Source organism: Pseudomonas sp. TMW22080 (genome assembly GCF_022496745.1).
Lineage (GTDB): Bacteria > Pseudomonadota > Gammaproteobacteria > Pseudomonadales > Pseudomonadaceae > Aquipseudomonas > Aquipseudomonas bubulae.
In genome coordinates this window covers 1,203,584-1,317,490 of record NZ_SCFF01000001.1, presented here as the reverse complement: position 1 = coordinate 1,317,490, position 113,907 = coordinate 1,203,584, and the positions used below count along the sequence as shown (strand labels likewise).

Genomic DNA, 113,907 nt, shown 5'->3' with positions numbered 1-113,907 from the left:
TTGATTTTCCGCGCCGGTTAAGTGCCGGAGCGGTTTGCAAGGAGTGTGTATGCCGCTGCGTTATCGATTGCCCCTGGGTTTGCTGCTGTTGCTGGCGGCGGGCCCGCTGTGGGCTGGGCAAAAAGTGGCGCTCGATTACCACGTACAGTTGTTGCCCAAAAGCGATCAGGCCGAGGTGCGGATCACCCTGGCCGAGGGTTCTGCTGTGCGCAGCCTGGATTTCGACCTGGGCGCGCCGGGCAGTTACAGCGACTTCAAGGCCGACGGGCAATGGCAACTGAGCCCCGACCCGGTCCATAGCCGGGGCCTGTGGCATCCGCCAGCGGGCAGTGCCAGCCTGAGTTACCGCGTCCGCCTGAACCAGCCGCGCAAGAACGGCACGTTCGACACCCGGATCACGCCTGACTGGGCGTTGTTTCGCGGTGAGCAACTGATCCCGCCTGCCAGCCTCGATCAGCAGGATGGGGTCGAGCTGGTGTCGCGGCTTGAATTCGAACTGCCCAAAGGCTGGAAAAGCGTTGAAACCGCCTGGCCGCGTATCGGTAAAAACCGCTTTCGTATCGATGATGTGTCGCGTCTGTTTGATCGCCCCACCGGCTGGATGCTCGCGGGTAACCTGGGCAGCCGCCGCACCACCCTGGGCGAAACCGAGGTCACGGTGAGCGCACCCAAGGGGCAGGGCATGCACCGCATGGATGTGCTGACCCTGTTGACCTTTGTGTGGCCGCAGGTGCAAGCGGTGTTCCCGCGCAACCCGCCCAAGCTGCTGATCGTCGGCGCGGGCAGCCCTATGTGGAAAGGCAGTGCAGCGGGGCGCAACTCGATCTACCTTTATAGCGGTTTGCCGCTGGTCAGCGAGAGCGGTTCAAGTCCGTTGTTGCGCGAAGTGGTGCAGTTGTTCAGCGGCATCAACGATGAGCCGGGGCATGACTGGATCGGCGAGGGCCTTGGCGAGTACTACGCCATCGAACTGCTGCGCCGCGCCGGCGGCATGAGTGATGAGCGTTACCAGACCCTGCAGCACAAGCTCAACGCTGCCGGTAAAAACGTGACCCGCCTGCGCGGTGAACAGGCAAACGCGGCCATGGTTGCGCGGGCAGTCACGCTGTTGCAGGCACTGGACCGTGAAATCCGTTTGCAGACCCACAGCAAGCGTTCGCTGGATGATGTCAGCCAGGCGCTGATGCGCATGGACAAGGTCAATACCGCGAGCTTTATCCAGCTGAGCGAAAGCGTGCTGGGCGGCGCCTCCGAGGTACTGGACAGCCCGCTGTTGCGCTGATCCTAACCCACGTGTAGCAGCTGCCGAGGGGCGAAGGCTGCGTCCGGCGGCGTAGCCGTCGTCAATTTGGCCAATGCGGTTTGTCAGTTACACCGCATCCAGATGATTTACGACCGCTTCGCGCTCGAACGCAGCCGCGTTCCTTCGCCAGCTGCTACGGCAGGCATCGCTGCTTTTTTACACCTTCTTTACGCCCCCGCATCCCTCTCGATCTCGATCCTTTACGCCCTGATTCCCCACACTCTCTTCCTACGCGGCAGGTGCCGCCTGGGGAGAGTTGTCATGGGCATTCTGGATGGGGTGTCGCTGCTGCTGGCAGTGGCGCTGTTCGTTTATCTGCTGGTTGCGCTGTTGCGCGCAGACCGGAACTAGGAGCGGGTATGCACAGTTATGACTATGGGCTGATGCTTGCCTTTTTTGCCCTGGTGCTGTTGCCCGCACCCTGGCTGGGGCGTTTTTACTACAAGGTGATGGAGGGCCGGCGGACCTGGCTGAGCCCGGTATTGGGGCCCGTCGAAAAGGTCTGCTACCGCATCGCCGGGGTTGACCCGGGCAGTGAGCAAAGCTGGCAGAAGTACACCCTGGCCCTGCTGGTTTTCAACCTGACAGGCTTTGTGTTGTTGTTCGCCATTTTGCTGTTTCAGTCGTACTTGCCACTCAACCCCCAGCAGTTGCCGGGGCAGGAGTGGACGCAAGCGTTCAATACCGCGGTGAGTTTTGTCACCAACACCAACTGGCAGAGCTACAGCGGTGAAGCCAGCCTGAGCTACTTCAGCCAGATGGCCGGGCTGACCGTGCAGAATTTTGTCAGCGCCGCCACCGGCCTGGCCGTGCTGGTCGCCTTGTGCCGTGGTATCAGCCGCCGCTCGGCGCACACGCTGGGCAACTTCTGGGTCGACATGACCCGGGCCACGCTCTATGGCCTGCTGCCGTTGTGCCTGGTGCTGGCGTTGCTGCTGGTGTGGCAGGGCGTGCCGCAAACCTTTGCCCATTACGTCAATGCCGTAACCCTGCAAGGTGCCGATCAAGTAATCCCGCTGGGTCCGGCTGCCAGCCAGATTGCGATCAAGCAACTGGGCACCAACGGCGGCGGCTTTTTCGGCGTGAACTCGGCGCACCCGTTCGAAAACCCGAGCGCCTGGAGCAACTTGTTCGAAATGGCCTCGATTATTCTGATCCCGGTGGCGTTGGTGTTCACCTTCGGCCATTACGTCAAGGACCTGCGTCAGAGCCGCGCAATCATCGCCTGCATGCTGGCCTTGTTCCTGATCGGCGGCGGCACGGCGCTGTATGCCGAGTACCAGCCGAACCCGGCGCTCAACAGCCCGCTGGTCGAGCAGAGCGCACCGCTGGAAGGCAAGGAAACCCGCTTTGGCACCACCGGCAGTGTGCTGTGGACCGAAACCACGACCTCGGCCTCCAACGGCTCGGTCAATGCCATGCACGACAGCCTCAACCCGCTGACCGGGATGGTGGCGCTGCTCAACATGATGGTCGGCGAAGTGATCTTCGGTGGCGTCGGTGCCGGGCTCTACGGGATGTTGCTCAACGTGTTGATCGCGGTGTTCCTCGCCGGCCTGATGATCGGCCGCACCCCTGAATACCTCGGTAAAAAACTCCAGGCCAGGGAAGTCCAGCTGCTGGTGGTGACCTTGCTGGTGATGCCGGTGGGGGTGCTGGTGCTGGGCGCGATTGCCGCCGTACTGCCCAGTGCTGTGGCCTCGGTCAGCAACCCCGGGCCCCATGGTTTCAGCCAGATCCTGTATGCCTTCACCTCGGCCAGTGCCAACAACGGCTCAGCTTTTGCCGGGCTTAACGCCAACACGCCGTTCTACAACCTGATGCTGGGCCTGGGCATGTTGATCGGACGCTTCGGTTACATCCTGCCGGTGCTGGCATTGGCCGGCAGCCTCGCGATCAAGAAAAGCGCGCCGATTGGCCAGGACAGTTTTCCGACCCACGGTCCGCTGTTTGTCGCGCTGCTGACCGTGACCATCTTGCTGGTGGGCGGCCTGACCTTCCTGCCGACCTTGGCCCTTGGCCCCATCGCTGAACAACTGACCCAGGGCTTCTGAGGAGACGAAGATGACTATGCCTGCTCCTGTTTCAAAGTTGACGCCAACGCCTGAAGCCAGGGCCCCCGAGTCGCCGAAGACTTCGTTCGCCGATATCTGGCGTCCGGCGCTGTTGCAAGCATTCGTCAAACTCGACCCGCGCCAGCTGAAACGCTCGCCGGTGATGCTGGTGGTCGAGCTGACCGCGATTTTTACCACGGTGCTGTGTGTTATCCCCGAGCCTGCAGTGCCCACCGGGGTGGCGGTGCAAATCGCTCTGTGGCTGTGGTTTACCGTGCTGTTCGCCAACTTTGCCGAAGCCCTGGCCGAGGGGCGCGGCAAGGCTCGGGCCGATAGTCTCAAAGCTGGCAGTGTGGGCTTGAGTGCGCGTCGACGCACTGCCACGGGCGGCTTTGAAATCGTCCCGGCCACCCGCCTGCGCAAAGGGGATGTGGTGCGCGTCGAAGCGGGGGAGATGATTCCCGGCGACGGCGAGGTGATTGAAGGGATTGCCGCGGTCAACGAAGCGGCGATTACTGGCGAATCGGCGCCGGTGATCCGTGAGTCGGGCGGTGATCGCTCGGCGGTGACCGGCAATACGCGGCTGGTCAGTGACTGGTTGCTGGTGCAAATCAGCGCCAACCCCGGCGAGTCCACTCTGGACCGTATGATCGCACTGGTCGAAGGGGCAAAGCGGCAGAAAACCCCTAACGAGATTGCCCTGGATATTCTGCTGATCGGCCTGACCCTGATCTTTCTGATCGTGGTCGTGACCTTGCAGCCGTTCGCTTACTTTGCCGGTGGCAGCTTGCCCCTGGTGTTTCTGGTGGCCCTGCTGGTGACGCTGATTCCGACCACCATCGGCGGCTTGTTGTCGGCCATCGGTATTGCCGGCATGGACCGTCTGGTGCGCCTCAACGTGATTGCCAAGTCGGGGCGGGCGGTTGAAGCCGCGGGCGACGTGCATGTGCTGATGCTCGACAAAACCGGCACCATCACCTTCGGCAACCGCCGCTGCACGGCGCTGTATGCCTGCCCCGGCGTGACCGCCAAAGAGCTGGCAGAGGGCGCGTTGCGCGCTTCGCTGGCGGACGAGACGGCGGAGGGCAAGTCCATCGTCGAGTTTGTTCGGGGCCAGCACAGCCTGCCCGAGTTACCCGTGTCGGACTTCACGGCCGTACCCTTTACCGCTGAAACCCGCCTGTCGGGTATCGACCACAACGGTCGGGTGTACCGCAAAGGGGCCGTGGATTCAGTGCTGGCGTTTGTCGGCCTCAAACGCGGCGAGCTGTTGCCGGCCCTGTCCCGGGAAATCGACAAGATCGCCCAGAGCGGCGGTACCCCTTTGCTGGTCTGTGCCCAGGGCAAGCTGCTGGGCGCCATCCACCTCAAGGACGTGGTCAAGCCGGGTATTCGCGAGCGTTTTGCCGAGTTGCGCAAGTTGGGCATCCGCACCGTGATGGTGACGGGCGACAACCCGCTGACCGCCGCGGCCATTGCCGCTGAAGCCGGGGTGGATGACGTGCTGGCCGAGGCCACACCGGAGAAAAAACTGGCGCGCATTCGCCATGAGCAAAATGACGGCCGCCTTGTGGCGATGTGCGGTGATGGTGCCAATGACGCTCCGGCCCTGGCCCAGGCCGATGTGGGCATGGCGATGAACGACGGCACCCAGGCGGCCCGTGAAGCCGCGAACATGGTGGATCTGGACAGCGACCCCACCAAGCTGCTGGATGTAGTGCAGATCGGCAAGGAGTTACTGGTGACCCGTGGCGCATTGACCACGTTCTCGATCGCCAACGACGTGGCCAAGTACTTCGCGATTTTGCCGGCGCTGTTTGCTTCGATCTACCCGCAACTGGGCGTGCTCAACGTGATGGGCCTGCAGAGCCCGCAAAGCGCGATTGTGTCAGCCATCGTATTCAACGCGCTGATCATCGTGGTGCTGATCCCGCTGGCATTGCGCGGTGTGCGGGTGCAGGCGGCCAGTGCGGCGCACCTGTTACGCCGCAACCTGCTGATCTATGGCGTGGGCGGGCTGGTGGTGCCGTTTGTGGGCATCAAGCTGATCGACATGCTGCTCACCGCGTTGCATCTGGTTTAAGCATTGGAGGGTTACACCATGAGCACTTTTTTACGTCCGGCCCTGAGCCTGATGCTGTTGATGACCGCCATTACCGGCGTGATCTACCCGCTGACCGTCACCGGCATTGCCCAGCTGGCGTTCCCCGAACAGGCCAATGGCAGCCTGGTCCGTGACAGTGCCGGCAAGGTGCTGGGGTCGGCATTGATTGCGCAGGATTTCAGCGGTGACAGCTGGTTTCACCCACGGCCATCGGCGGGAGCGTTTGCCACCGTGGCCAGTTCGGCCAGCAACCTGGCACCGAGCAATCCGGCGCTGGCGACACGGGTCAAGGACAGTGCCGCCCAGCTTGCCGTGCCGGGCCAGGGGCCGGTGCCCCTGGCGCTGCTGACCACCTCGGGCAGCGGGCTGGACCCGCACTTGCCACCAGAGGCAATACGCTATCAACTAGCCCGTGTCGCTGCTGCTCGCAGCTTGCCGGTACAGGCTGTTGAACAGCTGGTGGCGGAGCATATCGAGCGGCCGCTGGTGGGGCCGCCGGTGGTTAACGTGCTGCTGTTGAACAGGGCATTGGCGCAGTTGAAGAGCCCCTCTCCCGGAGGGAGAGGGGACTGACCGCACGCGGCTTCAAGAAAACCGCATATCAGCTCCCTCTCCCTCCGGGAGAGGGCTGGGGTGAGGGTAAAGCTTTCAGTCACACAATTTATCAGGAACCCCCCATGACTCATTCCGCCCGCGCCGATGCGTTGCTAGCCGATCTACCGCGCGCAGGCCGTGGCCGGCTTAAAGTGTTTCTCGGCGCGGCACCGGGCGTGGGCAAAACCTACGCCATGCTGCAAGCGGCTCACACGCAACTGCGCCAGGGTGTCGAAGTACTGGCCGGGGTGGTCGAAACCCATGGCCGCGCCGAGACCGAGGCCTTGCTCAATGGCTTGCCCCAGCAGCCCATGCTGCGCTCGGATTATCGCGGCGTGCAGCTTGAGGAAATGGACCTCGACGGCCTGCTTGCCGCCAGACCCAAGCTGGTACTGGTCGATGAGCTGGCCCACAGCAATGCCCCCGGCAGCCGTCACGCCAAGCGCTGGCAGGATGTGCAGGAATTGCTCGCGGCCGGGATCGATGTGTACACCACGGTCAACGTCCAGCATCTGGAAAGTCTCAACGATCAGGTGCGCGGCATCACCGGGGTCCAGGTGCGTGAGACCCTGCCGGACTGGGTTGTGCAGGAAGCCTACGAACTGCTGCTGATCGACCTGCCGCCCCGGGAACTGCTGGAGCGGCTGCGCGAGGGCAAGGTGTATGTACCTGAGCAGGCACGGGCAGCGATTGATGCGTTTTTCAGCCAGACCAATCTCAATGCTTTGCGCGAACTGGCAATGCAGACCGCTGCGGTGTATGTCGACGATGAACTGGACAAGGGCTATCGCCAGCAGGGGCAATCGGCCCCGGCGCTGCGCGGGCGTTTGCTGGTGGGGATCGACGGCGATACCCATGCCGAGCGCCTGGTGCGGCATGCCAGCCGGGTCGCGGAGCGTCGGCATCTGCCCTGGAGCCTGGTGCATGTGGACAACGGCCGGGCAGGCGACGAGCAATCACGCCTGCGCCTGCAAAGCGCCCAGCAACTGGCTGAGCGCCTGGGTGGCGAGGTGGTGTTGCTGCGTGCCGGTGAAGTGGCTAAAACCCTGATCCAGCATGCCGGCGAACGCCGTGCCAGCTTGCTGCTGGTGGGTCAGTCGCGGTTGACCTGGCGCCGTCGCCTGTTTGGCGGCGGACTGGCGGCGCGCTTGTTGCGTGACGCCCACGGCCTGGAAATCAACGTGCTCGACAATGAGCAGTCCCCTGTACCTGTCACCAACCGCCCGGAACACTCACTGGTGTGGTTCGACTACGGCCTGGCGCTGCTTGCCACGCTACTGGCCAGTGCCCTGGCCTGGGGAGTATCCAGCGTACTGGCGCTGCCCAATATCTCCCTGGTGTTTCTGGCTGCCGTGCTGCTGGTGGCCGTGCGCAGCAGCCTGGGGCCAGCATTGGCCTGTGCGGCGCTGTCATTTCTGGCCTATGACTTCCTCTTTATTCCGCCCAATTTCTCGTTCAGCATCCAGCGCGAAGAAGATGTGCTGACGTTGTTGTTTTTTCTGTTGATGGCGGCGCTCACTGGCAAACTGGCGGCTCGCCAGCGCCGGCAGTTGCAGGCCTTGCGCGACACTCAGCACGAAACCACCGAGCTTCTCGACCTGTCACGCAAGCTTACCGCCGCGACCGACCGCAAGGCTGTGGTCAATGCTGCCGGGCAGCATTTGAGCGGCTGGAAAGAGCTGGACATATGCCTGCTCAATCGCGATGGCAATGGCGGCTGGGACGTTGAAAGCGGCGGGCCGTTACAGTTCTGCGAAGCGGAGCGCGCCGCTGCTGACTGGGCCTGGGCCCACGACCAGCCTGCGGGGAAGGGTACGGGCACTTTGCCGATGGGCCGTTGGTGGTGGTGGCCGATCAGCGCCGAGGAGGGGCCATTGGCCTTGCTCGGAGTGTGCACGAGGCAGGGCCATTCACTAAGTGGCCAGCGTCGTCGGCTACTGATGGCTTTGAGCCAACCCCTGGCCCAGGCACTGGCGCGCGCGCGCTTGGCCCAGGATCTGGAAGCGGCCCGCCTGCACGGCGAAACCGAGCAGTTGCGCAGCGCACTGCTGGCATCGGTGTCCCATGATCTGCGCACACCGCTGACCAGCATGCGCGGCAGTATCGACACCTTGCTGGCCCTGGGCGAGGCGATCCCGTTGAGCGATCGCCGCGAGTTGCTCGAAGGCACCCGCGATGAGGCCGAGCGTCTGGACCGCTACATCCAGAACCTGCTGGACATGACCCGCCTGGGCCACGGTGCGCTCAAGCTGGCGCGCGACTGGGTTTCACCTGCCGACATTGCCGGCAGCGCCTTGAACCGCTTGCGTGCGGTGCTGGCGCCCTTGCAGGTGCAGGTGGATGTTGCGGCGCAATTGCCGCTGTTGCACGTGCATGGCGCCCTGATCGAGCAGGCGCTGGTCAATGTGCTGGAAAACGCTGCGCGCTTTTCACCTCCCCATGGCCAGTTGCAATTAACGGCGGGAGCCGATGAAAGCGAATTGTGGTTTGCCGTCAGTGACCAGGGCCCGGGGATCCCCGAGGAGGACAGGGTGAAGATTTTCGATATGTTTTATACCGCCGCACGGGGCGATCGCGGCGGGCAAGGCACGGGCCTGGGGCTCGCCATCTGCCAGGGCATGGTGGGGGCCCACGGCGGGCGGGTCAGCGTCGGCGAAGGCATCGGCGGGCAGGGTACGTGCATTACCCTGTATTTGCCGTTAAGCCTTCAACCGTGCCCCGAGAATGAAGGTCTGGAAAGTGAAGACTGATATTCTTTGGCTATCCCTCTATTGCGATAACAAGTCATGAGCCAGAGCGCGACCATTTTGGTCATCGACGATGAACCGCAGATTCGCAAATTCCTGCGTATCAGCCTGGTGTCCCAGGGATACACCGTGCTGGAGGCCGCGACCGGGGCCGATGGCTTGAGCCAGGCAGCGCTCGGACGGCCCGATGTGCTGGTGCTCGACCTGGGCTTGCCGGACATGGATGGCCAACAGGTACTGCGCGAGTTTCGCGAGTGGTCAAATGCGCCGGTACTGGTGCTCTCGGTGCGCGCCAGCGAAGCGCAAAAAGTCCAGGCACTGGACGGTGGGGCCAACGATTACGTGACCAAACCCTTCGGCATCCAGGAGTTTCTGGCACGAATCAGGGCCTTGTTGCGCCAGGCGCCTGTGGGCGAAACCCGGGAGTCGGCGCTTGAACTCGGCCCCTTGACCGTCGACCTGGCGTTCCGCCGTGTGCTGCTCGATGGCGTCGAAGTGGCGCTGACCCGCAAGGAATACGCGGTGCTGGCGCTCTTGGCGCGTCATCCGGGGCGGGTCATTACCCAGCAGCAATTGCTCAAGGATATCTGGGGCCCGAGCCATGTCGAAAACAGCCATTACCTGAGAATTGTCGTTGGCCATTTGCGCCAGAAACTGGCGGATGATCCGACCCGGCCACGGTATATCGTGACCGAAGCCGGGGTTGGCTACCGGTTGTTGGACGCCTCGTCCTTTTCGTAACGGTCCAGGGTGTCTTTTGCAATCAGGCGACCCAGGGCGATCAGCTCCTGGGCTTTGTAGAACTCGAAAAACCGGCACACCCGCTTGGGCACGTTGATCAGGATATCGGGCGGGTAACCGGCGATCTTGTATTGCGCCAGTGAAGTCTGCATGACCTCGAAGCTCTGGTTGATCAAGTCCAGCAGCGAGGCCGGGCCGACGTTGTCGATGATCACCGAGCCGGTGGCTGACTTGGGCGAGCCCTCTTCAGCGGCAGGGGAGGCGGTTTGCGGTGTGTCGAGCCAGGGATTGGGCTTTGCCTGGGCCAGCGGCTCGGCCTGGGGGTTGAGCAGTTCCTGTTCGAGGTTGAGCAAGTGCTCGGCCTGTTTGTTGCGAAACGGCATGCGCGAGCCCAGCGAACTCATCAGGTTGTCAAAGCGCCCCTTGAAAGCCGCCGGGCGCTGGATCACCGGCAACTGGTAGTGGCTCTGGTGGGTGGAGTTGAGGTTGACGGCGACGATCAGGTCGCAGTGGCTGGACACCACCGGCACGATGGGCAGCGGGTTGAGCAGGCTGCCGTCCACCAGCATGCGGTTGCCCTGCATCACCGGGGTAAACAGGCTGGGGATCGCTGCCGAGGCGCGCATGGCCTGGTGCAGGCAGCCCTCCTGAAACCAGATTTCCTGCTGGTGGGTGAGGTCGGTGGCGACGGCGGTGTAGGGGATGCGCAGGTCCTCGATATTGATTTCACCGACCATATTGCGGATCTGGCCGAAGACCTTTTCACCGCGAATCGCTCCAAGCCGGAAGCTGACATCCACCAGGCGCAGCACATCGAGGTAGTCCAGGCTTTGAATCCAGTCCCGGTACATGTCCAGTTTGCCGGCGGCGTAAATCCCGCCCACCACCGCGCCCATCGAGCAACCGGCGATACAGGCGATTTCATAGCCGCGGCTTTCCAGCTCTTCAATCACGCCGATATGGGCATAGCCCCGGGCACCGCCGGAGCCCAATACCAATGCAATACGTTTTTTCATGAACCCCACCTTCGCCTGACAGTCACTCACAATGCCTTTTTGTGACCCTGAGTGACAGCTTTTGGCATGAACGCGTATCTACCAGCTAGGCTAGTGCCTTGTAGCAATGACGGGTAGGTGTTGCCGGTTTTTTTGATTTTTACGTTGTGGCACTTTTATGCAGGTTGTTCGTCTGAGATTGCACTGAACTTTAATTTCTGAGGAAAACAACATGAAAGCATGGATTTGTGTACCGCTGATCGCGCTGGCGCTGGCGTTGGCAGGTTGTGCGGGGACCAAGGCGTATCGCGACAGCTGTGCGACGAACCTGGATTCGGCCTGGCATGAACTGGACCTGGCCAAGGCGGAAGGCTTCGCCGGGACTGTCAGCTACTCCAAGGCCTTGTCCTTGTTGACGGCGGCCAAGACCCAGCAGCAATTTGAAGCCTTTGAGGGTTGCACCAAAAAAGCCGAGAAGGCGCGTTTCTATATTCGTGAATCCCGCGCCGGGCGTTGAAGCGCAGCGGTAAAGGGGGAGGGTGAGGATGTCTGAGCTGGTTGACCGGATAGTGGCAAACATCGTGCGTCTGGAGGTCAGGTTACTGGCCTGTCAGGCGCGTCTGGAAGCCGATACGGACCCGGAGGCCCTGCACGACCTGCGCACCACTGTGCGCCGCTTGCGCAGCCTGTTGCGGCCTTTGCGCGGGTTGCCGGGGGTTGTGCAACTTGAAATGTCTGCATCCCAGGTTGGCGTGTTGACCACCCCCCTGCGCGATCTTGAAGTGCTGGCGGCACATTTGCAGGCGCACGGCTACACGGCGCAGGCGCAACGCCGCACGCAACAGTTGGCCGGCAGTTATGCCCGGGTGGCCGACAGTGAGCAGTTGGCTCAACTGTTGATGATCCTCGAGGTGTTTCCGCGCTTTTTGCGTGCTGCCGAGCGAGAAGGCCTGCTGCGTGGTTTGCGCCAGCGGATCGCAAAGGTCCTGGAAAAACAGTGGCAAACCCTGGAAAACGCTCTCAATGACCCGGGCCATGACCGCCATCGCGTAAGGTTGCTGATCAAGCGCGTACGCTATGCCGCTGAAGCCTACCCGGAGTTGAACCAGCTGCCGCCCTTGGTGCTGGCGCGCCTCAAGGGGGCACAGCAGGCGCTGGGCGAATGGCACGATGCCTGGCAATGGTTGCTGCAGGCCGGGCAACACGCCGACTTGCAACCCTGTGTGGCGCAATGGCAGGCCACCCTTGAGCACGGCGAAAAACGCGCTGACAAGGCGTTGGTCAAATTGAGTGCGGCTTGCTTTCACTCCTGATCTTTGGCCGATACAGCACTGTGCAGAGTCAGATGGATGGGTAGTATCCCGTCATATTTATCTGTTTCGAGGTGCTTATGCAGTTTTGCGAATTGGTTGCGGCGGTGCGCAACACGCCTTTGGACGTGACCATCCCGGCCGATTGGGGCCAGGGCCGCGCCAGCTTTGGCGGCCTGTTGGTGGCTTTGCAGTACGAAGCCATGCGCGCCCATGTGCCTGTCGAGCGGGCGTTGCGCTCATTGGCAGTGAGTTTTGTCGGGCCGGTGGCCGCCGATGTACCGGTGCGTTTCGAGGTTGAGGTGCTGCGCGAAGGCAAGGCGGTCAGCCAGGTGCTGGGGCGGGTGGTGCAGGACGGTCAGGTCATGACCCTGGTACAAGGCAGCTTTGGCGCTGCGCGGGAATCAGTGGCGAACGTGGACGGCTTGCCTGCGCCTGAGATGAAGGCGCCCGAAGATTGCCCGCTGTTGCCCTATATCAAAGGCGTTACCCCGGAGTTTATGCGTCATTTGTCCATGGCCTGGGCCGTGGGCGCACTGCCGTTCACCGGTCGTGGAACGCGGGAAATGGGCGGCTGGGTACGTTTTGATGGCGGTGTTGAGGACGAACCTCTGACAGAAACCCATTTGCTGGCGCTGGTCGATACCTGGCCGCCTGCACTGCTGCCGTTGCTGAACAAGCCGACAGCAGGCAGCACGCTGACCTGGACCATCGAGTTCGTCCAGCCACTGCCTAAGGTCAGCACGTTGCAGTGGTGCAAGTACCTGGCCGTCATCGAACATGCGCGGGATGGCTACGGCCATGTGGCGGCCAACCTGTGGGGCCCAGGCGGCGAGCTGATTGCGCTCAGCCGCCAGACCGTAGCCGTGTTCGGTTGATCAGAAGGTCTGGCTGTTATCCGTTGCGCTGGTGGCCTTGTGGCCCTGGCGTTGCAGGATCAGGGCCGCAAACAGGGCAACCAGACCGATCACCGCGCTGGTGGCGTTTTCACTGAAGACGCCCGACACCAGCAACAGAAAAGCCACCACCATCATCGGCACTGCGATCAGGTTGATTGCCTGATACGCGGTGTTTTGCTGGCCGTGCGGGTTGGAGCGCCATTGCCAGGCCGGTAGATTTGGATGACGTTTGCCCATGATTGCTCTCCTTGTTCGAGGGTTCAGCCTGGGCTGAACCGGATAAACAAATCATAGATTTATGATCACCCTGCGGCGAATCAACAATGGCTATTGGCCTTATAGCTTTAGTTGACCAATCGCCCGATTCAACTCGCCTGCCAGGGTTGCCAGTTCATTGCTGGTAGTGGCCGAGTCGACGGTCTGTTGCACGGTGTTTTCGGTGACATCGCGGATGCTCACCACTGCCCGGTTCATCTCTTCCGCGACCTGGCTTTGCTGCTCGGCGGCCACGGCAATCTGGGTGTTGCTTTCGCGCATTTGCGCCACGGCGTGAGTGATCTCGGCCAATGCCGCGCCCGCTTCCTGGGCCTGCTGCACGCAGTCGTCGGCCTTGAACGAGCTTTCCTGCATAAAATCCACGGCGTCGCGGGTGCCCGCCTGCAAGGCCGAAACCATGGCGGTGATTTCGTCCGTGGATGTCTGCACGCGTTTGGCCAGGTGCCTCACTTCATCGGCGACCACGGCAAAGCCACGACCCATTTCACCTGCGCGAGCCGCTTCGATGGCCGCGTTCAACGCCAGCAGGTTGGTCTGTTCGGCGATGCTGTGAATCACACTGACCACGCCGTTGATCTTCTGGCTGTCCTGGGCCAGTTGCTGGATCATTTCTGCAGTGGTTTGCACCCCGGTGGACAGGCTGGCGATTGACTGTTGCACGCGGCTGACCACCTGCTGGCCACTCCCCGCCAGGTTGTCTGCGGTTTGCGACAGGTCGCGGGTAGCCCCAGCGTGTTGCGCAATATGGTAGACCGTGGCCGACATTTCATTGATTGCGGTGGCGGCCTGGTCGGTCTCGCTTTGCTGGCCGAGCATGCCGTGGCGCACCTCGTCCATGCTGCTGGCCAGGCGCGCGGCTCCGGCATCCAGTTGCGCGGCGGTTTGGGCCACGGTGTTCACCACCCGCTGGTAACCGGCCTGCATGGCATTGAAGGCGCTGGCCATCTGCCCGACCTCATCGGTACACGCCAGGGGCACCCGGGCGGACAGGTCACCGGTTTTCTCCACATGCAGCATCACGTCCTTGAGGGTGTTGAGCTGGCTCAGCAGGAAGCGGATCAGCAACTGCGAAGCGCAGAGCATGGCCAGCATCAGGATCAGCACGGCGGCGGCATAGTTGGGCAGCCGCTCGACAAACACCTGGGCCAGGCTAGGTGTATGGGCCAGCACGGCGATTTTTTGTCCGTCGTCGCGGGTCAGTACCTCGGCGCCCAGCAGCAGATTGTGGCCGAACAACGGCATGGGATTGATTGAGACCCAGCCGTTGGCGTTGCCCAGTTGCGGCAGGGCTTGATCGTTGACGCTGGCGATCTGGTCGGGCACCAGGGGCAGCAATTGGCTGGCCTCGGGCAAGGGCTGCCCGGCAGGCCAGGCACTGAGCAATTGCGCCTGGGCCCGGGCGTTGGCCTGGGCGGCGTTGCTGCGCGATTGCTGTTCCAGCTGCACGGCGTAGAGCACCAGCAGCAGTGTGGTGACAAAAGCCACCGCGTTGACAGCCCAGAATTTGTATTTGAGCGAGATGTTGCTAAGCCAGGTGCCCATGGGAGGTCTTCTCTGAATTGGCGCAAACAATATTGGCAAGGTGCCATCATTGTGCCGCTATTCAGTGACAATCTTGTTGATGTGGGTCAAAAGAGGCACTGCGTGGGAGCGGGCGTCAGTCTGTCAGTACCGGCAACCCGTAAAACGCCCGCGCACACGCGGTGGTGTGTTCGGCCAGGTCCTGCTCGCTTTCGCCACGGTGCACGGCTACTTCACGCAATACGTCGGTCAGGTAGGCCGGTTCGTTGCGACCATTTTTTGGTTTGGGCCGCAGGGTGCGGGGCAACAGGTACGGCGCATCACTTTCGAGCATCAGGCGACCGCGCGGGATATCACGTACCAGCGGGTGCAGGTGGGTACCGCGGCGTTCGTCGCAGATCCAGCCGGTAATGCCGATATGCAGGTCCAGGTCGAGGTAGCTGAACAGCGCCTTTTTCTCCCCGGTAAAGCAATGCACCACAGCAGCCGGCAAGCGGTCGCGAAAGTCGCGCAGGATTTCCAGCAAACGCTGGTTGGCATCACGCTCATGCAGAAAAACCGGCAGTTGCAGGTCAACAGCCAGCGCCAGATGTTCTTCCAGGACTTTCTCCTGCTGGGCGCGGGGCGAAAAGTCGCGGTTGAAGTCCAGCCCGCATTCACCCACCGCACACACGCCCGGTTCCTTGAGCAGGGCAAGCAACTGGCGGGCGCTGTCGCCGTTCCAGTCACTGGCCGAGTGCGGGTGAATGCCGGCCGTAGAGAACAGCCGCTGGCCGCTTTCGTCCAGCTCGCGGCACAGTTGCAAGGCCTGTTCGCTGCCTTCGACGCTGGTGCCGGTCAATACCAATTGGCACACCCCGGCCGCGTAGGCACGGTCCAGCACGGCCTGGTGTTTGCCGTCAAAGCTTGGGTTGGTCAGGTTGACGCCGATATCAATGAGTTGCATGGTTTTACCTCAGGCCACAGGCCTCGCAGCATATCAGAGCTGTAGATTTACAAGAAAAACCAAGAACTACAGACAGTTATGGTTGTCTTTGAATGCCGCAACAACGCAATGCCCGGTTGTTTAAAGGACGCATTGACTGTTTTGCGCGCTGATTCCAGCGCTTGAAAGCCTCACTTGAGGCAACCGGTTGTCGGGAAACCGACCGGGTGCTGGGCTGTATTCTTTCCGGAGAACGGATGACAAGACCGACGCTATTGATTGCGCTGTGCCTGCTGCTGTTGCCGCTACCGGCACTGGCGCGCCTGACCGGACCTTTACAGGTCGGGCAGCCAAGTCAGGTCCGCGATCTGGCGCAAATCCGCAGCAGTCAGGTGTTGCGGGTGCTGGTCAATCAAAGCCGCAACAGCTCGGGCGAGGTGCAGGGGCAGGCGATTGGCGTTGAATACCATCGTCTGCGTGCGTTTGAACGCTACCTCAACAGCCATGCCCGCGATGGCCAGGAAATAACCCTCAAGATCATCCCTAAAGCCAAGGATCAACTGCTGGGCGCATTGTCCCGGGGTGAAGGCGATGTAGTTGCCCCGGGTGAGTTGATCGATTTCAAGCCCAGTCGCGCCATCAGCGCCAGTGATCCGATCGTCGACGATGTGCCCTTGCTGTTGGTGGGGGTCAAGGGCGAGCGGCGCTTTACCCGCCTAGAGCAACTGTCGGGCCGCACCGTGGCGTTGACCACCGGCAGTGCGGCGGGAGCCTCGGTCAATTTGATCAATCAAAAACTGGCCCTGCGCAAACTGCCCCCGGTGAAGATTGAGTGGGTAGATCCGACCCTGGCGGTGGAGGATGTGCTGGAGATGGTGCAGGCCGGGATTTTTCATTTGACCATCGTGGAGCGCCCGATTGCCGAGCGCTGGGCCACGCTGATGCCCAAGCTGCGTTTTGACCGCAAGGTGCTGGTCAGCGAGCCCGAGGCCATGCACTGGTATGTACGCCGTGATGCGTCGATGTTGCGGGCCAGCATCGACCGGTTTCTCGATGGCTACAAGGCCCCGGCCGATCAGGATGTGGCCTTTGAGCGGGTATACCGACGTTTGTACCGGGTGCATTACCCGTTGGCCCGGGCCGATCGCCAGCAGCTTGAAAAACTGCGCCCGGTGTTGCAAAAACATGCCCGGCAACAGGGCATGGACTGGTTGAACCTGGCAGCGCTGGCATTCAAGGAGTCTACCCTCAACCCTGAAGCCAAAGGCAGCGGCGGGGCGACAGGGCTACTCCAGATTACCCCCTCGGCCGCCCGGCGGGTGGGGGTCAACAATATTCAAAATGTCGATAGCAATGTGCAGGCCGGTGCCCGGTATCTGTCGCTGATCCGCCGCAAGTTCTTTGCCAGCCCCAAGCTCAACGAGCGTGAGCGCATGGCGTTTGTGCTGGCGGCTTACAACATGGGGCCGGAGCGGGTGCAGGGCATGCGGGCTGAAGCCAGGCGACGCGGCCTGAACCCCAATCAATGGTTCTTTCAGGTGGAACGTATTGCCATGGAGCAGGTGGGAATGGGGGCTGTCAGCTATGTTAATAGCGTGAATAAATACTATTTGGCCTTTGACCGGGAGCGGGATTCCCTGGAACCGGCAAAAGCTGAACTGGTCACACGCAAATAATCGAATAATTTGATTGTTTTGTCAGGTTTATTCGACTTTTAACATTATAAAAACTGATTAGTATGGCGAGCATTCCCCAACTGATGACCTAAAGGATTCCATCATGAGCAAATTGATCCATACCGTACTGGGCAGCCGCGCAGGTTATGGTTTGACGGTCTTGCGTATTTTCGTCGGTATTATCTTTGCCGCCCACGGTTCGCAAAAACTGTTCGGCTGGTTTGGCGGCGGGGGCCTGGCGGGCACGGCGCAATGGATGGAGAGCATTGGCCTGGCGCCGGGCATGTTGATGGCAGCGCTGGCGGGCGGTACCGAGTTTCTGGGCGGTCTGGCGCTGATTATTGGCTTGCTGGCGCGCCCTGCAGCCCTGGGCCTGTCGTTTACGTTGCTGGTGGCGATCTTCTCGGTGCATATCAGCAATGGCCTGTTTATGGCCAACAACGGCTATGAATTCGCCCTGGCCTTGCTGGGTGGTACCGTGGCAGTGCTGATCGAAGGTGCAGGCAAGTTGTCGATCGATCGTGCACTAGCTGACTGAAAACCCGATGCCAGTGAAAAGGCCCGCCCAGAGCGGGCCTTTTTCGTTCCAGATGATTGTTGACAGTAGTAAGCAGGTTTATCTAGGATGTTTTCTTGCGCCGATTTAAACAGCTACTTGCGGGGCGCCAGAGGGTCACAGACCGTCTAAGAGGCTTGAAACAGGCCTTGAAATACCGCTAAAGCGCTGGTTCGGTGTTGCCTCTCACCTGCCACGCAGAATCTTGAGGCGGAGAACCGATACATGAGTCACCCACGTCCCCTTGTACGTCTTGCGCCGATCTCGGCCAGCCCAACCTTGCGCAACCCAAAAATCCTCCTGGGCGGTAAGCATCAGCCTACGTTGCTGCGCTATCTCGATGGCTGGCCACGCCGCAAAGGGCGGCCTACGGCGTTTCTGATCCAGTTTGTGGAAGAGGGCGATCAACTGGCGCGATTTGCCGCTGACAGTTTTGACCTGGCGGTGATCCAGTCCCCCGATGCTGAAAATGCCGAGCGGGTGATTCACAACCTCACCCGTGTTTGTCGGCAGGGGTTGATAACCCTGCGCTGAGGCTCCAACCCCGTAGCAGCCTCGTTCCTACGGCAGCTGCTACGGATGGGATCAGAAACGCTCCAGCCGGTAAGGGTGCAACTCAGGCAGCGCGTGGGCACTGGTTGCCCCCGCCAACTGCGCGATCAGTTCAGCCGTTACCGCTGCCTGGGTCAGGCCCAAATGCTGATGGCCGAAGGCAAGCAGTACCTTGCCGTCGCACACCCGGTCGATGATCGGCAGTGAGTCCGGCAACGACGGGCGAAAGCCCATCCATGGCGTCGCGTCTTCAGCGCTAAGGTCATGGCGCAACAACCCTTTGCTCAGGCGATGCAGCTGCCAGGCGCGCTCCATGCTCGGCGGCGCTTCCAGGCCGGCAAATTCAACTGTACCCGCCAGCCTCAAGCCATCGCTCATCGGGGTCATGATGAATTTGCGTTCCAGTGAGGTGACGGCAAACGGCAGCCGGTCATGCTCGTGGGGCAGCATCAAGTGGTAACCGCGTTCGGTATCCAGCGGAACGTGCTTGCCGGTCAGGGTTGCGGTGAGTTTGGCCGAGTGGGCGCCGCAGGCGATCACGACCCGGCGGGCGGACACCTGGCCCTGGGCTGTCATCAGAGAAACTCCGGCCTCACTCAGTTGCCCGCCTGTGACCTGTTGCTTGAGAAACTGCACACCGCACTTCCTGGCAGCCTCTACCAGTTCGCAGACCACGCGATAGGGGTCGATAAAGTGCCCCGTGGCCGGAAAAAACAACCCGCCCTGAATCTGCTCGCTCAGTTGCGGCGCTGCCTTGTGTATGGCCCTGGCCTCCCAGAACTCGACCGGTACCTGCTGCTGGCGCATGCGTGCCTGCAGTGCCAGAAGTGGCTGCCGGGACTCGGAACGTTCGTACACCAGCAACGAACCGTCTTCGCGCATCAGGCCCGGGCAGTCAATGCCCTCCAGCAGCCTGTGCCAGGCACCCAGGCTGCTTTCGTTAAGGGCCCGAATACCGGCTACAGTGCGCTGAAAGGGCGCCTTGCGCAGGTTCAGCAGCAGACGCGTGAACCACGGCAGGGCCCGGGGCATATATTTCCAGTCCAGGCGCAGGGGGCCCATCGGGTCCATCAGCATGGCCGGCAAGCGCTTGAGAATCGACAGGTCGGCAATCGGGAACACCTGTTCGGTGGCCAGGTGCCCGGCATTGCCGAATGAGGCGCCATGGCCCGGTTCCTGCGGGTCGATGACCACCACCCGCTGGCCCTGGCGCGCCAGTTGCAGGGCACAGGCGACGCCGATGATTCCGGCGCCGACCACGGCAATGTCAGCTGTGTTTCCAGCGAAGTGATCAGGCATTTTCCAGTACTTCTCTGTGGCCATCGAGCAGGCGGCGCAAGTGCAGCGGGTTGGCGTGCTTGAGCGCGGTGGGCAGCAAGCTGTCAGGGAAGTCCTGATAGCAGACAGGACGCAGGAAGCGCTGGATGGCCGCAGTGCCAACCGAGGTGGTGCGGGTGTCCGAAGTCGCCGGGAAAGGCCCGCCGTGGACCATCGCGTCGCACACCTCAACCCCCGTTGGCCAGCCATTGACCAGCAAGCGACCAGCCTTGCGTTCCAGGGTCGCAAGCATGGCCCTGGCACTGTCGAGGTCGGCTTCATCCAGTTGCAGGGTGATGGTCAATTGGCCTTCAAGGTGCTCGAGCACCTGGCGGATCTCCTCGTCATCGGCGCATTGCACCACCAGCGCCGCAGCACCAAAGACTTCGGCCTGCAATGCAGGGTCGGCGAGGAAGTCCCCGGCCCGGGTCACAAACAGATGGGCCTGGCACTGGTTGGGTGTCTCCCCCCTCAAGCCGGCAGCGGCCTCTTGAGCACTGTTCAGTTCCTGCAAAGAGCCAATACCGGCTTCATAGGCCTGGAAAATCCCAGGAGTGAGCATCGTCTGGGCCGGGCTTTGCTGGACCAGCCGGGCAGCTGTGCTGATAAATCTATCCAGTGCCGGCCCTTGATGGCCGATAACCAGACCCGGGTTGGTGCAAAACTGGCCTGCCCCCTGGGTCAAAGATGCAACAAAGCCCTGCGCCAGTGATTCGCCGCGAGCCTGCAGCGCAGCGGGGAACAGCAGTACCGGGTTGATCGAGCTCATCTCCGCATACACCGGTATGGGTTCGGGGCGTGCTGCTGCCACTTTGCACAAAGCCATGCCGCCACTGCGCGAGCCGGTAAAGCCGACTGCCTTGATGCGTGGATCGCTGACCAGGGCAACACCGACTTCACGGCCGGAACCGAACAACAGGGAAAAGACCCCTTCAGGCAGGTCCGATTCTTTCACCGCACGGGCAATCGCATGGCCAACCAGTTCGCTGGTGCCAGGGTGGGCGCTGTGGGCCTTGACTACTACCGGACAGCCGGCCGCCAGTGCCGAGGCAGTGTCGCCACCGGCCACGGAGAAGGCCAGCGGGAAGTTGCTGGCGCCGAATACGGCCACCGGGCCCAGTGGCACCTGGCGTTGGCGCAAATCTGCACGGGGCAGTGGTTGGCGCTCGGGCAGCGCGTTGTCGACCCGCACATCCAGCCATTCTCCAGCGCGTACGGTACGGGCAAAGGTACGCAGTTGCTGGCAGGTACGTGCGCGTTCACCGACGATGCGCGGGCGTGGCAGGCCTGATTCGCTGACGGCGCGGTCAATCAATTCATCGCCAAGGGCTTCGATTTCAGCGGCGATGGCTTCCAGAAAAGTGGCGCGAGTTTCCAGTGAGGTCTCGCGAAAGCTGTCAAAAGCCTCCTGGGCCAGGGTGCACGCCTGCTCGACATGTTCGCTGCCGCCGCCAAGGTAGGCCGGTTCGAGCACAGTGCCGGTGGCGGGATTGATCGCCCGGATCGCTTCGCGGTTACCGGTGATGGCTTGCTGACCGATCAGCATGTTGCCTGTCAGAGTCATGGCGTGTTCCTAAAAATGGGTTGGCTGGAACAAGGCGGCGCACATGATGTGCGCCGCTGTTCAGGGATGCAGGGCTGCGCTGCGGGTCAGGCGACGTTCTGTTCGGCGGACCAGGTTTTGTACCACTGGCGGAACAGGCTGTACTGGTTCTCGGCGTAGTGGCGTTGGGCATCGCTCAGCGCATCGGTGTCGTTGAAGTGCAGGCTGTATTCTGTGTCGCCATTGAGCACCATCAGGTGCTTGTAGTAGAGCACCAGGTCAGTGCCTTCATCGAACGACGAGAGCACCGCCAGGGCGGCTTCCAGCTCGCGGGCCAGGCGACGGGCTTTAGGGTCGCCCTTGGCCGCTTGCTTGCTCAGTGCCACCAGGTGCAGCACTTCGCGAGGCAGGGCGTTGCCGATGCCGGTAATGGCGCCGGTGGCGTTGCAGTTGACGAAGCCATGCACAACCTGGGTGTCGACGCCGACCATCAGGGTCACATCATCGTCTTTGGAAGTGATGTGTTCGGCGGCGTAACGCATGTCGGCAGCACCGCCGAACTCTTTGAAGCCGATCAGGTTCGGGTATTGGCTACGCAGTTCGAAGAACAGGTCGGCGCGGGTGGCGAAGCCGTAGTACGGGCTGTTGTAGATAACCGCCGGTAGCTGTGGAGCGGCTTGCAGGATGGCGGCGAAGTGAGCTTTTTGCGCAGCAGGCGAGGCTGCACGGGACAGCAGGCGTGGAATCACCATCAGGCCCTGGGCGCCAACTTTGGCAGCGTGTGCCGCATGGGACACCGCTTCGCGGCTGTTTACGGCGCCGGTGCCGACGATGGTTGGGATGCCCGCAGCTACCAGGCGTGCCACACCTTCCTGGCGCTCGGCTTCGGTCAGCAATGGCCAGTCACCCATGGAGCCGCAGTACACCACGGCACTCATGCCGATATCGATCAGTTCGCGGCCCTTGGCCACCAGCGCGTCGAAGTCCGGCTTGCGCTCGGCGGTGCAAGGGGTCATCAGGGCAGGCATGCAACCGGTGAAAATGTTATCGCTCATTGTTCTAACTCCTCGAGTCGTTTATTCGGATGTGTTTACGGCGAAGGGATTAAATGCCCCACGCGAAAGGATCTTTTTCGTCAATCAGCAGCATGCTGTCGGCAGTCATAAAGGCTTGGCCGGTAATGAACGGGCGAATGCGCTCGCCGTCCCATTGATAACTGCCGACAAACTGGCTGGCGGTGATGCTGGCCTGCACCCAGGGCTGGCCTGGAGCCAGCTTGCCGTCGGCGGCCAGGCACGCCAGCTTGGCGCTGGTGCCGGTGCCACAGGGCGAGCGGTCATAGGCCTTGCCCGGGCACATGACAAAGTTGCGGCTGTCGGCCTTGTCGTCGTCGGCAAACAGTTCGATATGGTCGATCAGGGCACCGTCTTCGCCGTGGATACCCTGTGCCTCAAGGGCCTTGAGCATGGTCCAGGTGTACTCGGTCAGGGCTTCGACATTGTCCAGTTGCAGTGTCTTGCCGTGATCGGAGACCAGGAAGAACCAGTTGCCGCCCCAGGCAATATCGCCCTGCACACGGCCATGCCCCGGCACCTCAACGGCGACCTGCTGGCGGTAGCGGTAGGAGGGCACATTGCCTACGGTGACCTTGCCATCTGGATGCAGGGTGGCGGTGACCGGGCCGACCGGGGTGTCGATCTTGTGCTCGCCGATCTCGATCTGGCCCAGGTGATGCAGGGAGGCGATCAGGCCGATGGTGCCGTGGCCGCACATGCCCAGATAACCGGCATTGTTGAAGAAGATCACCCCGCACGTGGCATCCGCCGACACGGGCTCGCAGTACAGTGCACCGACCAGTACATCGTTGCCTCGGGGCTCCAGCAGGCAGGCCCGGCGCCATTGGTCATGCTGGTCGCGCAGGGTGTCACGCTGCTCGGCAATGCTGCGCCCGGCTAGTTGCGGGAAGCCTTTGATCACCACGCGGGTAGGTTCGCCGCCGGTATGTGAATCAATGATATGGACTTGCTTCATGAACGTATCCCTTGGAAGAGAACAACGGCTCGGAGGACTACTGTGGTTAACGGTGTCTCAGGATGAAGTCTGGATAAACGCCCCCGTGGCGTGGCTGGCCGGGGTGTTACTGGCAAGTTCCGGGGCTTCTTCGCTGTCCTCGTCGTCTTCCAGCCGGACCAGATGAGCCGGCACGCCGGTGGCCGCGCCCCAGTAATAGATGCCTGTCGCGCAAGCTGCGACGACCAGGGTGTCAAACGGGTGGGCAAGTACGCCCAGGCCACCGAAAGTGCCGAGTTTGGACAGCACCATGGTTACGACGTAGAAGCCGATCAGCCACAAGGATGAGCGTACTTGCTGGCCCAGGCTCAGGTGGTTGGTCGGTACGAATCGCGAACACAGCAGGTACACCACGAACATCACGATTTGCAGGCCGAGCAGCCAGGACACGGTGTTCCAGCCTGACCAGTAAACAATCAGCGCAGCGACGATAAATGACAGCGGCCCCATCACCCCCATCCACTTGACCCGGAACGGGCGCGGCATGTCTGGGGCATTGCGGCGCAATGCGGCCACGGACACCGGTGCCACTGCGTAGCTCAGTACCAGGGCGGCAGATACCACGCTGATCAGGGCTTCCCAGGACGGGAAAGGCAGGGTCCAGAACACCGACAGGCCAAAGGTCAGCCACAGCGCCGGGCGCGGGATGCCGGACTTTTCATCGATGCGGGTGAAAATCTTGAAAAACGTGCCGGTTTGCGCCCAGCCATAAATCACCCGCGGCGTGGCATTCATGTAAATGTTGCCGCAGCCGCTTGGCGAGATCACCGCGTCGGCCACCACCAGATAAGCCAGCCAGCCCACACCCAGAGCCAGGGCGATGTCGCGATAGGGCAATGCCAGTTCCTTGGTCACGCCGGCCCAGCCGTTGGCCAGCATTTCAGAGGGTACGCCGCCGAGGAAGGCCACTTGCAGCAGCACATAAATCACGGTCGACAACAGGACCGACAGGATCAGGGCAATCGGGATGGTGCGTTGCGGGTTCTTCACTTCACTGGCCACCGAAATGATCGGTGTCAGGCCCAGATAGGCGAAGATAATGCCGCCTGCAGAAACGGCCATCTGCACACCCGACAGGCCGAACGGGGCGAAGCCCTGGGCGTAGAGATTTTCCGGTTTGAAGAAGGTGAACAGCACGCCGATGACCAGCAGCGGCACGATAAATTTGAATACGCTGACCAGGTTATTGGCCATGGCGAATGTCTTCACGCTTCGGTAGTTGAGCATGAAAAACAGGCACAGCAGGCCGAACTGCAGGAGCCAGCCCAGGATCGAAGGGTCACTGGAGCCGGCCTTGGTCAGCTCGGGGAACCATGCCGCGGCGTATTGGCGGGCGGCGACCACTTCAATTGCCACCAGGCTGGAGAAGGCGATCAGGGTGATAAAGCCCATCAAGTAACCGAGCAACGGGCCATGGGAGTAAACCGGGTAACGAATGACGCCACCGGCGCGCGGCAGGGCAGCGCCCAGCTCGCAGTAAACGATGCCTAGCAACAGCACGGAAAAACCGCCCAGCAGCCAGGAAAAAATCCCAGCCGGGCCAGCGATCGCTGACACATGACTGGCTGCAAACAACCAGCCGGAACCGAAGATGGCACCCAGACCGATAAAGGTCAGGTCCATCAGTGAGAGCTGTTTCTTGAATTTGCCTTTACCTGACATAGCGTCGCCTTTTTGTGAGTTATTGGTTAGGCAGGTGTGATGTCATTTGCCATTGCGCCAATACGGTTGGCGGGTGTGCAATGGCGCTAGATTGAACGTCGGGGAAAGTTTGCGATTGATCTTTTCCATTGAAGCCGATGACGAAATCAGCACAATGCACCCAGGCGGCCGATACCTGGCCAGTGGTGGGAGAGTGAGTTTGATGACGCAGAATGCTTTTGCAATCCTGAGCCAGGGCAGCGAGTTGAGCCGCCCCGAGAGTCTTGAGCAGTTGCTCTCGGGGGTAGCCCTGTTGCTACCGATGCTCGATGCCATCCCCAATGCCGCGATCTTCATCAAGGACAATGCCGCGCGCTATGTACTGGCCAACCGCACCCTGGTCCAGCGCTGCGGCCTCAAGCAGTTGCAACCCCTGCTCGGCAAAACCAGCGCCGAGGTATTCCCCGCGCAGTTGGGGCCGGGCTATACCGAGCAGGATCGCCAGGTGCTGGAGCAGGGGCTGGTGCTAGAGGACCAGCTGGAACTGCATCTGTACGGGACCCGGGAGCCTGGCTGGTGCCTGACCCACAAGCGCCCGCTGTACAATCTCCAGGGCGAGATCATCGGCCTGGCTGGGATCTCCGTGGACTTGCAATCAGCCAGTGATACCCACCCGGCGTACCAGCGGCTGGCGGCAGTGGATGAGCACATTCGCACGCATTTCAACCGCCGCGTTACCCTGGGTGAGTTGACCCGTATTGCCGGAATCTCCGTGGCGCAACTGGAGCGCTACTGCAAGCGTGTGTTTCACCTGACGCCACGGCAGATGATCCAGAAGGTGCGTCTGGAACACGCCCATAGGCTGTTGCTGACCGATATTCCGATTACCCAGGTGGCCCTGCAGTGCGGATACACCGACCACAGCGCATTCACCCGCCAATTCAAGGCATTGACCGGCTTTACCCCGCGCCAGTATCGCCAGGCCACGGCACAGTGAGAGTGTCGCCGCGCTTGTGATTTTTATCAGCGCCTCTATGTATTTCGTCGCGCCGGGGTGCTAAGAGTCTGCCCTGGCCAATGCAACCTGCTGGAGAACGACCGCGAGTGAGTACCAACATCATCACCAGGCAAGGCCATGAAGCCCTGAAGCAGGAGCTTGACTACCTGTGGCGGGAAAAGCGCCCGGATACCACACGCAAGGTGACCTGGGCAGCATCACTGGGTGATCGCAGCGAAAACGCTGACTACCAGTACAACAAGAAGTTGCTGCGCGAGATTGACCGACGGGTGCGCTACCTGCGCAAGCGCCTCGAGGATGTACGGGTGGTTGATTACTCGCCGGAGCAGGAAGGCCGGGTGTTTTTTGGTGCCTGGGTCGAAATTGAAAACGAGGCCGGGGACGTCAAGAAATTCCGCATTGTGGGTTACGACGAAATCTACGGACGCAACGACTACATCTCCATCGACTCACCGATGGCCCGTGCGCTGTTGAAGAAAGAGGTTGGCGACGAGGCAGTGGTGCAGACACCGAGCGGGGAAGTGCTGTGGTGGATCAACGAGATTTATTACGAGAAAAGCTAGGGTAAAACCTGGGCGGATATTTAGCCGCTGCAGGGTTTAACTGGTGTACCGCGTACATATCCGGCATCTGCGTTTAACTGGAATATTGGTTTCGCCCTTACGGCGAGTCACTTTTTCCAGACGCCGAAAAAGTAACCAAAAAGGCTTGCCCCTGGCGTACGGCCTTCGCTGCGCTCAGGTTCCCTCGTTCCGGTCCCGCTCCGTGGGCCCGCCGCCACGGGCCATCCATGGCCCATCGCGGCTCTCCCGGCATCCATGCCGGTCGACCCACTGCGCAGAACCTCCTCTCGGCCTCCCGATGGGGCGGGTAGATCAAGATCAAAAGCCGTCGAGGCGGCCGACCGGCCGGCCTGTTTGAATGCAGGATTTTCGACTGACATATCTCCCTGTGGGAGCCGGGCTTGCCCGCGATGCAGGCACCTCGTTCTATCTGGAGGAACAAAGTGCTGCCATCGCGGGCAAGCCCGCTCCCATAACAGAGCCGGAGGGAGCCGGCGAACCTTGGCGAATCGGCCGAATGGTAGGGCGAGGACCTTTTGGTTCCTTTTGGGTCCTTTCAAAATGGACTCGCCGTAAGGGCGAAACCAATATTTCAGTTATACGCAAATGCCGGATGTGTACGCGGCGTAACAGTTGATTCCCAAAACGACGATCGCAGCCTCGCTGCGCTCGTCAACGCCAGGATTTATAGTGTCTGGCCATATCAACCCTCGCGCAACACCGTCAACGGGCTGGCATTCAGCGCCCTGCGTGTGCCAAACACCCCCGCACCGCCCACCATCACCGCGCCCAGCACCGGCAACAGCAACAACCACGGATGTGGGTGCCACGGCAGGTCAAAGGCAAAGCGGTAAAGCACCAGACTGACCAGTTCGGCCCCCAGCGCCGCCAGCAGGCCGCTGGTGGCGCCCAGCAGGCCGAACTCGATGCGCCGGGCCTTTACCAGCAGTTGTCGCTCGGCCCCCAGCGCGCGCAGCAGGGCGCCCTGGCGAATGCGTTCATCCAGGGTGGATTGCAAGCCGGAAAACAGCACCGCCATGCCCGCCGCCAACACAAACAGCAGCACGTATTCCACAGCAATGGTCACTTGCGCCAGGATGCTGCGCAGTTGCTCCAGCAATGCATCGATAGGCAAGATGGTCACAGCCGGGAAGGTGCGCGACAGTTCGATGATTTCCTTGTCGTGTCCCGGTGCCAGGTAAAAGCTGGTGAGGTAGGTGGCCGGCAAGTCCTGCAAGGTGCCAGGCTGGAAAATCATGAAAAAGTTGGGCTGGAAGTTGTCCCAGTTGATGCTGCGCAAACTGGTGACCCGTGCTTCGCGATTGACACCGGCAATGGTGAAGGTCATCAGGTCGCCCAGCTTCAGCTTGAGGCTTTCGGCGACTTTGGCTTCCACTGAAACGCCCGGCACATCGCCTTCGGGCTTCGGGCCCCACCAGCTACCTGCCGTCAGCTGGTTTTCGGCAGGCAGGTCAGCGGCCCAGGTCAGGCTCAGGTCGCGCTGGATGGCCTTGTCGCCACTGGAGTCCTTGCTGACGATGTCCTGCACCGGTTCGCCATTGATGCTGATCAGACGCCCCGGAATGACCGGGTACAGCGGCGCAGCGCGGGCCTGAAGGGTCATCAGGTGGGCGCCGAAAGCCTCCTTGTCGGCCGGCAGGATATTCAGCGCAAAGTAGTTGGGTGCATCTTTGGGCAACTGGTTTTGCCAGGTGTCGAGCAATTCGCCGCGCAGCAGGGCGATCAGGGCCATCGACAGCAGGATCAGGCCAAAGGCCAGGGCCTGGCCCGCCGCGGCCAGCGGATGGCGCAGCAACTGACCCAGCCCCAGGCGCCAGGGCAGTGAGGCACGGGCCAGCAGGCGGCGCAGACTTTGCAGGCCCAGCAGCAGGATTCCGCCAAGCACCACGGCGGCAATCACGCCACCCCCGAGCAGGGCGAAAGTCAGCACCAGGTCCAGGCTCATGCGCCACATGATCAGCCCCAGTGCCAGCAGCGCCGCGCCGTAGACGGTCCAGGTGCTGGCCGGAATCGGCAGCAAATCGCGGCGCAACACCCGCAGTGGAGGTACGCGGCCCAGTGCCGCGAGCGGCGGCAAGGCGAAACCAGCCAGCGCCACCAGCCCGGTACCCATCCCGGCAATCGCCGGCATCAGGCCGCCGGGCGGTACGTTAGCCGGTAGCAGGTCATGCAACAGGGCGAACAGTCCAAGTTGCGCGAGCCAGCCGAGAAAGGCGCCGGCGAGGCTGGCCAGCAGCCCGAGCACACTCAGTTGCAGGGTAAACAACCAGAGTGTTTCGCGCCGTGACAGGCCGAGGCAACGCAGCAGGGCGCTGGCATCGAAACGCCGATTGGCAAAGCGGGTGGCAGACAACGCTACGGCCACGCCCGCCAGCAGCACCGCCACCAGGCTGGCCATGTTCAGGTAACGCTCGGCCTTGCCCAGCGCACCGCCGATCTGCTGGTTGCCGTCACGGCCGTCCAGGAGGCGCTGGTTGGCGTCCAGGCCAGGCTTGATCACCTGGCGATACGATTCCAGCGCCGGTGCTTCACCGCGCCACAGTTCGCGGTAGGTGACACGGCTGCCCGGTTGTACGATGCCGGTGGCGGCAAGGTCGTCCAGATTGATCAGTACTCGTGGGGTCAGGCTGTAAAGGTTGCCGGCCCGGTCGGGTTCGTAAGTCAGCACACGGGTGATACGCACGGTTTTTGAACCGACATCGATTTCATCGCCGACCTTCAGGTCCAGCGCGGTCAGCAGTCGGGCTTCGGCCCAGGCCTCACCGGATTTGGGACCGCCCCCAGGCTGTTCTTCGGCATAGGGCTGCGGGGCGCTTTTCAGTTCGCCGCGCAACGGGTAGGCATCGTCTGCCGCCTTGATGCTGGAGAGCTGAATGCCATTGTCGGTGGCAATCACGCTGGCGAATTCGACTACGCGGGCGTGTTCGAGGCCCAGGTCGTTGCCGACCTTGATTTGTTCTTCTCGGGCCGGGGCCGTGCCATCAAGCACCAGGTCGGCGCCGAGGAACTCAGTGGCACGCAACAACATCGCGCCATTGAGGCGGGCCCCGAAGTAGCCGATGGCCGTGCTGGCCGCCACGGCGACCAGCAGGGCGAAGAACAGCACCCGCAGCTCGCCGGCGCGGGCATCGCGCAGTAATTGGCGTACGGCCAGACTCAGCATGCGCAACAGCGGCAGACGTGCCATCAGGGCTCCAGAGGGCCGACCAGATGGCCAGCTTCAAGACGGATCAGGCGCCGGCAACGATGGGCCAGGCGTTCGTCATGGGTCACCAGCACCAGGGTGGTGCCGTTTTCCTTGTTCAGTTCAAAGAGCAGGTCGGTGATGCGCTCGCCAGTGTGGCTGTCCAGGTTGCCGGTGGGTTCATCGGCAAACAGCACGTCGGGATTGGCGGCAAATGCCCGGGCAATGGCGACCCGTTGCTGCTCGCCGCCGGACAGCTGGCGTGGCGAGTGACTCAGGCGCTGGCCCAGGCCGACGCGTTCCAGCAGGTGGCGGGCATGCTCGCGGGCATCCTTGCGACCCTCCAGTTCCAGCGGCAGCATGACGTTTTCCAGGGCATTGAGGCTGTCGAGCAGCTGGAATGACTGGAACACAAAGCCCACGTGTTCGGCCCGCACCCGGGCGCGCTGGTCTTCGTCCAGGGTGCTCAGGGCCCGCCCGGCCAGGATTACTTCGCCCTGGCTGGGCAGGTCGAGGCCGGCGAGCAGGCCCAGCAGCGTCGATTTGCCTGAACCTGAGGCGCCGACAATCGCCAGGCTGTCGCCCTTGCTCAGTTCGAGGCTCAAGGAGTGCAGGATGGTTAACTCGCCTTCCGCGCTGGGAACCACTTTGCTAAGGTTCTGCGCGGTGAGAATACTTTCGCCCATGGAGAATCCAATGCGTGTGTGGTTTTTAAGTGTTGCTCTGGCCCTGATGTGCGTGGCACAGACGGCAACGGCGGGAACTGTCTTGATCGTCGGCGATAGTATCAGCGCGGCTTTCGGCCTGGATACCCGTCAGGGATGGGTGTCTTTGCTCGAACAGCGGCTCAGGGAGCAAGGCTACGACGACAAGGTGGTCAATGCTTCGATCAGTGGCGACACCAGCGCCGGAGGGCTGGCGCGGCTTCCTGCGCTGCTTGCAGAGCATAAACCGGATGTAGTGATTGTCGAGCTGGGTGGCAACGATGGCCTGCGCGGGCAGCTCCCTGCGCAATTGAAACAAAATCTTGCAGGAATGATCGATGCCTCGCAGCAGGCGGGTGCCAAGGTGTTGCTGTTGGGGATGCAATTGCCGCCCAATTATGGCGCGCGTTACACCCGGGCTTTTGCTGCGGTGTACAGCGAGCTGGGCAAGGAAAAAAACGTTGCCCTGGTGCCGTTTTTGCTTGAGGGCGTGGGCGGCAAGCCCGAACTGATGCAGGCCGATCGCATCCACCCGGCAGTCGGTGCGCAGGGGCTTTTGCTGGATAATGTGTGGCCGGCGTTAAAACCCCTGCTTTGATGCTTTTCTAGTGGCAGTGTTTCGGCTAAGGTGGCGCCCCCCCGATTTGGAGCCCTCGATGTCGCGTCCTGCCTGGTCTTTATATGCCTATCAACTGATCGAGCCCGATGAGCAGCTCGATCTGTTCGCCTGCCAGGAGGTACGGGTGCATCTGGTGACACGTCAACTGGAGCTGGGAGGCACCATTGACCGCACCTTATGTGGCTCATTGCTGCCGGCGCAACCGCGTTGGTCGGATGTCACCCGCAAGGTGTTTCAGGACCACCGGTTATGCCCGCTGTGCCGGGCAATCATCGAGTCGCAGCGCCGGGGCACGGAGCCCATCTGGCCAGAGTTGCGCTTTGAACTATGATCTTACCTGTTTGATGCCCTGACCGGCTCACGCTCCCCGTGGGCGCGGTGTACACTCCCTTTTTTTGTCCCCCGTTGATTATGCGAAGGATGTTCCGGATGTTGTCGCGCCTACCTGCAGTTACCCGCTACCTGTCCGTTGCCGCACTTTGTGTTGCGGGTCCCGCGGTCGCGCTTGAATTCCCGCTGCCACCGCCTGGCGAAGATGTCGTTGGCGAAGTGCAGGTGATCAAAGGCAAGTACGAAGACTCCTTTGCCGACCTGGGTAACCAGTACGAGCTGGGCTATTCGGAAATGATCGCTGCCAACCCCGGGGTAGACGCCTGGCTGCCGGTCAAAAAGAACCCGGACGGCACCCTCGTCGATACCGATATCGTGTTGCCGACCCAGTTCATCCTGCCGCCGGGCAAGCGTGAGGGGATCGTGATCAACCTCGCTGAATACCGCCTGTATTATTATCCCAAGGACCAGAACAAGGTTTACACCTTCCCGCTGGGGATTGGCCGCGAAGGTTGGGGATCGCCCCTGGGGCAAACCAAAATCACCGCAAAGACGCCCAATCCGACCTGGACACCGCCGGCTTCGATCAAGGCCGAGCACGCCAAAAATGGCGACCCGCTACCTAACGTGGTGCCCGCAGGCCCCGATAACCCGCTGGGTCCGTTCAAGTTCACCCTCGGCATGCCGGGCTACCTGATCCACGGCTCCAACGCCAAGTTCGGCATTGGCACGGGCACCAGCCACGGCTGCTTCCGCATGCTTAACCAGAACGTGCTGCAAATGGCGCAGATGGTGCCGGTGGGTACGCCGGTGCGGATCATCAACGAGCCGTACAAAATTGGCGTCAGTGGCGGCAAGGTGTTCCTTGAAGTTCACGAGCCGTTGAACGTGAAGGATGGTTCGTTGCTGGCCGTGAGCGACAAGTCGCACTTGACCCCTGAAGACTTGCAGAACAAGTACGCAGGCTTCATGAACTTCCTGCTCAAGCATCAGGACCTTGAAAACAGCATCCAGATAGACAAGGATCTGGCATTCCCGGTAGTGGGAGCAGAAACCGGCATACCTGCAGTAATCGGCACAACCAATACCGGTATGGCTACTGGCCAGTCGCTGGATTATGTGCAGTAAGCCGTACTGAACAAGCGCAATAAAAAGCCGCCCCGGTTAATACCCCTGGCGGCTTTTTTATTGCCTGTTTAGTGACCGGCAGGCAATAAAAAAGCCGACCTATAAATAGGTCGGCTTGATAACAGTCCCGAAGGACTATTACTTGCGGCTTGCTTTTTCAAGCATGCGCAGAGCGCGCTCGTTAGCTTCGTCAGCAGTCTGTTGTGCTTTTTGAGCAGCAGCCAGAGCTTCATCAGCTTTACGGTAGGCTTCGTCAGCACGAGCCTGGGAGCGAGCTGCTGCATCTTCAGTTGCAGTCAGACGGGCTTCAGTTTCTTTAGATACGCTGCTGCAACCGGTAGCCAGAACTGCGGCCAATGCCAGAGCAGAGAATTTCAGAACGTTGTTCATCGTGTTCCCCTTCAAGGACTTTCTAATTGAAGCTGTTCCTTCAAAGTGAGGAAACAGCCGGCGTACATAGTACCCATTACTTGTAGTAAGTAAAATGACCTAGCGCAAGAACCAAAAAAAATAATTGGCTGGCAATCTCGGTAGGCTAGCTTTAACAGATTGTGTTTGTAAAACAGTCAGTTTGGAGTGCACGAAGTGGCATCAGAGTGATGGCGCAGCGTGACTTTAAGTGCGGTTGTACGTCATAGCCTCAACCTTCCGGAAAATGTTCAGGGCCGGGTCAAGGATGTCGGGCCGGCGAAACGTTTGGGCGGGCCTGATCTGCTGACAACTGGCTGCCCCGGGAAGTGAACATTTGCACTAGAGTGGCTACTCTCTAATCAGGCCTGCCGGCACATCCCGGGCTGGCAGCGCGTGCGTGATGGCGTAGTAGTTCCCTCGGCGGAAAAACATCAGTAAGGTAGGGGTCACACTACAAGACCCGCGAGGAGCAATGATGAGCGAGGCGTTGTCTATCCACCATGACCAGGCAGGTCACCAGTTTGAGACCACTGTCGACGGTCATCGTGCTTACCTGACCTACATGGATCTGGGCAAGCAGACTCTGGATATCTATCGCACGTTTGTGCCTAACGCCCTGCGTGGTCGGGGTATTGCGGCAGCCTTGACGGAGCAGGCGCTCGATTACGCAGACAAGATGGGCTATGAGGTGATTCCCTCATGTTCATACGTTGAGCGCTATATGGAACGCCACAAGCGCCCTCAGGCCAATACCTGAAGAACACGCACACAAAAACGCCGGGCATGCCCGGCGTTTTTGTGTGCGTCTGCAACCGTGCGGAACTGGCGCCAAACTATTGTGGGAGCGAGCAAGCCCGCTCCCACATGGGCTGTTAGCCGCGGGTGCGCTTTGGCAACACATCCTTGAGCTTGGCATGCATGCTGCGCAAGGTGGTCTCGGTAGCCGACCAGTCGATGCAGGCATCAGTGATCGACACGCCGTACTGCAAGTCTTCAAGGTTTTTAGGAATTGCCTGGCAGCCCCAGTTCAAGTGACTCTCAACCATCAGGCCGATAATCGACTGGTTGCCCTCGACGATCTGGTTGGCCACGTTTTCCATGACCAGCGGCTGCAGGGCCGGGTCCTTGTTGGAATTGGCGTGGCTGCAATCGACCATGATGTTCGGGGTGATCCTGGCCTTGGTCAGTGCCTGCTCGCAGAGCGCAACGCTGACGGAGTCATAGTTCGGTTTGCCGTTGCCGCCGCGCAATACCACATGACCGTAGGCATTGCCCTTGGTGGTGACGATCGACACGCCGCCTTCCTGGTTGATACCCAGGAAACGATGCGGGCTTGAAACCGACTGCAAGGCATTGATCGCAACCGTCAGGCCGCCATCGGTGCCGTTCTTGAAGCCTACGGCCGAAGACAGGCCGGACGCCATTTCACGGTGAGTCTGGGACTCAGTGGTGCGTGCGCCGATGGCCGACCAGCTGATGAGGTCCTGCAAGTACTGCGGGGAAATCGGGTCGAGGGCTTCAGTTGCGGTTGGCAGGCCCATTTCGGCCAGGTCCAGCAGCAGCTTGCGACCAATATGCAGACCGTCCTGGATCTTGAACGAGTCGTCCAGATACGGGTCGTTGATAAGGCCTTTCCAGCCCACGGTGGTACGGGGCTTTTCGAAATAAACCCGCATGACCAGATACAGCGTGTCGCTGACTTCAGCCGCAAGCACCTTCAGGCGCTCGGCGTATTCATGGGCAGCCTTGAGATCGTGAATCGAGCAAGGCCCGATGACAACGAACAGTCGATGGTCAGTGCCATCCAGGATGTTGCGAATCACCTCGCGCCCTTTGGTCACGGTCCGCAGCGCTGTTTCGCTGAGAGGAATCTCGCGTTTGAGCTGTTCAGGGGTGATCAGGGTTTCGTTGGAGGCAACGTTTAGGTCGTCGATCGGTAAATCAGCCATCGTGTTACTCGTCAGGTCACGGGTGCCGGCCGCCAGCGATCCCCGTGCGGCGGAGCACAGCTTGATTGAGCGCATCGGGGAGCCGAACCTTAACGCGTTATCCGGTAGGTCGACAATGGGCAGGTACAGCTTTAATCCAGCACGGCCTGCGCCATTGCGTGGTCCATGGTGGCTTGCGAGAACTCCACGGCGTGATGAGTGACCCATTCCAGAGCCAGGGCTTGCAGGTCCTGGGGGCAGGGGCTTTGTTGCTGCTGCAGGCGTGAGAAGTGTTCGATCTGACAGACCTGTTCGCCCATTCGCGCACCAAACAGGGTTTGTTCATCAATCAAGGCAACGCCGATGCGGTAACCCTCCTTGCGCTTTTCGCACCAGGCTATATAGCCCGGATAACGTGCGTTTTCCCCCAGGGTAGGCATGGACATATCAACGGCGGTGCCGCATCGCCAGCTTCTGTCGCTGTTGCATGCCACGCCGCCGAGGCTGATAGAGTGCAGCTTCTGGCGCGGCAGTGAAGGTTGGTTGCGTAGCGTTATCTCAACGGGAATATCATCTGGGTGAGGTAAAAAACGACCCATGAATTCGGACTCCAGGTGCCATTAAATTAGTATTGTCTTATGAGTATAGTGACTGCGATGGAACTGACTGACTTTGATGCCGACCAGCTACTGCTGGCACTTCCCGGCACCTCGCTGGTCATCTTTACCGGGGCGGGCTGTTCGGCGTGCCGGGTGGCCCGGCGCATGCTGCCCGGCATGCAATTGCCCGTTGAACGGTTGTGCTGGATTGATGCCGGCAACAACGGCGGGTTGGTCGAGCGCTACGAAATTTTTCATCTGCCTAGCCTGTTTGTGGTGCACAACGGGGCCTTTTACGGTGAGTTGAAATCGCGCCTGAGCGAAGGTGAGCTGGCACATCATGTTCGGCTGGCCTTGATGCTTGAGCCTGACGAGCTACCGTGAAGCAACGTTTGAACCCGCTTTAGTGCTGTGGAGGCGATATGAGCAAAGGCTTAAAGGGCAAGCTGGTGCTGGCCATTTCTTCTCGGGCCCTGTTCGACTTGAGCGATAGCCATCAGGTGTACCTGGCCCAGGGGATCGAGGCGTACCGGCAATACCAGATCGAACATGAAGATGAAGTACTGGCCCCGGGGGATGCCTTTGCGCTGGTCAAGAAGCTCCTGAGCTTTAATGCCAGCCTTGGCCGGGAGCGGGTCGAGGTGGTGCTGGTCTCGCGTAACAGCGCCGATACCGGGCTGCGGGTGTTCAATTCGATCCAGCATTACGGCCTGAATATTTCCCGGGCAGCGTTCTCGGGCGGGCGCAACCCCCATCCCTATCTCAATGCTTTTGGTTGTGATCTGTTTTTGTCGACCCATGCCGAGGATGTGCGCAGTGCCCTGGATGCGGGTTTTGCAGCAGCAACCATTCTCTCGGGTGGCTCACTGCGTGCCGAAAGCAATGAACTGCGGATTGCCTTTGACGGTGATGCGGTGCTGTTTTCCGACGAGTCGGAGCGTGTTTTCCAGTCCGGAGGCCTGGAGGCATTTCAGTCCCTTGAGCGCGAGTCTGCGCGCAATCCGCTGCGGGGCGGGCCCTTCAAGGGCTTTCTGGAGGCTTTAAACCTGTTGCAACGTGAGTTCCCCGATGACAACTGCCCGATTCGCACTGCGCTGGTCACTGCCCGTTCGGCGCCTGCCCATGAACGGGTGATCCGCACGTTGCGTGACTGGGACATTCGTCTGGATGAATCGCTTTTTCTGGGCGGGCTGGATAAATCGGCCTTTCTCGAAGCCTTTGCTGCGGATGTATTTTTTGATGACCAGGCCGGTCATTGCGAGAGGGCGCGCCAGGTGGTGGCGACCGGCCATGTGCCTCACGGCATCAGCAATGAATCCAGGGATTTCGCCCCCGAATAAGCATTGCCGGCGAGTTGCCGAGCGGAGCATCGCACTTGTCCCGACGCTGCTAAGCTCAACTTACTTCGTATATTGACGCTGTCGGGAAGGTCGCATGATTCGCTCAATCCTGTACGCCACTGACCTCGGCATTTACGCGCCCGTTGTGATGCAGCATGCGCTTGGAATGGCCCGCAGTTTCAGCGCCGATCTGTTTGTGTTGCATGTGGTTGAGCCCATGGGCCTGTTTGCCGAGTCGGTACTGCAGAGCTATCTCGATGAGCAGGCGTTGAGCGAGCTGCACCAGCAGGGCATGAGCACAATGCTTTCCAATATCGAGTTGCGGGTATTGGAGAGTCTTCGCGAAGAGTTGGCGGGGTGGGAACAGGAACTGGCCTTGATCCGATCGGTCAAGGTTATTCAAGGGGAGCCTTCACACGTCATTCTGGAGCAGTCGCAAAAGCTTTCAGTAGACCTGCTCATACTGGGCAGTCATGCCCAGCCCTCGGGGGGCGAATCGCATTTGGGGCGTACGGCCGCCCGAGTTATCGAGCTGGCCAAGATACCGGTGTATCTGGTGCCCCTGATGCAGCGCCGGCGCAGTGCTGATGTGTAAGGCTGATGAATCAATAAAAATGATAAAAAAGTTCTAGATTTCTTATTCCAACCTTCCATATAGTTATATATCGCCGCCGATGCCTTGGCGCCTATCAGCTTTGAGGGATGCATATGAAGCTTCAACAATTGCGCTACATCTGGGAAGTGGCGCACCACGACCTCAACGTTTCGGCCACCGCGCAGAGTCTTTACACCTCACAGCCGGGTATCAGCAAACAGATCCGCCTGCTTGAAGACGAACTGGGCGTCGAGGTATTTGCCCGCAGCGGCAAACATCTGACTCGCGTCACTCCGGCTGGCGAGCGCATCATCACGACCGCTGGCGAGATCCTGCGCAAGGTCGAAAGCATCAAGCAGATCGCCCAGGAATTCTCCAACGAGAAAAAGGGTACGCTGTCGATTGCCACCACCCACACCCAGGCGCGTTATGCATTGCCGCCGGTGATCAGCAACTTTATCAAGCAGTATCCGGACGTAGCCCTGCATATGCACCAGGGTTCGCCCATGCAGATCGCCGAGATGGCCGCCGATGGCACTGTCGATTTTGCCATTGCCACTGAAGCCCTTGAGCTGTTCGGCGACCTGGTGATGATGCCGTGCTACCGCTGGAATCGCTGCGTCGTGGTGCCTCAGGGTCACCCGCTGACCAAACTGCCAAAGCTGACCCTCGAAGCGCTGGCCGAATACCCGATCGTGACCTATGTGTTCGGCTTTACCGGTCGCTCCAAGCTCGACGAGGCGTTCAGCCATCGTGGCCTGACCCCTAAAGTGGTATTTACCGCTGCCGACGCCGACGTGATCAAAACCTATGTGCGTTTGGGCCTGGGTGTTGGCATCGTGGCCAAAATGGCCGTCGACACCAATCTGGATAAAGATCTGGTGGTCCTTGATGCCAGCGAGCTGTTCGAGTCCAGCATCACCAAAATCGGTTTCCGTCGTGGCACTTTCCTGCGCGGATTCATGTGCGACTTTATCGAAAAATTTGCCCCGCACCTCACCCGTGAAGTGATGGCCAAAGCGATTGCCTGCCACAACAAGCAAGAGCTGGAAGAGCTGTTTGAAGGCGTGGAATTGCCGGTTCACTGATTCGCCGGCCCTGAACTACCCCTGTGGGAGCGGGCTTGCCCGCGATGGCATCGACGCGATCTGATTCAAGGATCGCGCCGTCTGCATCGCGAGCAAGCCCGCTCCCACATTTGGTTCGCAGGGCTGTAATTGCTGCACACTGGCCAGGCGCTGGCTGAGCGCTTTATGGATATTTATTTAGTGCCCGCCAGAAACGCACTTATTTGAAACTAAGGGCTCCACTGACTTCCAGGAGCCCGGACATGAATCACCCCATCCATAGCACTTGCCCCGCCAGGCGCGCGTTGCGCACAGGGGGGATGAATGACGATACGCAAGGAAACGGTCCCGAAACACAGGCGTTGCTTAGACCAAGACCGGAGCTAAGCCCCAGATTTATCAGCGCCGATGACGCTGCGGTCTATGCCCATGACCTGATCGGCAACCGTCGTGACAAAGAGTACGGTGGTTTTATCCTGAGCAAGGACGGCCGGTTTTACGCGACATTGCCGGTGTGCAGCGACGGGAACCTGTTTCGTCCGTCCGATGTGCTTTCGCGAGCCTCTAATGGCGATATGGTGCCGCCGCAAGGCTACGTGCTTGAAGGCCTCTATCACTCACATGCAGCGTTCCAGCGAACAATTTTGGCAGGTGATCCCGAAAGCGAGTTGCAGGACAATTTTTTCTCGTTGATGGACTTGCGCATGGCCATAGCCTTTCGCCATAACTATCCGCGTTTGTACTTGTCCAGCGTGGATCAAAGCCTGATCTGCTATGCGGCCAGCGGCTCGGCCCAGGAGCTGGCGCTGGAACCGTTGCTGATGCTGGTACACCCGCAAACGCCTGATCACCTTGAGCAGTCGTATCCGCCTAGCATTTTTCTGCCCAGCCACCTGCTGTCGATGGTGCATGTCGCCGGGGAGCTGACTGTGGTGCTTGCGGGCTCGTTCTGGCGCAGGCGCGGCAGGATTTCCGCGGGGTGGCGGGAATGGCAGGCGCAAATCCTCTGGGAGGCCGACGTGCCGCCCATTTATGGGCCCGCTCTTGCCAGTGCCGATGCCGCTGCATTGTTTGCCCACAGCCAACTGAGCCAAGGTCGCCAGACCCAGCAGGCGGGCTTTATCCTCAAACATTCGCAAACTTCATCGTTTATTTGCACCCGGCCCCTGTCAACGGTCTACCGCACGTTCGACCGACCTGAGGTTTTTCCCAGGAACAGCGGCGGCATACCGCAATTGCCAGAGGGCTATCAGATGAACGCGGTGTATCACACGGCGGATGTCCATCGCTATACCGTGCCTGTGGCGCAGGCTCGCGTGTTGAGCGACTTTTTGAGCCCGGACAACCTGTGGGTCGATTTCTTATTGATGCAGGCGACCCCCGGCACACGTGCCTATTTTTCTGCACCGGAGGGGGCGTTATTGTCCTGTAGGCGCTTTTCGGAAGACGCCGAGCGCGAGTTGATCGCCAGCGTTACCCACCCGGATGACTTCACCAGCCCATTGGACAGGCAGTTGGCCCGGGGCCAAGTGGACGCAACGGCTTATGTGCGACGTGTCGCGGCTGCGTTTGTCCTTCAGGTGGTAAAGACAGACGCAGTCTGGACTCAGGCGGGCCAGGTCATGGACAACTGGGTGCCGTTTGCACCCGTTGTCGAATGAGCGGGTTATTGCTGCTCGGCGTTGCGTGCGTGGCGATAGTCGCTGACCGCGTCATACACCGCCTTGCGCAGGCGGTTGATCCCGCCAATCGGCCGGTGTTCCTCAATGCCATGCCATGGGCTGAACGACAGGTTGTCACAAGCCAGATTCTGGCCTGGTGTGTCAAAGTCCTGGGCTGGCACCTTGACCCGTGCGACGGTTTCAAAGGGCGCGTCCGATTCTTTCCACTCGATGCTGGTGTCTTCGATCGGCATAAAACGATTGGCGTCCTGACGCTGGATCTGCAGCACAAAGCAGGCGGGCACCCGATCCGTTGACAGTTGCTGGTTCAAGGCGTTACGCAAAAAATTGGGCAGCGCCTCATTCTGCTTGGGCAGGCTGTAAGCCGGGCAACTGTCGGGGTCAGGGGCTACGCGGTACTTGGCATTGGCTGTGCCGAACTTGTAGGGCGACACAGAAAAATATGTCGTTTGTGTCGGGCTGGTCGGGGCAGGCGCCAGGGTAGCCAGGGCGATAAACAGATGGCGCACTTGCCAGCTGCGCGGGTCCCAGGACGGGAAGAATGCCAGAACCTTTTTGCCATCGGCTTGCGCGCCTATGTTCTGGCGGTATTCAGCGACATCGCTGACAAAGAAATTGGGATGGTTGAACATCACAAAGTCCTGCTCGGTGCGCCCTTGCTGGCCTGGCATCAGTTGAGTGCCGGGCACGTCCTGCAACTTGATGGCCATGCCGCGGGCATCGCGAATGCTGTCGAACTGCGGGTAGGCGTTGCCATTGGACAGGCGCATCACCGCTTGCCAGGTTTTGCCCGGCGTGGCAAACACACCCTGGCGCAGCGCCGGGTCGAGGTCGGCTAGTACCTCGACTTCGGCCTTGACGCAGCCGTGGGCCTTGGCATGGGCATCGCGCAAGTAGCGGGTGTTTTCGCGGTGCTGGTCGACGATGCGGATTGCGGTCTGGATGGTGTCCCGGGTCATGGCGGCTTCACCGTCCGGGATCTGCTCGCGCGCCGAAACCGGCCCGCGATGTTGCCAGGCGTACCAGCCGGAGGCCAGCGCCCAACCGAGCAAGCCCAGGGCAACGAGCAGTAAAAGCAGCTTGCCCAGCCATTTGCCGAGTCGAAGCCAGAAAGTGGTCAGCATGCAAACATCCTTTTAGCGATTTTTTTCAGATGACGGAGATCTTTCATGGCTGTGGCAATTCCTGCTCGAGAGGGCCGCCGAGCACTTTCAGGTACTCCAGCAATGCCCAGCGTTCTTCGGGTTGCAGCCGCCGCCCGATGACCCCGTTGCCGAGAGGGCCGGCGCGGAACTCGTGACCGCTGTTGTGGTTGCCGCTGATGCGGGTATCGAGTACAAAACCGCCGTCAAAGGCCTCGGTGCGATAGCCCAGGTGGCGCGGGTCATATTCAAAACTGCCGCGATAGAAGGTCTGATCACGCTCGGCCTGAGGCGAGAGCAATTGGTACACCGTAGGCACCGAACCATTGTGCAGGAAGGGTGCTGTGGCCCAGATCCCGTCCAGCGGCCGCGCCTTGTAGGCACGCACCTCCAATACGCCGATCGGCAAGCCAAAGCCGTTGAGGCGATCCTGTTCTTCGGGGCCGATATTGGCATCGTGATAGGCACGCTTTTCAACAAAGGCGGTGACATAGGCCAGGCCCTTGGCCACAGACAGCTTGCTCATGTCCAGAGGTGCGTCGGTCCTGGGGTACAGGTCGACGTTCATCCTGGCCAGCTCCTCTGCGTCCCATTGCAGCGCACTGAGGTCGTAGCGGTTGTCGGCGATATTATTGGCGGTATTGGGGTCGGTACCGATCACTTCCACAGGCAGCAACTTGAGTTGCTTGACCATCCGCCCGTTTTCTTCGACTTCAGGCGGTACATGGCAACCGGCGCAGTTTTCGCTGAACAGGGTTCGACCCTTGGCCGCCAGTGGGCGGTCAATTTTACCGAACAGCGCTTCAGGCCAGACCGGTGGTTTGAGCTTTTGCAGGGTTTCTTCGATCAGGTGCAGATCGTTAACGCGAACACTGGACGGATAACGGGCATCGCCCTGCAGGGGTTGGCCATGTTTGTCGAAAAAGTTCAGGGTCGCGCCCACGCCAAGCGCCTCACCGATGTTGCGTGCCATCGGCTGCTTGGCTGACCCGTTCCACTGCACCCAGTCGAAGGTCCACATGTCCCACAGATGCGGATAGTCTACCGGGGCATTGGCCACGCGATAGTTGTCGGGGGAAATAGCGTCGCCGAAACTGGCGTTGGCGATCCGGCCGAAGGCATCGGTACGGCCCGGGCCTTCGAGTGTCGGATAAAGGCCGCGATGGGTATCGTTCCAGGCCACGCCAAGGAAGGTGTCCAGCGATGCCTTGAAGTCCTTGCGCAGTTGCTGGTGCTGCGCATTATATTGATCGCCCAGTACGGTGCGGGCGAATCGTTCGAATTTCCACGGGTTGTAGTAGGTCGCTGCGAGGCTGGCGACCAGCGCCTGGCCGAAGCTGCCGCCGCGCAGGGTTGGCACGCTCGATGGCAGCACATGCTGTGCCGGAGCCCCGTCAATGCGCACCGCCTGGCCTTTGAAACGCAATTCGCCGGTGTGGCAGGCCGCGCAGGTGATATCCAGATACTCCACGTTGCTGCCGGGGTTCTGGTGGCGGGTAAAGCCTACTGGCAGGTTACCCGGGTTGGCAGCACTGGCCTGCTGCTTGGGGTCCACCAGAAAGCCGAAGCGCGCCAGGTACTCGGGGGCCGCGAAGGGTTGTTTGGAAAACGGCAGCTCCAGGGCGCTGAACCAGTCGTAATGCAGGCCTTTAACCTGAGTGCCCTGGGGGGTGTAGTAGTAGGTCTGGCGCTCAGCAGGACTCCACTGATCCAGGTAGTGCAGTTGCTGCACAGGCTGGTAGGCCGGCAGTTTTGGATTGGCGACAAAATAGATCACCAGGCCAAGGCCCATGGCTACAGCCACCAGCAGCCCCAGCAGAACACGGTAAAACAGACGCACAGTAACGCTCCTTGTAAAAATAATTACAGCCTTATGCCTCAGCTGCGGTCAGGCATCAAGAGAGCAGGGGGGTGCATTGCCGGGTTTACCGATGTGTTAACAAAAGTTGCGGCTAAAATGAATTGTTATTAATGCATGAACTTATCCACCAATTGCCTCTCTTATGCCGGTAGCCATTGGTCGCGGCCGCCTGATAAGCTCGCGGCTTTATTCGATTGCCCATTTGGCGCATGAACAAGGAAATAGCATGAAACAGCATCGGTTGGCGGCAGCTGTGGCCCTGGTAAGCCTGGTACTGGCGGGTTGTGATTCGCAGACCAGCGTAGAGCTGAAAACTCCGGCGCAAAAAGCCTCGTACGGCATTGGCCTGAACATGGGCAAGAGCCTGGCTCAAGAAGGCATGGATGATCTGGATTCCAAGGCCGTAGCCCAGGGCATCGAAGATGCCGTCGGCAAAAAAGAGCAAAAGCTCAAGGATGACGAACTGATCGAAGCGTTCGCAGCCCTGCAAAAACGTGCCGAAGAACGTCTGACCAAAATGAGTGAAGAAGCCTCTGCGGCAGGCAAAAAATTCCTCGAAGAAAATGGTAAGAAGGCCGGTGTTGTCACTACCGCTTCCGGCTTGCAGTACGAAGTTATCAAGAAAGCCGATGGCCCTCAGCCAAAAGCTACCGACGTAGTCACTGTTCACTACGAAGGCAAACTGATCGACGGCAAGGTGTTCGACAGCTCGGTTGAGCGCGGCAGCCCGATTGATCTGCCGGTTAGCGGCGTGATCCCGGGTTGGGTTGAAGGCCTGCAACTGATGCACGTTGGCGAGAAGTACAAGCTGTATATCCCTAGCGAACTGGCTTACGGCGCGCAAAGCCCGAGCCCGGCTATCCCGGCCAATTCGGTGCTGGTATTCGACCTGGAGCTGCTGGGCATCAAAGACCCTGCAAAACCGGCACAAGACGCTGCCCAGTAAGCAGCTTCTGGTACAGGCAACGCCCCGTCTCGACGGGGCGTTGTCGTTTATGTAGTCCACCTTTTGTTTCTGTAGGCTTTGTCCTGGAGTATTTTCAATACCCATAAGTTCTCTTGGCTAGTAGTTGCTGACTGCCAAGTCAATGAATTTATGGGTTTTTTTATGTGTGTAAAAAATGCCCGATCTGAGTACAGCCCTTATGGGACGGGCCTTTCAGGGTTGAAAAACAGCTCTGTTCACAAGGTTATCCACAATTTGTGTGGATAACATTTTCAGCAAATGACGGCTTTTTCGGTTGTTTTCACAAATTATTCACTTTTGAGTGAAAACCCCAGAGACCTTCGCGGCTGATAGGATTAAGCTCAAAGGGAAAGTTCTGACTCGATTTACGAAAAAAGTCTGACGGGGTTTAGTAATGGATCTTCAAATCATCAAGCGTAATGGTGAGCCTGAATACGCCGTTCTTTCATGGGAGAGTTATCAGGCACTGCTCAAGGCTGCTGGAGTCCAGGAGCCAGTTGCCGAGCCTGACAAGGATCTGCAGCCACCGGCACCCGAGCAGGTGCACCCCGGACTCGATCAGTTGCGTCACTTGCGCGAGAACAAGGGTCTGGCCCTTGAGGTGCTGGCACGCACGGTAGGCATTAGTCCGTCATATCTGGGAATGATCGAAACCGGCGAGCGTCTGCCAGACCTCGCTATCCGTCGCAGCTTGGCCTGGGAGCTTGGTATCGCAGGCTGGAGGGAAGCATCATGAACGTGCGCATCAGTCGTCAACACTGGGATGGGTTGTTGGCTGAACTCGATCAGGCGCGTCGACAGCGCCACTTGCTGACTTACCGTGCATTACTGGAACGGTTGCAATTGCCGAGCCCCGCCATGTTGACCCTCACCGCCGCACTTGAACATCTGGCGGCGATGGATGCCAAGGCCGATCAGCCATTGCGCAGTTCGCTGGTGATCAGCCAGGGTGCAAGCCGTCTGCCACGTACCGGTTTTTTCGAATGCGTGGAGCGCCTCGGGCGTTTCCCCGGCCCGCCGGACGGGATTGCCGCTGCGTCCTGGCATGCCTCTGAGGTGGTGCGGGTGTTCGAGTATGTTTACGAGCACGAGGAGGCTTGAGTGCTCTGGCGGCTCAAGGCGCGCCTGAGTTACTGGCTGGCGCGCAAGTTGTTTCACTGGCCATGGTGTGTCCGTCAGCCGCGTATCTGGCGCTGGATGGAGGGCCAGTTCGCACGCATGGCCAACCTCGGCAGCACCAGTGCCCAAAGTTTCTACGGCCATATCCTGGCCTTTCGCGGTCAAGGGATGGGCGCCAGGGAGGAGGGGGTGCGTTTGTTGCGTCTGGCGGCACTCAGTGGTGACGCCAAGGCAGCCTACCAGGTAGGCGTTTTCAGCCTGGCAGGGACGCTGAGCAAGACGCCTGACGCTGCCGAGGCTGCACGCTGGTGGACGATGGCGGCAAAAGCCGGGCACCCGCTGGCAGGGCACAAGCTGGCGGTGCTGTATCAACAGGGTGGCCCGGGGTTGATGGCTGACCCGCAGATGGCCAGGCTTTACCGTTAGCCAATAAAAAGGGCGGCCCGCATCATGCGGGCCGCCCTTTTTTTACCTGCCTGACTTACTTCTTGGCCACCTGTGAGGTGAGCTTGAGGTAGTCCAGCAGAATCCGCCCGGTTTCACTCAGATAGGCGTCATCTTCCGGCTTGGTCTTTTCAGGCTCGACCGGCAGTGCATCTTCGTCTTCTTTCTTCATTTCCTTGAGCGGCGCTTCGCCCTTGGCCTGGCGGCGGGCGTTTTCCATCACCAACTGCTTGGCATCGATATCGGCGTGCTGGGCGCGACGCTCGGCTTCGTTGAGGCTGACGGTCTTTTCGGCCATCAGCTTCTCGGCCAGGGCCAGTTTGTCACGGATAAAGATGAACTCGGCATCCTTGGCCACCCGGGCTTCGTGCTCGGCCTTGAGCTTGTCGATATAAGGCTTGAACGGGTCGACGGCGGGCTTGATCGCAGGACGGATGGTGTCCCACGGCATGGCTTCAGGCAGTGCGCTTTCGCCGATTTCCTTGGTGTCGATAATCGACGGGAAGGCGACGTCGGGCAGAACGCCCTGATGCTGGGTGCTCTGGCCGGAAACCCGGTAGAACTTGGCCAGGGTCAGTTTCAGCTCACCGTGATTCAGCGGCTGGATGGTTTGCACCGTGCCCTTGCCGAACGTCTGGCCGCCGATAATCAGCGCGCGGTGGTAGTCCTGCATGGCACCGGCGAAGATCTCCGAAGCCGAAGCCGACAGGCGGTTGACCAGCAATGCCATAGGGCCTTTGTAGAACGCCCCGGGGTTTTCGTCTTCAAGCACGTCGACCTTGCCGTCTGCATTACGCACCAGCACGGTCGGGCCCTTGTCGATAAACAGGCTGGTCAGTTCGGTGGCTTCCTGCAACGAGCCGCCACCGTTGTTGCGCAGGTCGATAATCACGCCATCGACTTTTTCTTTCTGCAACTCGGTCAGCAGTTTTTTAACGTCACGGGTGGTGCTCTTGTAGTTCGGGTCGCCAGCACGGAACGCCTTGAAGTCCAGGTAGAACGCCGGAATTTCAATCACGCCCAGCTTGTAGTTCTTGCCATCCTGCTTGAGGTTGAGGATCGACTTTTTCGCCGCCTGCTCTTCAAGCTTCACCGCTTCACGGGTGATGGACACGATCTTGCTGGTCTGGTCATTGGGTGCGTTGCTCGCCGGAATCACTTCCAGGCGCACCACGGAGCCTTTAGGGCCACGAATCAGCTTGACCACTTCATCCAGACGCCAGCCGATCACGTCGACCATCTCTTTGTCGCCCTGGGCAACGCCGATGATCTTGTCTGCCGGTGCGACCTGCTTGGTTTTATCGGCCGGGCCTGCCGGCACCAGACGGACAATTTTTACCTGGTCGTTATCGCTCTGCAACACGGCGCCAATGCCTTCCAGCGACAGGCTCATATTGATATCGAAGTTTTCCGCGTTATCTGGCGACAGATAGTTGGTGTGCGGATCGTAAGACATGGCGAAGGTGTTGATATACGCCTGGAAGATGTCTTCGCTGCGGGTCTGGTCAAGGCGCGACAATTGATTCTTGTAGCGCTTGGTCAACAGTTCCTGGATTTTCGCAGGCTCTTTGCCGGCGATTTTCAGACGCAGGACTTCATCCTTGATGCGTTTGCGCCACAGGTTGTTGAGTTCGGCTTCGGTCTTGAGCCATGGAGCGTCCTTGCGGTCGATCTCCAGGGTTTCCTTGGCATTGAAGTCCAGCGAGTCAACGCCCTTGTTCAACTCGGCAAGCGCAAAGTCCAGGCGCGATTTGACGCGATCCAGATAGCGTTTGTAGATAATGAAACCGGGGTTCAGATCGCCGCTTTTGAGGAAGTCGTCAAACTGGAATTTCCATTTGTCGAATTCGGCAATATCGCTGGCCAGAAAGTAACTGCGCGAAGGGTCGAGCAGCTTCAGATAGCTGTCATAGATGATTGCCGAGCGGGCATCATCCAGTGGCGGCTTGCTGTAATGATGGCGCTTGAGCAGCTCAACAACGTTAAGACTGGCAATTACCTCATCACGATCGGGCTGAAGGTTATCCCAACTGTTAGCGGCGAACGTATTGGCCGAAAACGGCAAAACGCCTAGGCCAATGAATAGGGCAAGTGCGGTGCTAGGGAATAAATGCTTCATGCTGATTCGACGCGGGGGCAATTGATAACGCATATTAGGCCGTCTTTGAAGTCGCCGGTTCCATCAAGGACCGGTCGCATAATGCAAAAAGCCCGGTGCAACAGCTCCGGGCTCAGTCCAGACTCACTATGGAGGCACTGTGAAAGCATTGCAAGGCGTTGAAGGTCAAGTGAAGTGGGTTGAAGAGCCAAGCCCCACCTGTGATGTAGGGCAAATCCGTATTCGTGTGGCGGCAGCCGGACTCAATCGGGCCGATCTGTTGCAAAGCGCCGGCTTGTATCCGCCGCCGCCGGGGGCCAGTGAGGTATTGGGCCTGGAGTGTTCAGGTGTGGTCAGCGAAGTAGGGCCAGGGTCGTCCTGGCAAGTGGGTGATCGCGTCTGTGCCTTGCTGGCCGGGGGTGGCATGGCCGAGGAAGTGGTGGTTGATGCCCGTCATGCACTGCCGGTGCCTGAAGGTTTGTCGCTGCTGGAGGCTGCGGCATTGCCCGAGGTGTACAGCACGGCATGGCTGAACCTGTTTCAACTGGCCGCGCTCAAGCCGGGCGAAAAAGTATTGCTGCACGCGGGGGCAAGTGGTGTTGGTTCAGCGGCCATTCAGCTGTGCAAAGCCTTTGGTAGCCCGTGCTGGGTGAGCGTGGGCTCGGCCGAGCGCCTGGCTTACTGCCAGGCGCTGGGTGCCCAGGGTGGCGTGGTGCGTACCGAGGGGCTGGACAGTCTCAAGGCGCTGGGGCCTTTCGACGTGGTGCTGGACCCTGTGGGGGCCAACTATGCCGAATCCAACCTCAAACTGCTGGCCCAGGACGGGCGCTGGGTGTTGATTGGCCTGATGGGCGGGCGCAAGGCCGAGCTGGATCTGGCGCTGGTCCTGGGCAAGCGTATTCAGTTGCTGGGCTCGACCCTGCGCAGCCGCAGCGATCAGTTCAAGGCGGATTTGCTCAGTGATCTGGGGCAGCAGGTATGGCCATTGTTTACCGAAGGCCGCCTGAGTCCGCAACTGGCCAAGACCTTCCCGATTGAGGAAGCGCAGGCAGCGTTTGCCGAACTGGCCAGCAACCAGGTGTCGGGCAAGCTGGTGCTGGTGATCGACAGCAGCTTAACCTGATCCTCTGCGGGAACTGGCTGGTCTGCGATGCAGGCGATAGGGTCTGGCAGGTCAATCGCGGTGATGCCATCGCAAGCAAGCCCGCACCCACAGTTTCAGGGCGGCGTTTGCCGAGCTGGCCGGCATCAGGTCTTTAGAGCGCCACAAAACCTGTGGGAGCTGGCTTGCCTGCGATGCAGGCGATAGGGTCTGGCAGGCAAATCGCGGTGATGCCATCGTAAGCAAGCCCGCTCCCACAGTTTCAGGGCGGCGTTTGCCGAGAGCTGGCCAGCATCAGGCCTTGAGGGCGCCACAAAACCTGTGGGAGCTGGCTTGCCTGCGATACAGGCGATAGGGTCTGGCAGGCAAATCGTGGTGATGCCATCGCGAGCAAGCCCGCTCCCACAGTTTCAGGGGGTCATTTCCAGTGATGAATCGGCCACCCGGCCTTTTCAGCCTGTTCGCGCAGCACCGGGTCCGGGTTTACCACATGGGGGTGATCGACCTTGAGCAGCAGCGGCAAGTCGTTGCGCGAATCGGAGTAAAAGCTCGCGCCTTCCAGGTTTTCTTCCTGCTCATCCAGCCACTCCAGCAGGCGCGTAATCTTGCCTTCGCGGTAAGTCAAAGTGCCCACCGTGTGCCCGGTATAAAAGCCGTGAGCCACTTCCAGCTCAATGCCCAGCACTTCATCGATACCCAGGCGCTCGGCAATGGGTTTGACCAGGTGGGTGCCCGAGGCCGAAATGACCAGGATCCGGTCGCCCGCCTTGCGGTGCGCAGCAATAGTTCTGGTTGCGTCACTGAAGATGATCGGTTCGATATAGTCCTCAACCCAGGGCTCGACCAGGTGCGCGACTTCTTCGGGGCTGCGGCCGATCAGCGGCTCCAGGCTGAAAGCCATATAGTCTTCCATGGCCAGCTCGCCCCGGCTGTAGGCGGCCATCAGTTCGTTGTTGCGCTGCATGAACGACACCGGGTCGACCCAGCCCAGGCGGCCCATCTGCTCGCTCCAGAGGGTGGCGCAGTCGCCATGAATCAGGGTTTCGTCCAGATCAAAAATTGCCAGGGCCATCAGCGCAACTCTCTCTTCAGTGAATTCAGGAACATCAGGCTACCTCACAAAGGGTGCTCGAATCGATGGATAGCGCAACGGCTTGGCCGTCCGGGTACAAATCGCCGGGCGCACGGTTGAGTACGTCGACGATCAATTGCACGCCACGCACCTCGACGCGATAGCGGATCACGTTTCCCAGCAGGCTATGACTCAGAATCACCCCGTCCGGCTCACCCTGCACACTCAACCCCAGGGTTTCCGGGCGAATGGCGATGCGGCTGCTGACCGGGCGCTGCAACAGGCGGCTGGCAGTTTGCGCGTCCAGCAGGTTGTAGTTGCCGATAAAACCTGCGGCGAAGGCATCTGCCGGGGCTGCATAGAGGGTCTGAGCATTGCCGCTCTGCACGATATGACCCTTGTTCATCAGAAAAATGCGGTCGCTCATCACCAGTGCTTCTTCCTGATCGTGGGTCACGAAGATAGTGGTCAGGCCCAGCTCGCGCTGGATGGTGCGGATCTGCTCGCGCAAGTGCTTGCGAATTCGCGCATCCAGCGCCGACAGCGGCTCATCCAGCAGCAGCAGGCGCGGACGTGTCACCAGTGAGCGGGCCAGGGCCACACGTTGGCACTGACCACCGGACAACTGGTGCGGATAGCGCTTGGCGAAGTCATTCAGCTCCACCAGTTGCAAGGCTTCGGCCACGCGTTTGTGGCTGTCATCGGCCTTGACCTTCTGCATGCGCAGGCCGAAGGCCACGTTTTGTTCGACAGTCATGTTGGGGAACAGCGCATAACTCTGAAACACCATACCGATGCCACGCTTTTGCGGGCTCACTGGCACGATGTCCTGGCCATCGAGCAGGATCTTGCCGCCATCTACCGGCGTCAACCCGGCGATACAGCGCAGCAGCGTGGACTTGCCGCAACCGGACGGGCCGAGCAGGGTGACGAATTCGCCCTTGGCGATGCTGCAGTTGATATCACTGAATACCGGGGTGCCGGAATAGGATTTTTGCAGGTGTTCAACGCTGACGAAGCTCATTGGCTTTTGTCCTTGTTCAGGAAGGTGGCAACCCAGGTCAGCACCAGTACAAAGAGGAAATAGGAAATGACCAGCGCGCTGGTGAAGTGGCCGCTGCTGTTGCGCATATTGTTCAGGAACACCTGCAAGGTCTCGTAGCGGGTGCCGACCAGGATATTGGCGAACACAAACTCGCCAAACAGGAACGAGAATGACAGCAGCAGGGCTACCATCAGGCCTTTACGCAAATTGGGCAGCACCACCAAAAATGCCGCCTGCCAGGTGCTGGCACCCAGCAGTTGGGCCGCGTCCATCAAGTCGCGCAGGTTGATCGCCTGCAAGTTGTTGGTGATCGCGCGGTACATGAACGGCAGTGCGACGGTGAAATAACAGCCGATCAGGATCCACGGCGTACCGACCATTTGCAGCGGGCCGGAACCATAGAGTTGCAGCAAGCCTACCGATGACACCACCGGCGGCACGGCGAAGGGCAGCAGGATCAGGATGTTCATCAGCGCATCCAGCTTGGGGAAGTGGTAATGCACCACAAACAGCAGCGGCAGGATCAGCACTACGGACAGCACCAGCGCCGCGACGCAGACCAGCAGCGACTGGCCGAAGGCCTTGAGGAAGCGCGGGTCGCTCCACAGCTGGTCATACCACTTGAAGGTAAAGCCGCTGGGCAACACCGTGGCTGACCAACTGCTGGCGATGGAGTAGATAAACGTGCCCAGCAGCGGTAGCAACAAAATCAGAAACAGCAGCCAGACCACACTGCGGTGGTACAGGCTGGCGGAAGTGGTTTCAGCGCGCGACATGGTAGCTCCTCTTTAACAGCCACTGATGCACCAGGGTTACCAGGGTCATCAGCCCCACTAGGATCACCGCCAAGGCGCTGGCCATGTTCGGATCCAGGCTGATATCGCCTGACACCATCGCGGCAATGCGGATGGGCAGTACGTTGAAGTTGCCGGTGGTCAAGGCATACACCGTGGCATAGGCCCCCAGGGCGTTGGCCAGCAGGATAACGAAGGTGCCGAGCAGTGCCGGGGTCAGTACCGGCAGGCCGATAAACCGCCAGAACTGCCAGCTGTTGGCGCCCAGCAGGGAGGCCGATTCGCGCCAGTCCTCGCGCAGGGCATCGAAGGCAGGGTAAAGCAGCAGCACGCCGAGGGGGATCTGGAAGTAGGTGTACAGGATGATCAGGCCGGTTTTCGAGTAGAGGTTGAAATCCTCGATGATCCCTGCCTGTTTGAGCATGATCGTGATACTGCCGTTAAAGCCCAGCAAAATGATGAATGCGAAGGCCAGCGGCACACCGGAGAAGTTGCTGGTCATGTTGGCGAATGCGTTGACGAAATTGCGCAGCCGCGAATCCACCTTGCGCAGCGAATAGCTGCCCAGTATGGCAATGATGATGCCGAACAGGCTGGACCAGAAACTGATCTCCAGGCTGTGTTGGATGGCCTGCAGATAGAATTTGGAGTTGAAGATCTTGATGAAGTTGGCCAGGCCCCAGCCACTTTCTTCCGATTGCACACTGTGGATCAGCACCCACACCAGCGGGGCGATCTGAAACACGATAAAAAATACCGCGAAGGGCACCAGGCACAGAACTGCAAGCCATTTGCCCCGGGTCATGGCGCGGGCCTCAGCAGCTCGCGGCACAGCGGTTTGTCGTGAGCTACGCCAAGCAACTCGCAGATCGTGCCGCACAACTCGAGCTGTTTTGGCATGACATCCGGGTTCAGGCTGAACGCATCGCCCAGCACAAACAGTGGCACTTCACGCTCTTCGGGCAGCAAGCCGTTATGGGAGCGATCGTTGTTCATGCCGTGGTCAGCAGTGACCAGTACTTGGTAGCCGGCCTGCAGCCAGCCTTGCAGATAGTCGGCCAGGATAATGTCGGCCGAACGCGCACTGTTGCGGTATTGCGCGGTATCGAGGCCGTGTTTGTGTCCGGCATCGTCGATATTCATGGGGTGGACCAGTAAAAAATTCGGCTTGTGCGCCAACCGCAGGCTTTCTGCGTCGGCGAACAGGTGGGAGTCAGGGTAATGATCACTCCAGTAGAAATGCCCGTATTGGATTGGCAAGTCCCCAGCCAGGGTATGGCGATCCCGGGCAATCACGAATGGCGAGCGGTTATAGAGCTCACTGACCCAGTGATAGGCCGCTGCCGCTGTGATCAATCCGGCATCACGAGCGTAATGGAACACGCTGCGCTGGTTGGACAGGCGCGAGACATTATTGTGGACAATGCCGCTTTCAATCGGCGGCACGCCGGTGAGGATGCACTCGTAGAGCGGGCGCGACAGGGCTGGCAACTCGCAGGTGAGCTTGTACAGTGCGGCCCGTTCTGCACTGACATAGGCCTGCAGATGGCCCATGGCAAGGCGGGCGACCTCAAAGTTCAAGCCGTCGAGCACTACCAGAATGACGTTGTGTTTCATGTAAGACTCCGCTGGCGCAGCGCAAAAGCTGTTGTTGGAGCGGGCTTGCTCGCGATGGGTACAACCCGGCACATCAGATGGATCGAGTCGATGGCATCGCGAGCAAGCCCGCTCCCACGCAGATCAAGGCGCAGGGTTACTGCATATTGATGATGACTTCTTCCTGCCACAGCTGCGGCAAGGCCTTGGAGGTCTTTTCCCAGGCGTCGGCGTCTTTGATCGGGGTGACATTTTTGTACTGGTCGTTGGACAGCAGCTTGGCCTGCACGTCAGCCGGCAGCTTCAGGTGCTCGGCACGAATCGGCCGTGCATTGCCCCGCGCCAGGTTGGTTTGCCCGGCATCGCTGAAGATGAATTCGCGAGTCAGCTTGGCGGCGTTCGGGTGTTTGGCGTATTTGTTGATGATGGTGGTGTAGCCCGAGATCACCGAACCGTCGGACGGGATCAGCACCACATAGTCATCCGGGTTGGCCATTTTGGCTTTGTAGCTCAATCCGTTGAAATCCCAGACCACGCCGACTTCCACTTCACCTTTCTCCATCGTGGCGATGGTCGGGTTGGCCAGTGACAGGCGGCCTTGCTTGGCGATGTCGGCAAACATCAACAGGGCCGGTTGCACGTTCTTTTCATCGCCGCCATTGGCAATGGCTGCAGCCAGCACGCCATTGGTGGCCTGGGCCGCGGTGCTGACATCACCGATCGAGACCTTGTATTTACCCGACTTCAGGTCAGCCCATTTGGTCGGCACTTCAGAGCCGTGCAGCAGCTTCTTGTTGACGATAAACGCAATGGTGCCGGTGTAGGCCAGGGCCCAGTTGCCGTCTTTATCCTTGGCCCAGTCCGGGATCTGTTCCCAGGTGGTTGGCTTGTACGGCTGGGTTACGCCTTTGGCCACGGCAATCGGGCCAAAGGCGGCGCCCACGTCACCGATGTCGGCACTGGCGTTGTCTTTTTCCGCGGCAAACTTGGCCACTTCCTGGGCCGAACTCATATCAGTGTCGATGTGCTTGAGGCCGTAGAGCTTGTTCAGATCGGCCCAAGTGCCTTTCCAGTTGGCCCAGTCATCGGGCATGCCGACGCTGTTGACCGTGCCTTCAGCCTTTGCTGCGGCTTCCAGGGCTTTTAAATCGACATCGGCGGCCATGGCCGATGTGCACAGGGCAATGCTTGAACCTAACAGTGATGCGAGGAAAAACTGTTTCATCCGAAGCTCCTTGGGCGTTTTCAACGCTGGGTTTTATTGCTCTTTTGCGGTGGGTTGGTCTAGGTCAGCAATACCTGAGCCAATTTAAGCCCGGCAGATGACACTTTAATGTCGGCATTGGTTGTGCAAGGCATATCGCCAGCCAGCGTGTGTGTTCCGGCTAAGCGTAGACCATCGGGAAGGCCCCGGCTGGCAAGGGGTTTGGCGCATTTTGACGGGTATATGAACGCCCTCTTGTCATCGAACAGTCATATGTTCTGCCTAGGCTGACAGGTTCAGGGAGTGACCGTTTGACGGCCATGTTTGCCCACTTTTGGTGCTGGACTAGTCCAGCCAGGTAACGTTGATGCGAGAAGGTGCACCCAAGGCGGTAACAGCGATAAGTCGCACGCTGCAAGAGCAGATTGAGCACGGTCTACTGGCGGGAGGCAGTCAGCTGCCGGCCGAGCGCAAACTCAGCGAGTTATTCGCCACCACCCGCGTCACCGTGCGCGAAGCGTTGTTACAGCTTGAATCCCTGGGGCTGGTGTATCGGGAGGAGCGGCGCGGCTGGTTTATTTCGCCGCCGCGTCTGGCGTACAACCTGATGCAGCGCAGCCACTTTCATGCCATGGTCACGGCCCAGGGGCGAGTGCCAACCACCGAGGTGATATCGGCGCGCCTGCTGCCGGCCACGGCTGCGGTGTGTGAGCGCTTGCAGTTGCCGGCGTTATCCAGCGTGATCCAGATCTGCCGGGGCCGGCGGATTGACGGGCGGCTGGTGCTGTATGTGGAGCACTACCTGAATCCGCAGTACTTCCCGCAGATCCTTGACCTTGATCTGACGCAGTCGATTACTGAGCTGTATGCCCGGCATTACGATTTGCATTACGGCCGGGTGCGTTTTGAGATTGTGCCTACGGCGCTGCCGGTAGAGGCTGCAGCGACGCTCAAGGTATCAACCGGCAGCCCGGGTTTGCGCATTGCGCGGGTCAATTACGACCAGCACGAACGGCTGATCGACTGTGATCTGGAGTATTGGCGACATGATGCGATTCATGTCGGGGTGGATGTGCAGGAGCGTTGAACAAACCTGCTTTTGTGGGAGCGAGCCTGCTCGCGATGCATACTGCGCGGTCTGTCAGGAGAACCTGGCCGATATCATCGCGAGCAGGCTCGCTCCCACAAGTTTTTGGCTCAATCCTTTTGCAGGATACCGCTGCCCGCCGTCACCACTTGCACGCTCAAGCGCGGGGTGGCGAGGTCAAGCCCGGCTTCGTCCAGATGACGTTTGAGCGACAGGTTGAACGCCCGCGACACTTCCCATTGCTTGATCGGTGCCGTCTTGAAGCGGGCACGTAAAATGGCGCTGCCGGATTCGAAGCTCTCGACCCCCTGAATCTCCAGTGGAGACCAGATATTGCGCCGCTGCAGCGGGTCGGTACGCATCTTTTGCCCGACTTCGCGCATCAGCTTGATGGCGTCGTCGATTTCCATGTTGTAGGGGATGGCGACGCGGAAGATGGCGTAGCCAAATTCCCGGGAGTAGTTCTTGATGCTTTTGATTTCACTGAACGGGATGGTATGCACGATGCCGTCAATATCGCGCAGGCGCACGGTACGAATGGTCAGCCCTTCAACCGTGCCCAGATGCCCGCCGACATCGACGTAGTCGTCGATGGCCAGGGAATCTTCGATGATGATAAACAGGCCCGTGATCAGGTCGGCAACCAGTGACTGAGCACCAAAACCGATGGCCAGACCGATTACGCCGGCACCCGCAAGCAGGGGGGTGACGTTCATGCCCATATTGGCCAGGGCGACGATCAGCGCAATGATGAAGATCGCGGCAAACAGGATGTTGCGAATCAGCGGCATCATGGTTTGCGCGCGGGCATTGGCCAGGCCCTTGCGCGAGCGGGTCAGGGCATGGTGGATGGCGGTGTCGGCGAGAATCCAGATCAGCCAGGCAAACAGCAGCGTACCGCCAAGGCCGAACAGCTTGACGCTGATCTCGTGACCCTCACCCTCGGTAAAGCCGATCAGCGACATACCCCACACCCGCAGCCCCAGCTCGATAAACACCAGCCACACAATCAGGTGGGCCAGGGTGTAGACGAAACTTTTCAGGCGCTCGGAATACAGCGCATGGCGCTTGTGGCCACGTTGCGGCTTTTGCGCATGACGGCGCACCAGCCCGTTGATCACCATGCACAACACCACCAGCACGGTACAGATCAGCGACTGGCGCAGCGCGGTGCTGGTGTCGCCTGCCGAAATAAACGTGGCGGCCAGCGAGATGCCCACCAGAATCAGCGCCGCGACATACCAGTAAGTGCCGAGGATCTCGATGCTGTCGCTCAGGGCGCGACGGGTCAGGCGGCGCGACAGGGGTTGATTGCGGATCAAGTGGGCGATAGGGCGGCGGAAACGGATGATAAACAGGCCGGTGGACAGCGCCGCCATCACATTGGCAAAGGTCGCCGCGGTATGCGCCAGGTGAACCCCGAGGGTGGCCACCAGCCGCGGATCGCTCAGTGCTTCGCCAAAGGCTGCGAAGCTGCCGATCCACCACAGCGGGCGAAATGCCTGGTGCCGCAGGATATGCAGGGCGCGGTGCCGGTGGGGGCCATCGAGCAGCGAGAAAAGGATCACGCAGATGGCCGAGAAACAGGTGCCAATAACCAGCGCGTACGCCAGCACCATTGCCAGGTCCTTGCCCAGCGAAGACGGCAGGGAGTAACTCATGTACACCGTGATCATCAGCGCGACCATCCACGGCCCCAGCTTGCGCAAGGCAAAGCGCAGCATGTCGACGGCCTTGGGGTGTTGCGGCAATTCCTCGCTCAGGCCAAATCGCAATCGCACCCGGTGGCTGACCCAGATCAGCAGGGCGGCCAGCAGGCTCCAGATCATGATGACCAGGGCAAAGCCAAAAATGATCGGCAGCCATTCATTGGCTGGCAGCATCAATGCAGAAAGTTCTTCCTTGGCCTGGGAGATTTCCTTGGTCCAGCGATAGGTTGGACTGTCATCGCCGGAAAACTGCTTTTCGAGATCAGCCAGGGTGCTGCCGATCAACCCCAGAACGCCTATCTCGGCTTCGGGCTGGGCTTTTTTGGTGGCATCGCGAAGTTTTTTCAGGTCGGCCAACAGCTTGCTGCGCTGCTGATCGTTTTCGAGGTTCTTGATCACCTCGTCCAGCGATTGGCCCAGTGGCTCGGTAGGTTGTGCCTGGGTTTTGTCCGAACTGCCCAGCATGCCCGGCAAACCGACGGCCTGCGCAGAGGTCATGGGCAAGAGCGTCAGCAGGCAAACCAGCAGGAAACAGGGCAGGGCGACAAGACGGGAAAACACTGGGCGATCAACCTCGAGGGGGAGCGAATTGGCCGAGTGTACGCTAGGCCCCGTGATCATTCATTTCTTGTCACATAAATAAATGATCGCGGGCCCGGGGCGGGAAAATGTCGGGGCTACTCATTCAGTTTGGCGAGGATTTTGAAGATGATGGTGCCGAATATCAGCAGCATGCCAGCCCAGATCATCAGCACGCCGATGCCACTACTGCGTTCGCGAAAGTTGAAGCCAATGGTCAGCAGCAGCATGCCGCAGATAATTGGAATCATCATGGAGTGGAAGGCAGTGGTTTCAAACATGGTGAGAGGGACCTGTGCAAGTGAGTGCCCCAAGTCTAGGTCGGTTTGCGCAGATGTGTGGTGATGTGTATCAAAAATGAATCAGCCAGACGCAGAACCTTGAAGCCGCTGCCGCAGTCTGCGACGGGTTGCGCAGCGACCCTGCTTTATCGAAGGTCCTGCGGCCCTTATCGCAGCCTGCGGCAGCGGCTTCAAGGAATATGCCTTACGGCAACTGGTTGCTGGCGTAGAACGCGCTCAGCACTTTGACCAGGTGAGCCAGGTCATGGCTGCCGGCCAGTTCGCGGATCGAGTGCATGGCGAAGGTCGGCAGGCCGATATCCACGGTGCGCACGCCCAGGTGGCTGGCAGTGATCGGGCCAATGGTCGAACCGCAACCCATGTCGCTGCGCACCACAAAACTTTGCACCGGGACTTCCACGGCCATGCACAGGTGGCGGAAGAATCCGGCGGTTTCGCTGTTGGTGGCGTAGCGCTGGTTGCTGTTGACCTTGATCACCGGCCCGGCATTGAGCTTGGGCCCGTGATTGGCATCGTGCTTGTCAGCATAGTTGGGGTGAACGCCGTGGGCGTTGTCTGCCGAGACCAGCAGAGATTTCTGGATCGTGCGTACGTACTCGTCGCCCTCAGGCAACAGGCGTTGCAGGATTTGCTCCAGCATCGGGCCATCGGCGCCGCAGGCCGAGCACGAGCCGACTTCTTCGTGGTCGTTGGCCACGAACAGACAGGTTTCTTCGGTCTCGGTGGTGAGCAGGGCTTGCAGGCCTGCGTAGCAGGACAGCAGGTTATCCAGGCGCGCACCGGCGATAAAGTCGCCGTTGAGGCCGATCACCGCAGCGCTTTGGGTGTCGTAGAAACTCAGCTCGTAGTCCAGCACCACGTCGGCATTGAGGCCGTGCTCGCGGGCCAACTGGTCGGTGAGCAACGCGCGGAAGTCAACGCGCTCATCACCGGCCACCTGGGCCAGGATCGGCGGCAGTTCGGTCTGCGGGTTGATCGCCCAACCTTCGTTGGCAGTACGGTTGAGGTGGATCGCCAGGTTGGGGATCGTCGCAATCGGCGCCTTGAAATCGATCAGCTGGCTTTCGACCTGGCCATCGCGGCGGAAAGTGACGCGCCCGGCCAGGGACAGGTCACGGTCGAACCAGGGCGCGAGCAATGCACCGCCGTAGACCTCGACGCCCAATTGCCAGAAGCCCTGGCGTTGCAGTTCGGGTTGTGGCTTGACCCGCAGGCAGGGGCTGTCTGTGTGGGCGCCAACCATGCGGATACCGCCGTGCAGGGGTGAATGGCGACCCAGCTTGAAGGCGACGATGGAAGAGTCATTACGGGTGACGTAATAGCGGCCATTGGCTTCGGTGAACCAGGTTTCGCGCTCGTCGAGGCGCTGGTAGCCGGCGGCCTCAAGGCGCTGAACAAGACTGGCAGTGGCATGAAAGGGGGTAGGGGAGGCCTTGAGGAAGTCGATCAGGCCTTGGTTCAACTCTTCGCGCATAAGTTACTCCAGACAGCAAGGCCGCGAGTTTAGCGCATTGATCGCAAGATTTGGCTCTCTAATGCAGCTCTTGTGGGAGCGGGCTTGCTCGCGATGGCATCAGTGCGATGTTCCTGCAAAACCGCGTCGCCTGTATCGCGAGCAAGCCCGCTCCCACAAGGGGTGGTAGGTATTTAGAACGGTGCCGGGCACTCAAAGCGCAGGCGTTCACCGGTTTGCGGGTGGGTGAAGCTCAGCATGCTCGCGTGCAGGCACAAACGCGGCCATGCGGCCAGGGCTTGCGGGTGCGCATACAGGCCATCACCGAGCAGCGGGTGGCCGATTGACAGCATGTGCACGCGCAACTGGTGCGAACGGCCGGTAATCGGTGTCAGCTCAACGCGGCAGTAATCGCCACACCGCTCCAGGATCTTCCAGAAGGTCAGTGCGTTTTTACCGAATTCATGGTCAACCACGTGCCGGGGTTTGGTCGGCGGGTCGTAGCGCAGGGGCAGATCGATGCTGCCGCTGTCCAGCTCGGGCTGGCCCCAGGCTAGTGCGGTGTAGGCCTTTTCGGTTTCGCGGTCGTGAAACTGGCGGGAAAGCTCACGGTGAGTGTCAGCGTCCCGCGCCAGCAAAATAATACCGGACGTTTCCCAATCCAGACGGTGGACAATGCGCGCCTCGGGGTAGCCGTTTTCTTGCAGGCGGGTAATCAAACAGTCCTTGTTGTCATCGGCCCGGCCCGGCACCGAAAGCAGCAAGGTCGGCTTGTTGACCACCAGAACGCCAGCGTCCTCATGGATAATGTGAATATTGGACAACGGCATTAAAACAGCCTCTTGAAAAACGCCAACGGCGACAAAGGAGCCTCCCCTGCAGGGAAGGCACCGAGGTCGCCGTGGTGCCCGCCGGATCGATTAACGATCTGGCAGTGTGATGTTGAGTTCCAGAATCGAGCAGCTACCTTCGTTTTCAAGGGCGATCTGTACCGAATCGTCGCCGATGTTGACGTATTTGCGGATCACCTCGACCAGCTCTTTTTGCAGGGCAGGCAGGTAGTCCGGGGTGCTGCGTTGGCCACGCTCGTGCGCCACGATGATCTGTAGACGCTCTTTCGCCACCGACGCGGTTGTTGGCGTTTTGCGGGTACGAAAGAAGTCAAAAATGTTCATTGTTTAGTTGCCTCCAAACAGGCGCTCGAAGAATCCCTTCTTCTGTACATCAAGGAACCGGTGCTCCACGGTTTTGCCCAGCAGGCGATCAACGGCATCGCTGTAGGCCTGACCGGCGTCGCTTTGATCGTCAAGGATCACTGGCACGCCCTGGTTGGATGCCTTGAGAACAGCCTGGGACTCCGGGATCACGCCCAGCAGGGCCACGGCCAGAATCTCTTTGACGTCTTCAACGCCGAGCATTTCGCCTTTGGAAACGCGATCAGGGTTGTAGCGGGTCAGCAGCAGGTGCTCCTTGATCGGATCCTGGCCCAGTTCGGCGCGGCGCGACTTGCTGGCCAGCAGGCCCAGCATGCGGTCCGAGTCACGTACCGAGGACACTTCCGGGTTGGTCACGACTACCGCTTCGTCAGCGAAGTACATGGCCAGGTGGGCACCGGTTTCGATACCGGCCGGGGAGTCGCAGACCACGTATTCGAAGGTTTCCTTAAGCTCCATAAGAACTTTTTCGACGCCTTCCTTGGTCAGCGCGTCCTTGTCACGGGTCTGGCTGGCGGCCAGCACGTAGAGGTTTTCCAGGCGCTTGTCTTTGATCAGCGCCTGCTGCAGGTTGGCTTCACCGTTGACCACGTTGACGAAGTCATACACCACGCGGCGCTCGCAACCCATGATCAGGTCGAGGTTACGCAAACCGACGTCAAAGTCGACGATCACTGTTTTGTGGCCGCGCAGAGCGAGGCCGGTACCGATAGCGGCGCTGGTGGTGGTCTTACCCACACCACCCTTGCCGGATGTAACCACTAGAATCTTGGCCAAGGTGTTTCACCCCTAAGGAAAAAGGACTTTTTAGCCCCTGAATAACATCTCTATGAACGACTGCAGGTGAACAGCCTTGGCGGGTCATTGTTCAAGTCGCGTTTACGCTGTGTAAACGCTGCCTGATTGCTTGTCCCTACAAGGAAAAGTCTGTTTTCACTACGATTTTGAGATGCTTGGAAAATGGCGAGAGTATCCGTTAAAGCCGGGTGATGTTCAACATGTCACTTGACAGACTGATCTGAACACCTGTTCCCCACAGAGGATCCCGACGCAGGTCTTCGGATACCTTGTACTTGCCCGCAATTGACACTAGCTCGGCGCTCAGCTGCTGGCAAAAAATCCGTGCCTTGGTGTTGCCCTTGTGCCCGGCCAGTGCGCGGCCCCGCATAGGCCCGTACACATGGATGTTGCCATCGGCCATAAGTTCCGCACCGGGGCTGACTGAAGCGATCACCACCAGGTCACAGCCTTCGGCATACACCGTCTGGCCGCCGCGTACCGGGCTGGTGATGATCCTGGTCGGCTTGATCGCCGGCTCTGGCGGTTTTTCCGGTTTTTTTGCCTCGACCACCACTTCAACCGGATCAATCGGCCGCTCACGGGCGCCGGAGGGTGGCAGTACAGGCAGGTCGATGGCAATGGCAGCAGCGATGTCCTCGATGCGGTTGGCGCGAATGGCCAGGGTGCGCAGGCCATGTTGGCGGCAGACGCGCATCAGCCCCGGCAAATCGATGGCGCCTTCACTGGCGGGCAGCTTGTCCAGCGCCAGTACCAGCGGGGTATTGCTGAAAAAATTCGGGGCCTGGGCCACTTTGGCGGCCAGTTGGCGGTCCAGGGCTTCAAGGTTGTTGTGCGCAAGTTCCAGCACCGTGATGGCGAGCATACTGCCCTTAAGCTGGAACACGGGGGCTTGGTCTAGCGATTCGGTTTGGCTCATGGTTGCTTAACGCGACTTGTCACTTAAAGTGCTGAGACTTATAACGAGAACGCCGGCAGGCCGCAAGCCGGGTCTAACGATGTAGAATGGCCGACCCTTGTGTCTGTCCGGAATCATTAATGGATCGCCCGCGTTTTCGTGCCGCTTTTTTTCATCCGCGTTTCTGGCTGCTATGGCTGGGTCTCGGCGTGCTGTGGCTGGTCGTGCAACTGCCTTATAAAGTACAACTGTGTATCGGCCGTGGTCTCGGCGCCCTGATGTATCGGGTGGCCGGTGATCGCCGACGTATTGCCACGCGCAACCTTGAATTGTGTTTCCCTGAAAAGACCCGCGCCGAGCGCAAGCAGTTGCTCAAGGACAACTTCGCCTCGACCGGTATCGCCTTCTTTGAAATGGCCATGAGCTGGTGGTGGTCAAAACCGCGTCTGGCCAGGCTGGCCCATGTCGAGGGGCTGGAGCACCTCAAGCAGGCTCAGCTTGAAGGCAAGGGGGTAATCCTGATGGCATTTCACTTTACCACCCTGGAAATCGGCGCTGCCTTGCTGGGTCAGCAACACACCATCGACGGCATGTACCGCGAACATAAAAACCCGCTGTTCGACTTTATCCAGCGTCGTGGCCGTGAGCGGCACAATGTAGATTCGCTGGCTGTCGAACGTGATGACGTGCGCGGCATGCTCAAGCTGCTGCGCTCAGGGCGGGCGATCTGGTATGCGCCCGACCAGGACTACGGCGCCAAGCAGAGCATCTTTGTGCCTTTGTTCGGTATCCAGGCGGCCACTGTTACCGCCACCAGCAAGTTCGCCAAACTGGGCAAAGCGCAGGTTGTGCCCTTTACTCAACAAAGACTGGCCGACGGCAGTGGTTACAAGCTGGTCATTCATCCGCCACTGAGGGATTTCCCCGGAGAAAGCGATGAGGCTGATTGCCTGCGAATCAATCAATGGGTTGAGCGGGCGGTGCGTGAATGCCCCGAGCAGTATCTGTGGGCCCATCGCCGCTTCAAGACCCGCCCGCCCGGCGAGCCGAAACTGTACGACAAACGCGGCTGAGGCGGCCGCACTGGCGTGACTGCGGTTGCGCCGGTGACGGGCCTGATACTGTCTGGTGGTGGTGCGCGGGCGGCCTATCAAGTCGGCGTGCTGGCGGCGATTGCCGAGTTGCTGCCTGCCGGTGCCATCAACCCGTTCCCGGTGATTGTCGGGACGTCAGCGGGCGCGATCAATGCGGTCAGCCTGGCTAGCGGGGCGATGGATTTCACCCGCGCGGTCGAGCACCTGACCCTGTTCTGGCAGGGCTTTGAAAGCAGGCGCGTGCTACGCAGCGACTGGTCGGGGGTTTTGCACCAGGCCACGCGTTTTTTTGCTCACAGTCTGCTCGGGCTAGGCTCGCATGTGCCGGTGGCGCTGCTCGACAGTTCGCCCTTGCGCGATCTGCTCCAGGACCGGATCAACTTCCCCGGTGTTGAACAGGCGATTGCCGGGCATCACCTACGGGCTGTCGCGGTTACTGCATTTGGCTATTCTTCCAGTCAGGCGGTGACCTTTTATCAAGGCAAGGGCACCATCAATGGCTGGTTGCGCCATCGGCGCATCGGCATGCCCACCGCTTTGACGGTTGAACATCTGCTGGCCAGTTCGGCCATCCCTCTTCTGTTTGCTCCGGTCAAAATCGGCGAAGAGTATTTTGGCGATGGCGCAGTGCGGCAGTCGGCGCCAATCAGTCCGGCGCTGCATCTGGGAGCCAACCGGGTGCTGGTGGTGGGGGTGAGCGGCAACCCGCGCGGGCCGGACCTTCAGGCCGGCCAGTCGCACTACTACAACGCTCAACAACCGACGCTGGCGCAAATTGGCGGGCATATGCTCAACAGTACGTTTATCGACAGCCTGGAAAGCGATATCGAGCTGCTTGAGCGGCTCAATCACTTCAGTCGCCTGCTGCCCAGGCAATCCGACAACCTCGGTTTGTCCCCCGTGGAGGTGCTGGTGATTGCGCCGAGCCAGCCTATAGACGAAATCGCGGCCCGCCATCGGCATGAGCTGCCGGCCGCGCTGCGGATGTTCCTGCGTGGCCCCGGTGCGACCAAAACCAGTGGTGCAGGGGTGCTCAGCTACCTGCTGTTCGAGGCGGGTTATTGTCGGGAGTTGATCGAGTTGGGGCGACGCGATGCGATGGCCAAGCGCGATGCGCTGTGCCAGTTTTTGCGGGTTTGAACTACTCGCTTTTGTAGCCGCTGCCGCAGGCTGCGATAAGGGCCGCCGGCCCTTCCTCGGGGTCGCTGCGCAACCCATCGCAATCTGTTGCAGCGGCTACAGGTTTACTCGGCAATCTGCAATTTGCGCGCTTCAGTGTAGATGTAACGCAGCTTGTCGTATTCGAATGGCGAGTCGAACTGACCATAACGGAAGCTGGTGGTATAGCGTTTGTCGACAGCGCCCAGCACCCAGATCTCGGGATGGCGAGTGCTCTCGTGCGGCACGTTCAGGAAGTTGATCTCCTGGTTGACGCCATAGTCGACCACCAGGCCCGTGGTGTCGCGCAGGTTCGACGGGCCAAGGATCGGCAGCATCAGGTATGCACCGCCGGGTACGCCATAAAAGCCCAGGGTCTGGCCGAAGTCTTCACTTTGACGGGGCAGGCCCATGGCTGTGGCCGGATCCCACAGCCCGCCGATGCCGATGGTCGTATTCAGCAACAAGCGCCCTGTGGTTTCCATCGAGCGATGGCCCTTGAGCTGCAGCAGGCTGTTGAACAGGTTGGGGACATCCCCCAGGTTGTTGAAGAAGTTGCTCACACCCGTGCGCAAAAAACTGGGCGTGACATAGCGATAGCCATTGACCACCGGGAGGAACACCCACTGGTCGAAGCGGTAGTTGAAATGGTAGATCCTGCGGTTGATCGGCTCCAGCGGGTCATAGATGCTCAGAGCGTTCATGGTGGCGCGCTCGAACTCACGCTGATCCAGGCCCGGATTGAACTTCAACAGTTTCAACGGCTGGGTAAACCCGTCGACATCGGGGGTCAGTTCCGTGTGAGCTTTGCTGTTGTCGGCTTGGGCGAAGCCGGCGCCGAGCAGGGCGGCGAGAAGCAATAATTGTTTAGCCACGGAAGAACTCCAGCATATCGTCAGCGTTGACTCGGTAATTGATGTTGCCGCAATGGCCGCCATAGGGGTAAACCGTCAGGCGATTACCGAAGGTTTTACGCAGGAATCCGAGGTCGCCAGGGCCCAGGATGATGTCGTCGGCGTTATGCATGACGGCAATCTTCGGGCTGTTTTTCAGGTAGTCCTGCAGGGCGTACAGGCTGACCTGATCGATCAACTGCAGCAGGCTGCCGCCATCGGTCTTGGCGCGCCACATGGGGATCACCTGCTCGGTCAGGTAGCAGTCAAAGTCACACTGCAGCGAACGCTTGAGGAAAGGTGTCAGGCTGGTGCCCTCGGTGATCGGGTAGTTCGGCGGGGTGATCAGGCCACGGCGGTTGATCAGGTCCGAGGTGAACACGATATCGGCTGACGAGAAACGAAACACCGTGCCGATCAGCATGGCCATTTGCTCGTTGGTCAGGCGCTCCTTGGAGTTTTGCAGGTCATACACCAGTGCCGCATTGAGGTCGACCCGGCCTTTATCCTGGAAGTAGCGGGTCAGCTTGCCCAGCACCAGTTCATAGAACGTGGTGGAGTTGTTGATGCCTTTGACCTCGGTCTGCACCAGCTTGTCGAGGTTGCTGATGGAGGTAAAGAGATTGACCGGCGGGTTGAGCATCAACACTTTTTTGAAGTTGAAGCTTTTGCGTGTTTCATCCAGGTGGCTGACAAAGGCAGCATCCAGCGCACCCAGGCTATAACCCGCGAGGTAGTAGTCGGTAACGGGCAATTTGGCCTGTTGGGCGCGTACAGCCTGCATCACATGATACAAATCCTCGGCGTCGTACTGGCTGATGCCGGGTGTGGCCAGGCGCGAGGCCGAACTCATGAAGTCATAGCTGGTGGGCGATGACAGCTGAACGACGTGATAGCCTTCCTGATAGAAGAGCTTTTTAAGGTATTCGTTGAGGCTGCTGTCGTAGGCAGCACCGGTGCCGGCAATCAGGAACATCAAGGGCGCCGGGTGATCCTGTTTGGCCATGCGGTAAGTGAGCTTTTTCACCGCCCAGAAATTGGCCGGCAGTATGTGCTCACGTTCAGGGCGCAGGTTGAGGGTGTAGTCCGACTGGTTGATATCATCTTCGTCGGGCAGCAGCGGGCGCATTTGCGGCGGAGTGGTGGCAATCGTAGCTTCAAACGGATTGGTTATCGGGTAGCCATACGTTGCGGGGTCGACATCGACCGCCTGCGCGGACGCACTCAAGATAAGGCCGCCCAGTAAGGCAGCGAAGGGCAGAGAACGGAGCATGGAGGCTATCCCTAAATAAGATGCGCAAAAGTTTCGCAGGCTATGACCACAGGGCTCGTACTGAAGTGCCATTCAATGGCACTAAATAATTCCCCAAACAGTCCCGAACAGGCAAAAAGTCACTCAAGATACACGCTGAATGACTTTAGTTAACAGATATCTGATTGCAAGGCTTGTATAGCTGTAGATGGGGATTAAGCTGGGCGCCGTTTTTGCCTATCGGAGTTTGTTATGCGACCTCGTTTGCCGTGGATCTTGCTGCTTATCGCTCTGCCTGTATGGTTGCTCGCCAGTTATGGGCTGCGATACGGCTTGATGGAGGACTCGCAGTGGGTGGGGACCTGTGTGGCAGAGGCTGCGCGCTGGGAATGCCAGTTGCGGGCAAACCTGGGCTTGTTGATTCATTTCCGGGTATTGGGCTGGGTCGCGCTGGTGCTGTCGATTATTGCTTTTTGCGTGCGTGGTCGTGTCGGCTGCGCACTGGCGGTGCTGGCCCTGCTGTTCGGCCTGCCCGCACTGGCGTTGTATAACGCCAGCCTCGCAGTGTTTGCCGTGGTGATCGCCGGGTTGCGCCTGGTGCGGGCCGCGAAGTAAGAGTTTGAAACATTTGTGGGAGCGAGCCTGCTCGCGAAAGGTCTTTGAGGCCTTCGCGAGCAGGCTCGCTCCCACAGGGGGATTGCACTAGAAAGGTGTCATGCGCGCTTGCGCACACTGCGCCACAGCGCCATCACCATCAGTACGCTGACCAGCGCCCACATCCAGGCCTGTTCATTGTGCAAGCCTTCGCGGTACAGCTGCACCGGTATGCCTGCCCCGATGATCAAGGCCAGCAGGCCGAACTCACGGCGCGGGCCGCCCACCGGGCGTAGCAGATAAACCAGTGCAGGCAGGAGCAGGGCGGCACTCGGGAAACTTCGATAGCGCGGTTCAAACACCAGCCCAAGCATCATCACCGCTGCGGCAAACCCGGCGGCTGCCAGCCACCAGCCCGCACGGCGCTCCAGTGCGTTGAACAGGCGTTCTCGCCAGCCGTCTTTCTGGCCCAGGGCCAATGCACCATGGGTCAGTACGATCAGGTTCAGGCCAACCAGCAAGCCAGCCCATAGCCACTCGCCAGCAAAGCGGCTGGTGACTGACGCCAGCTCGGCCCATGCCACGATGCTGCATCCCGCCACCGCACCCAGTGCTGGCAGTGTCAGAGCGGCGCGTTTTGTACGGACCCGGCCGCCAATCAGCAGTGTGCCCACAAACAGGACGGCGCCAAAGCCCAGCCAGACCGGCCAGTGCGGCAGGTTGGATACCGGGCCGGCGAGGATACCCTTGTCCTGGCGATCGGCATCAAACAAACCCCAGTAGCCGCCTACCGCCCCCTCGCTGCCACGCTTCCAGGGTTGGTCGAAGGCTTCGATCAGGTTGTACTTCCAGCCGTTTTGTTCGGCCATAGTGACAAATCCACGAATGAATTTTGCTTCGTTTACCCGGCTTGGCTGGGCAGTTTCCCGCTGGCGACCTTCGCTCGGCCAGCCGGTCTCGCCGATCAGGATATCTTTGGGGGCGAACTTGTTGCCGAATACCTGGCGAACCTGCGCTACATGTTGTACCGCCTGGTCAATACCGGCAGGGTCATCTTCCCAGTAAGGCAGCAGGTGGATGGTCAGAAAGTCCACGGCCGGGGCAATTTCCGGGTGTTGCAGCCAGAACTCCCAAACGTCTGCATACGTCACCGGTTGCTTGACCTGGCTTTTCACCTTGTCGATCAGCCGGACCAGCTGCGGGGCAGTGACCTCCTTGCGCAGCAAGGCTTCGTTACCGACTATCACTGCGCTGACCACGTCCGGGTTGGCATTGGCTGAAGCGATCAGGGCTTGCACTTCCTGCTCCGTGGCCACGGGGTCGCGGCTGACCCAGGCGCCTGCCATCAGCTTGAGCCCGTGTTTGCGTGCCAGCTCGGGCAGAGCTTCGAGGCCCGCCTGGGAATAGGTGCGGATGCATTGAAAGCGCGTGGCCAGCAACGCCAGATCGGCATCCAGACGCTCTGCCCGTGGCACAAAAGGCTGGTCGAACGGCGACTGGTCCTTATCGAACGGCGTATAGGATGCACATTGCAGTTTATGGGTCGGTGTTGCTGCATCGGGCAATATCACCGGTTGGCCCAGGCCGTACCAGAAGCCGGCAATGGCAAATGCGCCCAGCAGGCAGGCAAGGAGATAAGGCAGCACGGGGAAGCGGACAGTCGCAGACATGGTCGGGCCGTATGGGAGCAAAGCCGCGCATCTTACCTGCAATTGAGCAGGCGCAGCGCCTGTGTATGATTTTGACATCTAATGTTTGTCAGTCAGGCCGTCCAGCGTCCGCACGCATCAATTTGGCTGTGATCGCCATGTCGCTGCTGGTTGTATGGGGGTCGTCGTCAGAGCAGGACGCTAAACAGGCGCGGTTGATTATCCGGAGCAAGTGATACGAGGCTGTAAAGCCTTGCAGGAATCTTGAAGTGGCCCGGCACTCGTCGGGCCCGGCACTGTGGGGAATCAAAGATGAAGATGCGACGAATTTTGAGCGCAGGAGCAGTCTTGGTGCTGGCGATGAGTGCGGGTCTGGCGAGCGCGCAGAACAAACCGACCCTGAATATAGGTTATGTGGATGGCTGGTCCGACAGCGTGGCCACCACCCATGTCGCAGCAGAGGTGATTAAACAGAAGCTGGGTTATGACGTGAAATTGATGCCGGTAGCCACCGGCATCATGTGGCAGGGGGTGGCCACGGGCAAACTCGATGCCATGTTGTCCGCCTGGTTGCCGGTGACCCACGGCGAATATTGGACCAAGAACAAGGACAAGGTGGTCGATTACGGGCCCAACTTCAAAGATGCAAAAATTGGCCTGATCGTGCCTGAATATGTAAAGGCACAGTCGATTGCTGACTTGAAGGGCAGCGATGAGTTTAAAAACAAAATTGTCGGTATCGATGCCGGGTCGGGTGTGATGCTTAAAACCGATGAGGCCATCAAGGATTACGACCTCAAGGGTTACAAGTTGCAGGCAAGTTCCGGGGCGGCCATGACCTCGGAGCTTGGGCGTGCCTATGCCAAGAACGAACCGATTGCCGTCACCGGCTGGGTGCCGCACTGGATGTTTGCCAAGTGGAAACTGCGTTTTCTTGACGATCCCAAAGGCGTTTATGGTGCCGCAGAAACCGTTAACAGCATCGGCAGCAAGGAGCTGAATAAAAAAGCGCCGGAAGTTGCGGCATTTCTGGAGAAGTTTTCCTGGAATTCAAAAGACGAAATTGGTGAGGTGATGCTGGCCATTCAAGAAGGTGCCAAGCCTGAAGTGGCGGCCAAAGAGTGGGTTGCCAAACACCCGGAGCGTGTTGCCCAGTGGACCGATAAATAATCGCGAAGCGTCTAGCTCGCAGTACACAAGACCGCCTGGTGTTTTCGCCAGGCGGTTTTTGCATTTTCGGGCGGGGCAATGGTTGTCATCGTCCTTGCAGACTAGGTAAACCGGGGGCTGCAGCAAATCAGAGGCTCTACTACTAAAGTCGTCTGGAATAGAATTTGCGCCGCCCTAATAGTGAAAACGTTCCATCTCATCTGTGCTGCGAGGACAAAAATAATGAACGACAGCATTTATATCTCGATTCAAAACAGCCCGCGTTTCAAGGAGCTGGTAAAAAAGAGAGAGCGTTTTGCCTGGCTTCTTTCGGCAATCATGCTCGGGTTATATGCCGCTTTTATCCTGTTAATTGCTTATGGGTCACACATCATGGGGACCAAGTTGAGTCCCGATTCGTCCATTACCTGGGGTATTCCGATTGGTGTGGGGCTGATTGTTTCGGCCTTTATCCTGACCGGTATCTATGTGCGCAGGGCCAATGGCGAGTTTGATGAGCTGAACAATGCAATTCTCAAGGAGGCTGGGCAATGATCGGGCGCTTATTGGCAACGCTGGGCGCTACAGCCCTTGCACCGGCAGTTTGGGCGGGGGAGGCCCTGACTGGAGAAGTGCAAAAACAACCGCTCAATATTTCGGCGATCATCATGTTCGTCGTCTTTGTGGGTGCGACCCTGTGCATTACTTACTGGGCATCGAAACGCAACAAGTCGGCAGCCGACTACTATGCAGCTGGCGGCAAGATTACCGGTTTCCAGAACGGTCTGGCGATTGCCGGCGACTATATGTCGGCAGCCTCCTTTCTGGGTATTTCCGCGCTGGTGTACACGTCCGGCTATGACGGCCTGATCTATTCGATCGGCTTTCTGGTGGGCTGGCCCATCATTCTGTTCCTGATTGCAGAGCGTCTGCGTAACCTGGGCAAATACACCTTTGCCGATGTGGCCTCGTACCGTTTGGGGCAAACCCAGATTCGCTCGTTGTCAGCCTGTGGTTCGCTGGTGGTGGTAGCGTTCTACCTGATTGCGCAAATGGTCGGTGCCGGCAAGCTGATCCAGTTGTTGTTTGGTCTGGATTACCACGTTGCGGTGATCCTGGTAGGTATCCTGATGTGCATGTATGTGTTGTTCGGCGGCATGCTGGCAACTACCTGGGTGCAGATCATCAAGGCGGTCATGTTGCTGTCGGGTGCCACGTTCATGGCCGTGATGGTCATGAAGCATGTGAACTTTGACTTCAACGCACTGTTCGCCGAAGCAGTGAAGATTCACCCTAAAGGTGAAGCAATCATGAGCCCGGGCGGGTTGGTCAAAGATCCTATCTCTGCATTCTCCCTCGGTTTGGCCCTGATGTTCGGTACTGCTGGCCTGCCACATATCCTGATGCGCTTCTTTACCGTGAGCGATGCCAAGGAAGCGCGCAAGAGCGTGTTCTACGCAACGGGCTTTATTGGCTACTTCTATATCCTGACCTTTATCATCGGTTTTGGCGCAATCATCCTGGTCAGTACCAACCCGGACTTCAAGGACGCGGCTGGCGCCTTGCTGGGTGGTAACAACATGGCGGCTGTGCACCTTGCGGACGCGGTTGGCGGCAGCATGTTCCTGGGCTTTATTTCGGCAGTGGCTTTCGCCACCATTCTGGCGGTTGTTGCGGGGCTGACCCTGGCGGGCGCTTCTGCGGTGTCCCATGACCTGTATGCCAGCGTGATCAAAAAGGGCAAGGCCAACGACAAGGAAGAGATTCGGGTCTCGAAGATCACCACTATTGCATTGGCGGTACTGGCAATTGGCTTGGGTATCTTGTTTGAAAGCCAGAACATCGCGTTTATGGTGGGCCTGGCGTTCTCCATTGCTGCGAGCTGCAACTTCCCGGTCTTGCTGCTATCCATGTACTGGAAAAACCTGACCACCCGTGGCGCCATGATAGGCGGCTGGATGGGGCTGGTAAGCGCGGTTGGCCTGATGATCCTGGGCCCGACCATCTGGGTGCAGATCCTGCATCATGAAAAGGCCATCTTCCCTTACGAGTACCCGGCGCTGTTCTCCATGATCATCGCGTTTGCGGGTATCTGGTTCTTCTCCATTACGGACAAGTCCAAATCGGCAGAGAAGGAGCGTGCGTTGTTCTTCCCGCAGTTTGTGCGTTCGCAGACGGGGTTGGGGGCGAGCGGTGCGGTGGATCATTAATCCCTAATAGACAGTATGTTTAATCGAATCCCCCTGTCGCAAGGCAGGGGGATTTTTTTGTGCCTATTCTCGCTGTGCAAGTGCGAAGTTCCGTAGCAGCTGCTACAAGACGCACACACAAAAAAATACGGCCTCTATAAATAGAGGCCGTATTGTCTGCAATCAGGGCACTATCGTGGGATATGCCTTACTTGCGGTCTTCCAGCTTGGTGATGTCACGCTGCTCGTAGCCGGTGTACAGCTGGCGAGGACGGCCAATCTTGTACGGGCTGGAGAGCATTTCTTTCCAGTGCGAGATCCAGCCCACTGTACGGGACAGGGCGAAGATCACGGTGAACATGCTGGTCGGAATGCCGATCGCCTTGAGGATGATCCCCGAGTAGAAGTCGACGTTCGGGTACAGCGAACGTTCGATGAAGTACGGGTCGGTCAGGGCGATCTCTTCCAGGCGCATGGCCAGTTCGAGTTGCGGATCGTTGGTGATGCCCAGTTCCTTGAGAACTTCGTCGCAGGTCTTTTTCATGACAGTGGCGCGTGGGTCACGGTTTTTGTAAACCCGGTGACCGAAGCCCATCAGCTTGAACGGATCGTTTTTGTCCTTGGCCTTGGCGATGAACTTGTCGATGTTGGACACATCGCCAATTTCGTCGAGCATGGTCAGCACGGCTTCGTTGGCGCCGCCGTGGGCAGGGCCCCACAGTGCAGCGATACCGGCAGCAATACAGGCGAACGGGTTGGCACCCGAAGAACCCGCCAGGCGCACGGTAGAGGTCGACGCATTCTGTTCGTGGTCGGCATGCAGGATAAAGATCTTGTCCATTGCCTTGGCCAGTACCGGGCTGATCGGTTTGATCTCGCACGGCGTGTTGAACATCATGTGCAGGAAGTTTTCGGCGTAGGTCAGGTCGTTACGCGGGTACATCATGGGTTGACCCATGGAGTACTTGTAAACCATCGCTGCAAGCGTCGGCATCTTGGCAACCAGGCGGATCGCGGAAATTTCGCGATGCTGCGGGTTATTGATGTCCAGGGAGTCGTGGTAGAAGGCCGAGAGGGCGCCGACTACACCGCACATGACCGCCATCGGGTGGGCGTCACGACGGAAGCCGTTGAAGAAAGTCTTCAACTGCTCGTGAACCATGGTGTGGTTCTTCACGGTGCTGACAAATTGAGCCTTCTGCTCTGCGGTCGGCAGTTCGCCGTTCAGCAGCAGGTAAGCGGTCTCAAGGTAGTCAGAGTGTTCAGCCAGCTGTTCGATCGGGTAGCCACGGTGCAGCAGGATACCGTTGTCACCATCAATATAGGTGATCTTCGACTCGCAAGATGCGGTCGACATGAAGCCAGGGTCAAATGTGAATCGGCCCGTGGCCGTCAGGCCTCGCACATCGATTACATCGGGACCCACGGTGCCAGTTAAAATGGGCAGCTCGACGGGGGCTGCGCCCTCGATGATCAACTGCGCTTTTTTGTCAGCCATGTGGCCTCCTATTTATGCTTGAAATCATCAGACAGACCCCCCACGCAGGGCCCGCACCACTATAGTGAGATAAATTCGAATGTCAATTTGCCTAAAGTCTTGCTGTACAAGGCTTTGAGAAGCGTTTTTTCGCGAATATCCCAGCCGTTTACGCCTTTTATGCCAAGAGCGCAATGCGCTATTAGGGGGTGGGTGTTTGCGTTGTCATTAGTAACCTAACTGTCTATACTCGGCAGCCGACCGCCAGAGGCTTTTGGGCCTGTTTAGATGGGGGTCGTCACTCCCGGGTGGTGGGTACCTGACCAGTGCGCATCCCAACAAACTTGCCCTGATTGTTAGGGGCTCTTCAGTGTGAAAAAAGCCGTGAATAGCCAACGACCTGTAAACCTAGACCTAAGGACCATCAAACTCCCCATCACCGGCGTTACGTCATTTCTGCACCGTGTATCGGGCATCATTCTTTTTCTCGGCCTGGGCATCATGCTTTATGCATTGAGCAAATCCCTGGGTTCCGAAGAAGGTTATGCCGAGGTGAAGGCATGCTTGACCAGTCCGCTGGCCAAATTCGTTGCGTGGGGCCTGCTCTCTGCCTTGCTGTATCACCTGGTTGCCGGTGTGCGCCACTTGATCATGGACATGGGCATCGGTGAGACGCTTGAAGGCGGCCGACTGGGCTCGAAAATCGTAATCGTCATTTCCGTGGTGATGATTGTTCTGGCGGGAGTTTGGATATGGTAACCAGCGTTACGAACCTGTCGCGTTCGGGCCTCTATGACTGGATGGCACAACGTGTGTCTGCGGTTGTTCTAGCGGCTTATTTCATCTTCCTGATCGGGTACCTCGTTGCGAACCCTGGCATTGGCTACGCCCAATGGCATGAGCTGTTCGCAAGCAACTGGATGCGTATTTTCAGCCTGCTGGCCCTTGTTGCTCTGGGCGCACACGCCTGGGTCGGCATGTGGACCATCGCGACCGACTACCTGACGCCAATGGCGCTGGGCAAGTCCGCAACAGCAGTACGTTTCCTCTTCCAGGCAGTCTGCGGCGTTGCAATGTTCGCTTACTTCGTCTGGGGTGTGCAGATTCTTTGGGGTATCTGATTCATGGCTAACACAGTTAATACACTTTCGTTCGACGCCATCATCATTGGCGGCGGCGGTGCCGGCATGCGCGCTGCTCTGCAGCTGGCTCAAGGCGGTCACAAGACTGCTGTAATCACCAAGGTTTTCCCGACTCGTTCGCACACCGTATCGGCCCAGGGTGGCATCACCTGCGCGATCGCGTCTGCAGATCCAAACGATGACTGGCGCTGGCACATGTACGATACCGTCAAGGGTTCCGACTATATCGGTGACCAGGACGCTATCGAATACATGTGTTCCGTAGGTCCGGAAGCCGTGTTCGAGCTCGAGCACATGGGTCTGCCGTTCTCCCGTACCGAACAGGGTCGTATCTACCAGCGTCCTTTCGGCGGTCAGTCCAAGGACTTCGGCAAAGGCGGCCAGGCTGCCCGTACTTGCGCTGCAGCCGACCGTACCGGTCACGCGCTGTTGCACACCCTGTACCAGGCCAACCTCAAGGCCGGCACTGTATTCCTGAACGAATACTACGGTGTCGATCTGGTTAAGAACGAGGCTGGCGATTTCGTCGGCATGATCGTTATCTGCATCGAAACCGGTGAAACCTCTTACGTTCGCGCTAACGCGACCGTACTGGCGACTGGCGGTGCAGGCCGTATCTACTCGTCCACCACCAACGCCCTGATCAACACCGGCGACGGTATTGGCATGGCGCTGCGTGCTGGCGTGCCGGTACAGGACATCGAAATGTGGCAGTTCCACCCGACCGGTATTGCCGGCGCCGGTGTACTGGTTACCGAAGGTTGCCGTGGTGAAGGTGGCTACCTGATCAACAAGCATGGCGAGCGTTTCATGGAGCGTTATGCTCCGAACGCCAAAGACCTTGCTGGTCGTGACGTTGTTGCTCGCTCGATGGTTAAGGAAATCATCGCGGGCAACGGTTGCGGTCCTGATGGCGACCACGTAATGCTGAAGCTCGATCACCTCGGTGAGGAAGTGCTGCACAGCCGTCTGCCAGGTATCTGCGAACTGTCGAAAACGTTCGCACACGTTGACCCGGTATTGGCTCCGGTTCCAGTGGTTCCGACTTGCCACTATATGATGGGCGGCGTTGCCACCAACATTCATGGTCAGGCGATCACTCAGGACGCCGACGGCAACGACCAGATCATCCCTGGCCTGTTTGCAGTAGGTGAAGTGGCTTGCGTATCCGTACACGGTGCCAACCGTCTGGGCGGCAACTCGCTGCTCGACCTGGTGGTATTCGGTCGTGCTGCCGGCCTGTTCCTTGAGCAGACCCTTAAAGAAGGCGTTGATTACGCTCGTCCACGCCAGTCCGACATCGACGCTGCCCTGGCACGTCTGGACGGCCTGAACTCGCGTACCGACGGCGAAGACGTGGCAACCCTGCGTAAAGAGCTGCAAAGCTGCATGCAGAACTACTTCGGTGTATTCCGTACCGGCGAATACATGCAGAAGGGTATTGCTCAGCTGGCTGATCTGCGCAAGCGCATCGCCAACGTGAAAATCAACGATAAGAGCCAGGCATTCAACACGGCCCGTATCGAAGCCCTTGAGCTGCAAAACCTGCTCGAAGTGGCTGAAGCGACTGCAATCGCTGCTGAAGTTCGTAAGGAATCGCGCGGTGCTCACGCCCGTGAAGACTTCGAAGATCGTGACGACGTTAACTGGCTGTGCCACACCCTGTACTTCCCGGGTGACAAGCGCGTAGCCAAGCGTGCGGTGAACTTCTCGCCGAAAACCGTTCCGACCTTCGAGCCAATGGTTCGTACTTACTAAGGGTGGCCGATATGTTGAAAGTCAGTGTTTATCGTTACAACCCTGATCAGGACGCCGCTCCGTTCATGCAGGAATTCGAGGTCAATACCAATGGTAAAGACCTGATGGTGCTGGATGTACTGGCCCTGATCAAAGAGCAGGACGAGGGTTTCTCCTATCGTCGCTCTTGCCGTGAGGGCGTTTGCGGCTCCGACGGCATGAACATCAACGGCAAGAACGGCCTGGCGTGTGTAACGCCGCTGTCCGCTGTCGTTAAAGGCAACAAGCTGATCGTTCGTCCACTGCCAGGTTTGCCGGTTATCCGTGACCTGGTCGTCGATATGAGCATCTTCTACAAGCAATACGAGAAAGTTAAGCCGTTCCTGCAGAACGACACGCCGGCTCCGGCCATCGAACGTCTGCAATCACCAGAAGAGCGTGAAAAGCTCGACGGTCTGTACGAGTGCATCCTGTGCGCTTGCTGCTCGACCTCGTGCCCGTCCTTCTGGTGGAACCCGGACAAGTTCCTGGGCCCTGCTGCACTGCTGCAAGCCTATCGTTTCCTGGCTGACAGCCGTGACACCAAGACCAGTGAGCGCCTGGCTTCGCTGGATGACCCGTTCAGCGTATTCCGCTGCCGCGGGATCATGAACTGCGTAAACGTGTGTCCGAAGGGCCTGAACCCGACTAAGGCCATCGGTCACGTGCGTAGCATGCTGCTGCAAAGCGGCGTGTGATCCAAAGCAGTACCGCAGCACCGCTGTAACCGTAGATGCTACGGCGCAGGCTTCAACCGGCGCCGTAGTTTTAACCTGAGCAACAGCTCATAAAGCTGCGGCTCTTATTTTGAAGAAATGAGACCAGCAGGGGCATCCGGGCTGGTACCCGGACTATCAGCGTGATCCTAAGTGGCTTGTTTTAGTCGCTGTATTCGGACTTTCTCAAGCATGCTCTGGTGTTCTCGTCGATGGTGTCCCCTAACCGAGGGTGACCAAGCATGCAAGAAAGCGTGATGCAGCGCATGTGGAACAGCGGCTATCTTTCAGGTGGTAACGCTGCCTATGTGGAAGAGCTCTATGAGCTCTACCTGCACGACCCTAACGCTGTGCCAGAAGAATGGCGCACCAAATTTCAGACGTTGCCTGTTGAAGGCAACTCTGCCAACGATGTTTCGCACTCCACAATCCGCGACCATTTCGTGCTGCTGGCAAAGAACCAGCGCCGCGCTCAACCGGTTTCTGCCGGGAGCGTGAGCAGTGAGCACGAGAAGAAGCAGGTTGAAGTGCTGCGATTGATCCAGGCCTATCGGATGCGCGGCCACCAGGCAGCCCAGCTTGATCCGCTGGGGCTGTGGCAGCGTCCTGCACCTGCAGACCTGTCGATCAATCATTACGGCTTGACCAATGCCGATCTTGATACGACCTTCCGTGCCGGCGACCTGTATATCGGCAAAGAGGAAGCGAGCCTACGCGAAATTCTCGAAGCGTTGCAGCAGACATATTGCCGCACCATTGGCGCAGAGTTCACGCACATCGTCGATTCCGAGCAGCGCCACTGGTTTGAACAGCGCCTCGAAAGCGTACGCGGCCGCCCGACTTACTCGGCTGAAGTCAAAAGCCATCTGCTTGAGCGCGTGACTGCTGCTGAAGGTCTGGAAAAGTACCTGGGGACCAAATACCCGGGCACCAAGCGTTTCGGCCTGGAAGGCGGCGAAAGCCTGATTCCTTTGCTGGACGAGCTGATCCAGCGTTCGGGCAACTACGGCACCAAGGAAATCGTTATCGGCATGGCCCACCGTGGTCGCCTGAACGTATTGGTGAACACCTTCGGCAAGAACCCGCGCGAGCTGTTCGACGAGTTCGAAGGCAAGAAAAAGATCGAGTTGGGTTCCGGTGACGTTAAATACCACCAGGGCTTCTCCTCCAACGTCATGACTGCCGGTGGTGAAGTTCACCTGGCAATGGCGTTTAACCCCTCCCACCTGGAAATCGTTTCTCCAGTGGTTGAAGGGTCTGTACGCGCTCGCCAGGACCGTCGTAACGACAGCACCGGCGAAAAGGTACTGCCAATTTCCATCCACGGTGATGCTGCCTTCGCAGGTCAGGGCGTGGTCATGGAAACCTTCCAGATGTCGCAGACTCGCGGCTTCAAGACTGGCGGTACGGTTCACCTGGTGATCAACAACCAGGTCGGCTTCACCATCAGCAATCCGGAAGACTCCCGTTCTACCGAGTACTGCACTGACGTCGCGAAAATGATTCAGGCGCCGATCCTCCATGTCAATGGTGATGATCCGGAAGCCGTATTGTTCGTGACTCAGCTGGCTATCGACTACCGCATGCAGTTCAAGCGTGACGTCGTGATCGACCTGTTCTGCTACCGCCGTCGCGGTCACAACGAGGCCGATGAACCAAACGGTACCCAGCCGCTGATGTATCAGCAGATCGCCAAGCAGCGCACCACCCGTGAGCTGTATGCCGAGCGCCTGACACAAGAGAAAGTGGTGGACGCAGAACGCGTTCAGGCCAAGATCGACGAATACCGCAACGCGCTGGACAACGGCCTGCATGTTGTGAAAAGTCTGGTCAAGGAACCGAACAAAGAGCTGTTCGTGGACTGGCGTCCGTATCTGGGCCACGCCTGGACTGCGCGTCACGACACCCGTTTCGATCTGAAAACCCTGCAAGAACTGTCTGCCAAGCTGCTGGAAATTCCAGAAGGCTTTGTGGTTCAGCGCCAGGTTGCGAAGATCTACGAAGATCGTCAAAAAATGCAAGCCGGCGGCCTGCCGATCAACTGGGGTTATGCCGAAACCATGGCATATGCAACCCTGCAGTTCGAAGGTCACCCGATTCGCATGACCGGTCAGGACATTGGTCGCGGTACGTTCTCGCACCGTCACGCCGTGTTGCACAACCAGAAAGATGCTGGCACCTATATTCCCCTGAAGCACCTGTTCGAAGGTCAGCCTCGCTTTGACCTGTACGACTCGCTGCTGTCCGAGGAAGCGGTCCTGGCGTTCGAATACGGCTATTCCACCACCACGCCTAACGCGCTGGTGATCTGGGAAGCCCAGTTCGGCGACTTCGCCAACGGCGCCCAGGTTGTAATCGACCAGTTCATCACCAGCGGTGAGCACAAGTGGGGCCGTCTGTGCGGTCTGACCATGCTGCTGCCACACGGTTATGAAGGTCAGGGCCCGGAGCACTCCTCTGCACGTCTTGAGCGTTACCTGCAATTGTGTGCCGAGCACAACATTCAGGTGTGCGTACCGACCACTCCGGCACAGATCTACCATCTGTTGCGCCGTCAGGTTATCCGTCCGCTGCGCAAGCCGCTGATCGTCCTGACACCGAAGTCGTTGCTGCGTCACAAACTGGCAATCTCGACCCTGGAAGATCTGGCCGAAGGTTCGTTCCAGACCGTTATTCCGGAAATCGATGCGCAGGATCCGGCGAACGTCGGTCGCATCGTGCTGTGTAGCGGCAAGGTCTACTACGACCTGTTGGAAAAACGCCGTGCCGAAGGTCGTGATGACATCGCTATCGTGCGTCTTGAGCAGCTGTACCCGTTCCCTGAGGACGACTTGATTGAAGTCCTGGCTCCGTACAAAAACGCCAAGCATATTGTCTGGTGTCAGGAAGAGCCGATGAACCAGGGTGCCTGGTACTGCAGCCAGCATCACATGCGCCGCATCATCAGCGGTCACGACAAGTCGCTCGTACTCGAGTACGCGGGCCGTGACGCTTCTGCTGCACCTGCTTGTGGTTACGCATCGATGCACGCTGAGCAACAGGCAAAACTGTTGCAAGACGCGTTCACTGTTTAACGCCTTCGCGCACTGAAACCGAATTTAAGGAACCAAAGAACATGGCTATCGAGATCAAAGCCCCAACATTTCCGGAATCGGTTGCCGATGGCACCGTTGCCACCTGGCACAAACAACCGGGCGACGCTGTAAAGCGCGACGACCTGATTGTCGACATCGAAACCGACAAGGTAGTGCTGGAAGTACTGGCCACTGCTGACGGCGTGCTGGGCGCTATCGTCAAGAACGAAGGCGACACCGTTCTGTCCGACGAAGTGCTGGGCTCCATCGTTGAAGGCGGCGCTGCTGCTGCCGCTCCTGCTGCTGCCGCTGCACCGGCCGCCCAGGCTGCTGCTCCGGCTGCCGATGGCGAAGACGATCCTGTTGCTGCTCCGGCTGCACGCAAGATCGCTGAAGAAAACGGTATCAACATCGCTTCCGTTGCCGGTACTGGCAAAGGCGGTCGTGTGACCAAGGAAGACGTAGTTGCTGCGGTAGCTGCCAAAAAAGCCGCTCCTGCTGCTGCGCCGGCCAAGGCCGCTGCACCTGCCGCTGCCGCTCCGGTATTCGCTGCTGGCGACCGCGTAGAAAAACGCGTTCCGATGACCCGCGTTCGTGCCACCGTGGCCAAGCGTCTGGTTGAAGCTCAGTCGAACATGGCGATGCTGACCACTTTCAACGAAGTGGACATGACTGAAATCATGGCACTGCGTTCGAAGTACAAGGATCTGTTCGAGAAGTCCCACAACGGCGTACGCCTGGGCTTCATGTCGTTCTTCGTGAAAGCAGCTACCGAAGCACTGAAACGCTTCCCGGCCGTTAACGCCTCGATCGACGGTTCCGACATCGTTTACCACGGCTTCGCCGACATCGGTGTAGCTGTTTCCAGCGACCGTGGTCTGGTGGTTCCGGTTCTGCGTAACGCCGAACTGATGAGCCTGGCTGAAATCGAAGGCGGCATCGCTGCTTACGGTAAAAAAGCCCGTGACGGCAAACTGTCGATCGACGAAATGACCGGTGGTACTTTCACTATCACCAACGGTGGCACTTTCGGTTCGATGATGTCGACCCCGATCGTTAACCCGCCGCAAGCCGCGATCCTGGGCATGCACAACATCCTTCAGCGTCCAATGGCAGTCAACGGTCAGGTAGTTATCCGTCCGATGATGTATTTGGCTCTGTCTTACGATCACCGCTTGATCGATGGCAAAGAAGCTGTAAGTTTCCTGGTAGCAATCAAAAACCTGCTGGAAGACCCGGCTCGTCTGCTGCTGGATATCTAATAGAAGCTGCTGCAAGTTTCAGGTGCCAGGCTGCGGGAAAAAGCAGTCTGGCTTTGGCTTGCAGCTTGCTGCTGACAGCTTGTAGCTAATAGAGGATCTATTTTCATGTCTCAGAAATTTGACGTTGTAGTGATTGGTGCTGGCCCTGGCGGCTATGTTGCAGCCATCAAGGCCGCGCAACTGGGCCTTTCGACTGCTTGCATCGAAAAATACACCGACAAGGAAGGCAAACTGGCGCTGGGCGGTACTTGCCTGAACGTTGGCTGCATTCCATCCAAGGCGCTGCTGGACAGCTCCTGGAAGTACCACGAAGCCAAGGATGCATTCGCCATCCACGGCATCACCACCGGTGAAGTGAAGATGGACGTTGCTGCGATGGTTGGCCGTAAAGCCAACATCGTTAAAGGTCTGACTTCCGGCGTTGCGACCCTGTTCAAGGCCAACGGCGTTACTTCCCTGCAAGGCCACGGCAAACTGCTGGCCGGCAAGCGTGTTGAGCTGACCAAGCCAGACGGCAGCGTTGAAATCATCGAAGCCGAGAACGTGATTCTGGCTTCGGGCTCGCGTCCGATCGACATTCCACCTGCTCCAGTCGACAACAACGTCATCGTTGATTCGACCGGCGCCCTGGAATTCCAGTCCGTGCCAAAACGTCTGGGCGTTATCGGCGCTGGCGTGATCGGTCTGGAACTGGGTTCGGTATGGTCCCGTCTGGGCGCTGAAGTGACTGTTCTGGAAGCCCTGGACACCTTCTTGATGGCTGCTGACGCTGCCGTTTCGAAAGAAGCCTACAAAACCCTGACCAAACAAGGTCTGGACATCAAGCTGGGCGCTCGCGTTACCGGTTCCAAGGTTAACGGCGAAGAAGTCGTTGTGACCTACACCGACGCCAACGGCGAACAGACCATCACCTTCGACAAGCTGATCGTAGCCGTGGGTCGCCGTCCGGTGACTACCGAGTTGCTGGCAGCTGACAGCGGCGTGACCATCGACGAGCGCGGTTTCGTGTTTGTTGACGATCATTGCGCAACCAGCGTACCGGGCGTATTCGCCATTGGTGACGTGGTTCGCGGCATGATGCTGGCACACAAGGCTTCCGAAGAAGGCATCATGGTTGTCGAGCGCATCAAAGGTCACAAGACCGAGATGAACTACGACCTGATTCCATCGGTTATTTACACTCACCCGGAGATCGCGTGGGTTGGTAAAACCGAGCAGGCCTTGAAAGCTGAAGGCGTTGAGGTTAACGTCGGCACCTTCCCGTTCGCCGCCAGTGGCCGTGCCATGGCAGCAAACGACACCGGTGGCTTTGTCAAAGTCATTGCTGATGCCAAAACTGACCGCGTACTGGGCGTCCACGTGATTGGCCCGAGCGCTGCAGAGCTGGTACAGCAGGGCGCGATCGGTATGGAATTCGGCACCAGCGCTGAAGATCTGGGCATGATGGTTTTCTCCCATCCGACCCTGTCCGAAGCCTTGCACGAAGCAGCACTGGCTGTGAATGGCGGCGCCATCCACATTGCCAACCGTAAGAAACGTTAAGACCAGACAATAAGAAACCACGGCGGTTTGCCCGTCGTGAGCCTTGCTAGCAAGCCTCACCGCGGAACTTCCGCCGGACGCAGTCTTGTCTTGTTTTAACCGGGCCCGGCTCCGCTCAAGCGGATGTCGGGTTTGTTGAAACAGCACAAGCAGCAGTCACAGGTGGTGCGGCACTAATAGTAGTGCAGCGCCGAATGCGCAGTACCTAACGAAGACGGTAAAAAGCATGAATCTTCACGAGTATCAGGGTAAGCAGCTGTTCGCTGAATACGGCCTGCCAGTATCCAAGGGTTATGCAGTAGACACCCCGGAAGCAGCCGCAGAAGCTTGCGACAAAATCGGTGGGACCGAATGGGTTGTAAAAGCCCAGGTTCACGCAGGTGGTCGCGGTAAAGCGGGCGGCGTTAAGCTGGTTCGCAGCAAAGAAGACGCTAAAGCATTCGCACAACAGTGGTTGGGCAAGCGTCTGGTGACTTACCAGACTGACGCCAATGGTCAGCCGGTCACCAAGATCCTGGTTGAGTCGTGCACTGATATCGCTAAAGAGCTGTACCTGGGCGCTGTCGTTGACCGTTCGAGCCGTCGTATCGTGTTCATGGCTTCCACCGAAGGTGGCGTGGACATCGAGAAAATCGCTCACGACACTCCAGAAAAAATTCTGAAAGCAACGATCGATCCACTGGTTGGCGCACAGCCATTCCAGGGTCGCGAGTTGGCTTTCCAGCTGGGTCTGGAAGGCAAGCAAGTTGCTCAGTTCGCCAAGATCTTCGTAGGTCTGGCCAAACTGTTCAAGGATCACGATCTGGCCCTGCTGGAAGTGAACCCGCTGGTTATCAAGACTGACGGCGATCTGCACTGCCTCGATGCCAAAATCAACATCGACGCAAACGCCATGTACCGTCAGCCTAAGCTGAAAACTTTCCACGATCCGTCGCAAGACGATCCGCGCGAAGCGCACGCTGCCAAGTTCGAACTGAACTACGTAGCGCTGGAAGGCAACATCGGCTGCATGGTTAACGGCGCTGGTCTGGCCATGGGCACCATGGACATCGTTAACCTGCATGGCGGCAAGCCAGCCAACTTCCTCGACGTTGGCGGTGGTGCTACCAAAGAACGCGTTACCGAAGCGTTCAAAATCATCCTGTCCGACAGCAATGTCGCAGCAGTGCTGGTTAACATCTTCGGCGGCATCGTTCGTTGCGACATGATTGCCGAAGGCATCATCGGTGCAGTGAAAGAAGTCGGCGTGAAAATCCCGGTAGTTGTGCGCCTTGAAGGCAACAACGCTGATCTGGGCGCTAAAGTACTGGCAGAAAGCGGTTTGAACATCATCGCTGCTACCAGCTTGACCGACGCTGCTCAACAAGTTGTTAAAGCTGCGGAGGGCAAGTAATGAGCGTCCTGATCAATAAAGACACCAAAGTTATCTGCCAGGGCATCACCGGTTCGCAGGGCAGCTTCCACACCCAGCAAGCCATCGAATACGGCACCAAGATGGTTGGTGGCGTTACTCCGGGCAAAGGCGGCACCACTCACCTGGACCTGCCTGTTTTCAACACCGTGAAAGAAGCCGTAGAAGCAACTGGCGCAACCGCCAGCGTTATCTACGTACCGGCTCCTTTCTGCAAGGACTCGATCCTTGAAGCAGCGTTCGGCGGCATCAAGCTGATCGTGTGCATCACTGAAGGCATTCCTACCCTGGACATGCTGGACTGCAAAGTTAAGTGCGACGAACTGGGTGTTACCCTGATCGGCCCTAACTGCCCGGGCGTTATCACGCCAGGCGAATGCAAGATCGGCATCATGCCAGGTCACATTCACTTGCCAGGCAAAGTAGGCATCGTGTCGCGTTCCGGCACCCTGACTTACGAAGCTGTAAAGCAAACCACTGACGCCGGTTTCGGCCAGTCGACTTGCGTAGGCATCGGTGGTGACCCGATCCCTGGTTCCAACTTCATCGACATCCTGAAGCTGTTCCAGGAAGACCCGAAGACCGAAGCGATCGTTATGATCGGTGAGATCGGCGGTTCGGCTGAAGAAGAAGCGGCTGCCTACATCAAGGCAAACGTGACCAAGCCGGTTGTTTCCTACATCGCTGGTGTGACTGCCCCTCCAGGCAAGCGCATGGGCCACGCAGGCGCAATCATCTCTGGCGGCAAGGGTACTGCAGACGAGAAGTTTGCTGCCCTGGAAGACGCAGGCGTAAAAACCGTGCGTTCGCTGGCAGACATCGGCAAGGCTCTGTCCGAGCTGACTGGCTGGGCAATGAAGTAAGCCTCGCGCTTAACTGACTGCTCTACCAGGCAAAGGCCACCTTCGGGTGGCCTTTGTGCGTTTGGGGTCAAGCAAAACCCTTGTGGGAGCGGGCTTGCTCGCGATGCAGGCGCCGCGGTCATTCAGATAAATCGCGTCGTTACCATCGCGGGCAAGCCCGCTCCCACAACGTGCGGTTTTGAGCTATCCAGGGCAGGCAAAACCACACCAAAGCATTTTTCGATGTCGTCCAGGCGACAACTGCGTTCGTTCATCGGACAGTCCGCCCTCTAACAGTGCGCTGTAGGAAAAAACTCGGTAATCTTGCCAGCATTCCGCAGTTCTGCGTGTGCATCCCAAAAGGAAGCCACGCGCTAGAAGGGTTGGTCTTATACGGATCGACAGCATTTCCCACATCCGCACGGGAAATTCCCCTCTAAATTCCGATTCAGTAGTGTGGTATTTCCGTAATGAAAGTATTGAAAGGCCAGGACATCCTGGCACTTGGGTTTATGACTTTTGCCCTGTTCGTTGGGGCAGGCAACATCATTTTCCCGCCAATCGTTGGCCTGCAGGCCGGACCTAACGTCTGGATGGCTGCATTGGGCTTCCTGATCACCGCAGTCGGTCTGCCGGTAGTCACCGTTATTGCCCTGGCCAAGGTCGGTGGCGGCATGGACGCACTGAGCAGCCCGATCGGCAAGATCGCCGGGGGCTTGTTGGCAGCCGTGGCCTATCTGGCTGTTGGCCCGTTGTTCGCGACCCCGCGTACCGCCACCGTATCCTTTGAAGTCGGCCTGGCACCTTTGACCGGTGAAAGCCCACTGGCGCTGTTTCTGTACAGCTCGGTGTACTTCCTGATCGTGTTTTTCGTGTCGTTGTACCCGGGTCGCCTGCTGGACACGGTAGGGCGCTTCCTTGCTCCGTTGAAGATCATCGCTCTGGCCATTCTTGGCATTGCTGCCGTTGCCTTGCCTGCAGGTGATGTTGGCGTCGCGACCCCCGAGTACGTGGCCGCACCGTTCTCCCAGGGTTTTATCAATGGCTACTTGACCATGGATACCCTGGGTGCGCTGGTGTTCGGTATCGTGATCGTGAATGCCATCCGTTCCCGTGGTGTTGAATCACCCAAGCTGATTACCCGCTACGCCATCATTGCTGGCCTGATCGCCGGTGTCGGCCTGGCGCTGGTCTACATCAGCCTGTTCCGCCTGGGTGCGGGCAGCCATGAAGTGGCGGCGGGTGCAACCAATGGTGCGGCGGTACTGCATGCCTATGTACAACACACCTTCGGTTCGCTGGGCAGCGGTTTCCTTGCCGTACTGATTGCACTGGCTTGCCTGGTAACGGCCGTTGGCCTGACCTGTGCCTGCGCTGAATACTTCAGTACTGTGCTGCCACTGTCTTACAAGACGCTGGTGATCATCCTTGCGCTGTTTTCGCTGGCCGTGTCGAACCTTGGCTTGACCCAGTTGATTGCGTTTTCCATCCCGTTGCTGACGGCGATCTACCCGCCTTGCATCGTGTTGGTGGCGCTGAGTTTCTGCAAAGGCCTGTGGAATGCCCAGAGCCGGATCATTGGTCCGGTCATGCTGGTGTCGTTCTTCTTTGGCTCGATCGACGCGCTTAAAGGTGCTGGCCTCGGTGAGTGGATTCCGGCCCAATTGGCCAATATGCCATTTAGCGAGCAGGGCCTGGCGTGGCTGGTGCCTAGTCTTGTGACCCTGCTGGGCGCAGTAATCTGCGACCGTCTGCTGGGCAAACGAGTTGAAGCAATGGCGTAATTACCCGGTTCGCCAAAAGCGTTGCCGAGTCAATAAAAAAGCCCTGCATCTTAATGGATGCAGGGCTTTTTTAATGGGCGTGTGTTCAAGCATGCAAACACTAGCCATTAACGTTCAGATACAACAAAGCCCGCACTTGGCGGGCTTGGTTTTATATCGCAGAAAGTCGTGTTACTTGCTTTCTGTAGTTGCCGCAGGTGCAACCGGAGCAGTCTGGCCGGCTTCTTCAGCAGCGGCTTTATTGGACTCGGCTTGTGCTTTTGCAGCTTCGGCGTTCTCTTTGGCCGCGTCGTTTACTTTGTCTTGTGCTTCAGACATTTTTTCTTGCGCTTGCTCAGAATGCTGGGCAGCGTCCTGGGCTTTGTCTTCGGATTTTTTGTCGCAGGCAGCCAGGCCAAGCGAAGCAGCCAGCATCAAGGCAACAGCAAAAGTATTACGCATGGGGTGTTTCTCCTTATGAGTAGATCTACGGGGCGTTTGAGCATGGGCTGATGGCTTAAGTTCCATGCTCGAACACATATATAAGTAAAGCAGCGCGGGCGGAAATATTGGTAAAAAACTTGAGCCACTGGTTCGGCCCTTGAAATTTGCATCATTGGCCCCAACTTTCATCACATCCCGCCGCTAACCCTTACGGGCGTGGCCACTGCCATCCAATCGGAGTTTGATAACAATGAGCGTGGAAACTCAAAAAGAAACCCTGGGCTTCCAGACCGAGGTCAAGCAACTGCTGCACCTCATGATCCATTCGCTGTACTCCAACAAGGAAATCTTCCTTCGCGAACTGATCTCGAACGCCTCTGATGCTGTCGACAAATTACGTTTTGAAGCACTGTCCAAGCCAGATCTGCTGGAGGGCGGTGCCGAGCTTAAAATCCGTGTGAGCTTCGACAAAGACGCCAACACCGTCACCCTCGAAGACAACGGTATCGGCATGAACCGCGATGACGTGATCACCCACCTGGGTACGATCGCCAAATCCGGCACTGCCGACTTCATGAAAAACCTCACCGGCGACCAGAAAAAAGATTCGCACCTGATCGGTCAGTTCGGCGTGGGTTTCTACTCGGCCTTTATCGTTGCCGACAAGGTTGACGTGTACAGCCGCCGTGCCGGTACCCCGGCAAGCGAGGGCGTGCACTGGTCTTCGAAGGGCGAGGGCGAGTTTGAAGTGGCCACCGTCGAGAAGGCCGACCGCGGCACCAAAATCGTGCTGCACCTCAAGCCTGGCGAATCCGAATTCGCTGACGGCTGGCGCCTGCGCAACATCATCAAGAAGTACTCCGACCATATCGCCTTACCGATCGAGCTGCCTAAAGAGCAGACCGTTGCCGAAGGCGAAGAAGCGCCTGCACTGGAATGGGAAACCGTCAACCGGGCAAGTGCCCTGTGGACCCGTCCTCGTACTGAAGTAAAGGACGAGGAATATCAGGAGTTCTACAAGCACATTGCCCATGACTACGAGAACCCGCTGGCCTGGAGCCACAACAAGGTTGAGGGCAAGCTTGAATACAGCTCGCTGCTCTACGTTCCGGCCCGTGCACCGTTTGATCTGTACCAGCGTGAAGCGCCTAAAGGCCTGAAGCTGTATGTGCAGCGTGTCTTCGTGATGGATCAGGCCGAGTCGTTCCTGCCGCTGTACCTGCGCTTTATCAAGGGCGTGATCGACTCCAACGACCTGTCGCTGAACGTGTCGCGGGAAATCCTGCAAAAAGACCCGATCATCGACTCGATGAAGACGGCGCTGACCAAGCGTGTACTCGACATGCTGGAAAAACTGGCGAAGAACGAGCCTGAGAAATATCAGGGCTTCTGGAAAAACTTCGGGCAGGTGATGAAAGAAGGTCCGGCCGAAGATTTCGCCAACAAGGAAAAAATCGCCGGTCTGCTGCGTTTTGCTTCGACCCACGGCGACGACGGCGAACAGAATGTTTCCTTGACCGACTACCTGGCCCGCGCCAAGGAAGGTCAGGACAAGATTTACTACCTGACCGGCGAAACCTACGCGCAGGTTAAAAACAGCCCGCACCTCGAAGTCTTCCGCAAAAAAGGCATCGAAGTCCTGCTGCTGACCGACCGCATCGACGAGTGGCTGATGAGCTACCTCAGCGACTTCGACGGCAAGAGCTTTGTCGACGTGGCCCGTGGTGACCTCGACCTGGGCAATCTGGACTCGGAAGAGGACAAGAAAGCGGCAGAAGAAGTGGCCAAGGCCAAAGAAGGTCTGGTTGAGCGCATCAAGGCTGCCTTGGGCGAGAGCGTCAGCGAAGTGCGCGTGTCGCATCGTCTGACTGATTCCCCGGCGATTCTTGCCATTGGTGAGCAGGATCTGGGCATGCAAATGCGTCAGATCCTCGAAGCCAGCGGTCAAAAAGTGCCTGAGTCCAAGCCTATCTTCGAGTTCAACCCGGCTCACCCGCTGATCGAGAAACTCGATGCAGAGCAGAGTGAAGAGCGTTTTGGCGACCTGTCGCACATCCTCTTCGATCAGGCAGCCCTGGCAGCCGGTGACAGTTTGAAAGACCCTGCGGCCTATGTCCGTCGGCTAAACAAATTGTTAGTAGAGTTGTCGGTCTAACCGCGCTATAAAAACCCGCTTCGGCGGGTTTTTTTTGTTTCAAATTCAGGAGTTTTTGATGAAATCCATTTCGGTCAGCTCTGTGGCTTATCAAATCGACGGCCAACCTTACGAAGGCCGTTTGGCCTTTGATCCGAGCCGTGAAGACCCGTTGCCGGGTTTGCTGATGGCGCCCAACTGGATGGGCATCAGCGCAGGCGCCGAAGAGATTGCCAAGTCGGTGGCAGAACAGGGTTATGTGGTACTGATCGCCGATTTGTATGGCCAGGGCACCCGGCCCGGCAACGCCGACGAGGCCGGTGCGGCGATGATGCCGCTCAAGAATGACCGTGCCTTGCTGCGCAAGCGTATGTGGGCAGCGTATGACATGCTGAAAAATCAGGGCCTGGCCCAGGTCGACAGCAACAAGCTGGCAACCTTTGGTTTCTGTTTTGGCGGGTGCTGTTCACTGGAACTGGCACGCAGTGGTGCACCGTTGCAAGCTGCGGTGTCATTCCACGGCACGCTGGACACACCTAACCCTATCGATGCCCAGAGCATCAAGGGCTCGGTGCTGGTGTTGCACGGCGCGCTGGACCCATTGGTGCCAAGCGAGCAGCTACCAGCGTTTGAGGCGGAGATGAACGCGGCGGGTGTGGACTGGCAACTGACCAGCTATGGCGGCGCAGTGCATTCGTTCACTGACCCCCACGCCAATGTGCCGGGCAAGATGATGTACGACGCCAAAACTGCGGGTCGGGCGTTCACCGCCATGCATAACTTGCTGGATGAAGTGTTTCGCGATTAATCGCAATCACGACAGTCTGTGGGAGCGGGCTTGCTCGCGATGCTGACGGCTCGGTCTGTCAGACAACACCGGGCGATGCTATCGCGAGCAAGCCCGCTCCCACAGTGGTCACGCCGAACGTTCCATCACCTCGCTCACCGTCAAATCCCGCATCAACAACCCGTAGTTCAAGTCCACCTGTTCGGGGATCGGCAGGTACACCGTGTGGCCATCACCCGGCGCCACTTGGGTCGGCAAGCCTGCACTGTTAAGCAAACGTTCCAGATCAAAGTGATAGTTGCCGTGGGGTGTCATCAGCTCCAGATGATCGCCCAAAGCAAATCGGTTTTTCACTTTGACTTCGGCCAGGCCATTGCGTCGTTCGCCGGTCAATTCCCCGACAAACTGCTGGCGATGGGACAATGAACTGCCATGCAGGTAGTTCTGGTATTCATCGTGGACATGGCGGCGCAAGAACCCTTCGGTATAGCCGCGCTGGGCCAGTGACTCCAGATCGGTCATCAGGCTGCGATCAAATTCACGACCCGCCACTGCATCATCAATCGCCTTGCGATATACCTGAGTGGCGCGCGCGCAGTAAAAGTGCGACTTGGTGCGGCCCTCGATCTTCAGCGAATGCACGCCCATTTCCGCCAGCCGCGCCACATGCTGTACAGCACGCAGATCCTTGGAGTTCATGATGTAAGTACCGTGTTCGTCCTCGAACGCGGTCATCGGCTCATCGGCACGGTTGGCTTCGTTCAGCACAAACACTTCGTCAGTCGGCGCACCCACGCCCAGGGTTGGCTCGACCACATTGACGATATTGCCCAGTTCGTTTTCCGTGGCCGGTTTGGCGTCGTATTTCCAGCGGCAGGCATTGGTGCAGCTGCCCTGGTTGGCATCACGCTTGTTCATGTAGCCAGATAACAGGCAGCGCCCGGAGTAGGCCATGCATAGCGCGCCATGTACGAAAATCTCCAGCTCCATATCGGGTACTTGCTGACGGATTTCTTCGATCTCTTCCAGCGACAACTCCCGGGACAGGATGATGCGGCTCAGGCCTTGCTGGCGCCAGAATTCAACACTGGCCCAGTTCACGGTATTGGCCTGCACCGACAAATGAATCGGCACATGGGGGAAGTTTTTGCGCACCAGCATGATCAGCCCCGGGTCGGACATGATCAGCGCATCCGGTGCCATGGCAATCACCGGCTCCAGATCCTTGAGAAAGGTACGCAGCTTGGCGTTGTGCGGGGCGATATTGACCACCACGTAAAAACGCTTGCCCTGAGCCTGGGCTTCGGCGATGCCAATGGCCAGGTTGGTGTGGTCGAATTCGTTGTTGCGCACGCGCAAGCTGTAGCGTGGTTGGCCCGCATACACCGCGTCGGCGCCATACGCGAAGGCATAGCGCATATTTTTCAGGGTGCCGGCAGGGGCGAGGAGTTCGGGCGGAGCAAGGCGCATAGTCAGTTCGTTCGCAAAAAAGGCGCGATGGTAGTCGAGCCCTTGCTCCCGGCTATTGATCTGGATCTATGCTTTGCGCGGCCAGGTCAGCATCACAATGCCCGCGACCACAATCAGGCCGCCGATGATCTGGCCGCTGCTGAGCAACTGGTCAAGAATCAGCCAGCCAAACAGCAGGCTCGCCACCGGTTCGACGTTCATTACCGGTGCGTTGCGGGCCATGTTCAGCCGCGTCATGCAGATAAACAACAGGCAGAAGCCCAGCCCGTAAAGCGCAACCAGAAAGGCCAGGGCTGTCCAGCCGGTAGACGAGGAGGGCAGCGACACCCCGCCCGGCAGCACCCCGCTGACTCCGGCCAGGGCTGCCGCACAAAATACGATAAGCATGGTCAGCATGCTACGCACCGTACCGCGCAGGCTCGAGAGTTTGTGATCGGTGATCCATAGCGCACAGGCAAACACGCAAGCGGCAGCAAAGCCGAAGAGGATGCCTTCGAGCCACTGTGCCTCGGTACTGTGCTGGCTGGACAAACGTTCGGGCACGTCGAGGGCAAACACCAGGCCGCACATGATCAGCCCCATCAGCAGTGCCGCCCGCAGGGTGGGTGCCGCACCGCCCAGGGCCCAGGTCAGCAGTACCAGCAGGATCGGCGCCATATTGCCGATCAACAATGCCAGGGCCACGGGGATACGGGCCACGGCTGAATAAATGCAGAAGCTTTGTGCTGCGATCAGCAATCCCAACAGCAATTGCCAACGCCAGTTGGCGGGGGTTAGCCGAGGGCGCTCGCGTTGCCATAGCACCAGGCCGGTCAATACCAGCAAGGTCACGCCAGCACGACATAGAATCGCCAGCAGCAAACCGGTGTCGTGGTCGAAGGCAATCCGGGCGGCGATATGATTGCCCGCAAAAGCGCAGGCCAGCAGTACCAGAATCAATACTGCGATATGGCGGGGGAACAACGCAGGAGCAGACATAAGCAACCAGCCTCCTTGGCTGGAAATAGAGCCGCTTCAATATCCCTGTGGGAGCGAGCTCCCACAGGGGTAAGGCGGGGTTACAGCACCAGGTTTGGCAACCACAGCGAGATGGCCGGAACGTAGGTCACCAGCATCAGCACCATAAACAGTGCCAGGTAGAATGGCAGCAGCGCTTTAACGGTGTTTTCGATGGTGACCTTGCCCACGGCTGCACCCACGAACAGCACCGCGCCCACCGGCGGTGTGATCAGGCCGATGCCCAGGTTGACCAGCATGATCATGCCAAAATGTACCGGGTCGACACCGATACCGATAATCACCGGCAGCAGGATCGGGGTGAGGATAAGGATCAGCGGCGCCATGTCCATCACCGTGCCCAGCAACAACAACATGACGTTGATGCACATCAGGATCACGTAGCGGTTATCCGACAGGGTCAGGAACGCGGTGGTGATCTTCATCGGGATTTCCATCAGCGTCAGGATGTAACCGAAGCTGGCAGCAAAGCCGATCAGGATCATCACGATGGAAATGGTACGCACCGCCCGATGCATCAGCTTGGGCAGATCACGCCACTTGTAGTCGCGGTAAATGAACATGGTGACGAAGAACGACCACACCACCGCGACCGCCGCCGATTCGGTGGCAGTGAAGACGCCAGTGAGGATGCCGCCAAGGATGATGACCATGGCCATCAGGCCCCACATCGCTTCACCGGCGATTTTCAGCGCGGTGCGCAGCGGGATCACTTCACCCTTGGGGTAGTTACGTCTGCGCGCAAAGATCATGCACAGGCCCATCATCACTGCGCTGAGCAACAACCCCGGCATGATCCCGGCCATAAACAGCGAAGCGATCGATACCGTGCCGCCCGCTGCCAGCGAGTACAGCACCGAGTTGTGGCTGGGCGGGGTGAGCAAAGCCTGTACCGAGCCGCTGACCGTTACCGCCGTGGAGAACTCACGGGGGTAACCGGCGCGCTCCATTTCCGGAATCAGTACCGAGCCCACGGAAGCGGTGTCGGCGACGGAAGAGCCGGAAATCGCGCCAAAGAAGGTCGAGGCGACGATATTGACCAGCGACAGGCCGCCGCGCACAAACCCTACCAGTACCCCGGCAAAGGCCACCAGCCGACGTGACATGCCGCCTTCGGCCATGATCGCCCCGGCCAGGACAAAAAACGGGATGGCCAGCAGCGAGAACTTGTTAACCCCGCCAGCCACTTGAATCATCAGGGCATCGAACGGGATATCGATCCACCAGGCGCCGACGAGTGCCGACAGGCCCAGCGCGTAGGCGACCGGCATGCCGATAAGGATCAGGGCGATAAAACTGCCCAACAATACGAAAGCGTCCATTTATACGGCCTCTTCGCTGGCTTCTACGATGTCGAACCGCACGGCACGGCGGTGGCTTTGGTCACCCAGGAAGAGTTTTTCCAGGACGAAGATCAGGGTCACGATGCCGCCCAGTGGGATAGGCAGATAGGAAATGCCTACGCGCAAACTCGGCATTTCGCCAAGAAACTGGTTCCAGGTGGTCGCGCACAGTTTGAAGCCCTTGACCGTCATAAACAGGCAGACGATGACCATCAGGATTTGCACCAGCACCGCGGCCAGTTTGCGGACATGGGCCGGCATGCGCTCGACCGCCATCGCCACTGCCATATGGGCACCGGCACGGTAGCTGGCGGCAGCGCCAAAGAAGGTAAACACCACCATCAGCAGAATGGCGGTGGGCTCGGGCCAGCTGGAGCCGCTGCCCAGCACGTAGCGGGCAAAAATGCCCCAGGGGATGATCAAGGTCATGGTCAGCACCGACAAACCGGCGATCCCGATGCAGGCCCTGTACAGCAAGTCATTAAAGCGCAGTACGGTATTTTTCATGGGGCTCACCACTACGCGGCAAACGGACTTGCGCCCGTTGCGGCGGCGTTATCGGACTGGCTTATTGGACGGCTTCGATGCGCGAGATCAGATCTTTGTAGTTGGCACCGTACTTGTCGCGAACCGGCTGGGTGGCGTCGTAGAAGGCTTTTTTCTGCTCCGGGGTGAGGGTGATGAATTCCACGCCTGCGGTCTTGAGCTTGGTTTCGCTCTCCGCGGATTTTTTGTCCCAGATCACTCGCTCTTCCATTTGCGCTTCACGGGCCAGTTTTTGCACCAGGGCTTGTTGCTCGGGGCTGAGTTTGGCCCAGGTGGTCTTGGCGATCACGATCGGCTCGGGGAGGATCAGGTGGTCGGTCCAGGTGAAGTACTTGGCGTTCTGGTAGTGGTTGTGCTCAAGGAAGGTCGGCGGGTTGTTCTCTGCGCCATCGATCACGCCGGTCTGCAGGGCGCTGAAAATCTCGCCGGTGGCCATGGCGATGCCATTACCGCCCATGTCGTTGATGGTGTCGATAAACACCGGGTTGCCTTGTACGCGGATTTTCATGCCTTTGAGGTCGGCAATCTCACGTACCGGTTTTTTTGTGTACAGGTTGCGTGTGCCGCCATCCATCCAGGCCAGCGCGACCATATTGAAGTCGGAGTTGGTGATTTTATCCAGCATCTCCTGGCCGATTTCGCCGTCGATGATCTTGCGCATATGGGCCTGGTCGCGGAACACGAACGGCAGGTTGAAGGCATTGGTTTCCGGTACTACCGGACCAAGGATGCCGAGGCTGACCCGGGTCATCTGCACCGCGCCGGACTGCAATTGTTCGACCACTTCTTTCTCTGAACCCAGTACGCCACCAGCAAACATCTTGAAAGAAATATCGCCGTTGCTCTGTTCCTGAAGCTTTTTGCCCATTTCCTGTTCGGCCAGCACCGGCGGATAGCCAGTGGGATGAACCTCGGCGAACTTGATCTTGATTTCGGCCTGGGCCACGCCTGAGAGGCAGAAGGCCAGGGGGAGAGCAGCAATCAGCAGGGTGCGTTTGAAATCCATGGGTCACTCCAAATATTGTTTTTGTTATTTCAAGGTGTTGGATCGGTTGTCAGTTATTCAGTAGTGGCTCCGGCAAGCCCTTGACCCCGGGGCGGAGGGCAAACACGCCTCCTGCCAACGGCTGGTCGGCGAGATCGCCTGCAGGGCGGATCGAGGTCACAAACAGGGTGTCCAGATCAGCGCCGCCAAAAGCGCACATCGCCGGTTTTTTCACGGGTACGGTCAGGGAGCGGTCGAGCTTGCCTTGCGGGGTAAAGCGATGGATCAGCCCGGCATCGTTGCCGCAAATCCAGTAGCAGCCCTCGGCATCCACGGCGGCGCCATCGGGGCGACCCGGGTGCTCGCCCATGTCCACAAACAGGCGACGGTTGTGAGGGGTACCCGTGTCGGTGTCGTAGTCACAAGCCCAGATTTTTTGCACGTCCGGGTGTGAGTCCGACAGGTACAGGGTTTTGCCATCGGGGCTGAACGCCAGGCCGTTGGGCACGATCAAGCCCTGCAGTTGCGCCGTGAGCGGCTCGGTCTGGCCTGCGTTGTAGCGGTACATGGCGCCCACCGGGGCGCCGGCGGCCATGTCCATCACCATGGTGCCCGCCCAGAAGCGGCCCTGGCGGTCGCAGCGGCCATCATTGAAGCGCATGCCTGGCAGGGCATGGGTCACGCTGGCCAGCAAACGACTGTCGAGGCTGCCATCGGCGTGAGGGGTGATAGCGAACAGACCGTTTTCCATCGCGGCGATCCAACTGCCATGACCTGTCTGAGCAATGCAGGCGAGCATTTGCGAGGCTTGCCAACTGTGCTCTTTACCATCGGCGGGGCTCCAGCGATGCAAGCGTTTTGCCGGGATATCCACCCAGTAAAGTGCCTGCTCCGCGATGCTCCAGACCGGGCTTTCGCCGGTGGCATTACGTGCATCGAGAATCAGTTCAGCTGTCATGATGCCTCGACCTCTGTGATCTTGTTTTGGTGGCAGGGGCGTATTTATTCGTCGCCAAACGGGCCGGCAGCCACGAAGGCACCGCCCTGGTAAACCATGCTCGGGTCATTGGCCGCAGGCATCGGCTGAGCTTCGATCTTGTCGCGAAACACTTCAGAGGTGTCTCTGGGCTCAAAACCCAGGTGGGCGGCATAGCGGTTGTCCCACCACACATTGAGGTTGTTGGAGGCGCCATAGACCACGGTGTGGCCGACATCCGGCGTGTACAGCGAGCGCTCGAGCAGCTGTGTAAGGTCAGCAAAGCTCAGCCAGGTGCTCATCATCCGGCGGTTTTGCGGCTCGGGGAACGAGGAACCGATGCGGATGCTGACGGTTTCGATGCCATAGCGATCGAAGTAGAAGGTGGCCATGTCTTCGCCATAAGACTTGGACAGCCCGTAGTAACTGTCAGGCCGGCGCGGGGAGTGGGCATCCAGGGTCTGGTCCTGTTTGTAGAACCCGATGACATGGTTGGAACTGGCGAAAATCACCCGTTTGACGCCATGCCGGCGTGCCGCTTCGTAGATATGGAAAATGCCGCTGATATTGGGGCCGAGGATCTCTTCGAACGGGCGCTCCACCGAGACACCGCCAAAGTGCAGGATGGCGTCTACCCCTTCAACCAGCTGGTGGACGGCCTGTTTGTCGGCAAGGTCGCAGATGAACACTTCCTCGCGGCTGTCGGCAGCAGGAGCCATTGCGGCGATATCTGAAAGTCGCAGCACCCTGGCGTAGGGCTTGAGGGTTTCGCGTAGCACCTTCCCCAGACCGCCAGCAGCACCGGTGAGGAGAAGGCGATTGAAGGGGGTTTGGACAGTGTGTGTGGTTGTCATCAAAGGGCCCTGTCGTACTTGTTATTGTCAGTTGTCGTATGACTTGGGTTGGATTATTCACAGTCATTGCGGTGGTTGTCAATGCACAAGTGATCTGGATTATTCACCAAAAGCACCCTCTCCCAAAGGGAGAGGGGACTAAAGGCAAAAGCAGTTCTGCGTAACACCACGCATCAGCCCCCTCTCCCTTTGGGAGAGGGCAGGGGTGAGGGTCGCAAGCGCCCCCCGATGGCACAGACATGACTTACAGCAACGACAACGGATAGCTGATAAAGATGCGGTTTTCGTCGAATTCGTGGGTGCTGTAGTCGCGTCGGATACTCGCATTGCGCCAGCGCAGGTTGAGGTCCTTGAACGTACCGGCCTGTACGGTGTAAGCCAGTTCCGATTCGCGGCCCCATTCCTTGCCATCGGTGATGCTGCCGGTGTGGATGTTATCGCCACTGATATAGCGGTTCATCATGGTCAGGCCGGGGACGCCGAGCACCGCGAAATCCAGGTCATGACGCACTTGCCAGGAGCGCTCCTTGGCCAGGTCATAGCTGGAGTTGTAGCTGTCGTTGGCCAGGGTTCCGCCGCTGGTGCCATTGACCCTGAACCAGCCATCGTCGCCACTGATTTTCTGCAGGCCCACATACAGAGTGTTGCCCTTGTATTTGGCCGACAGCAGGGCGTAGGCGGTTCTATTGTCCAGGTCCCCCGCCAGTTTGTTACCGTCTTCCTTGCCCCAGAAATAACCGAGGTTTGCGCCCAGCGTCACATCGCCAACAGGTTGGCTGTGCAACACGTTTAAAAATTGCTGCTGGTAGATGTCTTCCAGCTGGGCATACCACAGGCCGACCTGGGTACGCTTTTCATTGAAGCTGTAATCACCGCCGGCAAAGTTGAAGCGATCGGAGGTAAAGGCACCTTTGCCGTTGAGCGACATGTCTTCCATGCTTGCGTCGTTACGCGGGCTGTTGGCGCGGAACTGGCCACCGTAGAGGTTCAGCCCGGCGATTTCTTTTGAAGTGATCTGGCCGCCACGGAAGGTTTGCGGCAAGGAGCGGCCATCGTCCGAGCGCAGGATCGGCAGCACCGGCATCCACTCGCCGATTTTCAGTTCCGTATTGGAGATTTTGGCCTTGGCCGCAACACCCAAACGACCAAAGTTATCGGCGGGCTCACCATCGCTGTGGGTCGGTAACAGTTGAGTACCGACCGTGCCCTTGCCGCCGTCGAGTTTTTGCGAGTAAAGCCCCAGTACATCCACTCCGAAACCGACAGTGCCCTGGGTAAAGCCGGACTTGACGTCGAGAATGAAGTTTTGCGTCCACTCTTCGGCCTTGCTTTGCGGGTAGTCAGGGTTGGTATAGTTGCGGTTGATGTAGGCGTTGCGCAGGTTCAATGTAGCCTTGGTGTCATCGATAAAGCCTTCGGCCATACCGCTGACGGGCAGCGCCAGACCCATGCTGCCAAGGCCCAGCAACACCAGCGAGCGGGTACCACGGGAGGTTCTTGAGCAAGTGAACAGGGAGGGGGCACAGGTAGGTGTGATCATCCGTAGAGCTCCTGAGTATTATTATTTTTGTTATCTGTCGTCGTACAACCAGGCAGATTATTTACAGAGTGTCTAGGGAGTTGTCAATGTCAGCGGCTACACTGCGTGCACCAGATTCCTACTCGCATCACTGACATGGATGGCTCATGAACGAAACAAGTCTGCAACGTAAAACCCTGCTCCTGTTGCTGGCCTTGGTCACAATTGCATTCATCTGGATTTTATTGCCGTTTTATGGCGCGATTTTTTGGGCTGTTGCCCTGGGGATTCTGTTTGCACCCCTGCAACGCAAGCTGCTACTCAAGCTAAAAGGCCGACGCAACCTGGCAACTTTTACCACGCTGGGGGCCTGTACGGTGATCGCGATCATTCCGGTCATCATCACCACGACCTTGCTGGTGCAGGAAGTGGCAACGCTCTACAAGGATGTTGAAAGCGGCAGAATCAACGTCGCCAGCTATGTCATGCAGTTCAAGGATATCCTGCCGGCCACCGCCCAGGACTGGCTTGACCGTTTCGGCATGGGCAATATCGACGGGCTGAGCGAGAAAGTATCCAAGGGTGCACTCGAAGGCAGCCAGTTTTTTGCCACCCAGGTGTTCAGCTTTGGTCAGAGCACCTTTGATCTGGTGGTGAGCTTTTTCATCATGCTGTACCTGCTGTACTTCTTTATTCGTGATGGCCAGCAAATGGTGCGCACCATCCGCAACGCGGTACCGCTTGCCGAACAGCAAAAACGTCTGTTGCAGCTCAAATTGCGCCGTGTGGTCCGGGCCTCGGTCAAGGGCAACCTGGCGGTGGCCATTACCCAGGGGGCATTGGGCGGGGTGATTTTCTGGGTACTGGGCATTCACAGCGCGCTGTTCTGGGCGGTGCTGATGATGTTCCTGTCGCTGTTGCCCGCCGTGGGTGCCGGCATCGTCTGGGCACCGGTCGCGGTTTACTTCGTAGTGACCGGCTCGGTCTGGCAGGGTGTGGTGCTGGCGCTGTATGGGGTCTTTGTGATCGGCATGGTGGACAACGTGCTGCGCCCCATCCTGGTGGGCAAGGACACGAAAATGCCGGACTTCCTGATTTTGATCTCGACCCTGGGCGGCATGGCGATCTTCGGCCTCAATGGCTTTGTGATCGGGCCATTGATTGCCGCCCTGTTCCTGTCCAGCTGGGGCCTGTTCAGTGGCACCCGGCGCAAGGTGCGGTTGCCAGCCGATATCCCGTCCGGCGATTAACGGAAGCTGTAGGAAACCCCCACGTAGGCGCCCCTGCCTTCACCGGGGGTGGAGCGCGCGGCGTCCAGTCCCTTGTCGTCATACCCTGGCGTAACCGTAGCGGCATAGCGCTCGCCGCTCAGGTTGCGCAGGTCGAGCCAGGCTTGCCAGTCCTGCTTGGGGGCGTTGTAGCCCAGGGTTGCGCCCCAAAGCATATAGGACGAGGTGTAATACGAGTTGGCGTAATCCACCGCCATGCGTGAGGCAACCTGGGTGTTCACCCCGGCATAGAAGCCCTGCGGGTGGTCATAGCGCACTTCGGCCTGGTAGTAGTGTTGCGGGATCCCCGGTAACTTGTTGTCACCAAAGCGCTCGTCGTCACGGTAATGGAAGTCGCTGAAGGTGTAGGCCTGGCGCAGAGATACCTTGCCCACTGCTTGTCTTTCCCACAGCAGGCTGTTGAGTCCTGCTTCGATGCCTTGGTGCACGGTGGGGCTGGCGTTGGACTCGCCGACAATCGGGCTTTGGGTGAGAGTGGCGGCCTGGGTTTCGACGCTCAGCAGTTCATGGCGCACGGCCGAGTAATACCAGGCCAGATCCCACTGCCCGAGCCACGAATCGCCACGGGTGCCGAGTTCCAAGGTAGTAGCAGTTTGATTGTCCAGCGACACGGGGGTGCTCTGGCGACCGGTAGCCGGGCCACTGTTGACCGGGAAGGTAAACGGCGAGCCCCAGATCATCGACCACGGGTGCGGCGGCTCAACCGAACGGCTCAGGTTGCCGTATACCTGCAAGTGCGGATTGAACTCGTAACGCAGGCCAACACGGGGCGCGTAGTCCCAGTCATGCTGGCTGACCTTGCCACCGCTGTCGGGGTAGCTCACGTCGCTCTCGCGGCGGGTGTAGATCAGCGCCATGCCGGTGGTCAGCCACAGGTCGGGGATCAGTTCCAGATCATTGCTGGCGTGCAGCACGGTGTCGGAACCCTGGTAACTGAAGTCGCGAATCTTGGTGCCCGGGGCATAGCCTGCAGTGTTGCCCACAGGGATACGCACATATTCCGATGCGCCACTGTTGGGCAAATGCTTGGTGTTGCGCAGGCCCACGGTGGTGTTGCTTTCGAGGCCGAACAGGGTGTCGCGGCGCTTGTAGTTGAGCGTGCCGCTGACATCGGTATAGGCAACTTTCAAACGGTTAGGGCCTTCTCGCAGATCCATCGGGTAGTCGTGATAGACCAGGCCCACTTCCAGCTGCGAATCGTCATCCAGGTACATCGTGGTCTTGTTGCCCAGCCAGGTACTGCCGGGTTGCGGGCGGCTGTAGTCCCCTGCCACATAGGCCGGGTTGGCTGCGCGGGGGTGATGCTTGATATTGTCTTTGGTCACGCGCCCGGCCAGTTCGTTATCGGTTTCGCGATAGCGCAGGTAGAAGCGGGTTTCCAGTTGTGGACTGAAGCGATAACCGACATTGGCTGCGATGCCTTTGCTGCTGCCAGCGGTATGGTGTTGATAGCCGTCGGTGTCTGAGTCGGTCAGGGCGACATAGTAGTCCAGATCTCCCAGCACCTGCCCGGAGCTGATCTGGCGTTTCTGATAGCCATAGCTGCCCGTTTCGTAACGCACCTGCAATGGCGCGGCGTCGTAGCCGGTGTGGGTGACGTAGTTGATCGAGCCGCCCAGGGCCAGCGAGCCGGTGTCGAAGCCATTGGCGCCGCGCAGCACTTCGGCGCGGCTCAACCATAGCGGTTCGAACAGTTCGTAGGGCGTACCGCCGGGGCCGGTCAGGGGCAGGCCGTCGAACATGACATACAGCCCCGAGCCGTGGGCGCTAGGGGCGCGGTTGATACCCGAGCCACGCACCGAGACCTTGGCCCCGTCATTGCCCGCCGATTGCGCGTAGACCCCTGGCTGGTAGGCCAGTACATCGGCATTGCTGGCGGTGCGACCGTTTTCGACGCGGGCCATATTGATCAGGTTGCTGGCGCCGGGCACTTCATTGAGTGCGTTCTGGGCGGCTTCCAGTTCGCTGCTTTCTTCGCTGCGTACCTGCACCTCACCCAGTTCCAGGGCACTGCCGTAGGCGGGGGTGGCACTGAGGAGTGCCAAAGGTAAAAGCGAGGAGAACACGGATCGCATTAATGGAGCTTCCAGATCGATGGGCGGGCGGCGCGCCAGCCTATACAAGCCCGGAATCACTCGCAACTGTCACGGTTGCAATCCAGTTGTGGGAGCGAGCCTGCTCGCGAAGCTGCAAGCTCACGCTTTTTCGGGATTTATCGCACAGGTTTGGCAATTGCTGGAGGTCTGATGCGGGGCCTATAGTGGGTGCTCGCCGATAAGGCGACCGGGTTTGGCGATCCGCAGTAACTTTAAATAAGTACATAATTGCTATTTACGGTTGAGCGTGTAATTTGCTCGAAATGTTTTATGGCAGTTGTACGTGGGAGATCTTCGGGTCTGCCGGGTTTTCTTAAAGTTACCGGTTCGCCAACCCACGTACAGCGGCCACCTTTTTTGTTTGGCGACAAAAATGGATGGCTAAATCCAACTTTAAGAGACTTTCTTATGACGAATTCACCGTATATCCCGTTAACAGCCATTGACTGCACCATCCCCGCCTTGCTGATCGATCGCAACATCCCCCTCGATGTGCTCCATGCCAACGCAGTCGCCCGCGTTCTGGCTGTAACTCAACTGATGGAATCGTTCTCCAGCCGCGAAGTGCAGCAGGCCGATTCGGTTGATCTCAAACATCTGGCCACGGTTTCAGCGCAATTGCTGCGCGATGGTTGTGACCTGCTCGATGTGCTGGGCTGGCGCTTGCGGCCCGCTTGATCGTGTTTGTTTAACTGATACGTTGAGTACATATCCGGCATTTGTGTCTAACTGAAATAGTGGTTTCGCCCTTACGGCGAGTCCCTTTTTGAAGGACCAAAAAGGAACCAAAAAGTCCTCGCCCCATCGTACGGCCTTCGCTTCGCTCAGGTTCCCTCGCTCCGGCTCTGCTCCGTGGGCACGCCGCCACGGGCCATCCATGGCCCATCGCGGCTCTCCCGGCATCCATGCCGGGAGACCCACTCCACAGAACCTCCTCTCGGCCTCCCGGGAGGGCTGGCAGATCAAAAGCACTGCACCGCGAGGCGGCCGACCGGCCGGCCTGTTTGGCGGCGAGGTCTGCGAGCCCCGCACATCCCCTCTGTGGGAGCGGGCTTGCTCGCGATGGCATCGGCGCGCTTAGCCTGCCAGACCATGCCGTCTGCATCGCAGGCAAGCCAGCTCCCACAGGTTTAGCGTCGCATAGAAATCCTGAGTATTTACAACTTCCACATGATTTGTGGTGCAACAAAAAACCCCGTGAAGGCCAGGCCTCCACGGGGTTTTGGGTACAGCCGCTAACGCTTAGCCAACCAGGCCCAGGGTTGCCTGTTGCACCAGCTGCAGCATCGGCTGCGGGTAGACACCCAGGAAGAACACCAGTACCGAGACCGCCAGCAGCATCACGCCGCCCGCTTTCTGTTCCCAGTTCAGCGGTGCATCGTGGCGATGCAGTTTCGGCTCGACCAGGTACAGGGTCACCATCACACGCAGGTAGTAGAACACGCCAATGGCGCTACCCAGGATCAGGGAACCCACCAGCCACCATTGGTGAGCTTCAACACCGGTGGCAATGATGTAGAACTTGCCGATAAAGCCGGCGGTCAGCGGGATACCCGCCAGCGACAGCATCATCACGGTCATCACCGCAGTCAGGTACGGACGACGCCAGAACAGGCCGCGGTACTCGTACAGTGCGTCGGCGTCACGACCTTTGTACGGCGAGGACATCAACGTGATCACACCGAATGCACCCAGGCTGGTCAGCACATAGGTGATCAGGTACACGCCGATGGCTTCCATGGCCATGCCTTTGCTCGCCACCAGGGCGATCAGCAGGTAGCCAAAGTGAGCGATGGACGAGTAACCCAGCAGACGCTTGAGGTTGTTCTGGGTCAGTGCCAGCAGGTTACCGAACAGGATCGAGGCAATCGCGATCACGGTCAGGACATCGCTCATCACACCGGTGGTTGCCGATGGGGTGATCTGGAACAGACGCACCATCACGGCAAACACGGCAACTTTCGACGCGGTAGCCAGGAACGCGGCGACCGGCGCCGGAGCACCTTCGTATACGTCCGGCGTCCACAGGTGGAAAGGCACCAGCGACAGTTTGAAGGCCAGGCCCACCAGCATCATGCCCAGGCCCAGTTGGGCAATGGCGCTAGGAGCGCCAGTGGCCGCCAGGGCGTGACCGATACCGCTGAAGCTCAAGCTGCCGGCTTCGGCGTACAGCAAGGCCATGCCGAACAACAGGAACGCGGAACCGGCTGCCGACAGCACCATGTACTTGATGCCGGCTTCCAGGGAGCGCTTGTTGAAGAAGGCATAGGCCACGAGGCCGTAAACCGGTACCGAGAGCAGTTCCAGACCGATAAACAAACCGGCCAGGTGTTGCGCGCTGACCAGCACAATACCGCCGGTCGCTGCCAGCAGCATCAGCAGGTACAGCTCTTCGCGGTTGCCCGGATAGCCCGTGCCGCCTTCACCCAGGTAGGCGTGCGCCAGGGTGACGCAGGCCAGGGTCGCGACCAGGATCAGGCCGATATACAGATAGGCGAAGTTGTCCATCATCAACAGCGGGGTGACAGCCAGTGGAACAACTTTCAACGCCGGGAAGATCGACAACAAGGCCAGGTTAAGACCCGCCACCGAAAGCAGGAAGGTCTGTGAATGGTTGCGGCGCCACGCGATTGCCAGCATCACCACAACAACGGTGAGGCTGGTAATCAGCAGTGGAGCAAGCGCGATAAAGTGTTGGATCGTGAATTCCATAGCGCTCTTACCGGGCCGAAGCGAGTTGAGTGAAGGCGGTGCCGAGCCATTGCTGCACGCCATGCATGGTCGCAGCGGAGGTATCGAGGAACGGTTGTGGGTACACGCCGATAAACACCAGCAGTACCGCCAGACCGAGCACCATGATCAGTTCACGTGCATCCATACCGGCCAGTACATCGTCCGATTTGGATGGGCCGAAGTAGGCACGGTGAATCATGATCAGCGAGTAGACCGAACCAAACACCAGGCCGGTTGTGGCGATCGCGGTGACCCAAGGGAAGCTGGCAAACGAGCCAATCAGGATCAGGAACTCGCCGACAAAGTTGCCGGTGCCCGGCAAGCCCAGGGACGCCGCCGCGAAGAACAGGCTAATGGCCGGCAGGTAAGCGATCTTGGACCACAAACCACCCATTTCACGCATGTCACGGGTATGCAGACGCTCATACAACTGGCCGCTGAGGATAAACAGCGCAGCTGCCGAAACACCGTGGGCCAACATCTGGATCACGGCGCCTTGCAGGGCCAGCTGGCTGCCGGAGTAGATACCGATCAGCACGAAACCCATATGGGAAACGCTGGAGAACGCGATCAGACGCTTGATATCGGTTTGTGCGAACGCCAGGAAAGCACCGTAGAAAATCCCGATCAGACCCAGGGTCATGGCGATCGGCGCAAACTCGGCCGAGGCATTCGGGAACAGCGGCAAGGCGAAACGCAGCAAGCCATACGCAGCGGTCTTCAACAGGATACCGGCCAGGTCCACAGAACCTGCGGTAGGTGCCTGTGCGTGAGCATCCGGCAGCCAGGAGTGGAACGGTACGACCGGCAGCTTCACGGCGAAAGCAATGAAGAAGCCCAGCATCAGGATGTACTCGGTGGTGAGCGACATCTTGGTTTTCAGCAACTCGGCGTAGCTGAAGGTAATCACGCCGGTGTTGTTGAAGTTGACCAGCACCAGACCCAGGATCGCCACCAGCATGATCAGGCCGGAAGCCTGAGTGAAGATGAAGAACTTGGTGGCGGCGTAGATACGGGTTTTCTTGCCATCCGACGAGCTATGACCCCAGAGCGCGATGAGGAAATACATCGGCACCAGCATCATTTCCCAGAAGAAGAAGAACATGAACAGGTCGATGGCGAGGAACACGCCAACCACACCGCCCAGGATCCACATCAGGTTCAGGTGGAAGAAGCCCACGTGACGCTGGATTTCTTTCCAGGAACACAGCACCGACAGCACACCGAGCAAGCCGGTGAGCAGGATCATCAGCAGCGACAGGCCGTCCAGCGCCAGGTGCACGCTGATACCGAAGCGGGCAATCCAGGTGTGCTGGAACTCAAGGGCCCAGGTCGGATCGGCGCCAGGCGCCGGTGCAAATGAGTAGTTCCCCTGGGACCACAGCCAAAGGCCGAGGGCAAGCTCAAGGGACATGGTCAGCAACGCAATCCAGCGTGGCAGGGTAGAGCCGAAGCGCTCACCCAGCCAGCACAGCAGGCCGCCGATAAAGGGGATCAGGATTAGCCAAGGCAGAATCATGACGGGCTCAATTCCTTTCGCAAAGTCGAAGGTTCATATCAGACCGCTACCAGCACGATGGCGCCCATGACCAGTACAGCACCGGCGGCCATGGATGCAGCGTACCAACGCAGTTGACCGGTTTCGCTGCGGCTCAGGGCGTTATGCCCGGCCTTGGCCATCTTCGGGATCAAACCAATGGTCTGGTCCAGAGGATCTTTGGCCAGCAAGCGGCAGATCAACAGGTACGGTTTGACGAACAGTTTGTCGTACAGCCAGTCGAAGCCCCAGGCAGCGAACCACCAGGCTGACAGGAAGCGACCGATGCCGCTGTTGGCGACGGCGCTTACAAAGCGACGCTTGCCCAGGTACAGCAGGGCAGCCAGCAGGATACCGGCCAGGGCGATGGCACCCGAGGCGATTTCCAGGCTGTGCTTGGCTTCACCGCCAGCATGGCCAACGCTTTGTGGCAGTACACCGGCCAGTGGCGGGGTGATCATGGCGCCGATAAAAGTCGACAGTACGATCAGCACGCTCAGTGGCAGCCAGTAGGTCACGCCGTGGCCTGCATGGGCTTCAGTCTTGGCTTCACCGTGGAACGTGACGAAGATCAGGCGGAAGGTGTACAGCGAGGTCATGAACGCACCGACCAGACCGGCATACAACAGTTCGTTGTTACCGCTGGCGAAGGCTTCCCAGAGGATTTCGTCCTTGGAGTAGAAACCGGCCGTCAGCAATGGCAAGGCAGACAGCGCCGCGCCACCGACGATAAAGCTGGCGTAGGCCAATGGCAGTTTTTTCCACAGGCCGCCCATCTTGAAGATGTTCTGCTCGTGATGGCAGGCAACGATGACCGCACCGGAGGCAAGGAACAGCAGCGCCTTGAAGAAGGCGTGGGTCATCAGGTGGAAGATCGCGCCGTCCCAGGCACCCACGCCCAATGCCAGGAACATGTAGCCGATCTGGCTCATGGTCGAGTAGGCAAGGATACGTTTGATGTCGGTTTGTACCAGTGCGGCGAAACCGGCCAGTACCAGGGTCACACCGCCGACGATGCCCACCAGGTGCAGCACTTCAGGTGCCAGGGTGAACAGGCCGTGGGTACGGGCAATCAGGTACACACCGGCGGTTACCATGGTTGCGGCGTGGATCAGTGCCGAAACCGGGGTAGGGCCGGCCATCGCGTCTGCCAGCCAGGTTTGCAGCGGCAGTTGCGCGGATTTACCGACAGCACCACCCAGCAGCATCAGGGTTGCCAGCACGATCCAGAAATCACCGGCCTGGAACTTCTGCGGTGCCAGCACCAGCAGTTCCTTGATGTTCAGCGTGCCCAGTTGCTGGAACAGGATAAACAGGCCGATGGCCAGGAACACGTCGCCGACACGGGTCACGATAAAGGCTTTGAGTGCCGCGTTGCCGTTGTTGCGGTTGCTGTAGTAGAAACCGATCAACAGGTACGAGCACAGGCCCACGCCTTCCCAGCCGAAGTACACGAACAGCAGGTTATCGGCCAGGATCAGGAACAGCATGCTGGCGATAAACAGGTTGGTGTAGGCAAAGAAACGCGAGTAGCCGTCTTCACCGCGCATGTACCACGAGGCGAAGACATGGATCAGAAAGCCCACGCCGACCACGACACCGAGCATGGTGACCGACAGGCCGTCCAGGTGCAGGGCGAAGTTGGGCTTGAAGCCTTCTACCGAGATCCACTGCCACAGTACTTGTGTGTACTCGCCGCCGGGTGGCGGCGCGACATTGAATTGCCAGATCACAAACGCGGCCACGATGGCCGAAAGGCCAATGGAGCCGACGCCGATCAGCGCCGAGAGGTTTTCGCTGAAGCGTCCACGGGAGAACGACAGCAGCAAAAAGCCGATCAGGGGGAATACGAAAGTCAGAAAGAGAAGGTTCATCCGCGCATCTCACTGGCAGCATCGATATCAAGCGTATGGAAGCGGCGATACAGCTGCAGCAGGATCGCCAGGCCGATACTGGCCTCGGCGGCTGCCAGGGTGATCACCAGGATGAACATGACCTGTCCATCCGGCTGCGCCCAGCGTGCACCGGCAACGATGAAGGCCAGAGCAGCGGCGTTCATCATGATTTCCAGACTCATCAATACGAAGAGAATGTTGCGACGTACCATCAGGCCAACCAGACCGAGGCAGAACAGGATGCCGGCAACGGCCAAACCATGTTCGAGAGGTATTCCTGGCATGTTATTGCTCCTTCGCCTCAGTACGGCCCAAGTGGAACGCCGTCACAGCTGCAGCAAGCAGCAGCATCGAGGCGAGTTCGACCACCAGCAGATACGGGCCGAACAGGCTGATGCCCACGGCTTTTGCATCAATGGTGGTTTGACCGATTGCCGCACCGCTCGGGTGAGCGAACAGCACGTAGAGCAATTCGGCCAGCAGGATGGCGGACAGAATGCTCGGCCCGATCCAGATGCCCGGCTTGAGCCAGTGGCGTTCTTGCGTCACCGAGGCGGGGCCCTGGTTGAGCATCATCACCACGAACACAAACAGCACCATGATGGCACCGGCGTAGGCGATCACTTCGAGCACACCGGCAAAGGGTGCGCCCAGGCTAAAGAACGTCATCGCCACGGCAATCAGCGAAATAATCAGGTAGAGCAGGGCGTGCACAGGGTTGGTGTTGGTGATCACGCGTAGCGTGGACACGACAGCGACACCCGATGCGAAATAGAAAGCGAATTCCATCGTTCTTCCTTAAGGCAGCAAGCTCTTCACGTTGATCGGCTCGGCTTCGTTCTGGGCAGCGCCTTTCGGCTTGCCTTCCACGGCCATACCCGCAACACGATAGAAGTTGTAATCAGGGTTCTTACCGGGACCGGAGATCAGCAGATCTTCTTTCTCGTACACCAGATCCTGACGTTTGAACTCGGCCATCTCGAAATCCGGTGTCAGCTGGATCGCGGTGGTCGGGCAGGCTTCCTCACACAGGCCGCAAAAAATGCAGCGTGAGAAGTTGATGCGGAAGAATTCCGGGTACCAACGGCCATCTTCGGTTTCGGCTTTTTGCAGCGAGATGCAGCCGACCGGGCACGCCACGGCGCACAGGTTGCAGGCTACACAGCGCTCTTCGCCGTCCGGGTCGCGGGTCAGGACAATCCGGCCACGGTAGCGCGGCGGCAAGTACACCGGTTCTTCCGGATACTGCAGCGTGTCACGCTTGCGGAAGGCATGGCCAAACACCATCACCAAGCTGCGAAGCTGGGTGTAGGTGCCATGCACGATGTCAAACAGATACTTGAACATGGGTCTCTATCCTCACTGAACCGCGCCGGCAGGCGTGTTCAACAACACGACTGCGGCGGTCACCAGCAGATTGATCAGGGTCAGCGGCAGGCAGAACTTCCAGCTGAAGTCCATCACTTGGTCATACCGTGGGCGCGGAATGGAAGCGCGCAGCAGGATGAAGATCATGATGAAAAACGCGGTCTTCAGGGCAAACCAGATAAACGGAATCTGTGGCAGCAGACCGAAAGGTCCGTGCCAGCCACCGAAGAACAAAGTCACCAGCAACGCCGAGATCAACACGATCCCGATGTACTCACCCACGAAGAACATGCCCCATTTCATGCCGGCGTATTCAATGTGGTAACCATCGGCCAGTTCCTGTTCCGCTTCCGGCTGGTCGAAGGGGTGACGGTGAGTCACGGCCACGCCAGCGATAAAGAAGGTCAGGAAACCGAAGATCTGCGGGATGATGAACCACAGGTTCTGCGCTTGATATTCAACGATGTCGCGCATGTTGAACGAGCCAACCTGCACCACGATGCCCATCAGCGCCAGGCCCATGAACACTTCGTAGGACACGGTTTGCGCCGAGGCACGCAAGGCACCCAGCAGGGCGAACTTGTTGTTGCTCGACCAGCCGGCGAACAGCACCGCATAGACCGACAGACCGGCCATGGCGAAGAAGAACAGGATACCGACGTTCAGATCCGCCACGCCCCAGGTCGGGGTGATCGGGATAATCGCAAAGGCGATCAGCAAGGCACTCATGGCCACAACCGGCGCCAGGGTGAAAATCGCCTTGTCGGCAAACGGTGGGGTCCAGTCTTCCTTGAAGAACATCTTGATCATGTCGGCTGCGATCTGGAACGCACCGAACGGGCCCACGCGGTTCGGACCGTAACGGTCCTGCCACAGGGCCAGCAGGCGACGTTCAACCCAGCTCAGCAGCGCGCCGCACACCACTACGGCGAGCAGGATTACCACGGCTTTGACCACCGAGATAATCACGTCGATCACTTCAGGCGTAAACCAGGTCATTGGGCTGCCTCCTGCAAACCGTCAACGGTAAGGCCAAAGATCGCTGGCGGGATACCGGCCAGGCCTGCTGGCAGTGCTACCAGGCCTGCACCCAGCTCTTCATTGATACGCAGTGGCAGACGCAGGGTCACACCGGCAACGTTGAGGCTGAGCAGGGCGCCATCGTTGACACCCAGGCGGTCGGCTTCGGATTTGGCCAGTGCGATATAAGCGGCTGGAATGCGTTCTTGCACCGGTGCGGCTTTCGAAGAGTTCTCTTCGCTGCCCAGCAGATGGTAGAACGGCACGACTTGCCAGGTGCCGCGAGCCGGGTTGAACGCGCCCGGAATGCTGGCGAACCAATTCAGCGAGTCGCCCTTGCTTTCGATCAGGCGGATGCCCGGGTCGCCCGCACGGATATGACCACCCACTTCGTCCTGGAACTTGTTCCAGGCTTGTGGCGAGTTCCAGCCCGGCGACCAGGCGAACGGCACTTGTTGGCGCGGTTCGACGGAGCCCGAGTAACCTTCCATGGAGAAGGCGAACGCGGTGTCCGGGTCTTGCGGGGTGCGCGGTTCGTGCACGCTGATATTGGCGCGCATGGCAGTACGGCCGCTGTAGCGCAAAGGTTCGCGCGCCAGCTTCATGCCTTTGATACGGAATGCTGCCGACGGTGCTGCATCAACGATGCCGGCCAGTTCTGGCGTGCTTGCCGCTGTTTGCTGTGTCACGTGATCGAGCAGGGTCCAGTCAACCGCCTTGTTCAGCAGGGTGCTGCGCAGGGCGTGCAACCAGCGCCAGCCTTCGTGGATCAAGTTGCTCGAATCGAGGTAGCGCGGCTCGAACACCTGGAAGAAGCGTTGGGCACGACCTTCCTGACTCACCAGCGTACCGTCGCCTTCAGCAAAGCTTGCCGCTGGCAGAACCAGATCGGCACGGTCGGTGGTTGCGGTCTTCTGATGATCGGCAACGATCACCACTTTGGCCGCGTCCAGTGCTGCGTTGACCTTGACCGCATCGACACGGGTAAACAGATCGTTTTCCAGTACCACGATGGCGTCTGCTTTACCGTCGATCACTGCTTGCAATGCAGCGTCTACCGATTCGCCGCCGAGCATGGCCAGACCGAGGCTGTTGGCTTCCGGCACGACCAGGCTGATGGAGCCGGCTTTCTCACGCAGGTGCAGCGCCTTGGCGATGTTACCTGCGGCTTCGATCAGGGCCTTGGAGCCCAGCGAGGTACCGGCAATGATCAATGGGCGTTTGGCTGCAAGCAGGGCGTCGGCGATGCGTTTGGCCAGCTCCAGGGCTTCAGCGTCCAGGCCGGCAACGGCAGGGGCGCTGGCGTCGATGGCGTGAGCCACGGCGAAACCGATACGGGCCAGGTCATCCGGCGCAGCGTGTACGCATTCTTCAGCCACGTCGTCGAGCTTGGTTTCAGCCAGGCTGGCAATAAACAGCGGGTTCAGCGCGTGCTGACCGATGTTTTTCACCGCAGCGTCGAGCCACGGCTGAACGCGCATGGCGTCGGCCATTTCTTCAGCTTTGCCCTTGACCGACTGACGCAGCGACAGCGCCATACGGGCGGCGGTCTGGGTCAGGTCTTCACCCAGTACGAAGATGGCGTCGTGATCTTCGATCTCGCGCATGTTCGGGACGGGCAGCGGGCTGTCTTTCAAGACTTGCAGCACCAGGCGGATGCGCTCCAGCTCACCGGCTTCGATACCCGAGTAGAAGTGCTCGGCACCGACCAGCTCGCGCAACGCGTAGTTGCTTTCGAGGCTGGCGCGCGGCGATCCGATACCGACGATGTTACGACCGCGCAACAGATCGGCGGCTTTATCCAGTGCAGCGTCAACGCTCAGTTTGCTGCCGTCGGCCAACAATGGCTGACGTGGGCGGTCGGTGCGGTTGACGTAGCCATAGCCAAAACGGCCACGGTCACACAGGAAGTACTGGTTAACCGAACCGTTGAAACGGTTTTCGATGCGACGCAGTTCACCGTAACGCTCGCCCGGGCTGATGTTGCAGCCGCTGGAACAACCGTGGCAGATGCTTGGTGCAAACTGCATGTCCCATTTGCGGTTGTAACGCTCGGAGTGAGTTTTGTCGGTGAACACACCGGTCGGGCAGACTTCTGTGAGGTTGCCCGAGAACTCGCTTTCGAGCACGCCGTCTTCAACGCGACCGAAGTACACGTTGTCGTGGGCGCCGAATACACCGAGGTCAGTGCCGCCCGCGTAGTCTTTATAGAAACGCACACAGCGATAGCAGGCGATGCAGCGGTTCATTTCGTGGGAAATGAACGGGCCGAGTTCCTGGTTCTGGTGAGTACGCTTGGTGAAGCGATAACGGCGCTCGTTGTGGCCGGTCATCACGGTCATGTCTTGCAGATGGCAGTGGCCGCCCTCTTCGCACACAGGACAGTCGTGCGGGTGGTTGGTCATCAGCCATTC

Annotated in this window: 102 protein-coding genes and 1 pseudogene (2 of these 103 only partly in view); 51 read left to right on the top strand and 52 right to left on the bottom strand. The window is 59.1% G+C overall.

Going from position 1 to position 113,907, the window contains the following annotated elements:
• From EQV96_RS05735 to EQV96_RS05700, 8 genes are all read left to right on the top strand, one after another.
• Positions 1-21, top strand: the end of a protein-coding gene (locus tag EQV96_RS05735) for a YcgN family cysteine cluster protein (RefSeq protein ID WP_016780096.1). It extends 429 nt beyond the left edge of the window; 21 of the gene's 450 nt are visible here — the last part of the coding sequence; the start codon falls outside the window, past its left edge; its stop codon occupies positions 19-21.
• A 28-nt stretch (positions 22-49) separates the two neighbouring features.
• Entirely contained in the window at positions 50-1,282 is a 1,233-nt protein-coding gene (locus tag EQV96_RS05730) for a hypothetical protein (protein ID WP_095002172.1), read from the top strand.
• 282 nt (positions 1,283-1,564) lie between these two features.
• Entirely contained in the window at positions 1,565-1,654 is a 90-nt protein-coding gene (gene kdpF / locus EQV96_RS05725) for a K(+)-transporting ATPase subunit F (protein WP_016780098.1), read from the top strand.
• Between the two features lie 8 nt (positions 1,655-1,662).
• Positions 1,663-3,357 carry a potassium-transporting ATPase subunit KdpA gene (gene kdpA, locus EQV96_RS05720; RefSeq protein WP_095031713.1) on the top strand — a complete coding sequence of 565 codons (1,695 nt, stop codon included), beginning with the start codon at positions 1,663-1,665 and terminating at the stop codon, positions 3,355-3,357.
• Between the two features lie 10 nt (positions 3,358-3,367).
• A complete protein-coding gene (kdpB, locus tag EQV96_RS05715; RefSeq protein WP_095020275.1) occupies positions 3,368-5,440 on the top strand; it encodes a potassium-transporting ATPase subunit KdpB in 2,073 nt (690 codons plus the stop codon).
• An 18-nt stretch (positions 5,441-5,458) separates the two neighbouring features.
• Complete coding sequence (kdpC, locus tag EQV96_RS05710) at positions 5,459-6,034, top strand: potassium-transporting ATPase subunit KdpC (RefSeq protein WP_095019342.1); 576 nt, start codon at positions 5,459-5,461, stop codon at positions 6,032-6,034.
• Between the two features lie 104 nt (positions 6,035-6,138).
• Positions 6,139-8,805: a sensor histidine kinase KdpD gene (locus tag EQV96_RS05705; RefSeq protein WP_095026101.1), complete on the top strand. Its 2,667-nt coding sequence runs from the start codon at positions 6,139-6,141 to the stop codon at positions 8,803-8,805.
• A 36-nt stretch (positions 8,806-8,841) separates the two neighbouring features.
• Positions 8,842-9,543 (top strand): response regulator, encoded by a 702-nt coding sequence (locus EQV96_RS05700; protein ID WP_095023979.1) that lies wholly within the window; start codon positions 8,842-8,844, stop codon positions 9,541-9,543.
• Here the strand turns inward: EQV96_RS05700 and EQV96_RS05695 are convergent.
• Positions 9,510-10,559, bottom strand: coding sequence for a patatin-like phospholipase family protein (locus EQV96_RS05695; protein WP_095002166.1), 1,050 nt, complete (start codon positions 10,557-10,559; stop codon positions 9,510-9,512). The genes EQV96_RS05700 and EQV96_RS05695 overlap by 34 nt on opposite strands.
• 211 nt (positions 10,560-10,770) lie before the next feature.
• Between EQV96_RS05695 and EQV96_RS05690 the strand changes: the two genes are divergently transcribed.
• The 3 genes from EQV96_RS05690 (at position 10,771) to EQV96_RS05680 (ending at position 12,726) form a co-directional block, all read left to right on the top strand.
• Positions 10,771-11,055, top strand: a complete 285-nt coding sequence (locus EQV96_RS05690) for a hypothetical protein (protein WP_240881543.1) — start codon at positions 10,771-10,773, stop codon at positions 11,053-11,055.
• A gap of 28 nt (positions 11,056-11,083) precedes the next feature.
• Entirely contained in the window at positions 11,084-11,851 is a 768-nt protein-coding gene (locus tag EQV96_RS05685) for a CHAD domain-containing protein (RefSeq protein WP_095019094.1), read from the top strand.
• Between the two features lie 77 nt (positions 11,852-11,928).
• Positions 11,929-12,726, top strand: coding sequence for a thioesterase family protein (locus EQV96_RS05680; RefSeq protein ID WP_095023977.1), 798 nt, complete (start codon positions 11,929-11,931; stop codon positions 12,724-12,726).
• On the opposite strand, the gene EQV96_RS05675 is transcribed toward EQV96_RS05680, so the two are convergent.
• The 3 genes from EQV96_RS05675 to EQV96_RS05665 form a co-directional block, all read right to left on the bottom strand.
• Positions 12,727-12,984, bottom strand: a complete 258-nt coding sequence (locus EQV96_RS05675; protein WP_095002162.1) for a terminase — start codon at positions 12,982-12,984, stop codon at positions 12,727-12,729.
• A gap of 99 nt (positions 12,985-13,083) precedes the next feature.
• On the bottom strand, positions 13,084-14,565 hold the full coding sequence (locus EQV96_RS05670; protein ID WP_095020270.1) for a methyl-accepting chemotaxis protein: 1,482 nt from the start codon (positions 14,563-14,565) through the stop codon (positions 13,084-13,086).
• Positions 14,566-14,680: 115 nt separating this feature from the next.
• Positions 14,681-15,490, bottom strand: coding sequence for a TatD family hydrolase (locus EQV96_RS05665; protein WP_016780110.1), 810 nt, complete (start codon positions 15,488-15,490; stop codon positions 14,681-14,683).
• Between the two features lie 236 nt (positions 15,491-15,726).
• On the opposite strand from EQV96_RS05665, the gene EQV96_RS05660 reads away from it, so the two are divergent.
• The 3 genes from EQV96_RS05660 (at position 15,727) to EQV96_RS05650 (ending at position 18,235) form a co-directional block, all read left to right on the top strand.
• The gene (locus tag EQV96_RS05660) at positions 15,727-17,145 is read left to right on the top strand and encodes a transglycosylase SLT domain-containing protein (protein ID WP_095002160.1); all 1,419 of its coding nucleotides are present in this window, start codon (positions 15,727-15,729) and stop codon (positions 17,143-17,145) included.
• Between the two features lie 103 nt (positions 17,146-17,248).
• Entirely contained in the window at positions 17,249-17,683 is a 435-nt protein-coding gene (locus EQV96_RS05655) for a DoxX family protein (RefSeq protein WP_095026102.1), read from the top strand.
• A gap of 243 nt (positions 17,684-17,926) precedes the next feature.
• Positions 17,927-18,235 (top strand): hypothetical protein, encoded by a 309-nt coding sequence (locus EQV96_RS05650; protein ID WP_095019095.1) that lies wholly within the window; start codon positions 17,927-17,929, stop codon positions 18,233-18,235.
• Positions 18,236-18,286: 51 nt separating this feature from the next.
• Here the strand turns inward: EQV96_RS05650 and EQV96_RS05645 are convergent, their stop codons facing one another.
• The 5 genes from EQV96_RS05645 to EQV96_RS05625 all read right to left on the bottom strand — a co-directional run bounded on the left by EQV96_RS05645 (position 18,287) and on the right by EQV96_RS05625 (position 24,845).
• On the bottom strand, positions 18,287-19,552 hold the full coding sequence (locus EQV96_RS05645; RefSeq protein WP_095002157.1) for an FAD-dependent oxidoreductase: 1,266 nt from the start codon (positions 19,550-19,552) through the stop codon (positions 18,287-18,289).
• A complete protein-coding gene (locus EQV96_RS05640) occupies positions 19,545-21,134 on the bottom strand; it encodes an aldehyde dehydrogenase (NADP(+)) (protein WP_240881542.1) in 1,590 nt (529 codons plus the stop codon). Before EQV96_RS05640 ends, EQV96_RS05645 begins: the two co-directional genes overlap by 8 nt.
• 86 nt (positions 21,135-21,220) lie before the next feature.
• Positions 21,221-22,168, bottom strand: coding sequence for a dihydrodipicolinate synthase family protein (locus EQV96_RS05635; protein WP_095002155.1), 948 nt, complete (start codon positions 22,166-22,168; stop codon positions 21,221-21,223).
• Positions 22,169-22,217: 49 nt separating this feature from the next.
• Positions 22,218-23,144 carry a 4-hydroxyproline epimerase gene (locus EQV96_RS05630; protein ID WP_240881540.1) on the bottom strand — a complete coding sequence of 309 codons (927 nt, stop codon included), beginning with the start codon at positions 23,142-23,144 and terminating at the stop codon, positions 22,218-22,220.
• A 57-nt stretch (positions 23,145-23,201) separates the two neighbouring features.
• Complete coding sequence (locus EQV96_RS05625) at positions 23,202-24,845, bottom strand: APC family permease (protein WP_240881537.1); 1,644 nt, start codon at positions 24,843-24,845, stop codon at positions 23,202-23,204.
• A gap of 202 nt (positions 24,846-25,047) precedes the next feature.
• Between EQV96_RS05625 and EQV96_RS05620 the strand changes: the two genes are divergently transcribed.
• Entirely contained in the window at positions 25,048-25,821 is a 774-nt protein-coding gene (locus EQV96_RS05620; RefSeq protein WP_095002272.1) for an AraC family transcriptional regulator, read from the top strand.
• 107 nt (positions 25,822-25,928) lie between these two features.
• Complete coding sequence (gene greB / locus EQV96_RS05615; protein ID WP_029611319.1) at positions 25,929-26,405, top strand: transcription elongation factor GreB; 477 nt, start codon at positions 25,929-25,931, stop codon at positions 26,403-26,405.
• 703 nt (positions 26,406-27,108) lie between these two features.
• On the opposite strand, the gene EQV96_RS05610 is transcribed toward greB, so the two are convergent.
• Positions 27,109-29,613, bottom strand: coding sequence for an ABC transporter permease (locus EQV96_RS05610; protein WP_095002152.1), 2,505 nt, complete (start codon positions 29,611-29,613; stop codon positions 27,109-27,111).
• A complete protein-coding gene (locus EQV96_RS05605; RefSeq protein ID WP_095002151.1) occupies positions 29,613-30,296 on the bottom strand; it encodes an ABC transporter ATP-binding protein in 684 nt (227 codons plus the stop codon). The genes EQV96_RS05610 and EQV96_RS05605 overlap by 1 nt, the downstream gene beginning before the upstream one ends.
• 10 nt (positions 30,297-30,306) lie before the next feature.
• Between EQV96_RS05605 and EQV96_RS05600 the strand changes: the two genes are divergently transcribed.
• From EQV96_RS05600 to EQV96_RS05590, 3 genes are all read left to right on the top strand, one after another.
• Complete coding sequence (locus EQV96_RS05600; protein WP_095002150.1) at positions 30,307-30,912, top strand: arylesterase; 606 nt, start codon at positions 30,307-30,309, stop codon at positions 30,910-30,912.
• Positions 30,913-30,970: 58 nt separating this feature from the next.
• Positions 30,971-31,264: a hypothetical protein gene (locus EQV96_RS05595; RefSeq protein ID WP_003446817.1), complete on the top strand. Its 294-nt coding sequence runs from the start codon at positions 30,971-30,973 to the stop codon at positions 31,262-31,264.
• Between the two features lie 98 nt (positions 31,265-31,362).
• Complete coding sequence (locus EQV96_RS05590) at positions 31,363-32,391, top strand: L,D-transpeptidase family protein (RefSeq protein WP_095002149.1); 1,029 nt, start codon at positions 31,363-31,365, stop codon at positions 32,389-32,391.
• A gap of 138 nt (positions 32,392-32,529) precedes the next feature.
• On the opposite strand, the gene oprI is transcribed toward EQV96_RS05590, so the two are convergent.
• A complete protein-coding gene (gene oprI, locus EQV96_RS05585; protein ID WP_003172710.1) occupies positions 32,530-32,781 on the bottom strand; it encodes an outer membrane lipoprotei OprI in 252 nt (83 codons plus the stop codon).
• A 496-nt stretch (positions 32,782-33,277) separates the two neighbouring features.
• Here oprI and EQV96_RS05580 point away from each other — a divergent pair, with 496 nt between their 5' ends.
• A complete protein-coding gene (locus EQV96_RS05580; protein WP_019827604.1) occupies positions 33,278-33,559 on the top strand; it encodes a GNAT family N-acetyltransferase in 282 nt (93 codons plus the stop codon).
• A 115-nt stretch (positions 33,560-33,674) separates the two neighbouring features.
• Here EQV96_RS05580 and EQV96_RS05575 read toward each other — a convergent pair whose 3' ends face one another.
• Complete coding sequence (locus EQV96_RS05575) at positions 33,675-34,751, bottom strand: 3-deoxy-7-phosphoheptulonate synthase (RefSeq protein ID WP_095002271.1); 1,077 nt, start codon at positions 34,749-34,751, stop codon at positions 33,675-33,677.
• A gap of 131 nt (positions 34,752-34,882) precedes the next feature.
• Positions 34,883-35,329, bottom strand: coding sequence for a PilZ domain-containing protein (locus EQV96_RS05570; RefSeq protein WP_095002147.1), 447 nt, complete (start codon positions 35,327-35,329; stop codon positions 34,883-34,885).
• A gap of 25 nt (positions 35,330-35,354) precedes the next feature.
• Between EQV96_RS05570 and EQV96_RS05565 the strand changes: the two are divergent.
• From EQV96_RS05565 to EQV96_RS05545, 5 genes and pseudogenes are all read left to right on the top strand, one after another.
• Positions 35,355-35,713: pseudogene (locus tag EQV96_RS05565) on the top strand (thioredoxin).
• A 38-nt stretch (positions 35,714-35,751) separates the two neighbouring features.
• Positions 35,752-36,669, top strand: a complete 918-nt coding sequence (locus EQV96_RS05560) for a 5'-nucleotidase (RefSeq protein WP_095002145.1) — start codon at positions 35,752-35,754, stop codon at positions 36,667-36,669.
• Positions 36,670-36,763: 94 nt separating this feature from the next.
• Positions 36,764-37,264, top strand: coding sequence for a universal stress protein (locus EQV96_RS05555; RefSeq protein WP_095002144.1), 501 nt, complete (start codon positions 36,764-36,766; stop codon positions 37,262-37,264).
• A 113-nt stretch (positions 37,265-37,377) separates the two neighbouring features.
• Entirely contained in the window at positions 37,378-38,352 is a 975-nt protein-coding gene (cysB, locus tag EQV96_RS05550; RefSeq protein WP_016780131.1) for an HTH-type transcriptional regulator CysB, read from the top strand.
• Positions 38,353-38,594: 242 nt separating this feature from the next.
• On the top strand, positions 38,595-39,992 hold the full coding sequence (locus EQV96_RS05545; RefSeq protein ID WP_133144919.1) for a DUF4329 domain-containing protein: 1,398 nt from the start codon (positions 38,595-38,597) through the stop codon (positions 39,990-39,992).
• A gap of 5 nt (positions 39,993-39,997) precedes the next feature.
• On the opposite strand, the gene EQV96_RS05540 is transcribed toward EQV96_RS05545, so the two are convergent.
• Both EQV96_RS05540 and EQV96_RS05535 read right to left on the bottom strand, forming a co-directional pair.
• Positions 39,998-41,137: a catalase family protein gene (locus tag EQV96_RS05540; protein WP_095019101.1), complete on the bottom strand. Its 1,140-nt coding sequence runs from the start codon at positions 41,135-41,137 to the stop codon at positions 39,998-40,000.
• A gap of 43 nt (positions 41,138-41,180) precedes the next feature.
• Complete coding sequence (locus EQV96_RS05535) at positions 41,181-42,995, bottom strand: di-heme-cytochrome C peroxidase (RefSeq protein ID WP_095031723.1); 1,815 nt, start codon at positions 42,993-42,995, stop codon at positions 41,181-41,183.
• Positions 42,996-43,242: 247 nt separating this feature from the next.
• On the opposite strand from EQV96_RS05535, the gene EQV96_RS05530 reads away from it, so the two are divergent.
• From EQV96_RS05530 to EQV96_RS05515, 4 genes are all read left to right on the top strand, one after another.
• Positions 43,243-43,962 (top strand): FKBP-type peptidyl-prolyl cis-trans isomerase, encoded by a 720-nt coding sequence (locus tag EQV96_RS05530; RefSeq protein ID WP_095002141.1) that lies wholly within the window; start codon positions 43,243-43,245, stop codon positions 43,960-43,962.
• A 415-nt stretch (positions 43,963-44,377) separates the two neighbouring features.
• The gene (locus tag EQV96_RS05525) at positions 44,378-44,719 is read left to right on the top strand and encodes a helix-turn-helix transcriptional regulator (protein WP_095019103.1); all 342 of its coding nucleotides are present in this window, start codon (positions 44,378-44,380) and stop codon (positions 44,717-44,719) included.
• Positions 44,716-45,084: a hypothetical protein gene (locus tag EQV96_RS05520; RefSeq protein ID WP_095002139.1), complete on the top strand. Its 369-nt coding sequence runs from the start codon at positions 44,716-44,718 to the stop codon at positions 45,082-45,084. Before EQV96_RS05525 ends, EQV96_RS05520 begins: the two co-directional genes overlap by 4 nt.
• Positions 45,085-45,528 carry an SEL1-like repeat protein gene (locus tag EQV96_RS05515; RefSeq protein ID WP_095019105.1) on the top strand — a complete coding sequence of 148 codons (444 nt, stop codon included), beginning with the start codon at positions 45,085-45,087 and terminating at the stop codon, positions 45,526-45,528. It begins immediately after the preceding gene.
• Between the two features lie 55 nt (positions 45,529-45,583).
• Here the strand turns inward: EQV96_RS05515 and EQV96_RS05510 are convergent, their stop codons facing one another.
• Positions 45,584-47,665 (bottom strand): carboxy terminal-processing peptidase, encoded by a 2,082-nt coding sequence (locus tag EQV96_RS05510; protein WP_169916690.1) that lies wholly within the window; start codon positions 47,663-47,665, stop codon positions 45,584-45,586.
• Between the two features lie 139 nt (positions 47,666-47,804).
• Between EQV96_RS05510 and EQV96_RS05505 the strand changes: the two genes are divergently transcribed.
• Positions 47,805-48,767, top strand: a complete 963-nt coding sequence (locus tag EQV96_RS05505; RefSeq protein ID WP_240881534.1) for an NAD(P)H-quinone oxidoreductase — start codon at positions 47,805-47,807, stop codon at positions 48,765-48,767.
• A 397-nt stretch (positions 48,768-49,164) separates the two neighbouring features.
• On the opposite strand, the gene EQV96_RS05500 is transcribed toward EQV96_RS05505, so the two are convergent.
• The 6 genes from EQV96_RS05500 to EQV96_RS05475 all read right to left on the bottom strand — a co-directional run bounded on the left by EQV96_RS05500 (position 49,165) and on the right by EQV96_RS05475 (position 54,478).
• Complete coding sequence (locus EQV96_RS05500) at positions 49,165-49,818, bottom strand: HAD family hydrolase (protein WP_095002135.1); 654 nt, start codon at positions 49,816-49,818, stop codon at positions 49,165-49,167.
• 34 nt (positions 49,819-49,852) lie between these two features.
• On the bottom strand, positions 49,853-50,842 hold the full coding sequence (locus EQV96_RS05495; protein WP_095002134.1) for an ABC transporter ATP-binding protein: 990 nt from the start codon (positions 50,840-50,842) through the stop codon (positions 49,853-49,855).
• On the bottom strand, positions 50,839-51,639 hold the full coding sequence (locus EQV96_RS05490; protein ID WP_095002133.1) for an ABC transporter permease: 801 nt from the start codon (positions 51,637-51,639) through the stop codon (positions 50,839-50,841). The genes EQV96_RS05495 and EQV96_RS05490 overlap by 4 nt, the downstream gene beginning before the upstream one ends.
• Positions 51,626-52,462 carry an ABC transporter permease subunit gene (locus tag EQV96_RS05485; RefSeq protein ID WP_095019107.1) on the bottom strand — a complete coding sequence of 279 codons (837 nt, stop codon included), beginning with the start codon at positions 52,460-52,462 and terminating at the stop codon, positions 51,626-51,628. Before EQV96_RS05485 ends, EQV96_RS05490 begins: the two co-directional genes overlap by 14 nt.
• Positions 52,459-53,274: an alkaline phosphatase family protein gene (locus EQV96_RS05480; RefSeq protein ID WP_095020262.1), complete on the bottom strand. Its 816-nt coding sequence runs from the start codon at positions 53,272-53,274 to the stop codon at positions 52,459-52,461. The genes EQV96_RS05485 and EQV96_RS05480 overlap by 4 nt, the downstream gene beginning before the upstream one ends.
• 136 nt (positions 53,275-53,410) lie before the next feature.
• Positions 53,411-54,478, bottom strand: a complete 1,068-nt coding sequence (locus tag EQV96_RS05475) for an ABC transporter substrate-binding protein (protein ID WP_095002130.1) — start codon at positions 54,476-54,478, stop codon at positions 53,411-53,413.
• 346 nt (positions 54,479-54,824) lie between these two features.
• Between EQV96_RS05475 and EQV96_RS05470 the strand changes: the two genes are divergently transcribed.
• A complete protein-coding gene (locus EQV96_RS05470; protein WP_095002129.1) occupies positions 54,825-55,544 on the top strand; it encodes a UTRA domain-containing protein in 720 nt (239 codons plus the stop codon).
• A 110-nt stretch (positions 55,545-55,654) separates the two neighbouring features.
• Here EQV96_RS05470 and EQV96_RS05465 read toward each other — a convergent pair whose 3' ends face one another.
• The 7 genes from EQV96_RS05465 to minC form a co-directional block, all read right to left on the bottom strand.
• The gene (locus tag EQV96_RS05465; RefSeq protein ID WP_095002270.1) at positions 55,655-57,814 is read right to left on the bottom strand and encodes a mechanosensitive ion channel domain-containing protein; all 2,160 of its coding nucleotides are present in this window, start codon (positions 57,812-57,814) and stop codon (positions 55,655-55,657) included.
• Positions 57,815-57,930: 116 nt separating this feature from the next.
• Positions 57,931-58,113, bottom strand: a complete 183-nt coding sequence (locus tag EQV96_RS05460; protein WP_095002128.1) for a hypothetical protein — start codon at positions 58,111-58,113, stop codon at positions 57,931-57,933.
• A 205-nt stretch (positions 58,114-58,318) separates the two neighbouring features.
• Positions 58,319-59,608 carry a M18 family aminopeptidase gene (locus tag EQV96_RS05455; RefSeq protein ID WP_095002127.1) on the bottom strand — a complete coding sequence of 430 codons (1,290 nt, stop codon included), beginning with the start codon at positions 59,606-59,608 and terminating at the stop codon, positions 58,319-58,321.
• 173 nt (positions 59,609-59,781) lie between these two features.
• Positions 59,782-60,417, bottom strand: a complete 636-nt coding sequence (locus EQV96_RS05450; RefSeq protein WP_095002126.1) for an RluA family pseudouridine synthase — start codon at positions 60,415-60,417, stop codon at positions 59,782-59,784.
• Positions 60,418-60,507: 90 nt separating this feature from the next.
• Positions 60,508-60,762, bottom strand: a complete 255-nt coding sequence (gene minE / locus EQV96_RS05445; RefSeq protein WP_016780154.1) for a cell division topological specificity factor MinE — start codon at positions 60,760-60,762, stop codon at positions 60,508-60,510.
• A gap of 3 nt (positions 60,763-60,765) precedes the next feature.
• Positions 60,766-61,578: a septum site-determining protein MinD gene (minD, locus tag EQV96_RS05440; protein ID WP_029611321.1), complete on the bottom strand. Its 813-nt coding sequence runs from the start codon at positions 61,576-61,578 to the stop codon at positions 60,766-60,768.
• Between the two features lie 199 nt (positions 61,579-61,777).
• Positions 61,778-62,518 (bottom strand): septum site-determining protein MinC, encoded by a 741-nt coding sequence (gene minC / locus EQV96_RS05435; RefSeq protein WP_095002125.1) that lies wholly within the window; start codon positions 62,516-62,518, stop codon positions 61,778-61,780.
• 119 nt (positions 62,519-62,637) lie between these two features.
• Between minC and EQV96_RS05430 the strand changes: the two genes are divergently transcribed.
• Entirely contained in the window at positions 62,638-63,570 is a 933-nt protein-coding gene (locus EQV96_RS05430) for a lipid A biosynthesis lauroyl acyltransferase (RefSeq protein WP_153327503.1), read from the top strand.
• A 15-nt stretch (positions 63,571-63,585) separates the two neighbouring features.
• Entirely contained in the window at positions 63,586-64,731 is a 1,146-nt protein-coding gene (locus EQV96_RS05425) for a patatin-like phospholipase family protein (RefSeq protein WP_095002123.1), read from the top strand.
• A 104-nt stretch (positions 64,732-64,835) separates the two neighbouring features.
• Here the strand turns inward: EQV96_RS05425 and EQV96_RS05420 are convergent, their stop codons facing one another.
• Positions 64,836-65,624 (bottom strand): VacJ family lipoprotein, encoded by a 789-nt coding sequence (locus EQV96_RS05420; protein WP_095002122.1) that lies wholly within the window; start codon positions 65,622-65,624, stop codon positions 64,836-64,838.
• Positions 65,617-66,915, bottom strand: a complete 1,299-nt coding sequence (locus EQV96_RS05415; RefSeq protein ID WP_095002121.1) for a serine/threonine protein kinase — start codon at positions 66,913-66,915, stop codon at positions 65,617-65,619. The genes EQV96_RS05420 and EQV96_RS05415 overlap by 8 nt, the downstream gene beginning before the upstream one ends.
• 231 nt (positions 66,916-67,146) lie before the next feature.
• On the opposite strand from EQV96_RS05415, the gene EQV96_RS05410 reads away from it, so the two are divergent.
• The gene (locus EQV96_RS05410; protein WP_095002120.1) at positions 67,147-67,509 is read left to right on the top strand and encodes a hypothetical protein; all 363 of its coding nucleotides are present in this window, start codon (positions 67,147-67,149) and stop codon (positions 67,507-67,509) included.
• Positions 67,510-67,607: 98 nt separating this feature from the next.
• Here the strand turns inward: EQV96_RS05410 and EQV96_RS05405 are convergent, their stop codons facing one another.
• Complete coding sequence (locus EQV96_RS05405; protein WP_095019109.1) at positions 67,608-69,158, bottom strand: glycosyl hydrolase family 17 protein; 1,551 nt, start codon at positions 69,156-69,158, stop codon at positions 67,608-67,610.
• A 291-nt stretch (positions 69,159-69,449) separates the two neighbouring features.
• Between EQV96_RS05405 and EQV96_RS05400 the strand changes: the two genes are divergently transcribed.
• The 3 genes from EQV96_RS05400 to EQV96_RS05390 all read left to right on the top strand — a co-directional run bounded on the left by EQV96_RS05400 (position 69,450) and on the right by EQV96_RS05390 (position 72,496).
• Positions 69,450-70,307, top strand: coding sequence for a glycine betaine ABC transporter substrate-binding protein (locus tag EQV96_RS05400; protein WP_095002118.1), 858 nt, complete (start codon positions 69,450-69,452; stop codon positions 70,305-70,307).
• Between the two features lie 222 nt (positions 70,308-70,529).
• Positions 70,530-70,841 carry a DUF485 domain-containing protein gene (locus tag EQV96_RS05395; protein WP_095002117.1) on the top strand — a complete coding sequence of 104 codons (312 nt, stop codon included), beginning with the start codon at positions 70,530-70,532 and terminating at the stop codon, positions 70,839-70,841.
• Positions 70,838-72,496 (top strand): cation acetate symporter, encoded by a 1,659-nt coding sequence (locus EQV96_RS05390; protein WP_095002116.1) that lies wholly within the window; start codon positions 70,838-70,840, stop codon positions 72,494-72,496. The genes EQV96_RS05395 and EQV96_RS05390 overlap by 4 nt, the downstream gene beginning before the upstream one ends.
• Before the next feature lie 187 nt (positions 72,497-72,683).
• Here EQV96_RS05390 and gltA read toward each other — a convergent pair whose 3' ends face one another.
• Positions 72,684-73,973, bottom strand: coding sequence for a citrate synthase (gene gltA, locus EQV96_RS05385; protein WP_095002115.1), 1,290 nt, complete (start codon positions 73,971-73,973; stop codon positions 72,684-72,686).
• Positions 73,974-74,324: 351 nt separating this feature from the next.
• Between gltA and sdhC the strand changes: the two genes are divergently transcribed.
• From sdhC to brnQ, 10 genes are all read left to right on the top strand, one after another.
• Positions 74,325-74,711, top strand: coding sequence for a succinate dehydrogenase, cytochrome b556 subunit (sdhC, locus tag EQV96_RS05380; RefSeq protein ID WP_019828563.1), 387 nt, complete (start codon positions 74,325-74,327; stop codon positions 74,709-74,711).
• A complete protein-coding gene (gene sdhD / locus EQV96_RS05375; protein ID WP_003446906.1) occupies positions 74,705-75,073 on the top strand; it encodes a succinate dehydrogenase, hydrophobic membrane anchor protein in 369 nt (122 codons plus the stop codon). The genes sdhC and sdhD overlap by 7 nt, the downstream gene beginning before the upstream one ends.
• A gap of 3 nt (positions 75,074-75,076) precedes the next feature.
• Positions 75,077-76,852, top strand: coding sequence for a succinate dehydrogenase flavoprotein subunit (gene sdhA / locus EQV96_RS05370; protein WP_016780168.1), 1,776 nt, complete (start codon positions 75,077-75,079; stop codon positions 76,850-76,852).
• Positions 76,853-76,863: 11 nt separating this feature from the next.
• Positions 76,864-77,568, top strand: a complete 705-nt coding sequence (locus tag EQV96_RS05365) for a succinate dehydrogenase iron-sulfur subunit (RefSeq protein ID WP_016780169.1) — start codon at positions 76,864-76,866, stop codon at positions 77,566-77,568.
• Positions 77,569-77,828: 260 nt separating this feature from the next.
• Positions 77,829-80,660 (top strand): 2-oxoglutarate dehydrogenase E1 component, encoded by a 2,832-nt coding sequence (locus EQV96_RS05360; protein ID WP_020467780.1) that lies wholly within the window; start codon positions 77,829-77,831, stop codon positions 80,658-80,660.
• Between the two features lie 41 nt (positions 80,661-80,701).
• A complete protein-coding gene (gene odhB / locus EQV96_RS05355) occupies positions 80,702-81,922 on the top strand; it encodes a 2-oxoglutarate dehydrogenase complex dihydrolipoyllysine-residue succinyltransferase (RefSeq protein WP_083369842.1) in 1,221 nt (406 codons plus the stop codon).
• 105 nt (positions 81,923-82,027) lie between these two features.
• Positions 82,028-83,464 (top strand): dihydrolipoyl dehydrogenase, encoded by a 1,437-nt coding sequence (lpdA, locus tag EQV96_RS05350; RefSeq protein WP_016780172.1) that lies wholly within the window; start codon positions 82,028-82,030, stop codon positions 83,462-83,464.
• Between the two features lie 226 nt (positions 83,465-83,690).
• Positions 83,691-84,857: an ADP-forming succinate--CoA ligase subunit beta gene (gene sucC, locus EQV96_RS05345; protein ID WP_016780173.1), complete on the top strand. Its 1,167-nt coding sequence runs from the start codon at positions 83,691-83,693 to the stop codon at positions 84,855-84,857.
• Positions 84,857-85,738, top strand: coding sequence for a succinate--CoA ligase subunit alpha (gene sucD, locus EQV96_RS05340; protein ID WP_095002114.1), 882 nt, complete (start codon positions 84,857-84,859; stop codon positions 85,736-85,738). The genes sucC and sucD overlap by 1 nt, the downstream gene beginning before the upstream one ends.
• Before the next feature lie 449 nt (positions 85,739-86,187).
• A complete protein-coding gene (gene brnQ / locus EQV96_RS05335; protein ID WP_240881532.1) occupies positions 86,188-87,501 on the top strand; it encodes a branched-chain amino acid transport system II carrier protein in 1,314 nt (437 codons plus the stop codon).
• A gap of 171 nt (positions 87,502-87,672) precedes the next feature.
• Here brnQ and EQV96_RS05330 read toward each other — a convergent pair whose 3' ends face one another.
• Entirely contained in the window at positions 87,673-87,942 is a 270-nt protein-coding gene (locus EQV96_RS05330; RefSeq protein WP_095019112.1) for a hypothetical protein, read from the bottom strand.
• 232 nt (positions 87,943-88,174) lie between these two features.
• Between EQV96_RS05330 and htpG the strand changes: the two genes are divergently transcribed.
• A complete protein-coding gene (htpG, locus tag EQV96_RS05325; RefSeq protein WP_016780177.1) occupies positions 88,175-90,079 on the top strand; it encodes a molecular chaperone HtpG in 1,905 nt (634 codons plus the stop codon).
• A gap of 58 nt (positions 90,080-90,137) precedes the next feature.
• Positions 90,138-90,866, top strand: a complete 729-nt coding sequence (locus EQV96_RS05320) for a dienelactone hydrolase family protein (protein WP_095002112.1) — start codon at positions 90,138-90,140, stop codon at positions 90,864-90,866.
• Positions 90,867-90,974: 108 nt separating this feature from the next.
• Here EQV96_RS05320 and yegQ read toward each other — a convergent pair whose 3' ends face one another.
• The 8 genes from yegQ to EQV96_RS05280 all read right to left on the bottom strand — a co-directional run bounded on the left by yegQ (position 90,975) and on the right by EQV96_RS05280 (position 99,576).
• Complete coding sequence (gene yegQ, locus EQV96_RS05315; protein ID WP_095031726.1) at positions 90,975-92,315, bottom strand: tRNA 5-hydroxyuridine modification protein YegQ; 1,341 nt, start codon at positions 92,313-92,315, stop codon at positions 90,975-90,977.
• Between the two features lie 66 nt (positions 92,316-92,381).
• The gene (locus tag EQV96_RS05310; protein ID WP_095019115.1) at positions 92,382-93,293 is read right to left on the bottom strand and encodes a DMT family transporter; all 912 of its coding nucleotides are present in this window, start codon (positions 93,291-93,293) and stop codon (positions 92,382-92,384) included.
• Between the two features lie 80 nt (positions 93,294-93,373).
• Entirely contained in the window at positions 93,374-94,654 is a 1,281-nt protein-coding gene (locus tag EQV96_RS05305; RefSeq protein WP_095002109.1) for a TRAP transporter large permease, read from the bottom strand.
• Complete coding sequence (locus EQV96_RS05300; protein WP_095028397.1) at positions 94,655-95,182, bottom strand: TRAP transporter small permease; 528 nt, start codon at positions 95,180-95,182, stop codon at positions 94,655-94,657.
• 61 nt (positions 95,183-95,243) lie between these two features.
• Positions 95,244-96,227: a TRAP transporter substrate-binding protein gene (locus EQV96_RS05295; protein WP_095002107.1), complete on the bottom strand. Its 984-nt coding sequence runs from the start codon at positions 96,225-96,227 to the stop codon at positions 95,244-95,246.
• Between the two features lie 49 nt (positions 96,228-96,276).
• On the bottom strand, positions 96,277-97,164 hold the full coding sequence (locus EQV96_RS05290; RefSeq protein ID WP_240881529.1) for an SMP-30/gluconolactonase/LRE family protein: 888 nt from the start codon (positions 97,162-97,164) through the stop codon (positions 96,277-96,279).
• Between the two features lie 44 nt (positions 97,165-97,208).
• The gene (locus EQV96_RS05285) at positions 97,209-98,036 is read right to left on the bottom strand and encodes an NAD(P)-dependent oxidoreductase (protein ID WP_095002105.1); all 828 of its coding nucleotides are present in this window, start codon (positions 98,034-98,036) and stop codon (positions 97,209-97,211) included.
• Between the two features lie 244 nt (positions 98,037-98,280).
• A complete protein-coding gene (locus tag EQV96_RS05280) occupies positions 98,281-99,576 on the bottom strand; it encodes an OprD family porin (protein ID WP_095002104.1) in 1,296 nt (431 codons plus the stop codon).
• A 146-nt stretch (positions 99,577-99,722) separates the two neighbouring features.
• Here EQV96_RS05280 and EQV96_RS05275 point away from each other — a divergent pair, with 146 nt between their 5' ends.
• The gene (locus EQV96_RS05275; RefSeq protein ID WP_095002103.1) at positions 99,723-100,805 is read left to right on the top strand and encodes an AI-2E family transporter; all 1,083 of its coding nucleotides are present in this window, start codon (positions 99,723-99,725) and stop codon (positions 100,803-100,805) included.
• Here EQV96_RS05275 and EQV96_RS05270 read toward each other — a convergent pair.
• Entirely contained in the window at positions 100,802-102,919 is a 2,118-nt protein-coding gene (locus tag EQV96_RS05270; RefSeq protein ID WP_240881526.1) for a TonB-dependent receptor, read from the bottom strand. The two genes, EQV96_RS05275 and EQV96_RS05270, sit on opposite strands and share 4 nt — an antisense overlap.
• A gap of 429 nt (positions 102,920-103,348) precedes the next feature.
• On the opposite strand from EQV96_RS05270, the gene EQV96_RS05265 reads away from it, so the two are divergent.
• Positions 103,349-103,618: a short-chain dehydrogenase gene (locus tag EQV96_RS05265; RefSeq protein ID WP_240881523.1), complete on the top strand. Its 270-nt coding sequence runs from the start codon at positions 103,349-103,351 to the stop codon at positions 103,616-103,618.
• A gap of 564 nt (positions 103,619-104,182) precedes the next feature.
• Here the strand turns inward: EQV96_RS05265 and nuoN are convergent.
• The 8 genes in view from nuoN to nuoG are tightly spaced (at most 38 nt apart) and all read right to left on the bottom strand, a layout consistent with a single transcriptional unit that may run on beyond the window.
• Entirely contained in the window at positions 104,183-105,652 is a 1,470-nt protein-coding gene (nuoN, locus tag EQV96_RS05260; protein ID WP_095003304.1) for an NADH-quinone oxidoreductase subunit NuoN, read from the bottom strand.
• Between the two features lie 7 nt (positions 105,653-105,659).
• Complete coding sequence (nuoM, locus tag EQV96_RS05255; protein WP_095003303.1) at positions 105,660-107,192, bottom strand: NADH-quinone oxidoreductase subunit M; 1,533 nt, start codon at positions 107,190-107,192, stop codon at positions 105,660-105,662.
• A gap of 38 nt (positions 107,193-107,230) precedes the next feature.
• On the bottom strand, positions 107,231-109,084 hold the full coding sequence (nuoL, locus tag EQV96_RS05250) for an NADH-quinone oxidoreductase subunit L (RefSeq protein ID WP_095003302.1): 1,854 nt from the start codon (positions 109,082-109,084) through the stop codon (positions 107,231-107,233).
• Positions 109,081-109,389, bottom strand: a complete 309-nt coding sequence (gene nuoK / locus EQV96_RS05245; RefSeq protein WP_019412103.1) for an NADH-quinone oxidoreductase subunit NuoK — start codon at positions 109,387-109,389, stop codon at positions 109,081-109,083. The genes nuoL and nuoK overlap by 4 nt, the downstream gene beginning before the upstream one ends.
• Position 109,390: 1 nt before the next feature.
• Positions 109,391-109,894, bottom strand: a complete 504-nt coding sequence (gene nuoJ, locus EQV96_RS05240; protein WP_019412102.1) for an NADH-quinone oxidoreductase subunit J — start codon at positions 109,892-109,894, stop codon at positions 109,391-109,393.
• A 9-nt stretch (positions 109,895-109,903) separates the two neighbouring features.
• Entirely contained in the window at positions 109,904-110,452 is a 549-nt protein-coding gene (gene nuoI, locus EQV96_RS05235) for an NADH-quinone oxidoreductase subunit NuoI (protein WP_016780194.1), read from the bottom strand.
• 12 nt (positions 110,453-110,464) lie between these two features.
• Positions 110,465-111,472, bottom strand: coding sequence for an NADH-quinone oxidoreductase subunit NuoH (nuoH, locus tag EQV96_RS05230; RefSeq protein WP_016780195.1), 1,008 nt, complete (start codon positions 111,470-111,472; stop codon positions 110,465-110,467).
• On the bottom strand, positions 111,469-113,907 hold the 3' portion of the coding sequence (nuoG, locus tag EQV96_RS05225) for an NADH-quinone oxidoreductase subunit NuoG (protein WP_095003301.1). 276 nt of this gene lie beyond the right edge of the window; the window shows 2,439 of its 2,715 coding nt (coding positions 277-2,715); its start codon lies off the right edge, out of view; the stop codon is at positions 111,469-111,471. The genes nuoH and nuoG overlap by 4 nt, the downstream gene beginning before the upstream one ends.

What these genes read in the sequence shown, in the direction of transcription:
- EQV96_RS05730 (WP_095002172.1), top strand. Translation starts at nt 50, where the DNA reads ATGCCGCTGCGTTATCGATTGCCCCTGGGTTTGCTGCTGTTGCTGGCG.
- EQV96_RS05590 (WP_095002149.1), top strand. Translation starts at nt 31,363, where the DNA reads ATGTTGTCGCGCCTACCTGCAGTTACCCGCTACCTGTCCGTTGCCGCA.
- EQV96_RS05265 (WP_240881523.1), top strand. Translation starts at nt 103,349, where the DNA reads ATGACGAATTCACCGTATATCCCGTTAACAGCCATTGACTGCACCATC.
- EQV96_RS05635 (WP_095002155.1), bottom strand. Translation starts at nt 22,168, where the DNA reads ATGAGCGATAACATTTTCACCGGTTGCATGCCTGCCCTGATGACCCCT.
- EQV96_RS05570 (WP_095002147.1), bottom strand. Translation starts at nt 35,329, where the DNA reads ATGGGTCGTTTTTTACCTCACCCAGATGATATTCCCGTTGAGATAACG.
- nuoL (WP_095003302.1), bottom strand. Translation starts at nt 109,084, where the DNA reads ATGAACCTTCTCTTTCTGACTTTCGTATTCCCCCTGATCGGCTTTTTG.
- EQV96_RS05455 (WP_095002127.1), bottom strand. Translation starts at nt 59,608, where the DNA reads ATGCGCGAAGAGTTGAACCAAGGCCTGATCGACTTCCTCAAGGCCTCC.
- EQV96_RS05475 (WP_095002130.1), bottom strand. Translation starts at nt 54,478, where the DNA reads ATGAAACAGTTTTTCCTCGCATCACTGTTAGGTTCAAGCATTGCCCTG.
- EQV96_RS05675 (WP_095002162.1), bottom strand. Translation starts at nt 12,984, where the DNA reads ATGGGCAAACGTCATCCAAATCTACCGGCCTGGCAATGGCGCTCCAAC.
- EQV96_RS05295 (WP_095002107.1), bottom strand. Translation starts at nt 96,227, where the DNA reads ATGGATTTCAAACGCACCCTGCTGATTGCTGCTCTCCCCCTGGCCTTC.
- EQV96_RS05490 (WP_095002133.1), bottom strand. Translation starts at nt 51,639, where the DNA reads ATGTCGCGCGCTGAAACCACTTCCGCCAGCCTGTACCACCGCAGTGTG.
- EQV96_RS05645 (WP_095002157.1), bottom strand. Translation starts at nt 19,552, where the DNA reads ATGCCTGATCACTTCGCTGGAAACACAGCTGACATTGCCGTGGTCGGC.
- EQV96_RS05495 (WP_095002134.1), bottom strand. Translation starts at nt 50,842, where the DNA reads ATGAGCTTCGTCAGCGTTGAACACCTGCAAAAATCCTATTCCGGCACC.
- EQV96_RS05410 (WP_095002120.1), top strand. Translation starts at nt 67,147, where the DNA reads ATGCGACCTCGTTTGCCGTGGATCTTGCTGCTTATCGCTCTGCCTGTA.
- EQV96_RS05545 (WP_133144919.1), top strand. Translation starts at nt 38,595, where the DNA reads ATGAATCACCCCATCCATAGCACTTGCCCCGCCAGGCGCGCGTTGCGC.
- EQV96_RS05470 (WP_095002129.1), top strand. Translation starts at nt 54,825, where the DNA reads ATGCGAGAAGGTGCACCCAAGGCGGTAACAGCGATAAGTCGCACGCTG.
- kdpA (WP_095031713.1), top strand. Translation starts at nt 1,663, where the DNA reads ATGCACAGTTATGACTATGGGCTGATGCTTGCCTTTTTTGCCCTGGTG.
- EQV96_RS05270 (WP_240881526.1), bottom strand. Translation starts at nt 102,919, where the DNA reads ATGCGATCCGTGTTCTCCTCGCTTTTACCTTTGGCACTCCTCAGTGCC.
- oprI (WP_003172710.1), bottom strand. Translation starts at nt 32,781, where the DNA reads ATGAACAACGTTCTGAAATTCTCTGCTCTGGCATTGGCCGCAGTTCTG.
- kdpC (WP_095019342.1), top strand. Translation starts at nt 5,459, where the DNA reads ATGAGCACTTTTTTACGTCCGGCCCTGAGCCTGATGCTGTTGATGACC.
- sucC (WP_016780173.1), top strand. Translation starts at nt 83,691, where the DNA reads ATGAATCTTCACGAGTATCAGGGTAAGCAGCTGTTCGCTGAATACGGC.
- EQV96_RS05595 (WP_003446817.1), top strand. Translation starts at nt 30,971, where the DNA reads ATGTCGCGTCCTGCCTGGTCTTTATATGCCTATCAACTGATCGAGCCC.
- EQV96_RS05320 (WP_095002112.1), top strand. Translation starts at nt 90,138, where the DNA reads ATGAAATCCATTTCGGTCAGCTCTGTGGCTTATCAAATCGACGGCCAA.
- yegQ (WP_095031726.1), bottom strand. Translation starts at nt 92,315, where the DNA reads ATGCGCCTTGCTCCGCCCGAACTCCTCGCCCCTGCCGGCACCCTGAAA.
- EQV96_RS05450 (WP_095002126.1), bottom strand. Translation starts at nt 60,417, where the DNA reads ATGCCGTTGTCCAATATTCACATTATCCATGAGGACGCTGGCGTTCTG.
- nuoM (WP_095003303.1), bottom strand. Translation starts at nt 107,192, where the DNA reads ATGATTCTGCCTTGGCTAATCCTGATCCCCTTTATCGGCGGCCTGCTG.
- EQV96_RS05540 (WP_095019101.1), bottom strand. Translation starts at nt 41,137, where the DNA reads ATGCTGACCACTTTCTGGCTTCGACTCGGCAAATGGCTGGGCAAGCTG.
- EQV96_RS05280 (WP_095002104.1), bottom strand. Translation starts at nt 99,576, where the DNA reads ATGATCACACCTACCTGTGCCCCCTCCCTGTTCACTTGCTCAAGAACC.
- EQV96_RS05655 (WP_095026102.1), top strand. Translation starts at nt 17,249, where the DNA reads ATGAGCAAATTGATCCATACCGTACTGGGCAGCCGCGCAGGTTATGGT.
- EQV96_RS05305 (WP_095002109.1), bottom strand. Translation starts at nt 94,654, where the DNA reads ATGGACGCTTTCGTATTGTTGGGCAGTTTTATCGCCCTGATCCTTATC.
- EQV96_RS05605 (WP_095002151.1), bottom strand. Translation starts at nt 30,296, where the DNA reads ATGGGCGAAAGTATTCTCACCGCGCAGAACCTTAGCAAAGTGGTTCCC.
- EQV96_RS05665 (WP_016780110.1), bottom strand. Translation starts at nt 15,490, where the DNA reads ATGCAACTCATTGATATCGGCGTCAACCTGACCAACCCAAGCTTTGAC.
- EQV96_RS05530 (WP_095002141.1), top strand. Translation starts at nt 43,243, where the DNA reads ATGAAACAGCATCGGTTGGCGGCAGCTGTGGCCCTGGTAAGCCTGGTA.
- EQV96_RS05685 (WP_095019094.1), top strand. Translation starts at nt 11,084, where the DNA reads ATGTCTGAGCTGGTTGACCGGATAGTGGCAAACATCGTGCGTCTGGAG.
- sdhA (WP_016780168.1), top strand. Translation starts at nt 75,077, where the DNA reads ATGGCTAACACAGTTAATACACTTTCGTTCGACGCCATCATCATTGGC.
- sucD (WP_095002114.1), top strand. Translation starts at nt 84,857, where the DNA reads ATGAGCGTCCTGATCAATAAAGACACCAAAGTTATCTGCCAGGGCATC.
- EQV96_RS05705 (WP_095026101.1), top strand. Translation starts at nt 6,139, where the DNA reads ATGACTCATTCCGCCCGCGCCGATGCGTTGCTAGCCGATCTACCGCGC.
- kdpB (WP_095020275.1), top strand. Translation starts at nt 3,368, where the DNA reads ATGACTATGCCTGCTCCTGTTTCAAAGTTGACGCCAACGCCTGAAGCC.
- EQV96_RS05330 (WP_095019112.1), bottom strand. Translation starts at nt 87,942, where the DNA reads ATGCGTAATACTTTTGCTGTTGCCTTGATGCTGGCTGCTTCGCTTGGC.
- EQV96_RS05520 (WP_095002139.1), top strand. Translation starts at nt 44,716, where the DNA reads ATGAACGTGCGCATCAGTCGTCAACACTGGGATGGGTTGTTGGCTGAA.
- cysB (WP_016780131.1), top strand. Translation starts at nt 37,378, where the DNA reads ATGAAGCTTCAACAATTGCGCTACATCTGGGAAGTGGCGCACCACGAC.
- EQV96_RS05650 (WP_095019095.1), top strand. Translation starts at nt 17,927, where the DNA reads ATGAGTCACCCACGTCCCCTTGTACGTCTTGCGCCGATCTCGGCCAGC.
- EQV96_RS05365 (WP_016780169.1), top strand. Translation starts at nt 76,864, where the DNA reads ATGTTGAAAGTCAGTGTTTATCGTTACAACCCTGATCAGGACGCCGCT.
- nuoH (WP_016780195.1), bottom strand. Translation starts at nt 111,472, where the DNA reads ATGACCTGGTTTACGCCTGAAGTGATCGACGTGATTATCTCGGTGGTC.
- EQV96_RS05275 (WP_095002103.1), top strand. Translation starts at nt 99,723, where the DNA reads ATGAACGAAACAAGTCTGCAACGTAAAACCCTGCTCCTGTTGCTGGCC.
- EQV96_RS05695 (WP_095002166.1), bottom strand. Translation starts at nt 10,559, where the DNA reads ATGAAAAAACGTATTGCATTGGTATTGGGCTCCGGCGGTGCCCGGGGC.
- htpG (WP_016780177.1), top strand. Translation starts at nt 88,175, where the DNA reads ATGAGCGTGGAAACTCAAAAAGAAACCCTGGGCTTCCAGACCGAGGTC.
- EQV96_RS05560 (WP_095002145.1), top strand. Translation starts at nt 35,752, where the DNA reads ATGAGCAAAGGCTTAAAGGGCAAGCTGGTGCTGGCCATTTCTTCTCGG.
- EQV96_RS05430 (WP_153327503.1), top strand. Translation starts at nt 62,638, where the DNA reads ATGGATCGCCCGCGTTTTCGTGCCGCTTTTTTTCATCCGCGTTTCTGG.
- EQV96_RS05285 (WP_095002105.1), bottom strand. Translation starts at nt 98,036, where the DNA reads ATGACAACCACACACACTGTCCAAACCCCCTTCAATCGCCTTCTCCTC.
- EQV96_RS05620 (WP_095002272.1), top strand. Translation starts at nt 25,048, where the DNA reads ATGACGCAGAATGCTTTTGCAATCCTGAGCCAGGGCAGCGAGTTGAGC.
- EQV96_RS05610 (WP_095002152.1), bottom strand. Translation starts at nt 29,613, where the DNA reads ATGGCACGTCTGCCGCTGTTGCGCATGCTGAGTCTGGCCGTACGCCAA.
- EQV96_RS05390 (WP_095002116.1), top strand. Translation starts at nt 70,838, where the DNA reads ATGATCGGGCGCTTATTGGCAACGCTGGGCGCTACAGCCCTTGCACCG.
- EQV96_RS05555 (WP_095002144.1), top strand. Translation starts at nt 36,764, where the DNA reads ATGATTCGCTCAATCCTGTACGCCACTGACCTCGGCATTTACGCGCCC.
- EQV96_RS05670 (WP_095020270.1), bottom strand. Translation starts at nt 14,565, where the DNA reads ATGGGCACCTGGCTTAGCAACATCTCGCTCAAATACAAATTCTGGGCT.
- EQV96_RS05310 (WP_095019115.1), bottom strand. Translation starts at nt 93,293, where the DNA reads ATGTCTGCTCCTGCGTTGTTCCCCCGCCATATCGCAGTATTGATTCTG.
- EQV96_RS05485 (WP_095019107.1), bottom strand. Translation starts at nt 52,462, where the DNA reads ATGACCCGGGGCAAATGGCTTGCAGTTCTGTGCCTGGTGCCCTTCGCG.
- odhB (WP_083369842.1), top strand. Translation starts at nt 80,702, where the DNA reads ATGGCTATCGAGATCAAAGCCCCAACATTTCCGGAATCGGTTGCCGAT.
- sdhD (WP_003446906.1), top strand. Translation starts at nt 74,705, where the DNA reads ATGGTAACCAGCGTTACGAACCTGTCGCGTTCGGGCCTCTATGACTGG.
- EQV96_RS05460 (WP_095002128.1), bottom strand. Translation starts at nt 58,113, where the DNA reads ATGTTTGAAACCACTGCCTTCCACTCCATGATGATTCCAATTATCTGC.
- gltA (WP_095002115.1), bottom strand. Translation starts at nt 73,973, where the DNA reads ATGGCTGACAAAAAAGCGCAGTTGATCATCGAGGGCGCAGCCCCCGTC.
- EQV96_RS05700 (WP_095023979.1), top strand. Translation starts at nt 8,842, where the DNA reads ATGAGCCAGAGCGCGACCATTTTGGTCATCGACGATGAACCGCAGATT.
- EQV96_RS05400 (WP_095002118.1), top strand. Translation starts at nt 69,450, where the DNA reads ATGAAGATGCGACGAATTTTGAGCGCAGGAGCAGTCTTGGTGCTGGCG.
- EQV96_RS05300 (WP_095028397.1), bottom strand. Translation starts at nt 95,182, where the DNA reads ATGAAAAATACCGTACTGCGCTTTAATGACTTGCTGTACAGGGCCTGC.
- EQV96_RS05510 (WP_169916690.1), bottom strand. Translation starts at nt 47,665, where the DNA reads ATGAAGCATTTATTCCCTAGCACCGCACTTGCCCTATTCATTGGCCTA.
- lpdA (WP_016780172.1), top strand. Translation starts at nt 82,028, where the DNA reads ATGTCTCAGAAATTTGACGTTGTAGTGATTGGTGCTGGCCCTGGCGGC.
- EQV96_RS05360 (WP_020467780.1), top strand. Translation starts at nt 77,829, where the DNA reads ATGCAAGAAAGCGTGATGCAGCGCATGTGGAACAGCGGCTATCTTTCA.
- EQV96_RS05290 (WP_240881529.1), bottom strand. Translation starts at nt 97,164, where the DNA reads ATGACAGCTGAACTGATTCTCGATGCACGTAATGCCACCGGCGAAAGC.
- kdpF (WP_016780098.1), top strand. Translation starts at nt 1,565, where the DNA reads ATGGGCATTCTGGATGGGGTGTCGCTGCTGCTGGCAGTGGCGCTGTTC.
- EQV96_RS05405 (WP_095019109.1), bottom strand. Translation starts at nt 69,158, where the DNA reads ATGTCTGCGACTGTCCGCTTCCCCGTGCTGCCTTATCTCCTTGCCTGC.
- EQV96_RS05680 (WP_095023977.1), top strand. Translation starts at nt 11,929, where the DNA reads ATGCAGTTTTGCGAATTGGTTGCGGCGGTGCGCAACACGCCTTTGGAC.
- nuoJ (WP_019412102.1), bottom strand. Translation starts at nt 109,894, where the DNA reads ATGGAATTCGCTTTCTATTTCGCATCGGGTGTCGCTGTCGTGTCCACG.
- EQV96_RS05690 (WP_240881543.1), top strand. Translation starts at nt 10,771, where the DNA reads ATGAAAGCATGGATTTGTGTACCGCTGATCGCGCTGGCGCTGGCGTTG.
- minE (WP_016780154.1), bottom strand. Translation starts at nt 60,762, where the DNA reads ATGAACATTTTTGACTTCTTTCGTACCCGCAAAACGCCAACAACCGCG.
- EQV96_RS05480 (WP_095020262.1), bottom strand. Translation starts at nt 53,274, where the DNA reads ATGAAACACAACGTCATTCTGGTAGTGCTCGACGGCTTGAACTTTGAG.
- EQV96_RS05395 (WP_095002117.1), top strand. Translation starts at nt 70,530, where the DNA reads ATGAACGACAGCATTTATATCTCGATTCAAAACAGCCCGCGTTTCAAG.
- minC (WP_095002125.1), bottom strand. Translation starts at nt 62,518, where the DNA reads ATGAGCCAAACCGAATCGCTAGACCAAGCCCCCGTGTTCCAGCTTAAG.
- nuoI (WP_016780194.1), bottom strand. Translation starts at nt 110,452, where the DNA reads ATGTTCAAGTATCTGTTTGACATCGTGCATGGCACCTACACCCAGCTT.
- nuoK (WP_019412103.1), bottom strand. Translation starts at nt 109,389, where the DNA reads ATGCCAGGAATACCTCTCGAACATGGTTTGGCCGTTGCCGGCATCCTG.
- brnQ (WP_240881532.1), top strand. Translation starts at nt 86,188, where the DNA reads ATGAAAGTATTGAAAGGCCAGGACATCCTGGCACTTGGGTTTATGACT.
- nuoN (WP_095003304.1), bottom strand. Translation starts at nt 105,652, where the DNA reads ATGGAATTCACGATCCAACACTTTATCGCGCTTGCTCCACTGCTGATT.
- EQV96_RS05500 (WP_095002135.1), bottom strand. Translation starts at nt 49,818, where the DNA reads ATGGCCCTGGCAATTTTTGATCTGGACGAAACCCTGATTCATGGCGAC.
- EQV96_RS05630 (WP_240881540.1), bottom strand. Translation starts at nt 23,144, where the DNA reads ATGAAGCAAGTCCATATCATTGATTCACATACCGGCGGCGAACCTACC.
- EQV96_RS05600 (WP_095002150.1), top strand. Translation starts at nt 30,307, where the DNA reads ATGCGTGTGTGGTTTTTAAGTGTTGCTCTGGCCCTGATGTGCGTGGCA.
- EQV96_RS05525 (WP_095019103.1), top strand. Translation starts at nt 44,378, where the DNA reads ATGGATCTTCAAATCATCAAGCGTAATGGTGAGCCTGAATACGCCGTT.
- EQV96_RS05660 (WP_095002160.1), top strand. Translation starts at nt 15,727, where the DNA reads ATGACAAGACCGACGCTATTGATTGCGCTGTGCCTGCTGCTGTTGCCG.
- EQV96_RS05415 (WP_095002121.1), bottom strand. Translation starts at nt 66,915, where the DNA reads ATGCTCCGTTCTCTGCCCTTCGCTGCCTTACTGGGCGGCCTTATCTTG.
- EQV96_RS05640 (WP_240881542.1), bottom strand. Translation starts at nt 21,134, where the DNA reads ATGACTCTGACAGGCAACATGCTGATCGGTCAGCAAGCCATCACCGGT.
- EQV96_RS05575 (WP_095002271.1), bottom strand. Translation starts at nt 34,751, where the DNA reads ATGGCTGATTTACCGATCGACGACCTAAACGTTGCCTCCAACGAAACC.
- EQV96_RS05625 (WP_240881537.1), bottom strand. Translation starts at nt 24,845, where the DNA reads ATGTCAGGTAAAGGCAAATTCAAGAAACAGCTCTCACTGATGGACCTG.
- EQV96_RS05580 (WP_019827604.1), top strand. Translation starts at nt 33,278, where the DNA reads ATGAGCGAGGCGTTGTCTATCCACCATGACCAGGCAGGTCACCAGTTT.